We start from the raw sequence: 105,460 nt of genomic DNA, 5'->3' as shown, positions 1-105,460 counted from the left end.
AGCGCCCGTCGCTTCACCGGCCCAGCAGGGCACAACCCACGCCGGAAACGAACTCAAAACTGGATAGAAACTGGGGGCAACGTCAATCATACCAACAAGGGAGCGGCATCGCGCGGCGCCCGCATGCTGCGCACCGCCCTCGGCCCGGCCATCGCACGCTTCCTTGATGATCCAGCCATTGTCGAGGTGATGCTCAATCCCGACGGTCGCCTGTGGGTTGATCGTCTCAGGGAAGGGCTCGTTGCAAGCAATGAAATACTGATCGCGGCCGACGGCGAACGGATCGTCAGGCTGGTCGCGCACCATGTCGGTGCCGAGGTGCATTCGGGCTCGCCGCGTGTTTCGGCTGAACTGCCCGGGACCGGCGAACGGTTCGAGGGCCTGTTGCCGCCTGTTGTCACGGCGCCAACCTTCGCCATCCGCAAGCCGGCAGTCGCGGTGTTTACGCTTCAGGACTATGTCGCTGCCGGCATCATGACCGAAGGCCAGGCTGACTTCCTGCAGCTTGCCGTGGAGACACGGAAGAACGTGCTGGTGGCCGGCGGCACATCGACGGGCAAGACCACGCTGGTCAACGCGCTTTTGGCGGAGGTGGCTAAAACCGCCGAGCGCGTCGTGCTGATCGAGGATACGCGTGAGCTGCAGTGTGCTGCGCCCAATCTTGTAGCGCTGCGCACCAAGGACGGTGTCGCCTCGCTGTCCGATCTAGTGAAGTCATCATTGCGGCTTCGGCCCGACCGCATCCCGATCGGCGAGGTACGGGGCGCCGAAGCGCTCGATTTGCTGAAGGCCTGGGGCACCGGCCATCCCGGTGGCATCGGCACCATCCACGCCAATTCTGCCCTTGGCGCACTGCGGCGACTGGAGCAGCTGGTGCAGGAGGCCGTCGTTACGGTTCCGCGCGCACTTATTGGCGAAACCATAGATCTCATCGCAGTTCTCGCTGGCCGCGGCTCAGCGCGCCGGCTCGTCGAGATCGCCCTGGTCGACGGGCTCGATCCGACCACCGGCGACTACCGCACCCTGGAAGCAAATCTCGAGACCACACTGACCGTGAATCACTACCCGCCCTTTGGAGCTTCAGAATGACCCCGATCCGCTTCAATTCATTGGCTATCCGCAAACTTGCCGTCGAGCTTTCGTATGCGGCGACCGCCGCGATCATGACGATTGCGCCCGCCCATGCTGCCGGTTCCTCCATGCCCTGGGAGGAGCCCCTTCAGCAAATTCTCGAATCGATTGAGGGGCCAGTTGCCAAGATTGTGGCGGTAATCATCATCATCATCACCGGCTTGTCGCTCGCCTTCGGTGACACGTCAGGCGGATTTCGCCGGCTGATCCAGATCGTCTTCGGGCTGTCGATCGCTTTCGCGGCAAGTTCGTTCTTCCTGTCGTTTTTCTCCTTCGGCGGCGGAGCGCTGATCTGATGGAGGAGGAGGTTCGTGGTTTTTTCGCGCCGGTTCATCGCGCACTCACCGAACCGATCCTGCTCGGCGGCGCGCCGCGTGCAGTCGCGATTGCCAACGGCACGCTCGCCGGCGCGGTCGGATTGGGACTTCGTTTGTGGGTCGCCGGGCTTGTCATCTGGGGGGTCGGGCATCTCATGGCCGTCTGGGCGGCGAAGCGCGATGCGCAATTCGTCGATGTGGTTCGCCGGCACCTGCGCTACCCCGCGCATTTCGGATGTTGAGGTTTTCGCCATGATGAACCTCGCGGAATACCGAAAGAAGAGTGCCAGCCTCCCCGACCATCTGCCTTGGGCCGCCCTGGTGGCGCCGGGCGTGGTGCTTAACAAGGACGGCAGTTTTCAAAGAACGGCGCGTTTTCGCGGGCCGGATCTGGACTCCGCGACGCCGGCGGAGCTCGTCGGCACAACCGCGCGGCTCAACGGCGCGCTGCGCCGGCTCGGCTCCGGCTGGGCAATTTTTGTCGAAGCGCAGCGCAATCCCGCCAGCGGCTACCCGGAGAGCCGGTTCCCGGATTGCGCATCCGCACTTTTCGACATCGAGCGTCGCGAACAGTTCGAAGACTCCGGTGTGCTGTTTGAAAGCAGCTACTTCCTCACCTTCGTGTGGCTGCCTCCGGCCGAGGAAGCGTCGCGAATGGAGAGCTGGCTCTACGAAGGCCGGGAAAAGACCGGTGTCGATCCGTGGGAGCTCCTGAAAAGTTTTGTCGATCGCACCGACCGCGTGCTCAACCTCCTCGAGGGCTTCGTTCCCGAAGCTGACTGGCTCGACGATGAAGAGACGCTGAGTTACCTGCACTCAACCATTTCGACCAAGCGGCATCGCGTTCGTGTGCCAGAAACGCCGATGCATCTCGATAGCCTGCTTGTCAATCAGCCGTTGGCCGGCGGGTTAGAGCCGAGGCTTGCCGATGCGCATTTGCGCACACTCACCATCACCGGGTTCCCGACGATGACCTTCCCGGGGATTCTCGACGACCTTAATCGCCTTGCCTTCCCCTACCGCTGGTCGACGCGGGCGATCATGCTCGACAAGACCGACGCGACCAAGTTGGTGACGAAGATACGCCGTCAGTGGTTCGCGAAACGGAAATCCGTCGCCGCGATCCTCAAGGAGGTGATGACCAACGAGGCGTCCGTCCTCGTCGATACGGATGCCGCCAACAAGGCGGCCGACGCCGACGCGGCGCTCCAGGATCTGGGCTCAGATCAGATCGGCGAAGCCTATGTCACCGCCACCGTGACTGTCTGGGATGCCGACCCCTCGATTGCCGACGAAAAGCTGCGTCAGGTTGAAAAGATCGTTCAGGGCAGGGACTTCACCTGCATCGCCGAAGGCGTCAACGCTGTCGAAGCTTGGCTGGGCGGCATCCCTGGCCACGTCTATGCCAATATTCGCCAGCCCCCGCTTTCGACGCTCAACCTCGCGCACATGATTCCACTGTCCGCGGTCTGGGCAGGTCCGATCGAGGACGACCATTTTGGCGCTCCGCCGCTGTTCTTCGCCAGAACGGAAGGTGCCACGCCGTTCCGGTTCAGCCTGCATGTTGGAGACGTCGGCCACACCCTCGTGGTCGGCCCAACGGGCGCCGGCAAGTCGGTCCTGTTGGCGATGATCGCGCTTCAGTTCCGGCGTTACAAAAACAACCAGGTCTTTGCCTTCGATTTCGGTGGCTCAATCCGCGCGGCCATGCTCGCCATGAATGGTGATTGGCACAATCTCGGAAGCAATACCGCAAGCGGGCAGGGGTCTGACGATCCATTGCCCTTGCTCACTTTGACCGATCTGTCGAACGACGTTGACACCGTGTCGCTACAGCCGCTTGCCCGCATCCATCATACGCCAGAGCGGGCCTGGGCGGCCGACTGGCTTGTCGACATTCTGCTGCGCGAGGGCGTGACCATCACGCCGCAGGTCAAGGAACATCTGTGGTCGGCACTCACATCGCTGGCTTCTGCGCCAGTCCAGGAGAGGACGCTGACTGGCCTGTCCGTGCTGCTGCAGTCCTCGCCGCTGAAACAGGCGCTTGGTCCCTACTGTATCGGTGGTGCCTATGGCCGGCTGCTTGATGCCGAGCATGAGCGTCTCGGCGAGGCCTCCGTCCAGGCGTTCGAAACCGAGGGCCTGATCGGCACCGGTGCTGCTGCCGCGGCGCTTGCCTATCTGTTCCACCGCATCGAGCAGAGGATGGACGGCCGGCCAACACTGCTGCTCATCGACGAGGGCTGGCTGGCGCTCGACGATGGCGGTTTCGCCGACCAGCTGCGCGAATGGCTGAAGACGCTGAGAAAGAAGAACGCCAGCGTGGTCTTCGCCACGCAGTCGCTTTCCGACATCGACGGATCGCCAATCGCGCCGGCAATAGTCGAAAGCTGCCCGACGCGGCTGTTCTTGCCAAACGAACGCGCCATCGAGCCGCAGATCACCGAGATCTATCGACGCTTTGGGCTCAACGATCGCCAGATCGAGATCATCGCCCGAGCGATACCGAAGCGCGACTATTTCTGTCAAAGCCGCCGCGGCAATCGCCTGTTCGAACTGGGTCTCGGTCCGGTCGCGCTGGCGCTCTGCGCCACATCGTCCAAATCGGACCAGGCCGCGATCGATCGGATAATCGCCGAGGCCGGCCGAGACCATTTCCTCGAGGCCTGGCTAGCGGATCGCGGCCTCTCCTGGGCGGCCGACCTCATCCCAAGTCTCACCAACATGATCGAGCAGTCCACCGAGGAGATTTCGTCATGAATTCCATTCTTGCACGCAGCCGTATTGGTCGCATGGCGGCAGCCGGCGCCATCGCGGTCGCCACGGCTCTGTCATCGGTACCAGCATCGGCGCTGATCGTGTTCGATCCCAGGAACTACGCCGAGAACCTGCTTTCGGCATCGCGTGCCCTGGAGCAGATCCATAACCAGATCACCTCCCTGCAAAACGAAGCGCAGATGCTGATCAACCAGGCGAAGAATCTCACTTCCCTGCCGACCTCGCTGCTTGGCCAGATCGAGGGCAATTTTTCCCAGATGAAGAGCTTGCTCGGCGAGGCCGAGAAGCTGGCCTATAGCGTCCAGGATATCGAGAGCCAGTTTGCCTCCACTTACGCGAATTTCGGTTCGGATCTCTCCAGCAAGCAGCTCGTCGAGGGTGCGCATCAACGCTGGCAGACCTCGGTGTCTGCCTTTGAGCATTCACTGAAAACGGGCGCCGTCGCAGTCGACAACATCGCAGGGACACAGGAGCAGACGGGTGCTCTGGTCAGCGCCAGCCAGTCGGCTGTCGGCGTGCTGCAGGCGACGCAGGCCGGCAACCAGCTCCTCGCCGTCCAGGCCAAGCAAGTTGCCGATCTCACCGCGATGCTGGCGGCACAAGGAAGGGCCGAGGCCCTTGAGCAGGCGAGGAGGGCTGCCGCGCAGGAGCAGGCGCGGGAACAGTTCAGCCGTTTCATGACGGGCAGCAGCTACAGCGCCTCATCCGTAAAAATGTTCCACGACTGAGGCGAAGAGGCATGGATCTCAAGATCGCCGCCCGGATGACAGCCGTTCTCGCCCTTGGCGCCGCCATGACCGCCGCCTTCATCGCGCTGCGCGGCGACGGCTCGCAGGACGCGTCCTCCCCGCGTTCGGCACATCCGGGCGGCGAGCCGGCAAGCGTCGAACTTGCCCGATGCCGGGACATCGGCATGGCGGCGATTAGTGACGACGCCTGCAGGAAAGCCTGGGCTGAAGGCCGCCGACGCTTTCTGCGGCCATCTCGTCCCGTAGCGCCAAACGCGGCTCCGACGATCGAAAAGGACCCAGGTCGCCTGCCGCCGCTCCAACCGCCAACACCACCTCGCGCTCAAGACCGGCTCGATCCGGAAATGGTGGCGCCATGAACGACACCGGCGTGATCGATCGCTTCCTCGAGACTTTCACTCGCTACATCGATTCCGGGTTTGGCCTGCTCGGCGGCGAGGTGGCATTCCTGACCTCCACGCTGATCGTCATCGACATCACGTTCGCCGGCCTCTTCTGGGCCTGGGGTGCTGACGAGGACGTGCTGCATCGCCTGGTGAAGAAGACGCTCTATATCGGCTTCTTCGCCTTCATCATCGGCAACTTCAATCGTCTGGCCGGCATCGTCTTCGAGAGCTTTTCCGGGCTCGGCCTGAAGGCTGGAGGTTCGGCACTTTCAGGCTCGGCATTGCTGCAGCCGGGCCGCGTCGCGCAAGTCGGCATCGATGCCGGCAATCCGATCCTCGGGGCCGCCAGCCAGCTGATGGGCTACGTCTCGTTCTTCGAGAATTTCGTCCAGATCGTAGTACTGATGATCGCCTGGGCGATTGTACTGATCGCGTTCTTTCTTCTGGCCGTCCAGATCTTCGTCACGCTGGTCGAATTCAAGCTGACGACGCTGGCCGGGTTTGTGCTGATCCCCTTTGCGCTGTTCAACCGGACCGCCTTCCTTGCCGAAAAAGTGCTTGGCAACATCGTTGCCTCCGGCGTGAAGATACTGGTCCTTGCCGTCATCGTCGGCATCGGCTCGGGCCTTTTCGGCGAGTTCACCCAAGGCTTCGGCGCCGAACAGCCCACAATCACGGATGCGCTGTCGCTTGTGCTCGGCGCTCTGTCGCTGATGGGGCTGTCGATCTTCGGTCCTGGCATTGCGACGGGGCTGGTTTCTGGTGCCCCGCAACTGGGCGCAGGTGCCGCTGTTGGCACGAGCCTCGTCGCTGGCGGCCTTGGCGTGGCTGGCGCTATGGGTGCTCGCGCCGGATTGAGCGACGCAGCAGGCGCACTCAATGCAGGTGCGCGTATGTCGGCAGCAGCCGCACGCGGCGGCGCGCATCTGGCCGGCAGCACTTCGGGCGCCTGGGAGCTTGGCGTAGCGACATCTGGACCAGACGGTGCAGGCTCGGTCGCCGGCGGCATGGCAGGTGTCGCCAGGGCTGGCGCCAGAGCTGCCGTTCGACCGGTGAGGCAGGCCATGTCGCGCGCTGCGTCGGCGCTGTCCGACAGCTATGAGACCGGCCGCTTTGCGGCTTGGACTGCGACGAGTGGAGAGCACTCGTCGGGCACCGCTTCCTCCGGTGACTGGCCGACCACCGAGGCCAGTACCGACTCTCCGCCCGCATGGGCAAAACGCATGAAACGTAGCCAGGCCATGAGCCATGGCGCCAGCATCGCCGCCCATTCGGTCCACTCGAGTGATGATGGCGGCGGCTCGATGAATGTTTCCCTCGATCAGGACGACCGCCGATGACCCCCTTTAGACGCCCTTTCGTTCGTTACGCAAAAACGCCTCAGCCAGAGACGCCATATCAGCGTGCAGCCCAGATTTGGGACGAGCGCATTGGCTCGGCTCGCGTCCAGGCGAAGAATTGGCGGCTGATGGCTTTCGGCTCGCTCGTCCTGGCCGGCGGTTTTGCATCTGCATTGGTCTGGCAATCGACGCGCGGTTCGGTGGTTCCCTGGGTGGTTCAGGTCGACAAGTTTGGCGAGGCGCAGCTTGTCGCCCCGGCTGTTGCCGACTATCGGCCGACCGACCCCCAGATCGCCTGGCATCTGGCCCGCTTCATCGAACAGGTCAGAAGCATTCCGGCCGACCCCGTTATCGTCCGTCAAAATTGGCTGCGCGCCTACGATTACACCACGGATCGTGGCGCCACTTCTCTCAATGATTACGCTCGCTTGAACGACCCTTTTGCCAAAGTGGGCAAACTCCAGATCGCGATCGAGGTTTCCAGCGTCATCCGTGCTTCGCCCGATTCCTTCCGCGTCGCCTGGATCGAGCGCCGCTACGAGAACGGCAACCTGGCCGGCACCGAGCGCTGGACCGCAATCCTCACGATCGTGATCCAACAACCCCGCAACGCCGACCGGCTGAAAGCCAATCCGCTCGGCGTCTATGTCAATGCCATCAGCTGGTCGAAGGAGCTTTCATGATGCGTGCGGCACGTACAAGAAGATCGGCGAGACCGGACACGCGCAATGCGCCCAAGGCACGTATATTTGCCCTGGCACTCCTGTCGGCAACGGCGCTCGCCGGCTGTGCATCGAAGAAATACATTCCGCCGCAGATCGCCTATGACGATGCGGTGCCGGCCGTGCGCAAGGTCGACCTGCCTGGTCCGGTGAAGGTGGTGGAAGTGCCGAAACCGCTTCCGCTGCCGGGTCAGTTGAAACCGGTCGACGCCGCGAAGGTAGAGCCGGAGCCGACCGATCCGAAGCAGCGGATCAGCCAGGCGAACGAGGCAGCTAGAATGCAGCCGGTTCGCGACGGGTTCGTCAATGCCATCCAGCTCTATCCCTGGAGTGAGGGCGCGCTCTACCAGATCTATGCCGCGCCCGGCCAGGTCACCGACATCGCCTTGCAGCCCGGCGAGCAGCTTGTCGGCTCCGGGCCTGTGGCCGCCGGCGACACGGTGCGCTGGATCATTGGCGACACACAAAGCGGGGCAGGGGAGCGCCAACAGGTCCATATTCTTGTGAAGCCGACACGGCCGGATCTCCAGACCAATCTCGTCATCAACAGCGATCGCCGCACCTATCATCTCGAGCTGCGCTCGACCGAAAAGACCTACATGGCCTCGGTCTCCTGGCAGTATCCGCAGGACCAGCTGATTGCGCTGCGGCGGCAGAACGCGCAGGCTTCCGCCGCACAGCCGGTTGCGTCCGGCGTCGACATCCAGAAGTTGAATTTCCGCTACCGCATCGAAGGCGACGCAGCACCCTGGCGACCGCTTCGCGCCTTCGACGACGGTGCAAAAGTCTATATCGAGTTCCCGTCAGGCATAGGGCAGGGCGAAATGCCGCCGCTCTTCGTCATCGGCCCATCGGGGGGCTCCGAACTGGTCAACTACCGTGCTCGCCAGAATTACTATGTCGTGGATCGGCTGTTTGCCGCCGCTGAACTGAGGCTCGGCGACAAAACAAGTGAAAAGCGCGTCCGCATCGTACGCACGGACGGCAAACAAACCTCGCCCAGCACGAGGCTTTTGCGATGAGCGACCCTGCAAACGCACCCAACCAGGACATTCGAGCGGAACTGCGCCTGCGGCCAGAACCGGCGAGCGTCACGCGACTGTCGCGCAAGGTGCTGATAGGCCTTGGTGGAGTTGCCAGCGCTGCGATCCTCGGCACGTTGATTTGGGCGCTCGACACCAGACAGCGTGGGACCGAACAGCCGCCCGAGCTCTTCACCACCGAAAACCGCTCAACGGCCGACGGGCTACAGAAGCTGCCGAAGGACTATGCCGGTGTTCCGCAACTCGGCCCCGCTCTGCCTGGCGATTTGGGCCGGCCGATCTTGCGTGCTCAGGAACGCGACCAGCCGGATGGGGCATCCAATGTCAGTGGACCGCGCACCGATCCGGAGGAGCAGCGCCGACTTGCCGAGATTGAGGCCGCACGCGTGGCGAAGCTTTTCACCGATACGAGCACGAGAGCTGATCCGGTACGACAGGGTGCTGGCAGCAGAGTCACGGAACCGGACACCCAATCTGGTCTGACTCTGCCTCCCCGGACGCCACCGATCGATCCTGGTGCCGCGCAAAACATGCAGGATGGCAAGCTCGCCTTCGTCAATGCCGAGCCAGACCGTCGCACTGTCAGCCCCGATCGGCTCGCCGAGAAGGCCTCGCCCTATGTGGTGCAAGCCGGCACCGTCATTCCGGCTGCCCTTATCACCGGCATCCGCTCCGACCTGCCTGGCGATATCACCGCTCAGGTTACGGAAAATGTCTACGACAGCCCGACAGGATCCCATCTCCTGATCCCGCAGGGTGCGAGGCTGATCGGCCAGTACGACAGCCACGTCGCCTTCGGCCAGTCGCGCGTGCTGCTGGTCTGGAACCGGCTGATCATGCCTGACGGCACTTCAATCGTTCTGGAGCGCCAGCAGGGCGCAGATGCTGAAGGATTTTCCGGGCTTGAAGACGAGGTTGACCATCATTGGGGCCAGATGTTCCGTGCCGCCGCACTCTCGACATTGCTGGGCATTGGGACATCGCTTGGGTCCAGCGACGATGAAAGCGAAATCGCCAAGGCCATCCGCGAAAGCGCGCAGGGTTCGGCCTCCGATATTGGCCAGCAGCTCGTGCGCAATCAGCTCAACGTCCAGCCGACGCTCACCGTGCGGCCCGGTTTCCCGGTTCGCGTCATCGTCAATCACGACCTGGTGCTGGCGCCGTACGGCGCGAAGGATCCATCATGACCAAGCTGAGACTTTCCTCCATTCCCGATGACCGTCCGGTCAAGATCACGGTCGAACTGCCTGCCGCCGTTCATCGCGACCTTGTCGCTTATGCCGATGTGCTTGGCCGTGAAAGCGGCCAGACAATCGCAGATCCGACAAAGCTGATCGCGCCGATGCTGGCACGCTTCATGGCAACGGACAGGGCATTTGGCCGAATGCGTTCTGACACGAAGTCAGCATAATGAAAGCCAGCGATCGGTCTGATGGTAGTCTGCACAGAGAGCCACCCCGCACCTTCTCCAATCACACGCGATCATCGTCTGCTCCCCGTCCGCATGGAGCGGGTCTATCGCGGGGTTGTGTGCCGCGGCTAGTCTAGTGGACGCAGATGAGCGAGACGTCTATGCCGGTCGCCGTCTGCGGGGGGCACACCTTCGCGATCTGGCGCGAATCGTGATCGCAGCGACAAACACAAGGCCGACACTTTTAAGCGGACGTTGAAGAGAGCCCCCCTTGAGCGGGCGGTTTTGCCGGGCCCTGGTTCAAGCGGCGGCGGAGGCGTGCCGCCTGGCCGCCGAGCTGTCCCACCGTGCGCGAGCTCACCGGCCGCGCCTCGTTCCGACTGTTTGGGCTCTAGCGATGGCCGAAGCCTCCGCCCGCCTCAAGGCAAGCGATCAGCCGGCATTGGTGGACATTGAACTGGAGCACCTGCCGGCCGATGTGCGCTGGCGCGAATGGACGCTCTGCGTCGAAGCGGTCGTTTTCGCCGCCAGCGAACACGTGACACGAAAGGTGCTGGCACGCGTCGTCGGCAAAAGCTGCGATCTCGACCTGGTCACCGACGAGATCCGCGCCGAGCTCGCCAAGCGCCGCTACGAACTGGTCGCAGTCGCCGGCCGGCAGCACCGCGCCAAGAAGGTCTTTGGAGATATCACCCACGCTGCCTTTGGCGGCACTGCGAGAGAGGGGTCAAAAGAACTGTCGCAGGCGGAGGCTCTTGTGCTGATGTGCATTGCCTATTTCCAGCCGACCACCCGGGGTGAGTTGTCGAGCTTTTTTCGGCAAGGAGGTGTCGCGCGACCTGATCGGCGTGTGCGCGCGCAGGACCTTATCGCCTCGGGATCGCGCGACCCGCAGCCAGGCGCGCCACAGACCTAGGTGACGACGAAGACTTTCCTGTCGCAGTTCGGGCTCGACACGCTGCGCCAGCTGCCGGCTCTCGAGTACGCAGGGCTGCTGTCGAAGGAGAAGCTGCTGGCCGAGGATATACCGATCGGTCTTAGCCGGGGGAAGCGACGGCGAAGAGGGCGAGCCAACGACAGGCGTCGTTGAGGATGAGGCGCTCTGTACTGATCGAAAAACGGGTTGCTTACGACAGCTAGCAACTCAGGGCCACGATGACTGATCGTGCGGCAGCCGGTGATCGGGATCATGGACCGCGACCTTGTCGCCTTCGACCAGGTTGGCTGAAAAGATCACCAAGTTGGTGCCGCCGGCATGGCGCAGCGACGGAAACAGGATACCGCGAAGCCCGGTTGTAATGACCAGGTCCCCAAGCTTCCAGGATGAAGGTATCTTTCTGTCAATGCGAGCGATCTGGCGCCAGCCACAATCCCATTCCTTCCAGTCACTATCCCAGGCATTTGGATCGAACCCCTGCGAAAGATCGGCGACCTCGGAAAGCGTGATTTTGTAGGCGGCAAGAGTGGCCGGCGGGGTGATGCTGGCGCCCTGCTTGTATTCCTCCAACGCTGTCTGAGGGGCGAGGGATAAGTAAAGCGCTTCGACGCCTGGCCGGTTGAAACGACCGCCGTCGATCGCTGCGCCTGCACCGCTGGTGGGCAGGAAGGCCCATTTGGGTGTCAGATAGCGATGGAAGATCTCGTCCGGCCCGACGCGGGTGACCTTCACCCGCGCGCCCCGTTCTCGAGATCTCGGATAAAGGCCACAACCGCCTCGACCTGGCCGTCCGCGACGAGTTCGGCAGCCGTGCGATGGCCATAGTCGGCAATCGGTTCATTGCGGTACCAAAAGATCGCCTTCTTGATGTCGCCGGTGAGTTCCGTTGCGGCCGAAATCACCTTCACCATCTCGCGCATCCGACCCTGCAGTCGCTCCGATGACGGGTTACGGAGCGTGTTGCGGTGGACGCCGGTTAATTGCGCCAGGTTGGCCACCTTGACGCCCAGCGCCTGCGACAGGCGCTTCGGCGAGATATAAGGCGTTCGCGGCTCCTGCAGACTGTCGACAAAACCTGAGACCACTTTCGATCGTGCGAGCTGTGCCTGGGTCATAACAAATCTCCGACCTCTCTCATACGCACAATATATGCACATTTCTAGGCATAGCAAGTGAACAGAGCTTGGCGCTGTTCCAGCGCACTGCTCGTCCTTCCCCATCCTCGTAGCGGATGCTAGCTAGCGGCAGCAATGCGCCCATCTCGGTCATTAAAGCAGCATTGCACTGCCCTAATGCCGAGCCCGCGCCGGAGGTCGCAGGTGCGCGTGGAGCGGTCGACCCGAACTATGCGCGAGACAGGCTTGATTGTATCTAACCTGAAACAGACCAAGGCCGGCCCAACCTAGACCTAAAACCAAAAGGCACCAAACCTCCAACAGCTACGCTCCCACGGGTTCAAGCGCCTGCACACATTGACCACGCCACTTTCGCAATGGCCGCTTGGATGACGACCGCATCAAATTCATGGGGCAAGGGCTCCCGCCAATGGGTTCGGCCGCGACCAGGCCTCCAAGATCCCTCGATCAGCATCACCAAACCCTGCGAGAGGCGGAAGAGGCAAGCCGGTTCATGAACCGGCCGGAAGTCGCCAAGACCCAAAGCCGCTGATCGATGCGAGCCGCAGTAACGAAGTGTAACCGGGTTCTCGCTACAAGAGCTCAATCCGCGCAAGGCCGCTGATCGAGGATCAACAGTCTACCCAATGGAAGTCGCCGCTATGGAAATCGCCACGAACGGCCATACAAACAGTCATCTGATGACGTCACGGCGGTTTGCGCCTCTCTTCTGGACGCAGTTCCTGTCCGCCTTCAACGACAATTTCCTCAAGAACACGCTGGTGTTCCTTATTCTGTTCACCCTGGCCGCGGACACGGCAGCATCACTGGTCACTCTGGCAGGTGCCGTCTTCATGGCTCCCTTCCTGCTCCTGTCTGCCCTTGGTGGCGAGATCGCCGACCGGTTCGACAAGGCGCTTATCGCCCGTCGGCTGAAATTCACCGAGATTGCCGCAGCTGCTGTCGCAGTCGTCGGGATCGCGCTGTCGTCTATTCCGGTGCTGATGGCGGCGTTGCTGATGTTCGGCATCATCTCGGCACTGTTCGGACCAATCAAGTACGGCATCCTGCCGGACCATCTCGAGCGCAAGGAATTGCCTCGCGCCAATGCCTGGATCGAATCGGCAACCTTCGCCGCCATCCTCGGCGGCACTATCGCCGGAGGCGTCGTTTCGGCCGATGGCATAGGTGTCTCGGTCTTCGGGCCGATGATGATGATCCTCGCCATCGGTTGCTGGTTTGTCAGCCGATACATTCCGTCAACCGGTTCTGCTGCACCCGAACTGGTTATAGACAGGAACATCTTTCGCTCGACGTGGCGACAGGTTAACGGCCTGCGTGCCGACAAGCGGATCTGGCGCGCCGGACTGATGACGTCGTGGTTCTGGCTGATCGGGGCCATCGTCCTTTCGATCCTGCCTACGTTGGTCAAGGATTCGCTCGGTGGCGGAGAAATCGCTGTCACCGCCTATCTAGCGGTGTTCGCCGTCTCAATCGCCATTGGCTCTGCCATAGCTGCATGGATGTCGCAGGGCCGCATCGTGCTCTTGCCAGCCCCGGTTGGCACGACGTTGATGGCACTATTCGGCTTGGACCTGGCCTGGACCATCTGGAGCATGCAGCCCTCGCCCAGGGCCGAAACGCTCGCAACATTCTTCGCGGGACCAAACACGGTCCATGTTGCGATCGACCTTGCCGGCATGGCTATTGCCAGCGCCTTTCTTGTCGTGCCGACCTTCGCCGCCGTGCAAGCCTGGGCGCCCGAAGCCAGCCGCGCTCGCGTGGTCGCCGCGGTGAGCATCGTGAATGCAGGCTTCATGACGGTGGGCGGCATATTCGTCGCCGCGATTCAAGCAGCGGGCGTCTCCACTGGAGGTATCCTTTTCGGTCTCGCCGCTCTCAACGTGGTCGCGGCCTGGCTGATGCTGAAATACCTGCCGACAAACGCCTTCCGCGATTTCGTTTCCATTCTGTTCCGAGCCTTCCATCGGCTGGAGGTGGAGGGGCTGGAGAACCTCAAGGCGGCCGGCCCGGCACCCATCCTGGCGCTCAACCATGTCAGTTTTCTCGACGGTCCGCTGGCTTTGACGCTGACCGATGAGGAGCCGGTGTTTGCCATAGACTACACTATCGCCCAGGCCTGGTGGATGAAGCCGTTCATGAAACTTGCGCGCGCCCTGCCGCTCAATCCGGCCAAGCCGATGTCGACCCGCACGCTTATCAAGGTCGTGCAAGGCGGCGATCCGCTGGTCATCTTCCCCGAGGGCCGGATCACCGTGACCGGCGGCCTGATGAAGGTCTATGACGGTGCCGCTATGGTGGCCGACAAGACCGGCTCGATGGTCGTGCCCGTGCGCATCGACGGGCTGGAGAAGAGCTATTTTTCGCGGCTGACCTCGCAGCATGTTCGCCGCCGGCTGTTCCCGAAGGTCAAGGTGACCATTCTGGAGCCCGTCAAACTTCGAGTAGCGCAGGATCTGAAGGGTCGGAACCGCCGTGCCGCGGCGGGCGCTGCCCTCTACCAGGTCATGTCGGATCTCGTCTTCCGCACCCAGGACATCGACAAGACCGTGCTGGAGAGGATCATCCAGACGGCGAACGAACGCGGCATGAAGCAGCTTGCCGTGCAGGACCCGGTCACCGGTTCGCTGAGCTACGGCAAGCTGCTGACAGCCGCCGCCATACTTGGCGAGAAATTCAAGAATCTGTTTGCCGGCCAGCAGACGCTCGGTATCATGCTACCCAACGCTAACGGCGCCTGCGCGACTCTGCTCGGCGTCATGTCGGCCGGCAAGGTTCCGGCGATGATGAACTTCACTGCCGGTGCAGCCAACATCGTCTCCGCTTGCAAAGCCGCCGAGGTGCGCACGGTGCTGACCTCGCGCGCCTTTGTCGAACAAGCGAAACTCGGCGCCGTGATCGAGGAACTCGGCCGATCGGTCGACATCGTTTGGCTCGATGATCTGCGGGCCACCATTGGTCTCAAGGACAAGCTGCTCGCCCTTTTGCGCAAAAGCGCACCCCGGGTCGCCCGCAAGTCCGAAGATCCAGCGGTGATCCTGTTCACCTCAGGTTCCGAAGGCACGCCGAAGGGCGTGGTGCTCACCCACCGCAACATCCTGGCCAATGCCGCGCAGGCGGCCTCGCGTATCGACTTCCATTCGGGCGACAAGGTCTTCAATGTGCTGCCGATCTTCCATTCCTTCGGCATGACGGCGGGCACAGTGCTGCCGCTGATCTCGGGCGTGCCGGTCTATTTCTACCCCTCGCCGTTGCACTACCGGATCGTGCCGGAGTTGGTTTACGCCTCGAACGCAACGATCATCTTCGGCACCGATACGTTTCTTGCCGGCTATGCCCGCACCGCACACCCTTACGACTTCCGCTCAGTGCGCTATTGCTTTGCCGGAGCGGAACCGGTCAAGCCTTCGACCCGCGCCACCTACATGGAAAAGTTTGGCCTGCGCATCCTCGAAGGCTATGGCGTGACCGAAACCGCGCCCGTGATCTCCATCAACACGCCGATGTACAACCGATCCGGCAGTGTCGGCAAAATCATGCCGGGTATGGAGTATCGCCTGGACCCGGTGCCTGGCGTCGAGGATGGCGGACGGCTGTTCGTGCGGGGGCCCAACGTCATGGCAGGCTATCTGCGCACCGAGAAGCCGGGCGTGCTCGAGCCGCTCGAAGACGGCTGGCATGACACCGGCGACGGCGTCGCCGTCGACGACGTCGGCTTCATCACTATTCGCGGCCGCGCCAAGCGCTTTGCCAAGATCGGTGGCGAGATGATCTCGCTGGCCGCCGTCGAGGCGCTGGCGGGTGAATTGTGGAAAGGCTCGCTCTCGGCGGTCGCCGCCCTGCCAGATGCGCGCAAGGGCGAAAAGCTGGTCCTCATTACCGAGGCGGCCAACGCTACGCGTGCCGAATTCCTGGCCTTCGCCAAGGCGAACGGCGCCATGGACCTGATGGTGCCGGCCGAGGTGCGCGTCGTTGCGAAAGTGCCTGTCCTGGGCTCAGGCAAGCTCGATTTCTCCGCTGTGACAAAAATGGTTAGCGGCGAAGACATGAAAACCCAGGCGGCTTGACAATAGCCGACCGAGGAAGTCGGCCCGTTTGCCCAATCACATGCAACGAAGGTCGTCTTGGCTCGAAGATAGGCCTTGGCCGAGGTCGGTTCTGAATTGAAGCCGGCTTATATCTATTACGAAGGGAACGGCAGTTTTGCGCCTGATTGGAGACCTTCATCTCCCATCCTTCGAATGGCAGCAAAGCGCCGCACAGCGGTCAGACGAGCCTGCACGCAAGGGCCGGCTATCTTGTCCAGTCATCTTGAAAGCTGACAGTCCGGTTCCGGCCCCATAGGTCGTTGAACGGTTCTGCAATTCGCGATCGACTGCGGTTCCTGGAAGCTTTTCGAAGTGCATCGCCCCACCAGCCGAACTGCGGGCTCAGGTGAAGAAGGTCGGGATGCACGAATATGATGTTGGGCAAGCTTGATCGACGCATTCGCGCATCGGAATTCAGATAGGGCGCCTTCGCCTGGTTGCCGGGGTGGCCACCGGCCCGCTTCGTCGCCCCGTACCGAGTTTCTTGTAGGAGGACTAACCTGTGCGGCGCGTGAAAGGCGTGGCGCAATGCGCCTTTCAAGGTTGGCGCTGGACCACCTCAACCTCGTCGGGGTCGCCTTCCAGCGTATCGCTGACCGGCTTTGGCTCACCGCCAATCGGCAGGCCGTCGAAGCCCGTACAACCATGCCTCGGAATGCTCGGCCCACTAGTCATCCGCCATCAAATCGACGGGCAGGCCTTACGATCGAACTTGCATAAGCCACCGATCAACGATTGGTCAGGAAAATCGCTTCCTCATCGTCGCGCTGCCTGCCGCCAAGTGCTGCAGCCGCGCTCGCAATGAAGGCCCCGACGACCAGCGACAGCGCGCCAATCAGTGAGAAGGTGGCGCCTGCCTTTCTGGCGGTGTCGGCCGCCTGCTGGGCCTTAACCTTGGCGTCCTGCGCTTTGGCGATTACTGCATCGACACGAGCGGTGGCATCGGCTTCGGACAGACCTGTGCGGGCGGCCACCAGCCGCGACAGATAGGTCTTGTCGTCGGCCGATATTTCGCCTGCTGCGGCACTCGCGATCAGAATGCGCGATGCCTGCGCCGTTGCCGCAGCGTCGCTCTCCGGACTGGCGGCAGCGAGCCTTGCCGGATCGGCCGGGCGGAACAGCGTATCGACGAAATACGACGTGGCGTTGTCAGTCGAGGCGCCACCGGCGTTTGCAGCAGCCCCCGCAGACGCCCCCATTGCCGCACCGGATGCGACAGTCGAAGCAGCCTGGACTCCGGTGCCGATCGCGGCCGAAAGCGCTGTGCCGAGCACGCCGGCGACGAGCAGCGTCGCCAGCGCCCAGGCCAGGAAGCCGTGAGCGGTATCGCGGAAGAAGACTTCATCGGTGTGGATGCCGACCCATTTTGTACGCAGGCGCCCGGCAAGGTAGCCGCCGAGAGCGGAAGATAGCCATTGCACGATGATGAGCCAAACGGCGGTGGAAACGGCGAAAGTGGTGACTGACGCACCCGAACCTGACCATGGCGACACCATGCTCAGCCCAAGCCCGGAGCCGAGCAGCATCAGAATGAAGGTAAGCGTCGACGCAGCAAAGGCGCCGGCGACGATTGGTCCCCAGCTGACGGCGGGGGAAGAGGATTCCGTCGGTGCGGAAACGTCGACAGTCGTTAGGGTGGACGGCATGGAAGCCCCCTACCTTGCAAACAGCATAATCAGAATAATGATCGGAATCGGGACTCCGAGAAGCCAGAGCAAAATGCCACGTCCCATGGATGCCTCCTGCGGCGATTGTGATTAACTACAATGCCTTGAAAGACTTTCCGTTCCGGGTGTTCCTCGGTCATCTTTGTTGCGATGCAGCAGCCGCCATGATGCGCCAGGATGCACTTCGTGCCTTCCGGTTAGGTATTCTGGATCGCGGCTCAGATATCCAGGTTGGCAACCGACAGTGCGTTTTCCTGGATGAATTCGCTCCTTGGCTCGGCCTCGTCGCCCATCAGTCGCGAAAACAATGAGTCCGCATCGGTCGCGTCGTTGACCTTGATCTGTAAGAGCGAGCGGACATTCGAGTAGAGTATCGCTTCCCAGAGCTGCTCGGCGTCCATTTCACCAAGGCCCTTGTAGCGCTGCATGGGTCAGGCAGGGGGTGGCGACTCGGCTGCACATTCTGCGCCGGTGAAACAGCGCCGGAGGCAGACCATGGAATTCTCTTGGAATGGACGTGACTCGGTTTGCAGAATGACGGTTGTCCTCAAATGCGGCTAAAGTGACCGAACACAGATCGACGCCCCTTGCCCCGGCGGCTGGCAAGCGAGATAGGCAGTACTGGATCGCCCAACTATCTAGCGGCTAGCCCAACCTCCACCAGCCGGCGGAACGCCTCCGATCTACTGGGAAGATCGGGCTGCTTTCGACGCCATTCGTCAACGCGAGCAAGCAAGTCGCTCGAGAGTCGCAACTCGAAGCGCTCAGTTTTGGTGTCAACAGGGTCAGGCGTGTTTGACAATCGGTCTGTCCGTAATGTACGGTATGTACGTAAATCGTGGTTGCGCTTCGCAGCCGAACGACGTGCGTCAACACGTCGTTCGGCCTAACCACAACCAAAGCTGTCAGGAGCTCGGATCATGGGTGATTCCGACAATAACACGACTTTGTCTTTCGTCACGCGCAAGAGGGTCGTTGCGCGAACGGCAATTGCAATGGTGGGACCACAGCCAACGGAGCCCGCGCGCGAAGACTTGGAAAAGGACGAGCGCGCCGATCCTGCTTTAACGGCGTGGCGCAAGTGGCGGGATGCCCACAACTTGACCGAACGACTTTGCCGAGAGCAACAGCGGCTGGAGCGGACGCTTGCCGAGACTGTTGGCTTTCCGTGTGCGGTGATCCTGCAGTCGAACGGCGATAGGGTGACGCTACATTCACTTAAGGAACTTAGCGAAGTGGTAGGCGCCGAGCCTATCCACGCGGCGGCCCGCACGAAGGCTGAAGCCGACTTTGCGGCCCATCAGGCGCGCTGGGATGCCGCCGACAAGGAAATTGGGTATTCCGCCGCGATGCTTGCTGAACGCGAGGCGGCCGACCAAGCGGAGGAGTTGCTCAAGGTATTGTCCGAAACGCCTGCCACTACCGTTGCCGGTGTGGCAGCCAAGCTTGATGCAGTGCTCAAGGAAGGTCAGTCGTCTGAGGGCGATGCGGAGTTTCCCTGGCCCCAAATCCGCTCGGCGTTCGAGGATATTGGTCGGATCAGCCGGCAGACAGAGCAGAGTTGAAGGCCCGAACCGTTTCGAGAAGTTAGCAACTCCCCCATCATCCGGAAGTTTGGCGGGTTTCGCACGATCTATCGCGAAAAACTCTCCATCGGAGAGCGACAAACGCAAATTCGAAAGGCATCGGCCGAGCCAAAAGCCACCGAGACAATGCTCGATGCGTTGCCGGCGAAGCTCGAAACGGAATTTGCCTTGAGCGCATTGCTGCCAATTGTGCGGGACGAAGGATCCGTTTATCTCCTTGACCCCAAGTCGGGCCATCACCTTTCCCGGCAAGGGACGAACGGCTTTAGTTGCCTCGTCGATCGCACCGCTTGGGAAATCGCGGACTTTCGCAAAGCCGGATCGACTGCACCGATGCTGAAACGAGAGCGTTCGTTCGCCAGGCCCCAACGCACGCCGAAACCGGTCGACTGTTCGGGTCATGCCGGTCGGATGACCGTCAGCACGAATACCGATCGCGCAGGAATGAGATGAAGGTCGGCAGGGCAGGGTTGGCGTTGTCGGGGCGCCAGCGGGCCAAACTGGATATCTGGATTGGTTTGCCGCCGATCCGCAGCTTGCGACAGACCGCATCCTGAGGAACACTGTCGGCATCTCGATCGTGGATCAGTGCGACTCCAAGCCCGTTTCCGACAAGGCGCAAAAGGATGCCCGCACTGACGTGATGTTCGACGATTGGAGGAAGCTCCACGCCGCGTCCAACAGCGTCGGCGAGCTGAAATGCTTCGCCCCTGCGCACCAGCAACGTCTCCTGGTGCAACTCGTGCCACTCGATCAGGGAACGGCTGGCGAGGGAATGATTTGAGGCAAGAACGACAGCCAGAGTGTCTTTCCACAGCGTCAATTCGAACGCGCCGCCGGTAAACCGGGAGGAGGAGGTCACGACCACGTCGACCTGGGTGGCACCCAGAGCAGCCTCAGGCGAAGGGTAAGGACTCTCCGTCAAGCTGACGGTCACATTGGGATGAGATTGCCCGAACTCGATGATTGCATCCAAGGCTCGCCCGGCGAGGATGATCCCGTTGGAGCCGATGGAAAGTTTTTGTTGGTCATCTTTGGTGCCGGACCTGGCCAGAGTGAGCGTGTTGTCGAGCTCGAGCAGCACGGAGCGCAGACGCTCCAGGAAGCGTTCGCCGGCCGGGGTTGGGCCGACGCCGCGAGCATGGCGATGGAATATCCTCGTACCTACCGCGAATTCCAGGTCGCGGATGCGCCGGCTGAGCGCGGTGTGATCGATCCCTGTGCGTCGGGAGGCGCGAAGAAAGCTGCCCTCCTCCGCGACCACAAGTGCATAATTGAGGGTCGCAAGTTGGATGGAACTCCGCATCACTGCTCAAAGTCAAGTTGGCGACAAGACGCGTTTGAGCGCTTTTGGCCGCTGCGGGCTATCGCCAAATCTCAGTATTGACACAGGGTGAGCAGTCCAACCCTCCTTACAAGAACAATGATGAAGACACGGTCCATGGCGCACTGGTTTCGGAACGGTTGTCCGCATGGCCAACCGCGCTCTGGGAGTGTTGCTGTATCTAGTCCAGTATTTGACGTACCAATTGGACCGCTTATCCCGTTCGCTCAGGTGGCCACAATATATGGTGCGGCATCTGTCCCCTTCTCCCGGTCGATTAGCGTAGACTGGGCCAAGGTGGCACGATTCGGACGTTGCCAGCACCCCGCCAAGCGGGGATCGGTTAGGCCTTGACGCTCGCCAGCACCCGACATACTTGCTATAAGCAACTTGCGTAGAGATCGCGTGTGCAGCCCGATGACATCGAACTCATTCTGGACACTGACATTTCGGAGGACCCATGCCTCCTCTTTGATGTCGTCACGCCCGATGGCGTGCTTCAGCTCTTGGGGGACGTGGACATGGGCAGCAACCATCTGGTGGTCCGTGACCTCCATATTGGGGGCGATGCCCAGGTCCAGTGGGGTTGGTCCAAATTGCGCAAGCTCGGTCGAATGATCGCGGAGAAGCTTAATGTCGACTACATCGAAGTTCATGGAGCGGTTCGGACAACGGGTGCGAACCCGGGACGTCGTCCGGGTGTCGTCAGGCTCTCCCGTCCGGCTGAGCCTCAGCTTTCTACACGGCGCGAATACTCCTGAGGCTGCTCGGGCTCTCGTCAGAAGACAGCTGCCGCTGAGGACGGCCCACGCGGTCCTCACGGCGATGGTTGATCAAGGCAAGGCATTCGTGACGGTTCCTTGCGTCGACGACCTTCGGGCACTGAAGGATGAACTCTCGTCCGCAGGAGTGATCGCGAAGGTTCATGCGCCGCGGCCGATAAGCGTTCGCGAAGTCCGGGATCGCACGAAGCTGTCCCAGGAGGCGTTCTCCGTGAGGTATGGCCTCGATCTGGCAACGCTTCGAAACTGGGAGCAAGGTCGCTCGGAACCGGATGCGGCGGCGAATACGCTCCTATGGACCATTGCCCGGAACCCAAGGGCAGTCGAAGAATCCCTCGACATGGAGGACGAAGTGGCTGCCCCGTCGCCCTAGCCAGGGGCCGTCGGAACAGCCACTCCAGCGCGCGGCTACTCGGCCGCCAACGCGATAGCGGGCCGCCGGACGGGAGGCAACGCCAGTATCCGCTCCGGCCCGCTCTAGCGCCTTCCCGTCAGCCGTTCCTCGCCTGGCCGCCGCAGCGCCAGCACTGGCCCCTCCGCCTTCCGGCGCGTGCAATGGCGCCGCTCATCGAACTCTCGCACGCCGTCGAAATCCCATTGGAAGCCGCCATTCGCGTCAGAGCTGCAGCAGGCCTCACGCTGCGCCAGTCAACAATTGCGCGACTGGCGGTGGCCGCGGAAGGCGCAAGCGACGCCATTGCCTACGGCGACCAACCTATCCTCTTCGCCCACCGGGAGGGCCGTACGATCGAACACTTCGGTGGCGAGTTCCCGCCCCTTCTCTTGGTGGGTTTCAGGGACGGCAGTGCCCGGCCGATCGATACGCTAAGCATGCCGCGGGCACGCTATGATGGTGAGGAAATCGGGCTGTTCCGTGTTCTGCGGGGACTGGCGCTCCGCTCCATCCGGCAACAAGATCCCCGCCTGCTTGGACGTGTCGCAACCATCAGCGCCAGTATCAGCCAGAGGCACCTGCCGAAGGCATCCTTCAACACCGTTTTGGATATAGCACGGGCGCATGGCGCGTGCGGTGTGCAGGTGGCCCACAGTGGCACGTTGATCGGCATTCTTCTGGATGCCAACGCACCCAGGGCGGCCATGCGTGCTGCTGAGCTCGCTAGGGAGGTGAGCGGCGCAGGCCTCCAGGACGTCCACACGTTTGCCCTTAATGCCGAAACGGGGCTAATCCAGTGAGCGCGGCGCCAGACTATTTACGCGCCTACGAGACGCCGCGTTTTGCCCAACTCGCACCCAACCTCAACGCCGCCTGCTTTTCCCTCATGAAGCTGATCCCCGCCCGGTTCATGGTCGATCAGGCGGAAGCGTCAGGGCGCCTCAGGCGGGAAGGTCACATCATCGAAACGACGTCGGGCACATTCGGCCTCGCCATCGCTATGCTGGCCGCGGTTCGTGGCTATGCGCTGACACTTGTCACGGCCTCCAGCCTCATCGACCTGAAACTCAGGCGGCGTCTGGAACAACTTGGTGCCAAAGTCATGGCCATCGACGATCCTCAGGGAGACGGCAATCAGCGCGGTCGGCTCGAGTATCTTCACCAGACCCTGCAAGATAGTCCGGGCACGTATTGGCCTCGGCAATACGACAGTCCGGAAAACCGCCTTGCCTACGCGCGTCTCGCCGACCTCGTTGTGCGATCATTCGGCCGTATCGATTGCCTCGTCGGCTGCGTGGGCACTGGGGGATCGCTTTGTGGAACCGGAGGCTTTCTTCGTGAGCTCTTTCCTGATCTCAGGATGATTGCTGTCGATACCCACAGAAGCATGCTCTTTGGCCAGCCTGTCGGACGTCGCATGCTGCGCGGGCTCGGCAACAGCGTTTTGCCGGACAATGTTCGTCATGAGATGATCGACGACATTCATTGGGTGGGCGCATTGCCGGCTTACGCTATGGCGCACGGACTGTTTCGCGATCACGGGCTGTTCATGGGTCCGACCAGCGGCGCCGCAGCCTTGGTCGCCGCCTGGTTCGCCAGGCAAAATCCGGAAGCCTCCACCGTCGTGATAATGCCAGATGAAGGGCATCGTCATTCCGATACAGTCTACAACCCCGACTGGCTCGCCGGTTTGAAGGATTGGCCAATCCCCATTCCTCTTGAACCAACTGTTCTCACGCAAATTCGTCCGGCTGAAGAGACGGCATGGACGAGATTCCCTTGGAACCGCAGAACTTTAAACGCCGTCCTCGCGGCGGCGGACGGCCTGCCCCCTACGCTGTGACAGGTCCGAATTCAGGCTAGGCGACAAAGCCAACATCGGCCAGCAGTTACACAGGGTGCATGACCCGGTGAAGAAAATCCCTAGTGCGTTCGTGTTTCGGATGTCGAAGTAGCTCCTTGGCCGGGCCTTGCTCAACGATCCGGCCGCCGTCGAGAAAGAGGACGCTATCGGAGACCTCGCGGGCGAACTGAATTTCGTGCGTAACCACGAGCATGGTCATGTTCTCGTCTGCGAGCGCGCGCATGACCTGCAGGACCTCGCCGACTGTTTCCGGGTCGAGTGCTGAGGTGGGCTCGTCGAAAAGAATGGCCTGTGGGCGCATCGCCAGGGCGCGGGCGATGGCTACGCGCTGCTGTTGGCCGCCCGACAATGACGCGGGATAGGCATTCGTCTTGTCGGTCAGGCCGACGCGATTGAGCAATGCCATGGCGCGCTCGCGAGCCTGGTTCCTGTTTTCCTTCAGCACGTAGAGCGGCCCTTCCATGACGTTTTCCAGCGCTGTGCGATGCGGAAACAGGTTGAAGCGTTGGAAGACCATGGAAACACGGGTGCAGATGGCGTGAACCTGCGGCGAGGCGGCATCCACCACGGTGCCGTCGATGCTGATGCGACCGCGCTGATAGGTCTCAAGTCCGTTCACACATCGTAGAAGCGTCGATTTGCCGGAACCCGAGGGCCCGATCAAACATACGACCTGCCCCTTGGCGATCTCGGCGTTGATTCCCTTGAGGACTTCATGGGCGCCGAAGGACTTGTGCACGTCATCGAAGGTGATCATCCCGTCGCCCCAAGATAGCTCTCGACTCTGCGCATAAGCAGGTTCAGCGGAACCGTCAGGCACAGGTAAAGCAGTGCCACCAAGGTAAAAACTGTCATGTTGTCGAAAGTGGACGACGCAAGCATCTTACCCTGCATGGTCAACTCCTGAACCGAAATCACCGACACAAGCGAGGAGTCCTTCAGCAGCATGATCATGTTGTTGGCGTAAGGCGGCAGGATGATCTTGACCGCCTGCGGCAGCACGACGCGGCGCATCATCATCGGACGCTTCATCCCGATCGATTTTGCCGCTTCGACCTGACCCTTGTGGACCGCCTCGATGCCCGCGCGGAAGGTTTCCCCGAGATAGCAGGAGTGAGCCAGGCCCAGCCCGATCGTGCCGGCCTGGAGCGCGGTCAGGTTGATGCCGATCTCGGGCGCGACAAAGTAGATATAAAAGAGAACCACCAGCAGTGGTATGCCGCGCACGAAGTCGACAAGCAGCTGCGTCGGCACGGCGAGACAGCGTATCCCCGATGTCCTGAACAGCGCCCATACAAGGCCGAGCGCCGTCGCCAGACACAGCGCAAGAACGGTTATCATGACGGTCAGCCAAACGCCTTGAAGAAGAAGCGGTAGATATTCCCTTGCGTGCGCGATGAAATTGGTCATGGCCGGCTTCCTCTTGGCACGTTCCCGGCCGTCAGGGCCGGTCATTGCGATGCGATCCTATGGTCCTGCCAGCCGGTGCTTGTTTCGAGCTCGAGGGGATGGCTTCAGAGGCCATATTTGGAAAAAATTCGGCTTAATTCGCCGCTTTCCTTCAGCTTGGCGATGGAGGCATTCACCTTTTCGAGAAGCAGTGGATTTTCCTTGGCAACCGCCAACGCGACTTCGCCTTTTTTCATCGGCCGATAGCCGTCGACGAGGCGAACACCCAGGTCGGGGTTTTTTGAAAGCTGATAAGCGACGATCGGGGCGTCACCAAAGCCGGCCTTGATGCGGCCCAGGACTACATCACGCATCATGTCAGCGATTGAGTCGTAGAGCTTGACTTGACCGAAGACGCCAAGCGCTTCCAGAGCATCGGCGTAGGTCGAGCCGATCTGCGCCCCGACGGTCTCACCTCTCAGCTCTTCGATCGTGTAGTTCTTGCTGTCGCCGGCAGCAACAAACATCGCCTCGCCATAGGCGTAAATCGGCGTGCTGAAATTGATCACCTGCTTGCGCTTGTCGGTTATGAACATGCTGGCGGAAATCAGATTGATCTTGTCGGTCGTCAATGCCGGGATCAGGGCTGGAAAAGCGTTTACCTGGAAGTCGGCCGTCGTGCCAAGGTTTGCGGCAATCGCGCTTGCCAGATCGACCATCGCGCCAGTCGGCTTTCGGGTTGCGGTATCGACAAACGTGAACGGCACCCCGGTTGGCGTGACGCCGACCCTGAGGGTTTCCTCAGCCATCGCCTGAGTTGCGATTGCGACGCCGAGGGCTGCGAGCCAGCCGATGAGAGTTTTGCCAAGCATGAAAATTCCCCTTTCATTATTGAATCGAGGTTCCGCTCGCCAAGCGAGTTGAATTTGCCTCTCGTGGATAGCTTTTGGAAGTCGCAATACCGTCCGGTGGCGGACGGGATCATCAGTCGATCAGAAGTCGCATCCGTCCATGATCGCCTCTATCTCCTCTTCAGGACATCCTGGTCGCGCGTTGTTCATGAGAGGACGTGAAATAGTCACGGTCCCCGGCAAGGTGTTCCCAGGCTTCTGCAACTGACCGAAACGATTGTTGTGCGTGGGCCGGGCCGGTCGAACGATCCAAGTCCTTGAGGCCGCTCGCTGTCACAATGGCAACGACTCTGTCCGACTGCGCGATCGTGCCCTCCCGTCTCAGGGATTCAATAGCCGCAAATGGCGTCACCGAGGCAAGCTCGGCAAAAACCCCCTCGGTGCCCGCAAGCTGCCGCTGCATGGCTATCAGGCCGAAATTGCCGACCGGCATCGCCATGCCACCAGATTCGCGCAGCGCGTTGAGCGCCTGAAACGTGCTTCGTGTGGTGCCGATCGAGATGGCCAGCGTGTCGAAGCCCGCGGGAACCTCGGCAACCAGATCGGCATTGCCGGCAAGCGCTTTGGCCAAAGATCCGTGCACTTCCGCCGCCACGAGTCTCGGCAACCGATCGATCCTGCCTTGGCTAAGAAGGTCCTTGAATCCCGCCCAGAGCCCGGCTAGCGCGTCGCCATAGCAAACAGGCAAGGCGCACCAGTCCGGCACGGCTCCGTGCATCTGTTCGACGATCTCGTAAGCCAGGGTCTTGTAGCCCTCGATCCCGACAGGATGGCTGCCCACCACGGGGCTGTGAAACGGCGACGTCGCAAACCATCCGAGGCGCTCGGTACCAGCGGCAAGTAATGGCCAGCGATGGGATTTGTCGGCCAGGGATACGACGCTGGCGCCGTATTTGCGGATCTGCGCCAACATTGCGCCGGCGGTGCCTGAGAATGTCACAACGACGCATTTCAGGCCCGCCCGTGCAGCATAGGCGGCAAGTGAGGCCCCGGCGTTGCCCGACGAAGCAGTCGCCACGACGCGTGCACCACTCAAACGTGCCATGGACACCGCCACGGTCGAGAAGCGGTCCTTGTGGGACCACGTGGGGTTCGCGCCCTCGTCCTTGATAAGAAGCTTGGGCACTCCGAGCTGCTTTCCCAGCCTCTCGGCGCTCAGCAGCGGCGTCAGACCCTCGCCCAGCGAGATTGCATCGCTGAGCCCGCAAGGAAGCATGTCGGCATAGCGCCACAGCGAGGGGAGCGCGCCAGCCCCTGCGGAAGCGGCCGATGTCGCTCCGGACGGATCGTAGACGACCTTAAGATTGGCTGGCGCTTCACCACAGCATATCAGGCAGCCGCGTGAGTCGATTTTGGTATCGCTCGGGAACAAGGCGCCGCATCGAATACAGGAAAAACCTGCCGCGCGGCTCATGACGGCACCCGGGTGATTGCATTGTGCGTCTCTGTCAGCCGCTCCACTCCGCCCTGGCGAACAACCACCATGTCCTCCACCTGGAGTCCCCAGCGGCCGATTTCGTAGTAAGGGGTCTCCACGCACAGCACCATTCCTTCTTCCAGGACGTCGGTACTCCCCGCCGAAAGCGTCGGCGCATCGTAACCATCAAGGCCGATGCCGTGGCCGACGTGATCGCGCTCGTAGTGGGCAATTCCTTCGCGCTGAACCACACGCACGACCGCCTCGAAAAGCTGTGCTGCCGGCATGCCGGGCCGGATGATATCGCAGGCATGCTGAACGCCGCGCAGCAGCGCCTGCTGAAGCCGATGCGCCTGCGGCGGCGGCTCGCCCAGCGTGGCGATGCGGGCAATGTCGGCGCGGTAGTGCCGAAACCGGCCACCGACGTCGAAGCGGATGATTTCTCCAGCGCGCAACTTGCGGTCCGACGGCTGGACGTTCATGAGTGCGCTGCGCTCGCCAAAGCCGATGCATCCCAGTACGGGCAGGGCGCCTTCCTCAACCGTCCTGACGTGAAAAGCGCGCGCCAGATCTGCTTCGGTGGCGCCTTCCTGAGCGACTGCGAGTGCTGCTTGAATGGAGCGTTCGGCAATCTGGGCAACTTGGCCGAGCCGTTCGATCTCATCAGCCGTCTTTACGGCACGAACCTCGCGAAGCAACGCGGTGGCTGGTAGGAACGACGCATTGAGAAAATGGGCTCTGAGGGCTTCCAGGTATCCTGGCGCGAGCCCCGCCTCGTCTATGCCGATCCGCCCGCGGCCGAGCTGGGCTTCTTCCAGTGCCGCGATCAGAGCCGTAATGGCATCGCGATGCCTCGGCAGCTCGCGAAGCTGGAGGTGCCGTTCACTGGCGCGGTCCATGGCGGTCAAGGAACCCACATCGGCGTAAAAGTCGCCATAGCGCCGCACCTTGCTTACCCAGACGTCCTGATCGGCAACGAGGTCGAGAGTGCTGGTGCTGGCGATGATTTCAGGCGTGCCCTTGTCAGGAGCCGGCCACACCACATAGGCCTGCGGGCCACGACGGATCCATTGCGGCAGAGCCCAGAAGCCGCTCATATAGGTCACGTTTTCCGGCGTCGTCGCTATAAGGGCATCAAGCCCGGCTGCCGACATGCGTTGTTTCAGGCGGGCCTCGTTAAGCAGCATGGTGGGAATCCCGAGCCTGTTTTGCCTCCGGAAAGCCGAGGCCCGCTGAGATGCGCGCCGCAGCCCCAATTACTGCCTCTCCCACCTCGGCGATCTCCACATGCGGCCCAACAGACCGGGGGTAGGCCACGCTTATCGCCGCGGTGATCATGCCCGATGCATCGCGAAGCGGCGCGCCGACCGCGATCAGCCCGGTAAAGTTCTCGTCCAGGGAGGTTGTGTAACCGATAGACTCGCACGCTCTGATCTGAGCCACGAGCTTGTGCGGATCAGTGACGGTGCGTACGGCAACCCGCTCGAGCGGACCCCGTCCGATAATCTCGATGACCGCTTCGCCGCTCAGCTCCATCAGGAGTGCCTTGCCCAAGGCGGTGGAGTGCAAGGGGAACGTTTCGCCGGGTGACGAGCGAATGACGACCGGACTCTTGCTTTGCACGGTCAGGAGATAAATACCGCGATTGCCTCGCCTGATGCCCAGGAACGCGTTGAAGCAACCCTCGGCGGCCAGCGCCTGCAGTTCGATTTCAGCCAAGCCGACGAGGCGATCTCTGCCCAGGACCTTCCGCGCCAGCGCCAGGACGGAATGCCCGAGCCGGTAGCGCCGCGAGTCTGGCGACTGCTCGACATAGCCCTGCTCTGCCAGGGTGTTGAGAATTCGCTGCACGGCGGGAGCACTCTGCTCAAGCCGGCGGGCGAGCTCGCGCACCCCGACCGCTTCGTCCGCGTCCTTGAGCACGTTGAGAACCGCAAGGCCGCGTTTCAACGAAAGATTTCCTGTCACCGGCGTTCCTTATTTCGGAATGGCGTTCCGCAATATGATGAGAAAAGCAGCAATGGCGGCGCCTGTCAATGAAGAATGTTCACTATAGTGTGTCGTCCTAAAGTGTACGCAGCGACGACCATGCCCTCATGGACCTACGGGTGGTTGTCGGTTTGAACGTACAGAGGATCCGGCGCGCACAAGCCCTCTCTCAAGAGGAACTGTCGTTCCGTTCAGGGTTCACGCGCGCCTATCTGAGTGGTCTCGAAGCCGGCCGGCGCAATCCCACAATTCTGTCGCTTGCAAAGCTTGCCACCGCATTAAGCGTTGACATCGAGGATTTGACCAAACGGCCAGGCAAAGACGCCCCAGCCCTGACGCCGCGTACGCGACGCAGCAGAAAATCCTGACGCTCCCGCCGCCTGCTGGCCGGTGGATCACGGCGCGTTGCGACGGATGAGCTGCTCCACGTCAACTTGCAACGCCAACGCCAGTACCTCCAAGGTATCGACGGTCGGTGAGTTCTCCTCCCGCTCCAGCTTGCCGACATAGTTGCGATCAAGGCCGGCAAGGTCCGCGAGCTGCTCCTGGGACAAGCCGGTACCTTGGCGAAGCAACCTTAGATTGCGAGCAAAAACCGACCTCAGCCTCATGCGGCGAGGCAGTCAGAATGCGCCCTTTAGTGCCACCTACTATAGTAGTCAAACGTCATGCCGCAGGTTGCGGTCGGGTCCAACTTATTTATTCTTTCTTTGTCTCAGTACATTGAAGGGGCGTGAAATGTCGGCGGTTCATGGGAGCGTCTTACAGCACCAGCTAACGCAAATCTTTGAAGCAACCGCGCTGATTGATCGTGCAAGCAGCGTCGCCGAAATCATTCGGCAACTGCGCAAGAGCATCGAACGTCACGGCTATGCAGCCTGTCTCGTCACCGAATTGCCACGCCAGGACACCGGATCACTGGATGGACACATCCTTGTTAACGGTTGGCCGGGGGAATGGTACAGCCACTACATGGCTGCCGGACACTATCGCCATGACCCTTGCGTTGCTTTGTGCCGTAGTGCGATTGGGCCGTTCCTTTGGAGGGACGTCCATCAGGGCCTGACGAACGGCAATGCCAGGAAGGTGATGGATGAGGCAAAAGAGTTTGGGCTTTGGGACGGGATCTGCATTCCAATCCAAGCCTCATTCGGCGATCCGGCCTGTGTAACGGTTGCCGGACGCGAAATTGATTTGGCGCCGACGGTGCGCTGCACCGTTCATGCCCTTGCGCGCCATGCCTACTCGGCTGCCGAACGACTCGTTGGCAGCTCGCTCAGGCGGCCGAGACAAAAGCTTTCCCAACGGGAGCGTGAAATCCTGCAGTGGGTCGCTGGCGGGAAGACCGCATGGGAGGTTTCCCGAATACTTGGAATTTCGGAAAACACCGTGACGACCCACCTGCGCAACATCAAGCAGAAGCTCAGCACCGCCAATGTCGTGCACGCCATCGTCGAGGCTTATCGCAGGCGCGAAATCGAACTTTAATCCATCCTCAGATCTAGGTATTTCATGGGCAATCGTCACGTGGTCGGATGGGGTTCCATCTCGAGGAACCGCAATGATTCAGGTCCACGTCGTCGACGCGTCAAACAGCTTTGCCTATCGAGGCGATCTCGACAGTTACTTCCGTCTGCGACACGAAATCTATGTCGATGAACGTGGCTGGCACGAGCTGAGGCGCCCCGACAGTCGCGAGATCGACCCCTTTGATACACCAGAAGCGATTCATCTGCTCGGCATCCAGCCGGGAAGGGGTGTCGTTGCCGGATCCCGGCTGGTGCCCAGCCTAAGACCGCATCTGATGAGCGAAATCTTTCCGCAACTTGCCGAGGGTGGCGTGCCGCGCCGACCCGATATCTTTGAGTGGACCAGGTTTTTCGTGGCCCGGGATTTTCGCGACCCCGGCCGACCCTGTCAGGCCGCCGGCGTGATCTACTGCGGGATTCTGGAATTCTGCATTCAAAGAGGCATAAGCAATCTGACCATTGTCTGCGAGGACTACTGGTTCGACCGCTTGGCATCGATCGGCTGGTGTCCAAGGCAGCTTGGATCTTCATTCAAATGCGATGACATGACCATCATCGGCGTCATGGTCGACGTCGGCCCGTCTGCCTTGGCCGCGACGCGACAATTCTACCGCATAACCGACCCAGTGCTTTGGGCCGAAACGGCACTCAAGCGGCTGGCCTGACCGCGGGCCGTCCGTTTTTGGGCGTCACGCCTCGAACGAACATGCTGCCTCGCAGACAAGTTCGCGCACGCCAGCGATGGCGTATCCGCCCGTCAGCCAAAAAAACCAATCGCAAAACCGGCCGCTGCAGTCACCACCGGGCGAAATCGTGCTGTTCGAACCGGGGAACCTAAGCGATTGACTTGCCAACGTTTAGAAAAAATCATGTCTCGACCGGCAGCCGGTTCGACCGCTTGATCTGCGCAAGCGCGAAGCTGGACTCGATCGAGGAGACGCCATCGAGCCGCGTCAGCTTTTCCTTCAGGAAGCGCTCATAGGCGTGCAAATCGCGCACCACCACACGCAGCAGATAATCGCGCTGGCCAGTCATCAGATAGCAATCGACCACCTCCGGCCAGCGTGCGATCGCCGCATTGAACCGCTTCAGCTCGTTCTCGCGCTGGCGCTCCAGCTTGATCGAGGCGAACACCGAGATCGGCAGGTCGACCATGTCCTGGTCGATCAGGGCGGCATAGCCGGTGATGACCCCCATGTCCTCCATTAGCCGGACCCGGCGGGCGCAGGGCGAGGCCGAAAGACCGACCCGATCGGCAAGCTGCTGAGCCGTCATCCGGCCATCGACCTGCAGCGCGGCAATGATCTTTCGGTCGATATCGTCCAGTCGGCGTTTTGGCATGGATAGTTACTCCATTGGTCGATATTGCCGAAACCAGCTAACGCAAGTGCCAATCTCCTGCAAGTTTAGCGACAATCGGTTTTTGCTCAGCCCTATGATTGCGACGATCGCAACCGGGAGTCTTGCAGCATGGACAAACAAAAACTGGAGGCACTTTCGGCGCTGGAGAAGAAGGTGCTCTGGCTGTCGACTTGGATGATCCATAACGCCAATCACCTGCGCGAAAACACCGACGGCCTGAAGGTTGGCGGACACCAGGCGTCCTCGGCTTCGCTGGTGACGATCATGACCGCGCTGTATTTCTTGGTGCTGAGGCCGGACGACCGAATCGCGGTGAAGCCGCACGCCTCGCCGGTGTTCCACGCCATCCAGTATCTTCTGGGCAATCAGACGAGGGAGAAGCTCGAAGGATTTCGCGCCTTCGGTGGCGCGCAAAGCTATCCGTCGCGGACCAAGGATGTCGATGACGTCGATTTCTCCACCGGCTCGGTAGGTCTCGGCGTCGCGCAGACGCTGTTTGCCTCCCTTGTGCAGGATTATCTCAGCGCTCGCGACGAAAGCATGCCCGAGGGCCGCATGGTGGCGCTGCTCGGCGATGCCGAGATGGACGAAGGCAACATCTTCGAGGCGCTGCTCGAAGGCTGGAAACATGGCCTGCGCAACTGCTGGTGGATCGTTGACTACAATCGCCAGAGCCTCGATGCCGTTGTGCGCGAAGGCCTTTGGGAACGCTTCGAAAACTTCTTCAGGAATTTCGGCTGGGATGTGGTCATCCTGAAATACGGCAAGCTGCTCGAAGCCGCTTTTGCCCAGCCGGGCGGCGAGGCGTTGAAGGCCTGGATCGACGGCTGCCCGAACCAGCTCTATTCGGCGCTGACCTTTCAAGGCGGCGGCGCCTGGCGCAAGCGGCTGTTTGCCGATATCGGCGAAAAGCCGGGCCTGAAATCACTTCTCGACCGGCGATCCGATGCTGAAGTCGCCGCACTGATGACAAATCTCGCTGGCCACGACCTGCAGTGCCTGATCGAAGCTTTCGAGAGGGCGCGCGGCCACGACCGGCCGACCTGCTTCATCGCCTATACGATAAAAGGTTTCGGCCTGCCGCTCGCTGGCCACAAAGACAATCATGCCGGGCTGATGACCAAGGATCAGATGGCCGTCTTTCGCGCCTCGATGTCGATCGGTGAGGGGCGGGAGTGGGATGCCTTCGAAGGCTTGGATATTGGCAAGGTTGATCTTCGACGTTTCCTCGATGCGGTACCTTTTGCCGCGAAAGGCCGACGCCGCCGGCACGCCCAACGCATCCTGGTCCCCGATCGCCTCGGCCCGGAAGCCAAGGGCAGCGTCTCCACCCAGATCGGATTCGGCAGGATCCTGGACGAGATTGCACGGACGGGCGGGCCGCTTGCCGACGCTATCGTCACGACATCGCCCGACGTCACTGTTTCGACCAATCTCGGACCCTGGGTCAACCGGCGCGGCCTGTTCGCGCGAAGCTCGCTTGCCGACACTTTCCGCAGCGAACGCATAGCCTCGGCGCAGAAATGGGAATTCGGCCCATCCGGCCAGCACATCGAACTCGGCATTGCCGAGAACAATCTGTTCATCCTGCTGTCGGCGCTAGGGCTGTCGCATTCGGTTTTCGGCAAACGGCTGTTGCCGATCGGCACGCTCTACGATCCGTTCATCCAGCACGGTCTCGATGCGCTCAACTATGCCTGCTACCAGGATGCGCGCTTTCTCCTTGCAGCCACCCCGTCGGGCGTCACGCTGGCGCCGGAGGGTGGCGCGCATCAGTCGATCGCCACCCAGTTGATCGGCATGGCGCAGGACGGGCTTGCGGCTTACGAGCCGGCATTCGTCGATGAGTTGAGCGTCATAACGCGTTTTGCACTGGATTACCTGCAGCGCGACGGCGACGTCGTCCAGTCGGAGCGCACCTGGCTGCGCGACGAGACCGGCGGCTCGGTCTATCTGCGGCTCTCGACGCGCCCCATTGATCAGATCATTCGAACCATGACGCAGGACCTTGAGCAGGACATTGTCGACGGCGGCTATTGGCTGCGGCCCCCGGGTCCGAATGCGGAGGTGATCGTCGCCTATACAGGCGCCGTCGCGCCGGAAGCCATCGAGGCGGTCGGCATGATGGCGGAGGATCGTCGCGACGTCGGTCTTTTGGCAGTGACTTCGGCCGATCGGTTGAACGCAGGCTGGACGGCGGCAAGCCGCGCACGCGAACGCGGCCTTGTTCATGCCAGAAGCCATGTCGAACGGCTGTTCGAGGAGCTTCCAGCCCATTGTGCGATCGTCACGGTCGCCGACGGCCATCCGGCCGCGCTCGGCTGGCTGGGCTCGGTATACGGCCATCGCACGCGAAGTCTCGGCGTCGAGCACTTTGGCCAGTCCGGGACAATCGGTGATCTTTACCGGCACTTCGGAATCGACGCCAATTCCATAGCGACAGCCGCCGACCGGATTGCTGGTGGGCGCCCCATCCGCTATCTGCGCGCGCTGGATTGACGGAAGACATTCACGGCTGCTGCAGACCGGAAGGCGAATGTCCGCCGTGTGCATTCCGAGATGTGCCGCGCGGTACCCCAGGACCGTGCCGACTGGAATTTGCTGGCTGCCGGCAAGGAATCGGGCTGGCGGGCCAGCCCGATTGTAGGCATTTCGTCTGACACCTGTTACTTGGCCTGGTGAATACTGGAAACCACTAGTTTGCCGGCCTTGGCCGAATAGGTAACGACGACCTTTTCACCGACCTTGAGTGTCTCGGCCTCAATCCCTTCCGGCAAGATGAACGTCTTGCCGTCGGACAGAGTGATCGAATCGCCACTCTTATCGACACTCGCGATGGTGCCGGTGACCGCCTTGGCGAAGGCACCGCTCGAAGATGCGAGGGCCAGTACCATTGCGGTTGCGATGACTGATTTTTTCATTTGGTTTTCCCGGTTGGTTTCGTTGCGATGCCGAAAGGGCTGTTGGCGCCAGAGCGGCAACGGTGACGATCCGGAGCGGTAGGGCTTGCCGGATCATTTCCCTCAGCGAGAGAAGATGGGATCGAGCCTATGCGGCAGAGTTTTCGGTAAGATGGCCGGGACTTTACAAATGGGTAAGTCCGGCGCGGATTGTCATAGATCCCGCAGGTGCTCAGCGTCCTGTCCGGACGAGGGCCTGGCCGACCGGATCGCGGCGACGACCGAAGCGGCGACAAGGCCGAGCACGACCCCCAGATAAGCCCAGGGAACCGAGAGCCTCTCCGGCGGGGGGTCGAACACGCCGGTCAACAGCTTCACCAGCATCCACCCCGTCAGCAAGCCCGACAGAAGCCCGAATGCGAAACCACCGACGAGGATCAGGAGGCCTTCGCTCCACAGAAAGGTCGCCAATTGCCGAGGCTTGGCGCCGATGGCGCTCAGTATCGCGAAGGGCCGGCGGCGCTCGACGAAGCCCAGCGCCAGCATCAGCCCGCCGGCGGCCGCGGCCATGACGACGGAAAACGCCAGTTCGATCGTCGTCAGTCCGCCAAGATCGACCGCGGTCAGGCTCGAGCCGATGAGATGGGCAGCCTGGCCAATGTCGGCGACCTTCAGCGACGGATCGAAGGTGAGTGCCGAAGAAGCCTGCCGCGCCAGTGCTGCAGGATCGGCCTTGGCCCGCATCAGGACGTACTCGGATGTATCCGACCCGGTCATGCGGGCCACGTAGGCGGCGTTCGCAACGAGGAAGGAGTCCTTCGGTGCTGTCGGAAATTCGCGCGCGACGCCGATGAACTTGAAGGCGACGGGATGGTACTGGTGATCCCTTGCATCGATGAGCCGCAGATTGATCGTATCGCCTTGCTGAAGCTGGAAGTCCTGCACGGTCTCTTCCGAGACCAGGACACCGTCGGGCGTGGCGGCGAGCTGGTCGAGCATGCCGGCCGCGCCGGCGCCGCTGAAATAGGCGTCGGAAAGCTTCGTTGCCCGTTCGATACGCCATGGGTCGATGCCGTAGAGATCCTGCAGGTCGGCGCCGACATAGGCGAAACGATGCTGCATGGGTTCTGCCGCGGCCGCCTCGGGCAGCGCCGCCAGCGCCGCCAGATACGGTCCGGCCGGTCTGTCCGATGTGCCGAAGACGGTGACGTCGGACCCGTTGGTCAGTTCGGCATCGATGCGTGCCTGGGCATTGTAGGTGGTGTTGAAGATCGCGGTCGACGTGGCGAAGGAGATGGCCAGCGCTGTCATCGCGATGCCGATGGTCAGGCGCCCCGATTGCCGCGACAACGCGGCTGACACGACAGCCGCAAGAGGCCCGGCGACCGGCGCAATGATCGCTCGAAGACCCCTGCCGTTGCGCGCGATAATGGCGCCCGACAGCCGCACGGTCAGCAGCGCCATGCCCAGCCAGAACAGCGCCGGCGCGATGAACGCCTTGTAGTCCACGGAGATCGCGGCGACGCCTTCGGGCGCAAGAACGATCTGGTATCCGGTGCTCGCCGACTGCGACAAGAAAAGCCCTGCGGCCGCGAGCAAAATGATGTCGAGCCACAGGCGCCGCCAAAGCGGCGTCCACGCCCTGCTGACGGTACGCCGCGCGGCACTGACAGTCGCCCAGCGCGCGTCACGCCAGGCGGGAAACAGAAAGGCGATGAAACCGACAAGCAACCCGAACAAGGCTACAAGAAGCAATGTCGGACCGCTCATGCTCGCCGTCACGTGCAGGCCTGGAGCGATGCGGCCGAAGAGCAACGCCGCGGCGATGCCGAGCGCGGTTCCGCCGACTGCGGCGATTGCGGCCTCGGCAGCGGACAGGGACAGGATTGTTCTCGTCGTCGCGCCGCGGACGCGAAGCAGCGCCTGCTCCGTGCGCCGGCGCACCGCACCGGACGAAGTGACCGCAAAGGTGAGGGCAATGGCCAGCGCGATGCCGGGCAGGCCGAGAAACAGGAACAGGACGGACGCATAAAGCGCATCCTCCCGAACCGCCCCGAGACGGGAGCCGAGATTGTCGGCGACCAGAGCCTGACCGACGACCCGTTCCTCAAGATTCCTATGCGCGCCGGTGACAAAGGTATAGGCGCTGACCGGGTCCGGCGGCAGCGCCTCATGGGCGAGCCGCACGTGCCATTGCAGCCGGGCGGTGTCGGGCCGCATTTTCTGCTGCGGGTCGAAGAGTTGCTGCCAATCTTGCTGTGGCAGCACGAGCACGTTGTCGGGCGGCGCCTGCGGAGCAGCCTGGGGCGGCAGGCCGACCGCCTGGAACAGCGAATCCGCGTCGGGAAGATCGATCACGCCGGCGACCTTGACCTCTGCCGGCGGCAGGCCGATCCGCTTGATCGAGACTGTATCGCCCGGCCCGACATGAAGATTGGCCGCCGCCTGCTGGGCAATGAGCACGCCGTCGATGGCGCCGGAAAGCGGCCGGACTTCCGCCGGAAAGGTTTTCGAATAGCCATTGTCGAAAGCAATGACCTGGCCCGATCCGGTGGTCTGCGTCGTGCCGCCGGTCTGCGATTCGAACCCGGCAACATCCGCATAGCGGAGCTGATGAACGGCCTTGACCGGCGCGTCGGCCAGCGCCTTGCCGATCAGGTCAGGATCGGCACCGGAAATCACCTGAACCTGCCAGTCGATCGGCACGGCCGATATGGCGCGCTCCGTCATCGAGGTGCTGGCGTTGGCGAGAAAAAGCGCCATCGCCGCGAGAAGCGCCACGGTCAGCGCGACGCCTGCCATGGCACCGGCGACGCGCAGGAAACGGCGGGCGAGAACGCCGCGAACCCACAAGAGGAGCATCATGCCGCCTTGTTTCTCGGCCGACCTGCGATCAGCCGGCCGTGGTCCATCGTCCACCGTGTCGCCATCCGGGCGGCCACGGCTTCGTCATGCGTTGCCACAACCAAGGCTATGTCTGTCCCGTTCAGGCGATCCAGCACTGCGTCGAAGAAGAACTGCGCCGTGATGCTGTCGAGCTGCCCGGTCGGCTCGTCGGCAAGCACGAGTTTTGGCCCTATGGCTAAAGCGCGCGCCATGGCTATTCGTTGCGACTGCCCACCGGACAATTCCTCTGGCAGTTTGTCGCCAAGCTCGCCGAGGCCAAACGATTCCAGCAGTGCTGCCGCGGTTTCGTCCGCGGCGGCGCCTTTGCCGGCCAGGATCATGGGCAAGGCGACATTCTGAGCTGCGGTGAGCGCTGGGAACAGGCTGGGCGACTGGAACACAAATCCGATCAGACGCGGCCGCAGTTCCTCGAACGGACCAAGCCCCGGCCATTCGATGGTGCCGGCCGTCGGTCTGTCCAGCCCGCCAAGAATATGCAGCAGCGTTGTCTTGCCGCTGCCGGAAGGCCCGACCAGGGCAATGCGCGCGCCTGTCGCGATCTCGCAGTCGACGTCGAGCAGCACCGTGATCCGGCCGGCGTTTCCATCATGAAAGTCCCGGCCAAGGCCTTTGCCGACAACGAGCGTCTCACTCACTGTCGATCCTCCCGTCTTTCAACCTGATGATCCGGTCGGCTCTTTGCGCCAGCGCCTTGCTGTGGGTTGCGAGCAGCGTCGCCAGTCCGGCTTCGCGTCTCGCCTCGAACTGCCCGATCAGCCCGGATTCGGTGTCACGGTCGACCTCCGCGGTCGGCTCGTCGGCAACCAGGATCGGCGGGTCCGCGGCCAGCGCCACAGCAAGGCCCGCGCGCGCCGTCTCGCCGCCCGAGAGCTCGGTTGGAAATGCCTGCGCGCGATGCGAGAGGCCGACGCTTTCCAGCAAGGCGCCAATTCGCTTCTGGTCCAGCTTTCCCGCCAGAAGCATCTGCAAACGCAGGTTCTGTTCGACGCTCAGGTGGCCAAACAGGTTGCCGGACTGCAGCAGGATGCCGAAATTGGCGGCGCGAACGCGTGCACGCTCGGCCTCCGGTCGCCGGGTCAGGCGCAGGCCGGCCACCTCGACATGGCCACCATCCGGCTCGTCCAGCCCGGTCACGCAGAACAACAAGGTGGATTTGCCGCTGCCGGACGGTCCCGTCAGGGCGACGATCTCGCCAGCCGACACATGGATGCTGATGCCACGCAATGCGGCTGTCTCGTCGTCGCCGATGTGGAAGAACCGATAGAGTTCATGCGCGTCCAGCGCGTGCATTTCATTTCCACCGGAACGAGTTGGACATCAACTGCCACTGGTCGACATTGTCCGCGCCCTTTGGCGCGTAGAGTTCGAGCGTGATCAGCTTGCCGTCCTTGAAATAGAGGTACCGCTCGTTCTCCAGGCGGACCTGCTTGTTGGTCACCGCATTTGGTTCGGAGTTGGACGTATAGACAATGCGGATTGCCGGGCCCGCCGCCAGCTTGACCTGCTTGACCGCCGTCACCCGGACGGCTCGACCGGTGGATTGGAGCTTCGGAACATAATCCGCCTTGGCGCTTTCGACGGTCGGTGCGGCGTCCGCCTTTGCCGCGGAAACAACGACGCCGTCGAGCTTGTCGACGAAGCTTGCGCCGTCGGCATTGTCCGTGCGCGCCCACCCCTCCGGCACCTTCATGGTGAACCCTTGCGGTGAGGCATAGTCGATGAAGACTTGCGTATCGGGAATATCGCCGGGAGGGTTCTTTTCCGCGGGGACGACTTTCTCGGCCGCCAACGCCGGCAGATTTCCGAAATCTGGAACGAGCGCGCCGGCAGCGCCCAGACATGCCGCAACGGTAAGGATCGGCAGAATCCGGCTGATTTTTCGATGAGCGGACATCATTTGAGCGGCCTTTCGAGCTGAACGGCGAATTCACTCACTATCGCGCGTCAAGCTTACAGGCATGTCGCCTGGTTCATACGGATTGGTAAGCTTGGAGGGCGGTGCCTAGCCAGCCGACGATTTAGCAGCGGGGGAAACTGACCACCACCGCGAGGCCGGGATGGCGGTCTTCGAGGGTAATGGATGCGCCGTGCAGATCGGCAATGGCGCGCACCAGGCTAAGCCCAAGGCCGCTGCCGGGCGTCGTGCGGCTGTTGTCCAGCCGGTAGAGCCGTTGGAACACTTTTTCGCGCTCCTCGGTTGGAATCCCCGGGCCGTCATCGCCGACTTTTACAAGAATGCGGTCATCCCTAGGGATCACTGACAATTCGATCGCCGTGCCTGCCGGGCAATGCCGCAAGGCGTTCTCCACCAGATTGGCGAACATCTGCGTCAACAATTCCCGATCGCCGTGGATCTGGCATTGTGTGCCTTGAAGGATTTTTGCCGTCAGCGACTTTCCGTCATCCTCAGCAACGTCCGCATAGATTTCGGCAATGCTCTCGACTACGCCATTGACGTCCAGATCGATGAAGCGCGCCTTGCGCGCTCCAGCCTCGATCTGGGCGATGCGCAGCAAGGCATCGAACGTCTCATTGATCTGGAGCCCTTCCGCCCGCGCGTCCGCCAAATCATCGGAAACCTCCTCGCCCAGAGCGGTCTTGTCGGCGGCGGCTTCCAAAATCATCTGCAGGCGGTTCAGCGGCGTCTTCAAATCATGCGCGATGTTGGCGCTGACCTGCTTCATGCCTTCGACCAGGGCCGACAGCCGGTCGAGCGCGGCGTTGACCTGGGCGGAAACCCCGTCGATATCGTCGCCGTTGCCAACCAGGGGAATGCGGGCGTCAAGCCGCCCATGCGACACGTCGACCATGGTGGCAGCGATACCGTCGAGGCGGCGCTGGACACGGGATGCCAGCAAGGCGCCGCCGGCCACTGCCAGACCGGTGATGATGAGGGTTCCCCAGCCAAAGCTCATCAGCACGATGGTTTCCAACTCATCGGTCTCGGACAGGTTGAAGGCGACCGTCAGATTGTTTCCGCCAACCGAACCGGACCAGGCCCGGTAGACGGTGCCGGCCGGCACGCCGGGCATAGTGGCGTCAAACATCGAGAAGCCGTCGGGAAGGTCCCCCGCGGTAAAGTTGCCGGCAAGATGATTGCCGGCCGGACCGGTCAGCGAGAACAGCTGCTCTTTCTTGGCTGAGAGCGCGGCATGGCTGTCGACCGTCGCAACCAGATCCTCCAGATCGCTTTCGGCATAAGTCGCCGCCACCACCGAATAGGTCTCCTTGATGGAATCATCGAGCCGCTCGGCAAGGTCGGCGCTCATCAGCTGATAAACGATGGCGCCCGACAGGATAAAGGCAAGCACGAATAAGAAGGCGAAGGTCAGGGCAAGCCGAAAAGGCGTACTGCGTAGCAGATTAAACCGGCGCATGCAGGCTGTAGCCGGTGTTGCGGACAGTATGGATAAGCTGCGTTTCGAACGGCTTGTCGATCTTGGTTCTCAGCCTGCTGATATGGGTCTCGACGACGCTGGTCTTGGGATCGAAATGGAAATCCCAGACGCGCTCCAGCAACATGGTCCGGGTGATGACGCGGCCTTCGCCACGCATCAGCACTTCGAGCAGCCTGAATTCCCGCGGTTGCAGGTCGATCGCCTGACCCTGCCTAGTGACCCGGTGCAAGAGCAGATCCATTTCAAGATCGGCGACGCGCAAGGCGGTCTTCTGTTCGTGTGCCGCCGGCCGGCGGCCAAGGGCGTTGACGCGGGCGAGCAACTCGGAAAAGGCGAATGGCTTGACGAGGTAGTCGTCGCCGCCGGCCTCGAGGCCCTCGACCCGGTCGTCGACGCCACCGACCGAGGTCAAAAAGATCGCCGGCGTTCGAACCCCGGCGGCACGCACCGCCTTGATCATCGACAGGCCGTCCAGACCGGGGATCATCCGATCCGCGATGATCACGTCATAGGCGTCGCGTGTCGCGGCAAACAGCGCGTCATGGCCATTGGGCAGCAGATCGCAAACATGCCCGGCTTCGCTCAGTCCCTTGACTACGTATTCGGCAGTCCGTGGGTCATCCTCAACAAGGAGAAGTCGCATCTCTGTTCCGGTCTGTTGCCGAGGCTTTGTCCGCGGTGCATGCTAGCGCCGGCAGCTGCCCGCTCCTAGAATACCTATTCCTGGAATATAGGATCATCAGCCGAAAAACCCCAGCAGCGAGTTCCTGGCTTCGAAAGTCTGATCCATTTCATAGGTCCTCAGAACCGGAATGGCGATATGGCCGCACCGGATAGAAAGCCGCGCCGCGGATTTTCCTCGCCGGCCGTTGCTATCGCGGCCAAATAGAGCGCCGCCAGTCCGCCTGCTATCGGAGCCGGCCTGGCAATGGATGAGGACAGGTTTCGGGCCGACTTCATCAGTGCAATCAAGGCGAGCGACTGGTGCTGCGCCAGGTCCCTGCGAGCCGACTCGATATGCCTGATGCCGAGATCCTTCGCCGCCGGCACCGCTGCGTCAGATCATGACCGACCAGGCGCTTTACCGCGCAGATTGATGATCGTGGCGATGTGGTACTCGTCGTGGTAGGCCCTCATCTCGTCCACCGACGGCCGGGCCGATCGATGGCTTCACCGGCAACGATTGCGTGAAAATTGTCATTAAGGTGGGACGCCCCCAGGGCGCAATCCAACTGGGAAGGCAATCACGGAAATCGAAGCTGTCACCCAGGCTTTGATTGCGAACTTGTCATTGGCTGCCTTTCCGTCACGGCTTGATGCCTTCGAATTTGGTTCGAAGGTCATCTGGCCGCATCGCGTGCGGGGACAAGCATCTTGCGCAGCACGGCGTCTTTCAGAATAAAATGATGGAAGAGTGCCGCACCGGCATGAATGCAGATGAGGACCATGAACACCGGCTTTGCCCAGGCATGGATATCGCCTATCCAGCCCCAGACATGAAAGGCCAGAAGCCCGGAAACAGGAACAGCGACGAGAAGGCCGTAGAACAGCGCATGCGTTGCGCGTGAGGCGAAAGCGATCCATTTCGGCATTGTCGATTGCGGCTTGGGCGCACCGATGAAGAGGCGCACGGCCAGTCGCACGAACACCAGCAACAGAAGCGCCAGGCCGACCCAGTAATGGGCGGATCCCATGGTCTGCTCGTAGGACGACAGTTGCCGTCCGTCCGCTGCCGCATCGACGTATGTTGTCATGCTTTCCCCGAACAGGAGTTGGAACAGGACAAGCGCCGCTATCGTCCAATGCAGGCTAATCTGAAGGCTGCTGTAGCCGGATCTCTTGGAGTTCATTTTCTGTCCATGAGGTGAGCGCTGTAGCTGCCGATGCGACCCAGGCAGGAATCCGTTGACGTATTGCCGCGTTCTCGCCGCGTGCGACGGGCGTGCAGATGCTCGATTCCTAATCGGATTCGAGCAGGATCTTGTCAGCCTCGTGGGCGTGCTTCTTCAGGCTCATATAGAGAACAAGGGTGACGATGCAGCAAAGGAAGAGCATGCTGGTCAAGGTGGTGCCGAAACCTAGGCCGCCATATTCGAAGGGTTGCGAGAGCAGGTCGCCGAACGAGGCGCCAAGCGGTCGCGTCAGGATATACGCGAGCCAGAAGGCGAGGATGCCGCCCAGCTTCAGCACGTAATAGGCAAATGCGATGAGCGCGATGACGCCGGCAAACAACAGGCCCGTGGTGAGGTAGCCCATATCGAAGCTCTCGGCTACCAGGTCGCCCGCCGCAGTGCCTAGCGAGAAGGTGAAGAGGATCGCCAACCAATAGAAGACCTCGCGTTTCGTCGTGACAATCGTATGGATCGACAGTGTCCTTTCGCTGGCAAACCAGACAGCGAAGGTCGCGGCGAGCACGATGGTGAAGCAAATCGTGGTTGTTTCTAGGCGCACGCCGAAATTGTCGACGAGATTGTCGGTGACCAGCGTGCCGACCACGCTTATCAACACTACCGCCAGCCAGTAGGCCCAGGGCACGTAGCGTTTCTGCGCGAATTGCAGGACAAGCGCGACAACTAGGATGGCGGTCATGATCAGCGAGGTGACGGTCAGGCCAAGACCGAGATTGACGGCCAGATAGTCGGCCGCCGTCTCGCCCATGGTCACCGCCAACAGCTTGATCAGCCAGAAATCGACAGTGACATCCGGAACCCGGTTAACAGCAGGCGCGACACGTTGGGCGGCTGGCGAGAACATTGCTGTATCCTGTCGTTTGATGAGACGTAGGGTGGACTACTTGCCCAAGATTTTCATTGCCTGAGCGAAGAAGTCGTCGGCGCGCTTGTCGTCGTCGGCATTGCAGCGCTCGATGCCCTTGGTCTCCAGCTCGGAAACCTTGGTCTTGTCCGTATCGCCAAGTTTCGCTTCAGCCTCTGCGGCGCGCAGGGTCTTGAGCGTTCCTTCGCAAGGCGCTGGTCCTGCGGAGGCTGATGACATCGGACTGGCGATGGCAACTGCACCGAGCGCGAGGGCGAGAACCAGTTTGTTCATATAACATTTTCCTGTGTGGCGCCGGTCTTTCCGGCAATGTCGGTCAAGCTCCGGCAACTCGACCGGGAGCAGGGACCATAGGGAGGCGAGTTCGCCGGCATCTGTCCGGTGGCTTACAATTTTGTAAGAATAAGAGGAAACCCTGTTGATTGCCTCGCCATCAGCCGGCGGAAAGGGTAGTTGGTTACGCGCAACGACATTTCGGCCCATCCATAGACTTGCCAGAGCTGGGGGAAACCAATGACCTACGCCTCTCTCAAGCCGTCACCGAAGGCATTCGACCAGCACAAGCGTCTGATCGTTGTCCAGGTGGTGGCAGTCCTGGCCATAGCGCTGCTGTTGTTTGCCAAGCCGTTCCTGCGCGAAGGGTCGAGCGAGCACGAGTTCATCGAACTGCTCGGCTGCGTACTCATCCTCGTCTGCGTCGGTGGCCGTCTGTGGAGCATTCTCTATGTCGGCGGCAAAAAGAACGAAGAGTTGATTTCCGCGGGGCCGTTTTCCATGACGCAGAACCCGCTGTATTTCTTCTCGACGATCGGCGCGGTGGGCCTCGGGTTGATGTATGGATCCATCGTCGCAGCCTTGGCATTGGGCCTAGCCAGTTTCATCGTTTTCCGGGTGACGGCGCGCAAGGAGGCCGAATTCCTGCTCGGAAAGTTCGGCCCCGCCTACACGGCGTATGCAGAGCGGACGCCGCGCTTCTGGCCGAACCCGCTGCTGTTTGCCGACCAGCCCGAGCGGCAGTTTTCAACAGGTGCGCTGAGGCGGACATTTTATGACGGGCTTTATTTCCTCGCCATCTTCCCCGCGATCGAGACGATCGAGTATTTCAGGGCCGGCGGCTTTCTGCTCACGTTTTTCACGCTCTATTGATCAATGCATAAGTCTGCTGTCATTCGCCCACGCTAACCGCTATCAGCTGGACATAAGAGCACCGACTAAATTTTTGGCACATCGCGCAATGCAGAGCGGAATTTACGACATCGAATGGTCATTTACCGGGAAGGGCACTAAGCGGGACGGCGGTCCGCGGAAAACCCATCTCCCAACATTGGCCAAAGCATTTTTGCCGGACCATGATGTAAGCACTCTTTCGCGATGTGGCTATCGTGCGCTGAGACGGATTAAATGCGTATCTTACTTGCGGAAGACAATCGCGAATTGTCGACATGGCTGGCGCGCCTGCTGCGGCGCGACAATTACGTGATCGATTGCGTCTTTCGCGGCGATGATGCCGATGCCGCCCTAGCAAGCCAGGACTACGCCTTGGTGATCCTCGACCTGGCGTTGCCGCATCTCGACGGCATCGAGGTGCTGCGGCGGCTGCGAGGCCGCGGCACCACGACGCCGGTCATCATTCTCACCATTGTTGGCACATAAGGAGCTAGAGAATTCTTGTCACCAGATTGTCCAGCCGGGAGTTCTCGCGGTAAGCCAATCGCACCACAACGGCACCTAAGACGCCCGTGATGGCGCCCCCGATCACGTCGGTGACATAGTGGGTGCCGATATAAATTCTCGACCAGCAAATCAGGAATGCCATGATCATGAATGCCAGCGCCCGCCGAGGCAGAGCTTGCATCGCAAAGGCCGCAACGATTGCAACGCTCGCAGTCCCGTGATCGGAGGGGAATGACCAATCTGTGCTCGGCGCAATTAACAGATGCGTCACGCCGGCATCGTAGGGCCGTATCCGGTGCACGAACAGAAGAATGAACTGGTTGATCGCTAGACCGAGCAAGAACGCCAGACCGGCCGACAAGGCCGCGTGACGAACATGGTAGCGGTCGGCCTTCGCCCACCATTGCACAACCACAGCCAACACCATGAGCGGAACGCCGATTTGTGAGGCGCCAGTCATTGCTTTATCCAGAACCGGGTGAAGCCCAGCTGCAGCGTTGATCCAGTGAGTGAGACTTGCATCCATTCTTTGTTGCTTCCGTTATTGTCGATCGCGAGGTGAATTGTGAAAGCAGTCGACGAACGCCGGATTCATCAGATTTTTGAAGTCAGCGTCTGGCTCAAGGGTGCGCACGCCCTGATCGAATGCCTTGGCGGTGTCCTGCTTTATCTCGCTACCACAGACACCATTGCCTCGTGGGTCAATGCTTTCACCCAAGAGGAGTTGATCGAAGATCCGAACGATTTCATAGCTGGCTATCTGTCGCAGATGGCAAGCCATTTTTCGATCGCCAGCAAGGAGTTCTACGCCTTCTACCTGCTCAGCCACGGCCTGATAAAGCTGCTCTTGGTTATAGGCCTTTTGCGAGGCAAGCTGTGGGCGTATCCGGCCTCCCTCGTCGCGCTCGGCGCATTCATGGTCTACCAAGTCTACCGCTATTCCTACACCCATTCACCGGGCCTGCTCGTACTGACCGTCTTCGATGCGGTCGTCATGGTGCTGATCTGGCACGAATGGGGCATAATGCGGCGGCACAAGCCAGCATAGCGACGGATTATCAGCCTCGGCCCTGTTCAATGCGCCGGACCGCAGACCAGCACAGAATGGCCCAAGCGGAGCCGACACACCAACCTGCAAGAACGTCGGTGGGGTAGTGGACGCCGAGATAGACCCGGCTCAATCCGACCATAACCGTCAGAAACACCGCAAGCGAAACGAAATACGCTTTGACGCGGGGATCGGGGTTCGCCTTGTGGCCAGCAACGCTCCAAGGGTCAGGAAACTGACGGCGGAAAGCATGGCGTGCCCGCTCGGAAAGCTCGCTGTAAAGACCCTTGTCGTGTGTATGACATCGGGCCTCGGGCGATCGAAGGCGATCTTCAGTAGCGTGCTGATGGCCTCTCCGCCAGCCACGGCGGCCGCGACCAGCACGGCGTAACTCCGCTTTCCCGTAATCACTAGATAGCCCACTGCGGTGACCGACACGAGGAACGCAAAGCTGCCGAGAGACGTAACGTCGCGCCGTCCCATTTCCTCCAGCCAAGGCGGACCAATAGGGTTGGTTGGATCATCGGCGTTGCGAAACGCCATGAGCACGGCCCGATCGAAACCGCTCGTGTCTACCTCAATAACTTCTTCTGCCAGAAGGCCAAAGCCGAGGACAAGGCCACCGGCCACAAGCACAGGGGCGATCAACCACATGGCGAGTACGAGGCGGCCTGTTCCGTGGCCCTCGCCATCGACAAGGTTCTGCTGCTTTCCTGCCGCTCCAGCTACCCGCTGAAAGCAGACAGGGAATTGATCATTGATGCGGATCAAATGCTGACCGGGACGATTGCCTTCCAGCAGGGCAATTGGCATCCAGCATCCAGCTCACGTCCGATCGATGCTTAGGCGCGGCACGTCGTTCAAGAGCAGCTCGGATTAACTCGTTCTGTAACCGAGCCTAATCGCCAATGTTAGATGATGGCAGCCAACCCCACACGCAAATCATGGGCTTGCATGTTTTCCGTAACAACCAAGCGCAAATCGTGTTCCCTCCGCACGGTTGACATTCCTCCGTCAGCCGCCATGCTGCATTGCAACATGGCCATCGAAAAGTTCGGCATGACGGAAGCATCGCGCATCGAGTGCCTTGACGGGCTTCGGGCGCTCGCCGCGATCTGGGTGCTGATCGGGCACTGCCTGCTGTTGACCGGCTGGCAGATTCCCATCCTCGGCGAACCGGATCTCGGCGTCGATCTGTTCATCATGCTTGTCCGGCTTCCTAATGGTGTTCCATTACCAGCTGCGCCAGGACAAGGAGCCCTGGCAAAGGCCGGAAACCTGGCTGAAATTCTGGACCCGCCGCTATTTCAGGATAGCGCCGCTGTTCTACGTCATGCTGTTCGCTGCCCTGGCGCTTGGCCCTTATCTCTACCAATCCAGGATGGTCATCGACGAGTTCCTGCTGCGGTCGCCGCAGGCGCCCGAGCGTTATCTCGACAGCGGCCTGAAGAATATCGGCGCCCATCTGCTGTTCCTGTTCGGCCTGGTGCCGAATTTCGCCTATCGCACACCGCTGCCGGACTGGAGCCTGGGGCTGGAGATGCAGTTCTACGCACTATTCCCGGCGGTCATGCTGCTGGTGCGCAGGCTTGACTGGATATGGAGCGCCATCCTTGTCGCCGCGATCGGCAGCGCGATCGTGTTCTTGATGGGACAATTATCGGTGCATTTTCCGATGCCGTCGTTCCTGCCGCTGAAGATGCAGATTTTCCTGTGCGGGATGCTGCTGGCGGGCGTCGTCCATCAAAGGCACAAGCGGCCTTTCGTGCATCTGGCATTGGCCATGGCTCTGGCCGCGCTGCCCTTCGGCGGCGGCTACGGGCTTGGCAAGTTTTTGATGCGCGAAGCGCTCGTCGTGGGTTTCTTTGCCCTGGTTCTCTACCGGATGCTGCCGGGAATGATGGGCATCGTGGCCAGAAAGATCGCCATGACGCTCGCCAACAGGTTCTTTCATTTGATGGGTGAGCTTTCCTTCAGCATCTATCTGATCCATCTGCTGGTTCTCCAGCCGGTGGCGGCTCTGGTCATCACCCAGTTCGGCAACGAATTGTCGGCGCCGGGGCGCTTTGCGATTGTTGTTGCCGTCGTCTTGCCGGTGGTCTGCCTGCTGTCCTGGATCACCTACACGCTGATCGAAGTGCCCGGCCAGAAGATGGGCCGTTTCGTCGTGCAGCGCTTTGGGCGGAGCCCGGCGCTCGAGGCGGTCAAGCCCGGCCCATGACCAGCCGCCAGACGGGTTCGAGCTGCACCAGCCCCCTGTTATTGGGGCTGCGGGCGACGTCAATCATGCGGGCCTTGTGGGTCAAGGGATGGGCCATCTTGATGGCGAGCGCCGCCACCAGCACTTCGCTGAACCGCGCGTCCCAATCGTTGGGCTCGGCGAATTCGCCACCGATGCCGAACTGGCACTGGCGGCAAAATGAGACCGCACGTGTCGAGCCTCAAGCACATGGCGTTCATCGCGCTGAAGACCACCGGGCATGATCGGGCGAGGGGCGATCGTCGGACGCCGCGCCCTTTCGGGACGCCAGGTCGGCTACTGTGGCGAATCCCAAGTTCACCCGCTGCGCTGCGCCGGAGTGATGTGAATTTTGGCGTTCGCTACGACATTCATGTTGCCCTTTGGCCAATCGACGGCACCAAACAGTTACAGGAAAGGACGATGCTGCCTGCCTCGGCAAGGGAGGTAACTATGAATATGAAGTACAAAACAGTTCAGGAAGTGCTCCGAAAAGCGGGCATCGTCATGAGCAAGAAAGGGGAGGTTCATCGCGTAAACTTCTTCAGCGGTCTGGAAGACACCGCCTACTACACGCCAAGCCTTCGGGATGCCCTGGACAAGGGCTTGGCTATGGCGGGAGGTGCCGGAAAGATGAAACCAACCGCCTTTGCCAAGTCAGCCCAAACAGGGATCTCGACCAGCGCACGCATCGGCTGACCCTATCCAGGCAAGACATCGCCGCGTTGCGCGGCGGTGTTGTGAAACTGCAATAGCCCAAACATTGCCGTCTTCCTTGCTCGAATGGGAAAAAGACGGCTTACGAAGCGTCTGCCGCGCCATTTCCTGACGGGCGGTTGGCGTCGTGACGGCGCATGCACGAGACGTGCAACGTTCCGCCCAGGCCAAAAATCACAAGAAATCCGCAGCCGCCTTGAAGCGGCTTTTTGCCGTGGAGGCACCATGCCCCGTTTTCCCCGACCAACCACACAGCCGGAGGCCTGAGCCATGGCCATCACCCCGCTCGACATCGCCAACATGGCGCTCGCCGTGCTCGACGAGGCGCCGATCGACAGCCTCGACCAGAGAGAGATTTGCCGACAGGCAGGTGAGGGCGGTGCGAGCATTTCAGAACTGCACTGCCCTCACCCCCATGTTGGGGCGTTGTCCCGTAATAGTGACGTGGAGAAGCGTTAACGGTCAATAATCGCCGTTGTAGTACCGGTCGTCGCAGGGGGCGGTGTAGATGCGGCCGCTCGTGCGGTCCTGATAGCGGCAAAGCTGTTCGCTGCGGGGTTGCGGGGTGGTGGCGTTGCCGACGACGGCGCCCAGCAAGGCGCCGGCTCCGGCACCGATGACCGTGCTCTTGGTGTTGCCGCCGATCGCCTGGCCGGCAAGCGCGCCGGCGCCGGCGCCGAGCAGCGCACCGGTGCTGGTCCTCTGCTGTGCTTCGGTCTGCGCGCAGCCCGCCAGCGCGGCGGTTACGAGCATGGCGGCAATCGCTTTGGACATGGTCATCGTCTGGAACTCCCTTGAAGCCTATGAACTAATACGCAGGCCGATTTTGCCAAGTACGGTGGCATTTGCGGCGGAACATAGGCACCGTGCCTCACGAAATGAGACATGGTTGTTTTTGTCTGACAACTCCGGTTTGGAAAGAAACGTAACCGAACAAGACCACAGAGCCTCATCCCAAGTCGACTTTCGCAGCGTTACGCTGCCTCGATCTGCATCACCTTTTTTGCCGCAGCGGTCAGAAATCCCGATCGGCTGTAGCCGTGGCGCACCGCATATTGGTCGATCTGGTCGAGGACATCTTCGGGAATGGTGACATTGACACGCACGACCTTCGCCGCTTCGGCCTTCAAGGGAACTAGAATGGCGACTCCGCTCAGATTGTCCTTGTCCGACATCACGTCCTCGAGGGACGACGGTTCGGGAATGGCCTCGCCGTCCTCGACCAAGCCCTCGACATGAAAGGCCAGTGCTTCCTCGGCCATGGCGCGGGCGTCGTCCAGGCTGAAGCCGGCTGTGACCAGCCCCGGAAAATCAGGAAAGGAGACGCCGAAGTCGCTGTCCGGTTCCTTGTGGATCAGTCCGATGTAATTGCGCATTTCTCTACCTCAGCTTCACGCCGGATTGTTTTTCGATGCTCTTGAGAGTGCCGATCGGGATGTCGCGCTTGGGGTGCGGTACTGTTACTCGGCCCGGCTTGGCATTGTGCTTGAACTGGGCCTGACTTCCTTTTCGAGCCACTTCGTACCAGCCATCCGCCAACAGCCTGTGAATGACATCGGCGCTCTTCATGTTGTGTATAGATACACATAGCCGATCCAAATGTCCATGAGAATTGCCGCAGGTTACATGCCGCAGTCCTCAAGCTGAACCGTTCCTCAAATCCTCAAAAACGGAGAAACCAAAACCAAATGAGCCGAGGCCTTCCCCGGACGCTTTCGCGTGCCGCCGCAGAGAAGCCAGCCTCGCCCCACCCAAGGCAGGGCTGATAGCCGGAACGACCGGACAAGGCGGCGCCTACCGAACCGTCTTCTCCTTCAATGCCATGCCGGTGCCGTTAGTTGTTGGGGAACTGGGGCGACAGTGCTTGAGGCCGCCCAATGGCGTTCCGTCGGACCAGAATGCCATAGGGTTTCGTCCACCAGATAGCCGACGGGGGCCGCAGCCATGGCCTGAAGTCGTCGGGGGTGTGTGCTGCGATGCAGGCTCGCGTTGTGCTTCGAGCGTGCTGGGAATCATCGAGCCGGTGTTCCTGAAATGGGCATACAGACTGCCGGTCGATATGTGGTACCGGCTTTGCGGCATATTGAACCGTTTGTAGAGTTTCTCCACCGGGCCGTTGGCGCCAAAGCCCGTTTATACCGATGAAAGTGCCAGTGGCGCATTCTTGTCGAGCATGACCTTGGCGGTCATCAGACCGTCGCTTCGCTTTTATGAGTTCCGCAGCCTAGCTGAGGGTAGTTACGCGCTCCCGTCCGTCTCGCTTTCCTCATCGATCGTCCGAACCGGCAAATAGGCATTGGTTTCCAGCCATTCTCGCAAAATGATCTGAATAAGGTCTGGCCTGCCGATTTTCATCTCGGCTGCTACGGAATCGAGTGCATCTGCGGTCGCGGGCTCCAGCGGCACACCACCGACGTTTCGAAGCATCAAAGCAGCGCGACGCAGGAGGATCTGCAAATCCGCGCGGGAGATGTCGCCTATGCGCTGAGCTGCGTGTTCGAGATCTTCAGTAACAGACTGGCGTGTCATTGGTGTCACCCGGTGCATGGCATCCGGCCTTCGCTCTGCTGCCCAACTGGACCGTGATTGGCCAAGGGTGCAGTTATCGTGGGTCGAAGGCAGTAAACAATCATTTTCCGTCCTTTTTGCAGAGGACAACTGGCCTTCGGTACGTCGTCCTTCATTTGCTGTTGCCGGGCCGGATGCATTGGGCTCGTCCGATGGCCAGAGCTACAGGGTCGCTTCGACTGAGTGAGCCTATTGCAGCGGTGCCGACTATGGGCACCATCGACGGCTCGTCATCTTGTACTTTCCCGGTTTTTAACTCAGCGATTTCCTCGTCACGCTTGGCAATGCGGCTTTCCAGATTGGCGAGACGCTCGGTCAACAAATAGCGGCCGACCGCAAATCCGCCTCCTCCTAAAAGAACCGCAAAACTGGCAAAGGCGGCCGGGTTGGCCAGCATCAGCGCGGAGTTGGCTTCCAAAAAGCTGATAAGATCCTGCATGGTCAACTTGACCCCGTCATGCCGCAAACAAGCGAGCTGTCGTCACCGGCTGGCCCGGGTTGGCATATTTGTCGCGAATCCTCCGGGCTCGAATATCCTGAGTCACTCGCCGTCATCACCATACCCGTCGTGCGACATGGCGGCCGTTCCGATATCCATGGCTCATCCCAAGATTGGCGGCGTGTCGTCGTAACCCAGCGCTACCAATCCTGGGTGCCGGTGAGCGAGGGCCAGAATTTGAGTCTCAAGCTCGCAGTTATACGCCATGAGCGCCTTTACAGTCTCAAGGGGGCTTTCGTATCGGGCGATGAGCTTGACCGCTTCAGAATGGAGTTCAGCTTTGGCTTCAGCGTCGAGGCGAATAATGCCCATTGTCGTTCCTCCTAATGTTTGCCCGACGCGGAGCCGAGAGTTCATCAAGCCGTTCATGCAAGTGTCCATTCAGCACGATCATCTCCTTCAATGCCTTCACCGCATCGCCCTTGTGCAATGCAATGAACTTGTCGGCGATGGCCTGAAGGGCCGCCTCCTGGCGGCTGTCCAGCGTCACGATGTGGTCCATGGCGATGCCTCCAATCGTTTCTGTTCAATTGAACAAAACGGGAACAAAAATGTCAAGAGCGAATTGACTCGACGAGGAATATGTTCCTATTTTGACGGCGTGTTGGGCGGGTGCTTATAGCCAAGGAGATACGCATGGGCAGACGAAAAGGCCGGTATGACAGACTGTTTGCTCGGGACGCTGAGGAGATCATAAGGGAGGCACTAGGCCTCCGCGACGCGGTGCTTTCTGCGCAACGCAACCTGAAAGCAAGCGGCCCCTTGTTTTGGCAACTTTGTGGGCTGGTCGACAAATTGCACGAGGTGCTGGCCATTGTCGCGGAGAAGGAGCCTGACTACCGCATGCCGAACCTTGGTCTTCTACCACTCCCGGAGGAATATTCCACGCGGAAGTGACCACAGCGGGCCGATGGACAGCTTGGGGCGCGCCAAGCCAACATGCTGCTCATCGTCGAGTGTGGCTGGTCTTAAGCGCTATCTTGCGATCATTCGCGTTAAGTCGCGATGCCCCGGCGGCACCTCCAGCTCGCCATATTGGTGATCTGTTAGACGGTAGAGTGCGCAGGTTGCCGAGCCAGCGAAGCCTGACTCAAGGCAGCAGGACGCGAGCGTCTGGGCCAGCCCAGACGCTCGCGGCTGTTGCTGCTACTCGTAGCTGCTTACCGCAAGTCCAGCTGCAACAGGCCGCTATAGTCCTCTGTCGTCAGGAAGAAGCCCTCGTCAATCGCCTTGGCTTTGAAAGCTGGATCGTCGCCGAGGTCGCGGAATTCCGGCTTCAATGTACCTGACGCGTTGAAGTAGCGGTCTCGAAAGGCGGCCCGTTCAAGGCCGGCATAGTCTACACCCTTGCCTGTGACCGTGCAGGATTTCAGTTCGGTTTGGTCGGCGGCCTCCGCCGGAAATGACGCCCTCGCAAAGTCCATCGGCCCGATGTCGGGCGCGATGCTCCTGGGATTTGAGGTGATGCATCGGACGGTCTTATCCGCGCCGGCGACAGACAGGTCGAAATAGGGCGGATTCAATCCCTTCGCCGCCAGGTAGGCGAAGCTGCGGATGCGGTTAACCGCCTTCAACGCCTCCACGTCTGTTGTTTCGAGCATGTCATTGCCGATTTTCACCCCGCCGGCGGCGCCGAGCGTAGCCATCTGTTGCTGCAGCCAAGCCGGATCGCGCTGGATCCATGTCAGGAAATCGAGCGGCACGGCCTGCGGTTCCTTGAGTTGCTTGCTCATGGATTGCGCCGCTGCCGTTGCCGCAAACATGAGCACGGAACCGGCGAGGATCGACGTAAGCTTCGGGAGTCGCATGTCAAAGTCTCCTCCTTGGTCGCTGTCTCGGTCACCAATGGACGCGCGGCTTGATGCCGAGCATATCGCGCAACTGGTTCTCCGTTATGTCGTCGGGTCGGCGTGTGCCGCCGACACCGATGGTACGTGCTTCCTCGTTGCGGAAAGCATATGACTTGCCATCGAGACCTACGTAGGGCGCATCCTTGAACCCCGAATGCTGGCCGGCCATGCGGTGCGTGGCGTGGATTTGCTCGTGACCGAGCACGATGCCAGGATCCGCCGGATTGGACGCAGTCGTGCCCGAGGACTTGTCGAACTCGACAGACGTGCGTGTGCGCGACGCAGCCGGGTCATAGCCGATGATCACGTCGCCCTTTGTCGATTCCGGGTTCACCAACGGATCCTTGTTGCGGGCCGCGGTGACGCCCGGCTCGTTCTGGATCGTCGTGGTTTGTGGGTCGGCGATGACCCGGCGCATCAACTCGCGGCCGCTGTCGAAGGAGTTGGATCCGACAAAGAAGTTCTTCACGTCCAGCCAGGCGCCATGCAGCCAATTTTGCGATACCTCGCCACTCTTACTGTCGACCCGTGCGGTCGGATCAATTCGCTGGATGTCCTCTTCGACCTGCCGTCGGTAGGCCGCGTCGCCGGCAACGATCTCCTTCAGGCCGGTCGGGTCGAGGAAGGCCATCGGATTGTTGTTGGCGTAGGCGAAGAGATTGCAGGACGTCGAATTGCCGGTACACTTCTCCGGATCGCCGACGTAAAGCGGATCGGGCGAAATGAACCGCCCCAATGCCGGATCGTAGTAGCGGGCGCCATAGTAGTAGAGCCCGGTATCGTCATCGAGATATTTGCCGGTGAAACGATGGTGGGTCTTCTCACGCGGCAGCTCCGCGGCGACATCCGTCAGGTGTTGGGCCCAGGCAGGGGCCAGCGTCTCCGGCCCATGTTCGGTGCCGTACGCCCGGTAGAGCATCTGCTCGACGGGAACGCCGTCGGAGGAGATGACATAGTCGCTGCTCTCGAGATGATCCTTTAGATAGTAGAACCATTTGCCGGTGCCGTGTTCCAGACGAACGAGCTTGCTGGAGGCGATGTTGACATAGCTCTCCTCGCCTTTCGGACCGATCTCGAACGTGTCGACCGGGTAGAGGTAAAGCTGCTCCGGACCCGATCCGTCGGTCGGGATGACCTTCTTGTAGAGGCGACGCCCCGTCTGATCGTAGCCGTAGAGCACTTCATTGGTCGCAGTCTGAGCGCGGATCAAGCGTCCGTTGATGTCGAACACCGTTCCGGTCAAGGTCGGCGATTTCGCAAGTTGGGCGAATCCGTCGAAGGAGTAGGGCTTCGATGCGCTGCCGGCCGGGATGAGGCCGGTCACGGCGCCGGCGGACGGCGCTATCCGCGCGCCGGGCTCGAGCTCGTCGTTGCGGGCAAACGTTCCCGCCGCCGAATAGCCGAATTCGGCCTGCTGGCCGTAACGAGCGATCCGCACGAGTTCGTTCTTGAAATTGTAGTGGAACGTTCCCGACCGGTCGACATGTCCGTCGCTGCCCGCGCCTTGCGCCAACGCGTCGACGATCTGGGTGATCGAGCCGTTGGCGTTGAAGGTCATGCTCAAATCCTGCAGCGGTTTGCCGCCGGCTTGCGTAACGATGTGGGTGAGGAACAGGGTGGCTGGATCGTAGCTCATCCGGGTGAATGCGCCCAGACGATAATCGACCCGCTCGATCTGTGATTCGGGATTGTAGGTGATATTCTCGATGATCTTCTCCGGTCCTGAAAAATCGGGATGCGTGACTGTCACCGACCGCAGGTTCTTGTCGGGCCCCAGCGCGAATTTCGACGCCAAGCCGCGCGGACCTTCGGACGAATCTATGCGGCCATCCAGCGTGTGGTGGAAATGATCGGCGTATTTCGCGCCGTCGATCTCCACCTCATGGGTAACCATCCGGCCGTTCGCATTGTAGGCGTAGCGCTGGACGGCGTCGAATCCCCCGTTGGGATCGTGAATGATCACCTCGGTCGTCTTGTCGAGGGGCAGCGCTATCGGCGTTTCGAACCCGGCCGCGGAGGCGACTTGAACGGCGCGGTCATAGCGGTATTCGAGGTGAACCACGCCATCGTTCACCTCGGTTAGCTTGCGGTTGAGGAAGTCGTAGGTGAAGGTCTGGACCGACGTTTCGCCATTGCTGCCGACCCGCGCGATCACCGATTGGCGACCGCGCGCGTCGTAGAAGGCGTAGCGGTCGCCCATTCCCGGGATCGACTGGAATTCGATGTCGCCGACGGAGTTGTAGATCAGCCGCCGCGGCGTCGTCTCGCCCGGCAGCCAGATTTCGCTCAGGTAGCCGAAGGAATCGCGCACGAAGCGGGAGATATGCATCGTGCCGCCGCCATTGCTGGCGATGGATGCTGTCACGCCGTTCTCGTTCTTCAGCGAATATTCACTGCTTTGAACGGTGCCGTCGAACTGGTCGTTGTAGGTCGTGATCGTCAGCGTGCCCCACGGTTGGAAGGTCATGGCGGACACCTTGCCCGACGGATGGGTTTCGCGGACCATCCGGCCGGCTGGGTCATAGGTGTAGGCATTGCCGATTTCGTGATCGGGGCGCGGAACATCGCCAAGATCGAACACCTTCTGCAGGTTGAGATTGTCAACGCCGCCGAAGCTTTTCACCACAAAAGGCGTCCAGCGGAAGATCTGCTTTGCATTGCGGTTGTAGAGTGAGAAGTTATTGACCCGCACTCCACCCTCAGCGACGTTCTCCAGATCGGCGACCTTTTCGCTGCGCGCGTCATAGGCGGCGAGGTCCGCGATGAACTCGCTCTCGCCTTCCGGTGTCTCGGCAGCGCTCGCATAGCGGCGGCGCGCCGTAAGGATTAGCGACGGCAGCCCATGCTCGCCGATCTTGTAAGTGTAGAAGCGTTCGGCGCCGTCCGTGGCGGTTTCCCGGGTTTTGCGGCCGAGGGCGTCGTAGCTGTTCGTCACGACCATGCCCAAGGGCGTTGTCGTCGTCGCTATGGTGCCCTGGCGCGGCCCGTCATAGGTCATTTTCGTCATCTGATCGAGCTCGGCCGCACCGCCCGACGCCTTGGTGTAGCTGAGCGTCAAGGTACCGGTTGGGTCGTAGATCGCCGACTCGGTGATGCCGAGTTCGTCGGCGATCGAAATACTGTTACCGAAGACATCGTAACCCATAGTCTTCACCAGCTTTCGGCTGGCGTTGCGGAACTGTTCGAGCGCGGGCGGCAGGGCGCCAAGTCCCGACAGTACTTCCAGCGTTCGCGACCCCATCCGACCGCCGGAATTTGGCAGATAGGTGAAACTCTCGCGGCTGAGCAGCCGGGTTCCGGCCAGAATACGCTGCTCGGACGCCGCGTTGACGATGCCGAGCGCCGCCAGATCGGCGCGCGACTGTGTGTAGTCGGTCTGGGTTGTACGATTGAAGCCAGGAACCGTCAGGCGCTCCGGTCCCGGAATGTCGCGCACCCCGACCGTCTCCGACGTAGGCATGTTGAATTCGTCAAAACCGGCATAGGTCTGGGTCTTGACCGGATCCTTGCATTCGGGATCGGCCGCATCCTGCTGTTCGGCCTCGCCGGCGGAGTCGGTCAGCGTCTCCTTGACCTTCCTGAGATAGGACGAACCGTCGCCACGCGGAAATGCCTCCCACACCGACGATTCGCATTTCAGCATCATGCCGGTCGTCGGCAGCTTCTGGCTGCGTGTAGCGGTCGACAGCGAGTGCAGCGCTGCCGCTGACGGATCGAGCGTCTCGGTTGTCTCAGCGCTCGCGACGAGCGTCGCCTCCGGCTTTACTTCGTATGTCTTGCGGATCTTCAGTTTGCCGGCGAGGTTCAGGTCGGCCGCCCTTTCTGCGAAGGTGTAATACTGTTCGCGATCGAGGCTGGAACGCTGCGTGACGCGCTGGCCGGCCGCGTTCTCGTCGCCGTAAGCGACCTTCTCGACCTCCGAGAAGCCGATGAAGCGGCGATTGATCACGTCATAAAAGGGATTGTGGTAGAAATATTCGTCCGTCTGCACCTGGGCGCGAACCTGGCCTGGTATGCCCTGCGACGTGACGAGCTGCTTGGCGACGACAACGGGGAAATGCAGGTTGCGCGTCGGCTGGCCGTTGGCGCGGTCGCGCAGCATCTCGTCGATCGAGGTCGCGTAGCGAATGTCGTGCCGGCGGCCGGAATCGAAGTCGACGACCGTCAGCAGGTTCGCCTTGACGAGTTGCATAGTCGCGGTGCGGTTGAAGTCGATGACGACGACGGGCTTTACCTCGTCGGCGGACGGCTTCTGGAAAACGATGATCTCGGTCTGGCCGTCGCCGTCGATGTCGGCGACGCGCGAGGCGAAGGTTTGCGTCGACGTCCCGAGTTGAACGCGCAGATTGAGCGCGATGCTGAGCGGATCCTTCAGATAGGTCCCATCGCCGAAGCCGAGCCAGATGCGCATCTGGTCGGTGCGCTCGCCCATCGACGCGAAATCGATGATGCCGTCGCCATTGGCGTCGATGTACCACATCGTGGCGAGGCTATCGCCGGACTGCATGCCCCCGATCTTTGAGAAGGTGCCGTGACCGCAGAGCGGATCGTTGATCGCGGCATCGCCGAACAGCAGCGCATTCGGGTCAGTCGAGAAGATGTTGCCCTCGTTCTCGTAGAGGCAGAAGCCCTGGTCGGCTGGACGGATGACGACGAGATCGGGCAGCCGGTCGCCGTTGATGTCGACCATCCGCACATTGTTGCGGCCGAGTATCTGGCCGTCCTGACTGTTGAATGGGAACGCCTTGGTCAGCGCGCCGAAATTGACGCTGTAACCGCCATCGGCCTGGCGCCGTGTGAGATTGAGGAATATCCGCCATTCGGTGCGCCCATCAGCGTTGAGGCGCGTCGTGACGATATCGGACTGGCTGTCCATATTGACGTCGGCGAAGCGGCCGTTGCCGCCCGCGAATGTCGTCGGCGAGACGCCGGGCAGCGGGATCGACCGGCCGAGATAGGGGAAGGTCCCGTCGGCCCTGCCGTCATAGACGTGCATCAACCCATCTTCGATTTCGACGATATCGACGAAGCTGTCACCAAGGATGTCGGCAAAAGCGAAGCGGTTGTCAGTGAGCCGGGGCGCGATCTGGCGCATCAGTCCAGCCTCGGTCGGACGCGACAGGACGAGCTGGGTCGTGTCGCCGAAGGCGCTGTTCAGGTCGCCGCTGCCAAGATGCACGGTCGCGCCATCATCCTTGCTTTGCACGATGTCGACCAGCGCATCCATATTGAGGTCGGCCAACTCGAAATTCTGCGGAGGGATGTCGCCAGCGAACGCCATCTTCGGGGCTTCGAATACGACGGAGCGCGACGCCAGCTCGGCGCTCGTCCACGACGAATAGCCGAAGTGGATATCCGGGAACTTCAGCGTCGATTGCGCCAGCGCCTCGCCGCCGGTATCGCCATATCGGTAGAGCACGCGCAGCTGGTCGAGCACGTTGACCGACTGCGTGTCGATGAGCGGTGTCAGGTCGGCCTGGGCCTTCGCGAGGCAGTCCGGATGCGCCCGGACGACGAATTTGGAGGTGTCATTCGTGTCACGGCCGACATATCCCATGCACCATTGGGCGTAGACGGTGTCCTTGAACTTGGCCGTCATCTTGCCGTAGAGCCGGGCGTTCTCCTGTTTGCTGCCATTGGTGTGGCTGACGAGCGTGGATTGCGTTTCGATCAGGTCGAACTGATAGCTGCTCTGGCCGCCGGCGAAGCTGGCCTTTGTGAGATAGCTGCGTCCACCGAAACGCTGGTATTCATAGCGGACGGCTTCGCGGTTGGCGTTGAGCTGCAGAACCAGCGGCCATTTCGTGACGTAGGGCGCGGCTACGTCGAAATTGCCCTCCGCCACGGAGCGATCGCCGCTGAAGATCAGCCGCGTTCCGTCGGCGTTTGTCACCTCGAAGCCTGAGGAGATGGTATCGGTGTGCAGCCCACCCGTCAGGTCGAGCGAAACGACGTCGAACGTGCCAGTGTGGTAGAGGATCTTAACGAAATCCTCGGCGTATTCCGGCTTGTACTCCCAGACGCCGTTCTGGTTTCCGACGAAGACGAGCCGCGCGCCCATGTACGATAGGCGGGAGAAGAAGTCGCCGCCGGGTTTGGTGCCGGGCAAGGCCGTGCCGAGATCGTCATTGACGGCGATCGCCTGGGTGTTGAACTGCCAGCCGATGCCGAGGCCGTTGCCGCTGTCACCCGCGAACTGGCTGTAGGTGAGACTCATTTGCGGCCCGAACTGGCCGCGCGTCGGCAGGTTGGGTAGCGGCAAAGTGAAGTTCGCCGATCCGGTGTTGTTGTTCAGCGTGAAGCTGCCTTCCTCCTGCGTGACGGTGCCGCCGGCCGCAGGTAACTGGACGATCGACGTCGCCGATTTGTCTTCGGCGTGTGCCGGGGAACCGAGCACTGCGGCGCTGGCGGTCAGGGCTGCGAGGATGGCAAAGGTCTTTGCGAACATGGGGCTACCTCTTCGGATGCAGGCATTACTGATGAATGTGCGGGCTCACGATGATGAGTTGTAAGCAGTTCGGCCGTGGACAGATGACCGAGGGCTGGACGGCAATCGCGTCTTGCAGGTGAATGTTTCCATCGAAGATGCGCAACGGCTCGCGCTTGCAGGCTTCGCTGACTTGCTGGAGGAGCGGCTGCGGGAACGAGCAGATCGGATTGTTACCGAGATAGGATTTTCCGATCACCGGATGGACGTGAGAGAAGTTTTCAATCCGGTTGCCCCTCAGATCGACGACCGACAGCGCCGGAAGCGAGCCGAGCGGCAGCGCATCGAAGACCCGATTGTTGCGCAGATCGACATCCGTCAACGCCTGCATGTTCGATAGATTGCCGACATTGCTGATCTGGTTGTCATTCAGGTAGATGTATTTGAGGCCGCTCGAGCCGAAGCGCGGAATCGCCGACAGCCGATTGGTGGCGAGGTTCAGTTTCTGAAGCTCCGTAAGCGATGCGATCGGCGAGGCGTCGGTGATCAGGTTGTCGAACAGGTTGAGTTCGCCCAGCGCCCGGAAATAGACCACAGGATTGACGGCGATAATCGACTTCTTGTTCAGCGACAGGCTGGTCAGTGACTGCGCCCAGTTCTGCGCTGCGTTGCAATCGGTGCTGTCGACATGCTCGGCCTGCATGCGGCTGTCGAGTGCCGCCATGAAACCGCGCGCGTCGCCGAGCGCGATCGAATCGAAGCGGTAGACGGTGCAGTATTCAGCGAAACTGGCGTACTGTAGCGGTAGGTTGCGCATGCCGGCATCGTCGAGCAACGGCAGGTCCGCCAACGGCGTTACTGATTGCACGTGCGTGTTCGAGAAATAGAGCTTGGTCAGCTTGTTGAGTACCCCGATGCCGATCAGGTTCGACACTGGATTGCCGTCGACGTTCAGTTGTTCGAGGCGGCGCAGTTGCAATATTCCCTGGATGGAGGTGATCTGGTTGTTGCGAATCCAAAGCTTTGTCAGTCCCGGTATCGCCGACAGCAGCGAGACATCGGACAGCTGGTTGTCGGACAGGTCGATGGAGGTCAGATTGCCCATCACCGGGAACAGCGAGACGCTGGTCAACCCACGGTTCTTCGCGTCGGCGAACTGGCGTGAGCTGAGATCGTCATAGGCTTTGCCGCAGACAGTCTTGCCTGAGATGGACAGCAGCGCGTTTACTTCGGCGGCTTGCGCGGGCGTCAGAAAGTCGGTCTGGTTGCGCATCAGGCATGCCGACAGGAAATCGGTCGCCTGTACAGGATTGTCGGAAAGATCGAGATTGATCAAGCCCGACAGCGCCGCCAGCGGTCGGACATTGGCGATCGAATTCTTCGACAGGTTGAGTATGCCGAGATTGGTCAAGCCGGCGAGCGGCGCGACGTCGGTGATGTTATTGCTCGAGAGGTTGAGCGAGGTGAGTTGCGGCAATGTGGCGAGCGGACGCAGGTCGCTGACGATCTTGGACGACAGGTCGAGCGCCGTGGTCGCCAGCAGCTTGTTGCCGACCGCCGAACATGTTCCGCCGCCCTCCAATTCGACCATGGCGCGAATGGTCTGCCCAAGCGGGGTCGCGGCGTCGCGGTGCAGCACGCATAGGTCAACGAAGCTCTGCCCGCCGTCCGCTACGATTGGATTGCCGCTGAGATTGATGGCTAGCGTCGAGGGAAAGCTTCCGAGATTGGCGAAGGTCTCGATCTTGTTGTTGGCAAGGTTGAGGCTGGTCAGGCCGCCGAGCGCGCTGAGCGGTTCGAGCATGTCGCCTGCAAGGCCATTGTTGCCGATGGACAGTGTCGAGAGCGCCTGCAGGAATTGCAGCGGCTCAAGGTTGCCGATCTTGTTGTTGTCGAGTGTAAGGTTCGTGAGTAACGCCAGCGCTGACAGTGCGCGGATGTCGGTGATGTCGTTGTCGGAGAGGTCGGCTCGCGTCAGCGCGGTCAGTGGCGTCAGCGCGTTGATGTTGCTGATGTGATTGCCGGAAATGTCGAGGAAGGTCAGCGCCTTGAGCTTGGTTAGCGGCCCGAGGTCGGCGATCGAGTTCTCGGCAATCGACAGGCTGGCGAGGTTCGTCAGTACCGCAATCGGATCGAGCGACTGCACGCCCTTGCCGTTCAGATTTAGCGTCGTGATTGATTCCAGGAAGGTCTGTGCAGCGTCGCAGGCGGCGGGATTGCCAAGCGCCGATACCCCACCGGGCGTTGAATCGAGCACCGCCATTACGGTCGCCGTTTCTGCCGGCGTGCGGTCGCCCTTGACGCACCAGTTGGCGAAGGTCGTTGGCTTGTTGACCGGCGGCGCGCCGGAGAGGCATGCGATGGTGTGGATCTTGCCGGCGAAGAACGGCGTCGGGTCAGCGTTCAGAGCCTGGTCGAGGTTGAGCTTCAAGTCGGTGACCAGCAGCGAGCAGCCAGGAATGTAGAGCCGGTCAGAAAACGTCGTCGCGCCGAAGTCGGAGGGGAATTGCAGGTAATAGACGAGGCCGCTGCCATTATCGTGCGCGAACACCTTGATCGGATATGTCTCACCCGATGGGCACAGCAGCGGGTTGGCGGCGGGATCAGCCGCGACGATCGCGCTGTCGACGGCAGTTAGCACCTCCGAGGGAACCGTCGCGAAGCCAAGTCCACGGATCACTGCTTCTTCGTCCGCTTGGTCCTTGCAGCGGATACGGTAGCCGCGCCCGTCCGAGATAAGCAGCGGATAGTGCAACCGGTTTGCCTCCAGGGCCGGATCCTCGAACAACACAACCTTCGGTTCGTCCGCGCGGGCCGGGCCGGCGGCGGCGGTCACGAGCAGGACCGGGAGGAGAAGGAGCAGCGATCGGGCGATGCGGTTCATCTGGTTTCTCCTTTCGAGGCTCAGATGCGGATCAAGCGAGCCGCCAGCGACGCTATCTCGCGTCCGCCGGCTTGATGGTCCAATAGCGAGACGGATCGCGGTCGCAGGTGAACTGGAGGGCCGGGATGTTGTTCAAGTTGCTAACCCCGCCGGCAATCGTGAGGCACTTGCCCGTGTGGACGTTCTCTGCCTGAACTCCGTCGCGCGTCTCGACCAGATTCCAGCGGCGGGAAGGATCGTCGTCACAGTTGAACTGCAGGGCGGGAATGTTTTGTCAGTGCTGACCCCGCCGGCAATCGTGAGGCACTTGCCGGTCTCCACGTTCGCCACCCGGAAACCGTCCCCTGCTTCAACCAGCCTCCAGCGCTGCCATTGACTGCCGTCGCAGTCGAATTGCACCGTCGGCGCGTTATTGTCGGTTCTTCCTTCCGCGACCGACAGGCACTTTTCGGTCTGCCTGTTCACCAGTACGACCTCGGGGTCGGCCGCCCGTATGCTCCAGAACCGTGCCGGATCGCGGTCGCAGTTGAACTGAAGGGCGGGGATGTCGTCGTCGGTGCTCACCCCGCCGGCGATCGTCAGGCATTTTTTCGTCAGCACGTTTTCGGCCTGAAAGCCGTCGCCGGTCGCGGTCAGCTTCCAGCGTCTCGAAGCGTCCCGGTCGCAGTTGAATTGGAGGGCCGGAACATTGTTTTCGGTGCTGACCCCGCCGGCAATCGTCAGGCATTTTCCAGTCCGCACGTTCTGCAACTGAAAACCGTCGTCCGTCTCGACCAGCTTCCAGCGGCGCCACCGGTCGCTGTCGCAGTCGAACTGTACTGCCGGCGCGTTGTTGTCGAGGCGCCCCTCGGCAACAGCCAGGCATTTGCCGGTCTGCATGTTTGCCAGCACCACGTCAGCCTCCTTGATTGCCGTAATGCAGGCTTCGAAAATCTTGCCCGAGGCCGCGGTTGGGTGCTCGGGCCGACTGATGCAGACCGCATTGCCGTCCAGCGAAGGATTGAATGGCAGGATAGCGCTGACAGACTGCACAGTGGCCAGGCGGTTCGCTCGCAGGTTAAGGGCGGTAAGCTTCGTCAGGCCCATCAAGGCGCGCGCATCTGCGATCCGGTTCTTAGACAGGTCGAGCGCCGTGAGTTCTTGGAGAAACCGCAGCGGTGACACGTCCGTCACCTTGTTGTTGGCCAGAACCAGCCGCGTCAAAGCCCGCGCCGAGGCGAGCGGTCGCAGATCGGCGATCTGGTTGGAACTGAGGTCGGCGTCGGTCAGCTTCTTCATTGCTGCCGCTACGTTGATGTTGCCGATCCTGTTTCGCGACAGATCGAGGAAGGTGAGCTCGGTCAGCTTTTCGAGATCGCGCGTGTCGGCAATTTCATTGCCGGACAAGGTCAGGCTCGTCAGATGGGTGAGTGTCGCCAGCGGCTCAAGGTTGGTCAGCCGTCGCCCGGCAAGGTCGAGCGTCGTGCTAGACGCGAGAAAATCCTGCGCGCTTGCGCACGCCGCCGGATTGCCCAGCGCGGAGGCACCGCCGGGTGTCAGGGCAAGCAATTCCTCGACTGTCGTCTGCTGAGCCGGATCGAGGTCATCCTTGATACACCAGCTGGCAAAGGTCGTCGGCCTGCCGACAAGCGGCGCGCCGGCGACGCATGCGATGGTATGAACCTTTCCGGCGAAGAATGGGGTGGGATCGGCGGTTATCGCCTGACTGAGGTTGAGTCTGAGTTCCGCGACAAGGGCCGCGCAGCCGGGAATGTAGAGTTGATCGGAAAAGGATGTTGACCCGAAATCGGTCGGGAACTGAAGGTAGTAGACGAGCCCACTGCCGCCGTCGTGCGCAAAGACCTTGATCGGGTAGTTCTCGTCGGACGGGCACAACAGCGGATTGGCGGCGGGGTCGGCCGCGATGACCGCATTGTCGACGGCCGTCAGCACTTGCGACGGAACGGTGGCGAAGCCCAGTCCACGGATCACCGCCTCTTCGTCAGCCTGGTCGTTGCAGCGGATGCGGTAGCCGCGTCCCTCGGTGATGAGCAGGGGATAGTGCAAGCGGCTGGCGTTCAGCGTCGGGTCCTCAAACAGGACGACCTTCGGCTCCTCGGCGCGGGCCGGACCGGCATCGATCGCCAGGAGCAGCGTCAGCAGGAGTAGCAGCGAGCCAGCGATGCGGTTCATCTGGTTTCTCCTTTCCGCTCTATTCGACCAGGGTGAAGCGGCCTGGCCCGCAAGCCCGGCTCGTATTGTCGCGTGCGATGTCGTTGCCCGGCAGCAGGAAGCTGGCGCTTGAGCCGCTGTCTGCGAAACTGACCGCACAGCGGAAGCCGGATACCGTCGAGGTGGTGAAATTCGCCGACGAACCACGCTCGAGCTGGATCGCAGAGCCGACCGCAAGGCCAGTGGCCGCGGGTGCGAAGCCAACCGAGCGGCCCGCCACGATCGCCCCGCGCAGAACCAGCGGATTGGCCGCGGAGACGTCGGTAGACTCCACCCGCATCAGGCTGTCGGAGGTAAGCACCGCGCCGAAGCGCGCGCGGACAATGCTGGAGCGGGCGGGCGTCTGGGCCGAGATCAGCAGCCGTGCCCTTACGCCTTGGATCGCCAGCATGTCTGCTTCCACCCTGAGGCCGCGCGCATAAAGATCGGCCAGGCACAGAGACACGCCACGCGCCACCGGCGACAACCCATCCGCCACGGTACCGATGGTCACATTGTCGAGCGCGACAGTGCCGTTCTGGGCGATCACGGCGACGACCTCGTCGGTCGTTTGATCGGCTGCCCGTGCCAGATCGATCCGCTCGAGCTCGAGCCGCGGCAATCCATCCGCGACGATGATGACGCCCGTCGCGGACAGGATGCATGACGAGGTTCCGCCCGGCACGCGGTTGGCGGTGCCGACGAGCCGCGTGCGGGTGATGCCGGGGGCCGGCGCCATGTGCACCGTCTTGAACGGCAGTCCTTTCAGGATCAGACTCTGCGGCACCTGGACCGCTGCGGGCAGTTCGAGCCTGAGATTGATCCGCCCGGCGCAATCGCCCTCGGCGGAGAATTGCGTCAGCGTCAGCGTGCCACCATCATTAATGCGGCGAATGCACGTATCGCTGGCCGAGCCGCGACAGTCGAAGCCGGTAGCCGGCGCCGGAGCGGATGTCAGCGCTCGATCGGTCTCGCCCATCCAATCGCCAATGCCGGGGGCAGACAGGCCGAGCGCCGAGGTGAGAAGCGGGCAGCCCGTGAAGGACAGGCTTCGCCCGTCCGCGAAGGTCCAGTCCAGCCGCGCATTGCCGAGGGAGTCAAGCGAGCTGATGGACGGGCCGGCTGGCAGCGGCGACAGGCCGAGGTCGATGCCCGGTTGCGCGAAGGCCGCGTGCTCGCGCTGATAGCCCTCGCAATTCGACAGACACAGGTCGACGAAGGGCGCCGAACGAAGCGCGGCGACCGCGTCGGCACCGAGTAGGGTTACGCCCTCGGCCTCGGCGATTCCGAAGAATGCCCGTAATTTCTTCTCTACCGCTTCCGCCGCAGCCGCATCGACGATGATGTCGCGCGTCGCCCTGCCGTCGAGGCGCACAATGGGCAGATAGGACGGCTGCACCCCTTCGCCGGGCGGCGTGTAGCGCACGACATAGACCGTGTCGCCGATGCTGTCGGCGCTGAGGAAGGTTTCAAACCGGTGCAGGCTCCAGCGGGCCGCGCTCGGCAGTGCCAGGTCCAACGGGCCGCCGAGATCGCCGCGCCCGCAATCGAGTACGAACGGTGTCCCCACGCTTGGCGGCGCGACGAAGCCCTGGAGCACCCCCGGCAGTTGCAGTCGCTCGCGGATGGCGAGCGCCGCCTTGATCTCCGCGCAGGCGGTAGGCACGGCGAAATAGCCGCTGCCCGAGGGGGAGGGGAGATAATAATTGCCCGATGCCGCGACATCGGCCCAGATCGCGGTTGTCGCCGGCCAGTCAATATCGAATGCGGTGCCAAGGCATGGCAGCCGTGGCTGCGCCCCGAAGCCGCTTTCGGCTTGAAGCTTGGCGAGCGTCGTCTGCGACACGGTGGCGGTGTCGGGCAGGTGCAGCAGCCGCTTCGCCTGGCCTGGGCTGGCGCAGCCGGCGAGTTCCACCGCCTTGCCGTCGAAAAGCGCGACATAGACGTCCTTGTTCTGGTCGGTCACGAAAGCGGCAAGCTGCGGCTCGGCGCTGGCCACCGAAGCGCCCGCGAGAAACAGGGCGAGCAAGGCGGCCGCCTGTTTCATCGCAATTCGCTCAAGCAGCTTGCTGCGCGGGCTGGATCCATGTTGACCTCGGTCATCAACGGATCGAGGCCAGCCGACTGGCACAACACCTTGACCGAGATCGAGTGCGGCCCCTGGAAGTCGACCGTAAGGTTTCCGCTGGTGATCTGCCCGTTTTGGCCGACGCACAGCGGATTGTTGGCCAGCGCGGGCCGGCGGCAGGTGCGGATGACGTCGGCCATCGCGCGGCGATTGGTCAGTTCGCAGAAGTAGATCCGGCAGAGCGCGGCGACAGTGGCGCGGTTCTCGGCGTCAGCATTGATGATGCGCTTGATGTCTGCGACCAGCGCGCCCGCCTTGGCTTCGAAGGCGAGGCCTTCGACGCGGGTCTTCTCGCCGGTGATCTCACCCGAACGTTCCGTGATCTTCGGCATCAGGTTGATGTTTTCCGAGGTTATGAACAGCCCGCCTTTCCAGCGGTCGAACTCGTCAAGGATCGAGGTCGCCCTGAGGATCGCCTCGCGGTAGGCGCTGTAGATCGGCCCCATCTTGGTGTCGCGCGCCGCCTCGTAGACCTGGTTCAGCGCGGCATACTCCTTGTTCACTGCGTCGGCACCGGCCTTGATGTCGTCGATGCCGGCGCGCGAACTCTGCATCAGGCCCTCGGCGCGCTTAAGCTTTCGGGAAAACATCGCCGTGATCGGGCTCTCGACGCTGGCGAAGTAGCTCTCGATCACCTTGCCCGCCGACCCGTCGGCGAAGGCATCGATCTCGGTGTCGGACAGATTGGAGATCAGGCCGCACTGGGCGTCGAAATCGGCACTCAAGGGGCCGGCCTCGCAAGCGCTCATCTCGGCCAGCCTCTGGTCGAGCGTTCGGTTCGAACCGAGCCTTTCGGCATACTCGAACAACGCATGATTCCATTCAATCGCATTCAAGTCAGCCTGGCTGTGCCGCCGGTCGCGACAAAACAGCGTCTGTTCCATCCGGCTCTGGTTGCCCGAAGCGCGATAGGCGTCGAGGTGACGCGTCGCCTCGGCGCAGTTGGCCAAGCCCGAAATCAGACCGGCGAGCTGCTGGTGAACGGGCGGGAGTCCGCGTGTCTGCGCCTCTCGCATCAGGTTCGCCGCGCGTCGGCTGTCGTCGGGACTGCGGGCCGGGCGGTGGAAGACGCAGATGCCTTGCTCGAAGGTCTTCAGCGTGCCATCCGGAATGGCGGGCCCCTCGCAGTTGGGAGCGTCGAGAACGCGCGATTCGATCGTATAGCCGGCAAGATTGTCGACGAACAGGTCGCGCGCGACTGCTCCCGTCTCGCCAAGCGCCAGAGCAAGCGCTGCTGCGGCAACGACGGCTCTCACGGCGCGCTCGCGAAGATGAAATAGAGGGTGAACACAGCGCCATCGAACGGGCAGTCGCTCGGCTGGAGCGACAATCGGTACGAACCGATCAGCGGCGCGCCGAGATAGGGCAGGATCAGGCTCGTGTCGTTCGACGGTCCGGGCGCCCGCGGGAACTTGCGCGCCTGGTAGCGATCCTGAACCCAGTAGCGGATGATCCGGGTGATCTCGTCGCCGCTGTCGGCCTGGTTGAAAAAGGTCTGCAAAGCGACCCGCTCCGGCCCGACCGAAATGTCGGCGCGGACCTCGCTCGACCCCTTGGTCAGCGGCTTGAGGACGAAGCCGCTGCCGCGGTGTTGCAACGCGAAGCGGTTCCACTGCGTCCCTGTGCACTGGTAGTCGGTACCGACGAAGACGTCGATCAGGGTCAGGTTCTTGCGTTCACGGAATTTGTTGGGCGCCCACAGCGCGAAATAGCCGTTTGCCTTCATCAGCGCCTCGGTCGACGCGAAGGGCGAAACCTCGAACTCGACATTCTCGTCAAGCGCGAGCTTGCGGGCGAAGCCGGAATTGGCGGGCACAACGATCTGGGCGACATCGATATTGATCTGTCGCTCGTCGAAGAAGCGCTTTGCGACGATGTCGTCGATCATCGCCTGGAGCTGGGTTGCGTTACGCACATAGACCGCGGGCACAGTCGCCGCCTCGCCGGTGAAGGCCTGCACCACTTCAAAGCGACGGCGCATCAGGTGCATCAGCCGGTTGGCGGTCTCGAGCACGCGCCGCTTGGTCACCAGGTATTCGGGGATGCCCTTCATCAGGTCGGCGACGGTCTCCTGGGTAGCGATGAACAGATTCTTGCGCGTCGCCGGATCGTCAATCTGGGTGACGAGCTTCGTCATGTCCTCCTGTTGTTTTGTCACCTCGGCCTGAACGTTGCTCTGGAACTTCAGGATGCTGTCCTGCAGCGCGCGGCTTTTGAGACCGAGGTCCTTGGCCTGGTTCAGGCCTGCGACGAGTTCCTCGGTGTTGCCGCGCGACTGTGTGATGCGCTGTTCGACGAAGGCGAGCTCGGCTTCGCTCAGCGCCAGCATCTTGTCCTTCTGCCGGTCGCGCAGTTCGTTGATCAGGTTGGTCGAGGCATTCGATTCCTCGGCGAGGCCGGTTACGGTCGTCTGCGCAGCACGCACGCGCTCGATGCGGCCGTTGGTTGCCGCGACCAGTTCTGCCACGCGCGCATTGTCCTGGTTGAGCTGAGCTTCCGAGAGGGACAGCTTGTCGAGTTCGAGGTTGAGGATGGCGATCTCGTTGGTCAGCCGGTCGATCGTGCGTTGCTGGTCGGTGACCTGGAAACTGAGCATGTCGTTTTCGCGGGCCTGAAGATCGAGTCCGGCGAGGATGCGTTCGTGGTCGGACTTGAGCCGCGCCACTTGCTCGTCGATGCTGAGATCTTGGCTCTGGCAATCGACCGCCGCCATCGAGCCTTGCAGCGCCAATTCCTTGATGTCCTGTGCCCCTTGCGCCAGCCGGCCGGCCAATTGGAAATGGGTGTCGACCAGCGCCCTTGCCTTGAGCGCCTTGTCGAGATCGAGTTGCGCGATCGCCTGGCGGAGCTGGGTGAGGCGCTGCTTCAGCGCGTTGATTTCATTTATATTCGCCTGAGTGATCTGGCCGGTGCTGATGATCGTCGACAGGATGGATTGGGCCGCTTCCAAGGCCGCCCTGATCGGTTTGGCGACGTCCACCACAGTCGCGACACCACTGCCCAAGCCGCAGGCGCAGGTGATGATCTCGGGCACCGCAGCGCCGATCGAGTATGCACCTTGCACCGAAGTCAGGATGACCTGCGCGGCCTGTGTGGTGCCGTTGAACGCGACGAACCAAGCGATCACTTCCGACAACTGGCCGTCGACCTGGTCACGCGCCTCCTCAAGGTCCGCCTTTCTCCTCGCATAGAGGTCCCGCTCAGCTTCGTAGAGTTTCTTGGCGAAGTCCGTTTCCGTCTGGGAAAAAGACCCGCAATCGACGTTCGCAAGTTCCTGCGGCAGCGAGATGTTCGATGTGATCATCTGCTGGTCGGCGATCAGCGGCTCGACATCGGCGAAGTCGGCGCTGCCGATAACGCACTTCATCAGGAATGCTTTCGCTTGTGTCTGCGAGTTCAGGAGCTGGGCCCTGAGACCCGACTGACCATCCGGGCCGCACATCTGGGCAACGTATTGGTTGCGCGTGAAGGCTGGCGTCACGGTCTGGCATGCCTGTTCGCCCGCGAGCAACGGCGTGAACGGATGGTCGGCCGTATCTCCGATCAGGGCGAGCTGATTCTCGATGCCGCAAAGCTGCTCGCGGTCGACGGCCCGGCGGCGTTGATAGAGATCGGTCTGGCGCAGTTGCAGTTCGGTAATTGCGTCGTTGGCGCGGGCGATCGCGCCTTGGTTGTTGGCGATCTGGGTTTGAAGGATCTGCCGCTGGCGAACTGCCTGTTCGAGCTGGTTGGCGTTGCGCTCGGTCTGGCGGGCATATTCGGTGATCTGGCTCTCGAGCGAGGAAATCTGCAGATCGAGGTTCATCTGCGTCATTTCCCAGTTCAGCAGCCAGCGCAGTTCGTTGCGCCGCTCGACTTCGGCCTCCTTGGAGAGGACGATCAGGTCGAGTTCCTGCCTGTCATTGATCTGACGGCGCTGGTTTTCGAACTCGGCGATCTTCGTGCCGAGCTCGATCTCCAGCGACCTGATCTGCTGGCGATAGCCGAACGTGTCCTTCTCGGCGTCGACCGCGTTGATCTCCTGCTGGACAGTGGTGGCGAAAGTCTGCGCCTCGTGTTCCAGCTTGCCGATCTTGTGGGCGATCAGGTTGACTTCCTGACTACGGATCGTCCGCTCCTCGTCGAGCGCGCGCGTGGCTTCCCCTTCCTTGTTGGCGTACCACCGTTCAACCAGCGCCTCGACATTGCGCTCGACCTCGGTCAACCGCTGCTCGCTCTCGGTTAGGGCCTGCTGCAGGTCCTCGAACGGGATCGTCGTGAACTGCATCGGGTCGATATTGAGGAAGAGGAAGCCCTTGCGTACGCTGTCCATGCGCGCATCGAGGTCGCTCTGCTGCAGCAGCAGGTCGGCGCGAAGGTCGTCGTAGGTGGACTCGCCCGGAATATCCATTTGCGTCTCGACCAGCACCCACATGGCGGCTTCGTAGTTGGTGTAGGCCTTGGAGAGGTTGGGTTGGCTGTCGAGACCAGCGCCTCCGACGGCGCCCAGTGTATCGCTGACCAGGAAGTCGAGCGCCTTGACGCGAGCCTCCGAGACGGTCTGATACCACACGTCGCCGGTGTTCATCAGCAGTTGGATCTTCAGCGAAGACAGCGCCGTGAGCTGCCGCACGAAGGTGCGGTAGCTCGCATCTTCTCCCGCCGCCGTGCCCTGATCACCGCCTTGTTGTCGGGCGAGAATGCGAAGGCCCCGGTCGACGATCTCGATGCCTTGCCGGCCGAATTCCTGCGCGGCCTGCGGCGAAACCGGCGTATCGTTGCGGCTGACGCCGCTCGCCGACGACAGGAAGGGCATGTCGGCGGCGAGGAACAGGCGATAGCGTCCGAGTTGCAGGTGGCAGTCGAAATCGCACACGATCGCCAGCCGTCCGGTCGTCTCGTCGCCGCAGGTCGTCAGGAACTGTTCAAGTTCGGTTGCGACTTCACCCATATATTTTACGTCGGCTCGGAAATTGGCGATCTTGAGCAGCGTCGTCAGCTCGCCGGCATGGCCGGCGGCCGCGTCGATGTCGAGCGCCATGCAATCTTGCGCGCGCGCCATTCCCGCAGTGCCGAAGACGATGCCGGCAACCAGTCCGCAAAGCAGCAAGAACTGTCTCATGGCTGCCCCGTCGTCAGAAAGATCTCGGAAATCTGGCGCACATGCCGGGCAAGTTCGGCCATCTGGGCCTTGGAAAGCGACGGATTCTGGAACCGTGCCACCACTGCGCGGGCATGGTTGATACAGTCCTCGTAGGGGCTGCTGATTTTCGCGGTCAGCGCGCCAGTGTCGAGCGTGAGGTCGAGCGCTGAATACGCTCCGCCCAGTCCTGCGCAGGAAGAAAGCTCAGCTGTGATCGCCGGATCGTCGACAACATGCGTGAGATCGGACAGGGCCGTCATCACCCCTTCGATCTGCCCGACGATCTGCGCCATCCTTGCCTTCCCCTCTTCGAACTCCTTCAGCGAATCCGGCTGGTTGAGGCTGGAGAGATCGACGGCTTGCAGCGTCGCGATCGTCTCGGCTGCCTTCAGCTGATCCGCCTTGACTAGCACCATATTGGCCTGCGCGTTGCCGAGCACACGCTCAAGCTCCATCACCTCGGCCGACTTGATCGACACGTCCATCTCGTTGACCAGCGACTGGTATTCGGTCGAAGCGGTGTTCATCAGGTTGAGCGTATCGTCGACCTTCGTCCTGACCGCCTTGACGATCTGGCCGCGCACCCGCGTCTCGATCAGCGCGGTCGTCTCAGCGCGCCCGCGCACTGGCTTGGCCGAACAGACCAGCTTCGCCAAGGCGTCCGAGCCGAGTCGTGCCCGCACGGCCTCGACGATCGGGAATAGCGGACGCCAGGCGGCAGGCAGCGCATCCGCGCTTGCGCCCGACAAAGGCCCGACATCGATCTCGTTCATTCTCGTCAGATGCCGGCATTTCTCCGGCAAGTCGGCCCCCGAGAAGTAGAGTCGCCCGGTGATCAGATAAGCCTCGACGGCGGCTGCGTATTGTCGGCCGACGAGGGCGGCGAGCTCTTCGGCACTATCGGTCGAAACTGGGGCGAAGAAGCGGTAGCGGCTGAGATAAATCTCCGCCCATGCGAGGCGGCGCATCAGTACCGAAGCATCGTCGGCCGAAAGCGGGATGACCGGAAAACCGACGCCGCGGCTGCCGCCCGAAGGGGCCGATGCCTCGCCGATTACCTCGCCGGCGAAGGGCAGGCCGAAATCGGGCTGTGTGGCCTCGTGACTTGGTTCGACGGCGGCGGGACCAGGGGCGAGCAGGCTGAACCGGGTCGTCTCGGGCGTCGCGCCAGAGAGCGTCGCGTTCCAGAAACTGTCGAGCTTCTCCGACGTGTAAGCGCGCTCCAGGATCGATGCGGCGCCGGCTTCGCCGGCCAGGACGCAACTGACGATCAGGAACAGCTCAAGGGCTCGGATGCTTGTCATCGGCAGTACCACACCCTGTCGGCCGCGCCAGCCTGGGCGCAAATTCCGGTCGCGGCGCCATGCGCTTTCCAGTCAGCCTTTATTTTGGCGAGATCGTTGAATGCGCCCTGTGCCGCATTGTCGGCATGAACCTCGGCGTCCAGTCGCCAGAAGGGTTTTGCCGGATCGGTCGGCAGCAGCACCCCGATCATGTTGATGTGGAACGCAGAGATTTTGAGAAAGTCCTCTGCGCTTGCGACAGTGTTGCGATTGAGATTGGCGTATTGCTCAGGTGTGACGTCGCCGAGCGCGCGCTTGAACTCCCCCTCCGAGACTTCGACGGAGCGCAGCATCTGCGTTGTCTTGGCCGCCAGCCCGTCGAGGATCGAGGTGTTGGCGACCAGCGTAGCGCCCGCACCGCTCACCGGTCCGAATATCTCTGCAAAAATGGCGCGGATCGCCTTCAAGTGCGTATCGGCCGATTTGATCTCGACGCGGCGCAGAGCGATGCCTGTCTCGAGATCGGACGCTCGACTGACGAAGCTCCTCAGCGCCAGTTGCAGCGTGTCGAACGAGGAACGGGCTTCCGCCGGCGGCTGCAGGAACACCGAGCGCGCATAGCGCACGGCTTCGCTGCGGGCAATGTCCTCGACGGTAGCGCGTGTCAGCGCCGATTCGGGACAGCCGGTGACGCCGCCAAGGTCATTCAGCATCTGCGCGGCATGATAGATTTGATCCATCTGTCGCATGGTGCCGAAGGAGCCGCTGGTGGTGAACGCAGCCTCGACGCCGGACAGATAGTCGGTCAGGTATTCGCGCGCGAACTTCACCATCTCGCACTGCACGCCGGCGGCGCGTTCACGAATATGGCGTCCGTAGAACGACGCACCGACAAAGTATTTCTGGTCGGGCGTCGGTTCGAACCGCTCGACGAAGAGCGACTGGATAACGGTATCATATTCGCCGCACGCATAGGTGCGTTCAAGACATGCGGAGTCGGTCTGCAGGTCGCACTGCGATAGCGCGGAGCCGCACATTTGCTGGGCTGCCGCGAGGTCAACCCCTCCGCCGAGCACAAGAACCGCGGCCAAGATGATCGCTGTATTGAAGACGCATCTCTTCAACATAACGACCAAAGGAAAATGCACAAAAGCCTCCCCTTCCGCCGAAGCGGCGGCCCCATTGCTTTTTTACTGGCAATATCTAGCAGGCTACTTTTGGTATTTGCTCGTTACAGCGAAAATTGGCAGCCAAAGGCGTGGCCAATTCAACCTCACATTCGCTATAAAACGCCTCAATAAAGTAAGTTAAAACAGTTTCTCTGTCAACACACCTGGCTTTTTGCGTTCCATCCCGGAAAACCCGGCCTAAGTGTCGAGGCAGTTAACACATCGTAAAGAATTGTCTTTTCCGCTGGCTTGGCCTCGTCCAAGCGTCGCTCCGCCACCGTTCGAGTGCGGAAGGTCACGATCTGGCCTGAGAAACTGCGCTGAGGAAGAGCAGACGTCCAGCAATCGCCTGGCGGTCGCCAATTTGGCAACTTCATAACGACTCTATGATGCCTTCCACGATGCCGAAACATTAGCTCGCATAAGAGCGATATGGTGCTCAATAGGTGACGCCAGCAGCTAGTCAACGCCCGTGGCGGTCACCCCAAAGACGCACCATGCGCTTGCCTTCTTGGTCGCTTCAAGCGGACGCACCAGCGTCGTGGGTGCACTGAATGTGACGACCGCGAAGGACCCTGCCAGCCCTGGCCATTCAGTGCGCGTCCAGTACTCGGTTTCGCTACGCGCGAGCGGTGGCAGCTTGTATTGCGCGAACGCCTCGCGCTGCCTTGGCCAGTCCGCCGAATCGAGGCTCGTCAATTCCGCCATCGTCGGAAGTTGCCAGCCCATATCGCCGTACGGCCCGCCTTGTCCGAGCGTAGCGCAATAGCCCATCGCTTCGCTCAGCGTGGCGGGCTGATCAAGCCTGTCTATCCTGGCAACGAGGCAAGTGCGTTGGTCAACGAAGGCCCTGCCGCCATGTTCAGCGAGCAGCCAGAAATTTTGGTCATTCAGCGGCTGGCGGGCCTGCTTATGCACAATACCGCAAGGTGCGGCTTGGGACTGCGGCGCCGACATGGTTGCGAGAACGGCAAAGCCAATGCTGAAAGTCGCAAGGGTAGCAATCCGAAGCATGCCTTCCTCCTCCCTGCACACGCGTTCCGCGTGCCATCCGAACAAGCGTACTTGAACCGGCGAACAATTAAAAGTTCCTGCACTTCGAAGATGACAGGAACTTCCTTGAATCTACTGCCACCATGACGGACATCCCAGTTGGTGCTCGGCCGAAAATCTGCTGCAAGAGTTTTCCATACACGGGGAACTGGTTGCGTGGCGTATGCCAACAGCCTGGAAGCATATTGGCGAACAGCCGACCACAGCTAACTCACTAGACCACACCGGGGGCGCCAAAGCGCGAGCGCGACGGCGCGACAAGGCCCGTTCGCTTAAGTGCGGAGCGAGTGTTGATCTATACCTAAAACAGCGAACGTTGCGCCGGCGCCTGTTCAGGCGCTGCCGCGAACTTGATCTGTGTCGCCGGTTTTTCGACGATCACCAGCGCGTCATCGGGCGTCGTGCGCTGCAGGTGCCTTGCCTCCGACCACGGCGCGGTGAGCCAGGTCTCGGTTTCTTTCGGCGTGGTCAGGATCACCGGCATTGCCTTGTCGTGGATCGGCGCGATCAGCGCGTTGGGCCTGGTCGTCATGAAGCCATAGACCTGATGATCGGCGGGGCCGTCCTTGACCTTGCGAGTGCCATGCCAATGCGTCCACAGACCGGCAAAGAAGAACAGCGGGCGGTCCTCGCCGAGTGCAAACCAGTAGTTGCGCTGAATGCCGGTCTCGGGGTCCTTGTCACCGGGCGTCGGGCTGGGCTCGGCGAAGCTGGTGACGGGCACAACGCAGGGGTTCTCGATGCCGAGATATTGCTGCCAGTGGCCGTATTGCGGATTGCGGATATTGGTGGTGCCATAGTCGGCCTTGCCCTTCACCCGCTCCAGTGGCGTCGGCATGCCCCACAGCAGATTGGCCAATTCGCGTTCGCCGTCCGGCGTGTTGCGCACCACAGGGCCTGGCTGGTTGGGATAGATGTCTATGGAGGGTTCGAGATTGCCGAGGATATCGCGCAAGGCGCGGGTCCACTGGCGAATGGCCTCCTGGCTGGTCGTGATGTTGTAGAGATTGCACATGGCCTGGAATGTGCCCCAATCGCTGCTGTGTCGCAACGTCCACAGGGCAATAGCATGGCTTCCAAGTCCCCTGAAATGACTAGCAGAACTTTAGCAAGACTTGGCTCGGTGAAGCTCAGGCGTGCCCCTCCTAGCAGCGTTAGAATGCATTCGAGCGGTGTTGGGTGTCGCGACCTCCGACGAGGGCCGGCTCCGCCCGGCCTGATCTCTGCGCAAGAATATCGCGTATCTAAGGTGCGCCTTGGCACTTGAGCGCCGGCAGGAATTGTCGCGCATCTGCAATGGGCGATAATTCCATGCCGCACCTTGTCGGACAGCAGTTCACCGCCAGGTCAGAATCGGGAATACTTTCGCTTGCTCGGGATCAGGAATCCGCCCTTTAGCAGCTCCAGGGCGTCGAGTGCCTCTTCTCCCTGCAAATTTGTCAGAGCTACCCCGTCTATGAAGACAACCTCGTCGTCGTCTATATCATAGACTTCCCAAAACCCATTCGTGACTCTTCGCACGGCGTGACCCCGTTCCATCAGTAGATGCTAATTGAGTCGCGCAAAATGGAGGAAAAATTTTGAGAACTGGCGAAATTTGCAGTGGAAAAGCTGGACGCGGCGCGCAAGCTTGCCCTCCGAAGCCCACGCGCCATCTGCGCCTTGGCAGCTTCCCTCAGCGGGCTCGGGTCATTGCCGTGGGTCCTGATGAGCTGCCGAACCTGGTCTGGCGTCAGGCCATTCTGCTCGGCGAAATATTTCACCTCATGGATTTCGTGCGCCGATACGTGGGTGCGATCTCGGAAATCCGGCTTGCTGTAGCCGTCAGCCATCCTGGTCCCCCTTCAGCCTTGGATCAACGGCAACGCTGGCAACTACTTTCGTCGGGGAGCCGCGGAATCGCCTTCTGTGCCACGGCTAGACGCCCTAAAGATGCAGCCGGTGATCCATTGGTTCAAACCTGGCGTGAGAAGGCTGCGCGTCAAGTATCTTTCGTGGCCATCGCAGCCACATTCGCCCATAGCTCGGTTCAGGATTTCTGGCCGGACGAGTGATCCTGAGCTTACCCGCTTTCGATCTGAAGCGTGCACAAACAAGGGTCCGCGTGCCAGATCCAGCAATGGCCTGCGGCCCTGGTCAGCGCATGAGCGCTGTCCTGCGGCAATGGTGGCTTTTGGCAGCTCGTGGATGGGCGAGGCACATAGGGGCCCAAACACGGCCTCCACGCTCGACAAAACGCTGCGTGCTAGAGGAACGGTGCGGCCCGGCACCCACCCGGCGGGGCTGTCAGCAAGATGCCGGGCCTGACCGGCGGGGTTAGAGGGGCAGCGCCGGCTATCGAAATATTAGCTCACGCTAATTGAAGCGAAGCATGCGAATGAAGGACGCAAGGGCCAGTCGATGACGAACAGGCCTAGCCTGTCTTGTCGTGTAGGTGCGTTCTGCGCTGCTGTGGACGGTATTTCTCCACCAGGCGGACATTGTCCAGATCAACTGTCACCAGCGGTCCCAGATCGATCGTCACTTTCTCCTCATCAATCCGGGTAACTTTCTCCTTTAAGCTCGATTTGCTGGCCTCGCTTTAGCTTCGAGGTGCTGTCCTTGATGGAATGAGGGAATTTGTAGCCCGGGATAGAGACGCTTATGCGATCCTTCAAAACCCGACGCCGAACTGTAGCGGTTAGTGCCACCTCATCTCCTATGCTGATCCGCGCCATGGAATGAGGGTGGAGCGGCCTTGGTAGTAGTCAAGGTATTGCTAATATACGCGGGGCAAGCGATTCATGAACCGACAGGTATGGAACCGCCGGCTGCCACTGCCCGTTGCTGTCACATGACAAAGCACAAAAGCGGGATCAGCACGATGGACGGGCGCCAAGACAACACTTTTGAACTGTGCTGTCTCCTGGCCGTCCCACTGACACTGCTCCTTACGGTCCTATTGGCGGGATTCGTCCTGAGCTGACCACAACGCATCGGAACAGGTCGTATAAATATCGCCCACCGGATCGGCGTAAATCGTGGCGCGAGTGAGGTCTGTAGCTTAACTTTGCCCGTTTCTGAGTCATTTTGTCTGCAGCAATCGAGCCCCGGTGGGTAGCGTACGGTCTCTGCGCGCGCGCTTTCGCGGCTGCCTGGCCAATCCGTTGTGCCGTTCGAAAATTGCTAGCTTCTGCGGATAGGTGAGCCGCACCTTGGCTTTGCACCCGTCGCATATAAAGTGCGCGATCGTTCTTATCGCAGAGCCCTTCCTTACCATCGGATGCGAGCAATTCGGACATTCGAACGTGAGCGTAACGTCAGACAAATCCTGGGCCAAACCCATTTTTCATCTCCTGCGTTGCTGCGGCTAAACGCCAGCGAGTCTTGCTAGGCAACTCTGATGCCAATCCGATTGTGCCAAATCGGGAAATAGCCGCCTCACAACGCGGCGAGCTGGGCGCCCGCCAAGGACCGAAACTATCGGTCGGGACGTTAGGCTTGCCCAACAGGGTGCTCGGGCCAGCTCACATGACACTCGATTTGAGCTGAAGCTGCGCGTACGCTCGAGGAGGCGATTGCCGATATCGGCTCCAATATCGTCTCGCGCCCAGTCGTGGAGCGCCTGGAGCGACCCGACTTAAGGGCGAGCGCGCCAGTGTTCTGAGCAGTCTACTTAGCGACCACATTCGCAATCATTTCCCGTACCGCCTGGTTGCGAGCGATAGCGACGCGGGATGACCTGACCTCTCGTGGCGAGGTGGCGCTAAGTACGAGCAGTCGTTGGGACTTCGTCCAGGAGATTTGGACCTTTGCTCGCTGGCAACTGGCCGTCGGGAGTGAGCTTGTCCACTGCATCGGGGAGTTCTCGTGTGAGCCGGTCGAGAAGCTCGTCATGAGACAATCCGGTTTGCTCGGCCAGATCGTCCAACGTTTGCGGATCGATTGCTTTCTCAACCTGTTCGCGCTGAACGGGTCGGTTGGATCCCTTTCCTATCCAAGAATCCACCTGATCGCCCGCACCCACATTTCTGAGACGGTCCAGGATGTCGCCGAAGCCGCCGGGGGAGCCCGCGCTAGCGTTGGGGTCTGTCGATTTCCTGCCAGCGATCAACTCGCCGATTTTGTCCCTGTTCTTGTAGGCAAGCAGGCCAAGCAAGGCTATGGCGACCTTTCCTATGTCAAGGCTCATTTCGTATCTCCTTCCACAAGAAGGCAAAAGTCATGCGCGTTTGAAAGGTTCCACGGTTTGGGTCCGGAATTCCGGGCTAGCCGCGAACCAGTATATTAGCATCTCGGAACTTTCGGCCCTTTCGGGTGTTGGAACCTTGTACTCCGGCCAGACAGCAATTGTGTTCAGCTGTCGGGTCACACTGGCCCGTCGGCTTCGGTCGGCGGGCTTTTTGTTGTCTGGGGTGGAACACTCGCCTGTGACGATGGTTCGATCAGCAGTATCCACCTAGATCAGGCCACGCATAGGAGAACGCCGCTTGGCCACTTGGACCCAGAGAGATGAGAGACAGCAGCGCACGTCAGATGCTGCACGGTCATTAATCGATGTTGAACGCGCGGCCCGAGACGCAAAGACCGCTCGGCTCCGGGAGCAGCGGCTGAGCGCTGAAGACAAACCCTCCTTGGAAACACGCGATGGAACAGCTTCGCAGTGAAATGGCAGTCCTGGGGGACCTCGGCTTTTGGGTAGCGCTGGCGGTCGTGCTGGTGCCCTATGGGATCGGGGTTGCACTGCTTCTGTGGGTAGCCATTCCCCCGGCTCTGCAATAGGCTTCTCCGCCGTCGGGCTGGGCGCGCTGCAGCTGAAAAGGCCGGCCTCTTTCTGCGTTTATTGATCCCTCATTGCGTGGCAAAGGATCGAGACTAACTGGTCGAGCGGCCTTTCGTGAAGCGCGCCTTTCGGGCGTCTCACAAGGAAGTCGTCCACACTCATCCAGTCGACCGGATCTGAACTGACTTGGGGCCGAATTCGACATAGAGATGCAACTCTTCAGGCAAGAAGACGACCCGCCACGTTCCATTAGTATCGGCGGCAAGACTGCAGGTGAGACACGTCATGGCGAACTCCTTTTCGGACCGAGCTTGCCAGACCGCCTGGGGAATTCCATCGCAAGAAGGGGGTATTGACGCACCGAAAGGTGCGGCGATTTTGCCTTCGCCCTGGCTTGACTTGGCCATCTGATAATCTACGAAAATGGACCATCATTCGGGGAATCTGGGATGCGTTCTGGCATCGATGTTTCGGGCGTGCTGGCAGGCGATGAGGTCGACAGCTTCATCATCCTGCCACCGTTGGGACATCGGTCCGAACCGGTCTTGCGCGAAGTCGAGGCAATACGACTTCTTCGCGAATGGTGACACGGAGCCTTTCGAGGGCGATTATCAGGCCCTGCCGATCTGCGGCGTTGGTGGCGACGAGCCGGGCACCCTGCGCGTTCTCGATCACCCGGAGCAATCAGTGATGATGGGCATCGCCGCGGCGCTGAAGGGTTTCAGGCCGGGACGGACGCCGGCGCTGAACTAAAACCGCCAGTTGGTGGACGCGTTACAGCTCATGCGCCTAAAATTGAGATGATCGCGCGCACCAGAGCAACCCCGAACTCCCTAAGCTTGGTGCAAGTCGCTTGATCGGGTCCCGCCGTCCGGGCAAGAGCGGCGGGACTTTTTTGTTGTCCGGCGGAACACTCGCCGCGACCATGGTTCCACCTCCCCTTCGCTACACATTTCGGGAAGAATAGGAAGGAAGGGCCTTGCCCTGTTTCGCGCCGGCGTCCTATCTAACCGACTACTTTCAGTTGTGGGGGACGGGTATGAAACAATTGGCCATTGGCTTTTGATATCGAGCATATCTCTGGCAGGGTGCACTACAGTTTCAACTAGCGGTGCGGATCGATGGCTTACGAAGTCAAATTTTGACGCGATTAACACCGCAATGGGGAAGAAAGGCATGATGCCCGCAGCCATCGACTGCCGGTTCGATAGCACAGGTCCGGGCGAAGCGGCCTATGGATCAAAAGTCACGTGGAAACCTGTCCCCCCCAGAGACATTCGCTGGCAAATGCATGTCGGCACTCCCGATTACGTTGCGAGCAGTGAAGCTAAATCACGCGCAATCGGCCTTCATCGCGTGTTTTCGAAAAAGGTTCGTGACAAGGCAACGGGTCAAGTAGTTCAGTGTTCGATCACGACGAATTGATCCTCTCAGCGGTGCGGGCCATCCGATAACCCAAAACAGCCCCGGTCCCGGTGGTCCGGCCTCGTCGCGCTGATTGTTGTTGCAGGAATCGGTCTTTCAGCGGTGCTCGCCTTTCCGCATACCCCTTTGATTTGAAAACGCGGCACAAGCCAAAGTGAGCAACTTCGATCCAAGCTTTTTGCTAGCGTGCCTGATTTGCGGCGGAATATTCTTTGCGTTTGTGTTCATTCACAGCAGATGGCTGCGTGAGCATACAAAAGACTGGGTGCGGTGCGCCGCTGAAGTTTTGGATCGTATTGAAGGCGGTGACGGCCCCGATCGCTACCTGCTCAAATACGAGTTTGATGGCACCGTCTACCGTGTCGAAACCAGCCCCTGGTTAGTGCCTGTGTGCACGGCCAAGGCGGGATCGCAAATTACCGTTCTCATCAATCCATACAACCCGCACCAATGTGCAAGCAGGCCGCGCGGAATCACGTTCCGTTCACTCTAGCTAATATAAGCTTTGTACCTAGTATTCACTGGGTGCGTAAAATTGTAAGTACCGGCGGCGGCCGTCTCGAGTTCATCCCGCCGATGGAGCCCAAGCTGGTCCCAAAGCCACCCGAGGGCGAGCACTGGATTCACGAGATCAAGCTCGACGGCTACCGCACGCAGATCGTCATCAACAGCCCCGACGATATTCGTGCCTTCACCAAAAGCGGCGCGGACTGGACGAGCAAATACACCGGCCTTGTCGAAGCGGCACGCGAGCTCGACGTCAAGAACGCGATCTTCGAGGGCGAGGCGGTGGTCACCAACGCAGCCGGCCTGCCCGACTTCGACGCGCTGCAGAAGGCGGTCCACAGCGATCCCTACGCCATGATCCTCGGCGCCTGCGACATCATGCATCTCGACGGCTACGGATATCGGCTGCAAAGCCCGCCGCGAGATCCTGTTCGGCATCATCAAGCCGAACATCCGCATCCAGTTCAGTGAGTCGATACCCGGCGATCCGAAGGCGATCTTCTATCTCGTCGACCAGGCGGGGATCGAGGGGATCGTTTCCAAGCTCGCGGACAGCCCATATCGGAGCGGCCCGACATCGAACTGGTTGAAGACGAAGAGCTTCACGGTCCAGGAATATGAACTGATGGGTGTCGAGCGAGCCTGGCAAGGCTGCATTTGCCTTGCTGGCGCAACCGGGCACCCGAAAATATGTCGGGTCAGCCTTCATCAGCCTGGGTCGCGACATGAAGGAACGGCTGTGGAAGCGGGTCCAGGACCATGCCGGCCCGCCTCCGCAGGGCATCAAGAAGCGACCGGCGACGCAGTGGGTAAAGCCGGAGGAGGTCAAGCGGCGCCCCAAGCACCTCCGCGGCGAGCACAAATATATACGCAGCGCTTCGCTGTAAGGTTTCGGCGGTGAACCACATGGCTAATCCGCCACGACAAGGACTGCATCTATGGAGAGAACGCCTGTGCTGAAGGACGCGACCATAAGCACTGGGCGTCGGGACATGGATATAAGCTGCTCGATCTGCAACCAGCATGAGAGAGGCGCCGAACTGCGGGTCGCTGCTGATGCCTTGGTCCCGGATCGTTTTGTGCTGTTCATCCCTGAGGAGGGAGCCACCTATCAGGCGGTGGTCCGGTGGCGGAAGAACGATCGCCTTGGTGTGCAACTGTACGGCTCGGGAGTGCTAATTCGGCCTTGATCAGCGCGCCCGGTCAATTCGCCACGCGGTTAATCTCTCGACCGTTTCGATGATCGCCTTTGCAAGCGCCTCGCCCTCATGCACCGGCTCAGGCCCGTAAAGCAGCCACACGGCATCCTCGCTCGGCAACACGCCGGCCGGGCAGGTCAGCTCGATCGCCCTGCGCACGAGCTGCAGGCAGCTGCGCTCGCCATATTTGTAGTTTTCATCCATCCCCGGATTCTGGTGCGACTCCGGCGGCCGTCAAGCACCTAGTCAAGGGAACTGACCATTTGCAGGATCAGCGTCAGCAGGATAAATCCAAAGGCTGACCCAAACCTCCCGCCAAAAAAATGGTGCGTTCTTTTCGACGCATGGCCTCCCTCCCAGAAGTACCCCTTGAGGCCTTAAACCACGTTGTTTCGCTTTGGCGAATATGCGCCATCGACTTAGGTGCGGGCCTATGGATAAACATGGGGGACACCAAATTCGGTCTGGCCAAGGATGCGGGTCCAGTTCCCAAGGTGCCCCGAACGGGAGATAGGCTGTACCCTCCGGGAGCCAACTGGGATCCGGGGTTTGCGAACTTCTCGCTTGTTAGGGGACACCGCGAACGCCCCATGAAGTCAAAAGCGTTTCGGGACTGGCTGGTTGCTGAGATGGATCCAAACGACGCCCTTATGGCAAGACTGAAATGCGCCCAAGAAGAGCCACCAGTTCCGCCTGACGTTTCGTTTCGGTCTTGGCGAACAGCGAGGCAAGCTGGGAGCGGATCGTGGTGCGGCTGAGGCGCCAACTGCGGGCAATTTCCAAAGGTGCATCGCCCCGAGCCAAACGCAACGCGAGGTGCGTTTCCGCGCTCGTCAAGCCAAACATCTTTTGCAGTGTCTGAGGATTTGGCCCCGACCTGTTCTCGCGGTCCAGCAACGCCACAATGCTCGTTCCGTCAGGAGCGATAAACCCGTTCTCGTCCAATATCACCGGCCTGTCGCCGCCGCTGCGGATCACCACCCAAGATAACGAGCCCGGCAGGAAATGGGCCGGAACATTCGCGATCAGCCGCCTCAAGGCCACGGAAAGCCCGCTGGCCGTATCTGCCACTTCGCCCTGGCGCTCCAGCGTGGTTTGAGCGGCAGCGTTCCATTCGACCACCTTCCTCTCGCGGTTCAGCACGAGATAGCCGCAGCCGATGCGATCAAGCATGCCGGTTATGGATTCCAGGCTGCGTGCTCTTGGCTCCCCGACCCCTGCGCCCAGTCGATCTGATGGACGATCTGAATAGGAATAAGAGGGCCCCTTCGTACGCGCCTCACGGTCATACTTGGTCCTCATCACAATGTATCGGTTGCCAGCTGCAGCTTCAGTGTGTCTATCGATCAGAGTCATTTTCTACCCCTGCCCAAAGTTTCACCAGCCCGAAGCAAATGGATTTCTCAACCACGCTTCCACAATACGTGTTTCTATACGAACCAAATTGAAGATTGTCGTTAGCTTCGCATCCAGAAACTTATCTCGGAATGCATTTCTTAAGATTTATTCATGCCGCCAAGCTGCCGATAGTATTCCTGCTCCCCTGTTTCCGACACCACCCAGCCCTCCCACGAAAGGGCAAGATTAGGAACTTCGTACAGCTCTTTTATCTCAAAACTGACCATAAATATGGGAGATCCCCATGACCACCACCGCCACCACGCCCCGCTCAACGAGCGTTACGAGCACCACCGAGTCAGCCAAGCCCTATCGCGGACGGCGGATGTCAATTTCCCGAAAAGCTCAACCTCAGGGGGCAATCTGCCTACGGTCTGCAGGACTAGCATCAACAGAAAAAACCCAAAGAACGACCCAAGAACCCCCGCCACCATAGCGGTGCGACGCTTGCCTCGCATGCTTCCTCCCTAGAAAGCGCTTCTCCCTCAGGGGGTAGACATCGCTGCCAGCTAGAAAGCCAGCTAATTGTCGTGGGGGTGTTGCTTGCTCGACCACCAGATCAGGTAGATTGATCCGATCCTAAGCACCGGGACGCGCCTGTCGCGCTCACGGGTACGCAACTCGCTAGGTTTTCACCTTCGGAGGCGCGACAACGCAAAGTTCACCGGCCCGGCCAAGCGCCGACTATTTGACAAGCGCGCAAATGGCATATGCTGTCAGCGTCCAAGCTGTTGGGAGCGTAGTGGCTACATGCGCTTGTGCTACCCACCCCGGAGCTGGGGAAGTAACCGGCAAGCTCCTAGAAATTAGAGCATTTGAATTTGACGCGCTGGCACCGCCACCTATCACGACTTTTGGCTTGGGACACCAAGCCTGTGCGGATTTGTCTGGGCTTGTATCACTCGCACTTGCATAGTGGGCAATTTCCCAACCGCTGACGCCGTCCTTCCCCGCTGGACCCTCAGCCCCCATTGCACCTTTAGGTCCCTGCTTGCCGGGCAGACCTTGTGGACCGACAGGCCCTTGGGGCCCTGGGGGGCCCGCCGTTGCGCAACCTGCAAGCAACGCGACACATGTTAGAGTGGTAATAATTCTCATGACCACCTCCCCGGTTTCCCGGTGAGTTTGACGACAAAAACATTCGCCAAATCGAGCGAATGTATCACCACGCGATTGTCGTGGATAGGAACGCGGTCGGCGGCTAACGGAACGTCGTATATGCGCCGTGACGACGGGCAGCCAGCAATCGTGGCGTAGAGTGTTGACGCGCTTTCCTGCGCCGGTCGTTTCGGCGCTCTGATCATCCGCTCCTTAGAGAAATGCTTCGCCCTCAGCGCGATGCGCGAAACAAAACCAATGCGACGCCTGCTTAGGTTTGGCGAAACCCCATCCTGCATCCTTGCCGCAGTCGGGGTGTTCGCATCGGTGATGCTGAATGCCCGGGCGTGTGACTGGCTCGAAGGCACCTGGAAGGCGGATCAGTTCATCGCTCATGGGTAGTTCCTCGGCTCAGATCCGTCGAAAGATTCCACAGCCGGCCTTGACGATCAAGGAAAATGTTCCTTTTTTGTTCTCATGGCGCACGATCCGATCGACACGCTGGGCAAGGCGACCCGGCACAACATGCTTGTGAAGGCAGAGTGCAGTTTGGCGTCGATCCCCTAAAGCTGAAGTTCGATTGCAGCCGCTGCAAGCCGACGGTGAAGATCACGCTGCTCGACGAGGTGCATTCAGCGCTTGATCGGTCCGACCGCGCCCAACAGGCGGCGGGCTTTGGCGTTTCCTCGTGGCTAAACGCTTCGCTGCTAGGCCTCGACGACAATCCGGGGCTTCTTGGGAACTAAGGGTCCGCCTGCCAACTCCAGCAATGGCCGGCGGACCCTATCAGCGCATGAAGGGACTTTTTACGCGCCGAATCTCCTCCGGAGATGACGCTACCAACAAGCAATGGCTACGGTTGTTCCCGCCGCGTCCTGTGCACGGACCATTGCGCAGGCGGGTCAGACTTAAGTCTTACGGTCTAGTCGTTTAACCCCCGTCGAGGAACATTCGTTGGTTGGCCCGCGTTGAGGTGGGCTTGGCGGGATGAAGCTGCGTCCAAGCAAAATCTCAACAAGGAGACGGCTAATGAGAATGCATCTTTCCACCGCAGCTGCGGGATTTCTGTTGTTGGCCGGCATTGGTGCTGCTGCCGCCCAGGATGTGATCATCGAACCGCAGCAGGAAACCGTCATCAAGGAATACGTGAAGAAGCAGCCGCTCGCTTCGGTGAAAATTCCTGGAGTGGAGCTCAATATCGGCTCGCCTCTGCCGGATACAGTCGAGCTTCATGAAGTGCCGAACGTCAAATACCGTTATGTGGTGGTCGACAACCGGACCGTTCTGGTGGATCCGAGCACGCGCAAGATCATCAAGGTCTACGACTGAGCTGATCTTGGGAGCGCTGGCCCGGATAGCAATCGTCAATAGTCCGGGTCAGCCGCTCGAGAGTTTCGATTATCGCCTGCAAACGCCTCGCCTTCATGCACCCGTGGGTCGATAAAGCAAGTGAACGCATCCTCGCTCGGCAGAAACAGGTGAGTTCGATGGCCCCTCGCACGAGTTGGCCGCCGTGCTGCCACCGGATCGATTGTTGAAGAGATCAGGTGTTTTCGTCAATTTGTGCCAGACCGACGAGGGTACCCTCCGGATCTCGGAACTGGCCAATCGTCAGCGGGGTGCCGGGCGAGCGTTCCGGCCCAAGAACTCGTGACCCGCCCAACTGCTCTGCTTTGGCCAGGTATGTCTCGATATCGCTTACGCTGACGTAAATGATGGTGTGTGGATCAAAATTCCTCCCGCCTCCAACACCCCCTGCCACCGGTTGAGCCCCGGGCGGGGCGAGGAAGCCATAGTCGCCTGCGTCGGAAACAAGCGGCGACACCGCTCCGCCGACCTCGAATTCCCATCCGAAGAGTTGCGCGTAAAAGCGCCGCAGATTCGCTGGATTGCGCCCAATTATTTCAAAGTGGATGATCGGTCTGGCCATTGGTCCACCTCTTTAGCGCGCGTAAAACAGCTACCGCTCGACTGTTAGCGGCTGATGCAGCGGCTCGGCGTGGTGAGGCATCTGTCAGAAGTCGTGCGCGTCGAAATTCTGCCCGCACACCGGGCAATGGATGAAATGCTTGGGTTGTCAATCCTGACGCGTTTCATGTGGCCCCATGTGGCGCCCGTCTGGCAATCGTCAAGGCCGGCGTATGCGCATCGTCGGGCGAGCAATGACGATCTGCGTGACCTTGGCGTTTCCTTCTGCGTCACGTTGTCGGTCGCGATCCGCCGCCTGAGGCTGGTGCGAGGTTGCTTGGCGAAAATTGAGCGCCGCGCCGGCGATTGTTGCCCAGACTTTCGCGGCGTCGTTCCACTGAGGTTTGCATTCGACGCGTGCTATATGAGCTGTGGTCAAGCCATTGGCCCCGCGGGCATCCGGCGGGATTTTGTTCGTGACCCAGGAGACACTCGACATGAGTAACGTCGTTACGCTTCATGGTGACAAGCGCTGGAAGGTGGTTCTAGTCTACGCCCACCAGAACGGCCCCATTGCGATTGAGCATTTTCTAGAAGAGATTTCCGAGCTTCATAACGTCATTGAACACGGACCGGACTGGAATACCCTGATCACGTGCACGGTGACAATCAACCGCACGGACGGTGGTGAGGAACAGAACAGCCAGGAAAAGGAGGCGCATCGGTAAAATCGGGAACCGTCTTATCCAGGCTGCCGAGATCGAGCGCGCCAGCCATGTGCGTGTAGAGCCGGCCGCGCATGGTAGTCATCAGCTTGCGAGGCATATCATTGGAGTGTGCGATGCGAGCCCTTATCGACTTGAACTATGCCCAGGTTGAAGCCCTCGACAGTCTTGCCAAACGGGCGCGCCAATCCCGTGCGGCCCTGATCCGAGCAGCAATAGACGATTATCTCGACCGCCATCATCGCGAACAGGTCGAGGATGGCTTCGGCCTGTGGGGTAAGCGCAAGGTTGATGGGCTGGCTCATCAGGAGACAGTGCGCCGCGAATGGTAGGCGCGATTTTCGACACCAACATCCTCATCGACTATCTGAACGCCGTCCCCCAAGACTCGCGAGGAAATCGAGCGGTTCGAAAGCCGTGCAGTCAGGATTATCACCTGGATGGAAGTGAGTGGGCGCAAAAGCCGATCTGGCCGGCGGCCGCTATGCCTCAGACGGACATATTCGTGCCTAGCGGCGGCTCGCCGCTGTACCGGAGCGACTTCGAGGAATGTTACTTCAGCAGTTTGATCAGCACTGTGAAGGCCGCGTCGATGTCGGCGCGAACCGCCGCCCGGACCGCTTCCGCATTGCGGTCTCGCAGCGCTGCAAACATCTGCTGATGGTGCTGGTTGGCGGTCGAATAGTTTCCAGAATCGTGCAGCATGTTGAAATAGGGGCTGATCTGCAGCCACAGGTTCTCGATGATGCTGAGCATGTTTTCCGAGCCCGCGACCCGGTAGATGGAAAAGTGAAACGCGTAATTGGCCCTGAGATAGGATTTGACGTCGCCGGCGGCATTGGCCTGCTCGAGTGCCTCCAGATGCTGGCCCAGCAGCATCACGCCGCGATCGTCAATGCGTTCTGCGGCCCATGCGGCGGCGATCGCCTCGATCTCGAACCTGACGTTCCTGAGATCGATAAGCCGCGCACGGCTTAATGCCGGGATGCCGATCGAACGGCCGGAAACCACCATCAGGGCGTTGGCGGCGCTCAGACGCCGCAGTGCCTCGCGAACCGGCATCGGGCTGACGCCGAAAGCATCGGCGAGGCTCTGCACCGTTACCATCTCACCTGGAACGATGCTGCCGTCGAGGATCAACTCGGTAACGTGCCGGTAAACCCTGTCCTGCAGGGTTTCCCTGGACAGCGGCGTGATTTCGACGCCTGCCTTCCTGAATGCCGCCCCAGCCATTTCTGCCAACCTTCCCCCATTCGGGCGACGCTCTTGTCACCCCCGGCGCCTGTGCCCGGAATGCAAGGTTCGAATTGCCGCGTCAAGCGCCCGCGTGTCTGGCCTTTTTGCTTCTCGGCTATTTCATCATTGATCTTTGATCAAATCATGATACGGTCAGCCGCATCGAATGACAAGGCGTACGTTTGTATCCTTGGGAGGCATTCGGTCGTCTGAACTGGGAGGAGTTTCGTATGGGTATCGGATCGAAGGCCCGGCGGCTTGCGCTGCTTGCCGGCATGGCTGTTTGCGCTTTTGGGATGTCCGCCGCCGAAGCGGCCGGAAAGCACAAGATATTTCTCAGCATGAGCTTCATCGGCAATGATTGGCAGGCCGAGGCCGCCAACATGGTCAAGGCGATGGCGTCGCACAAGAGCATGGCCGACAAGGTGGACCTCCAGGTCCAGGTCGCGGGGCCGAACGCACAGCGCCAGATCCAGCAGATCAATGCCATGGTCCAGGCCGGCGCTGAAGCCATCGTGATTTTCCCGATCTCGCCGACCGCGCTCAACCAGGTGGTGAAGAACGCCTGCGATAAGGGCGTGAAGGTGTTTGCCTATGATGCCGAGATCACGGAGCCTTGCGCCTACAACGTCCATATCGACCAGGAAGAGGCTGGCCGCGTAACGGCGGAGTGGCTGGTCAAGAAGCTCAATGGCAAGGGCAACATCATCGCGGTGACCGGCGTTCCCGGCACCTCGGTCGATGATCTGCGCACCAAGGCCGCGAAGGAGGTGTTTGCCAAGCATCCCGACATCAAGATCGTCGGCGAGGCTGTCGGCATGTGGAGCCAGGCGGTGGCCCGTACCGAACTTTCCAAGATATTGGCGACGCGCAGTTGGGACGACATCAACGGGCTTTGGATGCAGGTCGGCTGCTTCACCGCCAATTCCATGCAGCTCGAGGCTGGCAAGAAGACCAGCGAACTCCTGCCTTGCGCCGGCGAGGGTTCCAATGGCGGGCGTATCCAGATGCTGCCGGAGGGCACGGAGGTCGAGGGCGCGACGTCTCCCTATGCGCCGCTCGGCGCCTCGCGCATTTCCTACGCCTCGCCGCCTTATTCCGGGGCACTCGCTCTCAAGCTTGCCGTCGAGGCGCTTGAAGGCAAGGACGTTGCCAAGAAAACGATCCTGCCGCTGCCTGTCGTCACCAACGAGACGATAAAGCTTTGCGACGAAGGCACCTGGGCGGAGATGAAGGCTGGTTGCAACGCGTTCAAACCATCGCTGGTCTCGAACCCAGGCTGGTTCGCCTCGATCTTCTCCGATCAGACACCCGAAATCGGTCTCGCGGCCGCCCTTGTAGGCCAGCCCGAGCAGTAGGCCCTCCGAAGTGGCGTGGGGTGCTTTCGAAGCACTCCACACACGCGCCTTCATGCAGGCCGGGACTGGGATCATGATGTCAGCGCATTCGACAGCTGTCGGCATAGAGGGCGTCCGCAAGGCGTTTGGCGCGACAGTCGCCCTCGATGACGTATCCTTCGAGATCGCTTCCGGCAGCGTGCATGCCTTGCTTGGCGAGAACGGTGCGGGCAAGTCTACGCTTGTCAAGCTGCTGTCGGGACTGGTTCGGCCCGACGACGGGCAAATCACCGTGTTTGGCGAACCGGCGCCACTCGGTTCGCCGCGCGCCGCGCACGCCAAAGGTGTGCAGACAGCCTTTCAGGAAATGACCCTGGTACGCGACCTCAGCGTTCTGGATAACATGTTGCTGCCATACGCGCCCGTCGGCCCGATCGGCCTGATCAGGCGGTTGAGCGCGCGCAAGGCAGTCCGCAAGCACATCTCCGATCTGGGGTTCACGGTCGATCTCGATGCCGAGGTAGCGACGCTCGATCTCGCCGTCCGCCAGAAGATCGAAATCGCGCGCGCGCTCTATCGCAAGCCGCGCATCCTTCTGCTCGACGAGCCGACTTCGACGCTGTCGGGTGGCGATGTCGAGTGGCTGGGCGCCATCATCGCGCAGTTGAAGGCGGCCGGCACCACGGTCGTGTTCATCACCCATCGCATGCGCGAGGTGCGGGCTTTCTGCGACACGCTGACCATTCTCAGGAACGGCCGCCACATCGTGACCGCGCCGGTTGCCGATGTTTCGGATGGTGAGGTGATCGAAAAGATCATCGGCCGCAGCATCGCCCAGACCTTCCCGCCGAAGCCAGAAACCGAGGCCGCCTTCGGTCCTGCGGTGCTCGGCGTGCGCGAGCTCAAAGCCGGGAGGAAGCTCGACGGCGTCGGTTTCGATCTGCGCAAGGGCGAGATCCTCGGCATTGCCGGGCTCCAAGGTATGGGTCAGCTCGACCTGTTCCTCGCCTGTTTCGGCATGTCCGAGATCGAGCGCGGCCACATCCTGGTCGACGGGCGCCAAGTGTGGCTCGGCTCGCCCGCCGATGCGCTCAAGCCCAACATGGCAATCGGGCTGGTGCCGGAGGACCGCAAGACCGAGGGCCTGTTCCTGAAGCTCTCTGGTCGGCAGAATGCATCGCTGCCGGTCGTCGCACGCTTCACCCGGTTTGGCCTGATCAGAACAGACGAAGAGGCAAAGGCCGTACAGTCCGCCTTCTCGACCGTGGAGGTCGACCGCAGTGCACTATGGACGAGGGCAGGGGCGTTCTCGGGCGGCAACCAGCAGAAGATAGCCATTGCCAAATGGCTCGTCGCCGAAAGCCGGATCCTGCTGCTCTTCGATCCGACCCGCGGCATCGATGTCGGCACCAAGCACGAGCTCTACGTGATGATGCGCGACTATGTGGCGGCCGGCGGCTCGATCCTCCTGCATTCAACCGAAATTCCCGAACTGGTCCATCAATGCGACCGGGTGCTCGTCCTCTATGACGGCCATCTGGTGGCGGAGCTTGTCGGCGGCGAGATCACCGAAGGAGCGATCATGCGGCCGGCGCTTGGCCATGGCGAGTTGGTCCGGGAGGCGGCGGAATGAGTGTGACGAGCTTGGCCGACGCGGCACCGACGGCGGTATTGTCGCGGCTCCTCGCGCGGCATCGCGGCGCAATCGTCGCGGCGATCGTCTTTGCCCTGCTCCTGCTGATCGTCGATCTGGTCAGTGCCGGGCGGCTCACTTATTTCGACATTTCCTTCCTGTCGAGCGGCGGCGCCACTTCGGCACTGGCGGCGATCGGCCAGACCCTGGTCATCCTGTCGGGCGGTTTCGACCTGTCCGCCGGCGCGGCGATCTCTCTGGTCAATGTCGTCCTGGCAAACGGCATGGATCCGATGGCGACCGGCACGAGTGTCGCGTGGTGGACTTTGGCCGGAATTGGGGTCGGCATGCTGGTCGGCGCCTTCAACGGCTTCTTCATTGCCGTCCTGCGCATGCAGCCTATCGTCGTCACGCTGTCGACCATGTTCATCCTGCAGGGAGTAACGCTGCTGGTCATGGACAAGCCGGGCGGCTTCGTCTCGCCCGATCTTGGCGCCTTCTATCTCGGCGATGCTATTGCCGGCTGGTTACCGATGCCGCTGGTGGTCATCGGTGTCGTCCTGCTCGGCTGGTTCTGGCTCAAAGGCACACGCTTCGGGACAGCTCTCTATGCGCTCGGCAGTGATCCGGATGCCGCCGCCGCGGTCGGTGTGCGCGTCGTTCTCGTACGCTTCCTGGTCTATGTCATCGCCGGCGGCTGCTATGGGCTTGCCGGCGTTTTCATCAGCGCCCAGACCGGCAGCGGTGATCCGCTGGTCGGCAACCCGTTGTTGCTGTCGATGTTCGCGGCGGTCGTGGTCGGCGGTACAAGGCTGGGCGGCGGCCAAGGTGGGCCGGTCGGCACCGTCTTCGGCGCCTACATCCTCATGATGGTCGTCAACATCCTGCTCGTGCTCAACGTCTCGGCCTACTATTCGACGATCGCCGAGGGCACGATCCTGATCCTTGCCGTGCTTGCCGGCTCGCTGTCGCATGGCTCCGTGCTTGCCCGCCAACTGCGTGGCCTGCGAGCTCGGCTGGCCGCGTGGCGCGCCGGAATGCTGCCCTCGCAGATCGATCGCACCGACCGGCGGCTGCGAATTGCGCGGGGCAGCGCCGGCGACCAGCAGGCGCCGCAGCCTGCCTTCCATGTCCGTAACGCCGAGACGCTGCGCTATGCGCTGCCGGCCTATGTCTGTCTTGCCATCGTCGTCATCGTCACCCAGATCTGGCTCGGACGGGCAATCATCAATTTCACCTATTGGAACTCGCTTTTCGTGCTGTCGAGCTTCCTTGCCATCCTGGCGCTTGGGCAGGGCAGCGTGATTCTTACCGGCGGGCTTGACCTCTCAGTGCCGTGGACGATCGGGCTGTCGGGAATCCTGCTTGCCGGTATGGTCAACGGGTCGGATGCTGCACTTTCCTATGCGCTACCTGCGGTGCTCGTTGTCGCTTGCCTGATAGGTGTCGCCAACGGCATCGGCATCGTCTTTCTCGGTATCTCCCCGATCGTCATGACGCTGGCCACCAACGGCATTCTGCAAGGTTTCGCTTTGCTCTACTCGCAAGGCACGCCGGCCGGCTTCTCCTCGCCGATGCTGCGCTGGTTCATGACCGGCAAAATATTCGCCATCACCCCGGTGGTGCTGTTCATGATCGCCTTCGTCGTCTTTGCCGTGCTGCTGCTTGGCCGCACCGCTTTCGGCCGCCGCGTCTATGGCATCGGCAACAGCCTGCGCGCAGCCCAGCTCTCCGGCATCGCGGTCGGTCGCACGCTCATCCTCGTCTATGTGCTGTCGGCGGTCTGCGCGGCGCTGGTCGGCATCATGCTGACCGGCTTTTCCGGCCAGGCCAGCCTCGGCATGGGCGACGATTATCTGCTGCCCTCCATCGCCGTCGTCGTGGTCGGCGGTGCGCTGATCACCGGCGGGCGTGGCCACTATCTCGGCATGCTGGGCGGGGTGCTGCTGCTGACCGCATTGCAAATGCTGCTCGCCGGCACGACGCTGCCTTACGCGACGCGGGCGATCCTGTTCGGGCTGGTGGTGCTCGGTGCCGTCATGGCGCTGCGCGAAAGACGGATTTGAGTGAAAGGGATGGAACAATGAGCTCAAGCGCACCGGCATCGGCAGACGAATTCCTGACCGGGCTCAAAGGCCAACGCGTGCTGGTCACGGCGGGCGCCGGCGGTATCGGCTTTGCCATTGCCGAGACACTGTCGCGGCTCGGCGCGCGCGTCGTGATCTGCGATATTTCCGACGAGGCGCTGGCCGCTGCTCCAGAGAGGATGACGCTCGCCGCCGCAATCAAAGCCGACGTTTCGCGCGACGAGGATGTCGACCGGCTGTTCGAGACGGTCAAGCAGAAGCTCGGCGGGCTCGACGCCCTGATCAACAATGCCGGCATTGCCGGCCCGACCGGCGGCGTCGATGAGATCGATCCGGCAGACTGGCGGCGTTGCATAGATATCTGCCTGACCGGCCAGTTCCTGTGCGCGCGGCGTGCCGTGCCGCTGATCAAGTCGGCAGGCGGCGGCTCGATCGTCTCGATGTCTTCGGCCGCCGGCCGACATGGCTACGCGTTCCGAACGCCGTACTCGGCTGCCAAATTCGGCGTTGTCGGCCTGACTCAGAGCCTTGCCAAGGAACTTGGACCGCATGGGATCAGGGTCAATGCCATCTTGCCCGGCATCATCGAAGGGCCGCGCATCGACAAGGTCATTGCCGACCGGGCAAAGCAATTAGGCATTTCAAACGAGGAGATGACGCAACGCTATCTGCAGAACATCTCGCTGCGCCGTATGACCAGCCCATACGATGTCGCGGCGATGGTGGCTTTCCTGCTTTCCGATGCGGGCGTCAACATTTCCGGCCAGTCGCTGGGCGTCGACGGCAACGTCGAGACACTCTGAGGAGGGCGAGCATGGCGAAGGTAGCAATTGTAGGAAGCGGTTTCATCGGGCGGGCGTGGGCGATCAGCTTCGCTCGTGCAGGCCATGATGTGCGCATGTGGGACCAGGCGCCTGCCGCGACCAGCGGTGCGCGCGACTATATCGCCGGCGTGCTCGGCGACCTCGCCGCTAACGATTTGCTGCGGGGACAGGCGGTGGATGCCGTGCTCGGCCGCATCACCATTGCAGCGGAGCTTGGCGAGGCCCTGGCCGATGCCGTCCACGTCCAGGAAAACACACCGGAAAACCTGGAGGTGAAGCGTGACGTGTTCTCCCGGATCGACGCCCTTGCCGGTCCGCAAGCGGTGATCGCCAGTTCCACCTCGGCGCTGTTGCCGTCGAAGTTCACCGATCACCTTCAGGGGCGCCATCGCTGCCTCGTCGTGCACCCGATCAATCCGCCCTATCTCATCCCCGCCGCGGAAGTCGTGCCGGCGCCATGGACCTCCGCCGAAACGTTGGAAAGGACCCGCGCTTTTCTTGTCGAGGCGGGCCACGCGCCGCTGGTGATGAAGCGCGAACTCGACGGCTTCATCATGAATCGCTTGCAGGGCGCGCTGTTGGAGGAGGCGTTCCGGCTCGTCGCCGACGGCTATGCCAGCGTCGAGGACGTCGATACGAGCCTGCGCGACGGGCTGGCGCTGCGCTGGTCGTTCATGGGTCCCTTCGAAACCATCGACCTCAACGCGCCCGGTGGTGTGCGCGACTATGTGGAGCGCTATCAGAGGATCTATTCCAACATCTTCCCGCAGATGCTGCGCCGCGTCGACTGGGCCGGCGAGGTCATGGAGACGATCGAGGCCGAGCGCCGCAAGCGCCTGCCGCAGGAAGAACTCGGCGAACGGCAGGTCTGGCGCGACCGCCGGCTGATGGCGCTGGCGGCGCACAAGAAGAAATCGGATCAGGAGTTTGGACGATGACGGAAACAAGCCGCAAGCACGGCGCTCAGCAAGCCAAGGGCAAGGTCATCATCACCTGTGCGGTGACGGGGGCGATCCATACGCCGACCATGTCGCCCTATCTGCCGATCACGCCGGACCAGATCGCCTCGGAGGCGATTGCGGCGGCCGAGGCTGGCGCGGCGATCCTGCATCTGCATGCCCGCGACCCCGAGACCGGCAAGCCCGACCAGACGCCGGAGGCATTCGCGCGTTTCCTGCCGCGCATCAAGCAAGGCACAAATGCCGCCATCAACATCACCACCGGCGGCAGCCCCTACATGAAGGTGGAGGAGCGTGTGCGCCCCGCCGCCCAGTTCAAGCCGGAAGTCGCCTCGCTCAACATGGGGTCGATCAATTTCGGGCTCTATCACCTCGTCGCCAAATACGAGGCCTTCAAGTTCGACTGGGAAAGGCCGCATCTGGAAGCGACGCGTGACCTGGTATTCCGCAACTCGTTCAAGGACATCGAGTACATACTCGAGACCTGCTACGACAACGGCACGCGCTTCGAGTTCGAGTGCTACGACATCGCCCATCTCTATAACCTCTCCCATTTCGCAGATCGCGGGCTGGTGAAACCGCCGTTCTTCGTGCAGTCCGTATTCGGCCTGCTCGGCGGCATCGGTTCGCACCCCGAAGATGTCGCCCATATGAAGCGCACCGCCGATCGCCTGTTCGGCGAGCATTACCGCTGGTCGGTGCTGGGTGCGGGCGCCAGCCAGTTGCGCATTGCCGCGCAATCGGCAGCGCTTGGCGGCAATATCCGCGTTGGGCTTGAAGACAGTCTTTGGGCCGGCAAGGGCAAGCTTGCCAAGTCAAATGCCGAGCAGGTGGTGCTTGCCCGCAAGATCATAGAAGGACTTGGCATGGAAGTGGCGACGCCCGACGACGCCCGCGAGATCCTGTCATTGAAGGGCGGCGACCAGGTCGCGTTCTAACCGGTTTCTGCAAGGTTCGAACAGAGGAGGACGGCATGAAGATCGAAGTCGTGGTGGACGTGAAGACCACGCTGGGCGAGGGACCGCTGTGGGACGTTGAACAGGAGCGCCTCTACTGGATCGACAGTTTCGACGGGCGTGTGTTTCGCGCGACCGCCGACGGCCGCGAGATCCGTTGCTGGGACGTGCCGATGAAGATCGGTTCGATGGCATTGCGCAAGGACGGCGGTGGCGCGGTGGTGTCGCTGCAGCGCGGTTTCCATCTGCTTGATTTCGCCACCGGCGAGGTGACGCTGATCCACGATCCAGAGCCGGACAGGCCGATGAACCGGCTCAATGATGGCAAGGTCGATCGGCGCGGCCGCTTCTTCGCCGGCTCAATGGACACCATGGAAGAGGGACCCTCCGGCGGGCTCTACCGGCTCGATCCCGATTTCTCCGTCACCAGGATCGATTCCGGCATCATCTGCTCCAACGGCCCGTGCTGGAGTCCCGACGACCGCACCTTCTATTTCTCCGACACCTGGACAGGGGAGATCTGGGCCTACGACTATGATATCGAAACCGGTGCCGCCACCAACCGGCGCACTTTCACGCGCGTCGATACCAGCCGGGGTGGGGCGGCCGACGGCTCGACCGTCGATGCGGAAGGATTCCTCTGGAACGCGCTGGTCTATGACGGCAGGCTGGTGCGTTACGCGCCCGACGGCAGCGTTGATCGCATTATCGACATGCCCGTCAAGAAGATCACCAGCGTCATGTTCGGCGGGCCGAAGCTCGATACCCTGTACGTCACGTCGATGGCCAAGCCGCCGCTGCCGCGTTTTCCGGGCGACGGAGTTTTACGGGGCAGCCTTTTTGCCATCGCCGGCCTCGGCGTAACGGGAGTTCCGGAGCCAAGATTTGCCGCATAATCCGTGTTTACTGGCGATCATCCTCCCCGCCTCTTGGTGCCACCCCAACCTCCTGCCGCAGGGCAACGGCGCTGGAAGCTCGTGCCGTGCGGTTCTGGCGTGGTCGTGTCAGGAGCCCAGAGCACCAATGGCGGCAGCACGGCAGGCGCTGCGCCAGCCATCACCAGTCCCGTGTTGAGGGCATTGGGTTTCCGCCATCAACCGCTTCGTCATCGAGCACAAGCTGCAGTCGTAGCCCTTCGTCTGGACCGACGATCCCGACAAACTTATCAAGCCGCCGCACGCGGGCACCAGGTGCTGGAGTCGATCCACAGCATTGGCTATAGCAGTGTGGCGGTCCGCGAATGTCCACTCTCTGGCAAGCGGCCAATAGGCAAGTTCGACCCCAAACAGACGTTGTCGTCAGTCTTTCGCTAGTCGAGAGCTGCCGAGGGACGTATTGTGCTAGTGCCGCGGGATGCTCTTCGGTCATTGGCTTCATAACGGTCTGGGCTTTCCTCAACCAGCCTTGCCGCCACAGACAGCCTTATTCCTGCTCGTCACAGCAAGGTCCGGCATCGCTTCCAGTTGCGGCTGCCTACAGCAAGTGGAGGTGTTCTGGAGGTGGTTTTGCACAATATCGGTGGCGCACTCGCAGAACGAACTCAGGCGAACGGACGAGGGACTTTGGAAGCTGCCCTGTTTGGCGGGCGACACAATTGCGGAAAGCCCGGAAAGCCCGTATATTCCGGAATAAAGGAGTCTCGCCGATGAGCACCACCGTCACCGCCGCCGCCGTCTCGAAAAATTTTGGCGCCTATCAGGACGCCGCGGTCCGCGACCCGGTCATCATCACAAAGAACGGTCGCCCGCGCACGGTGCTGCTGGCCTATGAGGATTTTGTCCGGCTGTCGAAGCGCGACCGGCGGGTCGATCTGACAGCGGAGCTCGGCTCGGACGAGATCGCCGCGGTCGAAGCCTCTGAAATGGAGCCGCATCTCGACCATCTCAACGACGAGCTCTCTGGGTCAAAACCATCGGGGCGAAACCCCTCGGAGCAAAAGGCCTGACTGCAAAAATGCTACCGGCTGAAATCAAGGTCGGCCACGTCTTCCGTTACTCCTACCTCTGGCATTGGCAACACCGCGAAGGCCGCGAGGAAGGCGACAAGGACCGGCCCTGCCTGGTGCTCGCGCTGGTCGCCATGCAGGAGGACGGCTCGCCGGTCGTCCGGGTCCTGCCGATCACCCATACGCCGCCGTCCGATCCCGATGATGCCATCGAGATTCCGGCTGCGGTCAAGCTGCGTTTGCGCCTTGACGGTGAACGGTCGTGGATCGTTTTGACGGAAAGTAACCGATTCGCCTGGCCGGGGCCTGACATCCGGCCGCTGGAGACGGAGAGCGGCTACTACGGGCCGCTGCCACCGGCGTTGTTTGCAGCAGTCAAGCGCCGGTTTGTCGCCATCGCGACAGGCCAGGCGCATACGAGCACGTCGCGTACCGCGTGACGATGGAAGTGGCATGTCCCTTAGCCTGCTTGAGCGCGGTGAACGTTCAGACGGGGCGATTCTGACGACGCGACTTTGCCAAGCTGGAAGACTTCCGTCGCCTCGCCGCGGCCGCGCAGCCGGTGTTTGCCCGCCGGGATCCTTTCGAACCTTTCGTCGAGCCGCGACGCAGTCTCGCCGGAAATGGCGATTGCGGCGATGGCGCCCGGTTCGAGCTGCTTGCCGAGGTCCTGCAGTCGCTGGCTGACGTTCACGGTGTCGCCGACGATCGTATAGTTCACGCGGTCGGATGCGCCAATGTTGCCGACAATGACAGAGCCCGTGTGGATGCCGATGCGGACATGAAGCGGAGGCCGGCCTTCGCTGGGCGCTTCCATATTGTCCTTCTCCAGCTCCTCGCGGATCGCCGCGGCGGCGCGGACGGCCGCGGCGGCATGGCCCTCCAGCCGATCCGGCGCGCCGAAGAACGCCAGCATGCCGTCGCCCAGGAACTTGTCGACAGTACCGCCATGTGCATCGACCGCGCCGCACAAGATCGCGAAGTGGTGGTTCAGCAGCCTGGCCGCGGCGGCGGCTTCCATCTGCTCCGACAGCGTGGTGAAGCCGGCGATGTCAGTGAACATCACAGTGACAACCGCTTCGCGCGGTTCGGCGATGCCGATCTCTCCGGTGCGCACCAGCTTGGCCACCAGCGAGCGCGGAATATAGGTCGAAAATGCACGCAAACCGATCAGCATGGCATTGAACGCCGAAGCCTGATTGTCCAACTCCAGCACTCTGCTGCGCGGCAGGGGGGCGACACCGTCGAGATCGAAATCGGCGACGCGCGTGGCCTGGCCGGCAATCGCCTGGATCGGGCGCGCCAGGCGCCTGCCGAGAAGAATCGCGACGATGACCGCCACCGCCATCGCGACAAGTCCAAGCATAGCCGATCCTATGACACGCTCGATCTCGTCGCTGATCTGGCTGGTCTCGAAATACGCGCCGAGCGTCCAGGGCTCGTCGCCATAGCCTGCGATCTTGCGGGTGATGGCGATGTAGGTGGTGTCGCCGCTCCACTCTGACGCATTGTCCACGCTTGGGTCGATCTCGGCGATTTCTATGTCGCGGGCGTGTCGCGTATCGAACTCCCGCTCTACCTTGCGCGCGCTATATGCGGCCAATACCGGATCGCCATACGTGGCCAGCGGCGTCAGCGGGAGGACGCCATTCTTCAGAGCGTCGGGATCGGCCAGCCTTTGGTCGGCGACCACGCGATCTTCGCCATCAAGAATGAAGGCATGCGTGCCAAATCGCGATGACAATTTCCGCGTGATGCCGGACAGTTTCTGCAATTCGACCGCCGCGATAACCCAGGCCTGTGTCACGCCATCACGTACCAGCGGCACGGAGACATGTGCGTACAGGCCGAACTCGTTGGCCACGAACGCCCCCCACTGCCGGCCGCCGACCTGTCGGCGTTGCTCGAGGGCGGCGCGGACTTGGGGCGACTTCTCGGGCTCGGCCGGAAAATGCTCGATCGCGCCCGTTGCAACGTTGTTTTCAACGGAGCGCGCGGCTCCGCGGCAGACCAGATCGGGGGTGCAGATTAGGGTCGCCTCGATCCCTGAAGCGGCAGCCAGAGCACCGGCAACAGCTGCGGACATCGCCTTGTCGTCGATCTGGAACTCGCCCTGGGCATACAACTGCGCGATGCCGTCCACCGCGTTCTCGGCGTCTCCCATCTCTGCGCGCAGCGAGTCCTCCATCGCGTCGATGAGGAGTGTCGACTGGGCGCCGAGCAAGTCGAACGTGTTGCGAAAATTGGCACCGACCGACAATGCGAGCACGCCGCCGACCGACAGGAATACGAGACTGCCGAAACTCAACGCCATGATGACTGCAATGGGGATGCGCCGCCGCTTCTTTTCGGGGCGGGCCAGACGCACTGGTTGTGCGGACGTGCTCATGTAGCCAATGTCGCAATGCGCCACCGAATTGCAAGCCTGGTGACGGCTTTAAAGAGAGGCGCGTCCCCAATGCACGAGCCTCCTTACTTCGGCGCCTAACGTATCAACCGAATGTCCACTGGGGAAAATGTTCTCAATTTCTGCTCATGTAACGCGACCGCGAGTTCCAGAGTCGCCGGCTATGTCAGCTTCCAGGCGGTGGCAATGCTGACCGCCACAGCCGAAGCGTGGGCGCGAAGCCGATATCCCGTGTTTCGGAAGTAGGGCGGCAACGGTCAGAACTTCCAGTTCAGGCTATGCGGCCCTGATTTCATAATGTTGACCTACGGGATCGAGGAAATTTACTCTTGACGTAAATCGTCAAAGCGAGGTATTCCTGACGCTATGATTCTAAGCTACCGCGACAAACGGACCGAAGGCTTTGGCAATGGCACGTTCGTCCGGGAGTTTCAGGGATTCGACAGGCAGGCTTGGACGCGCCTTGAAATTCTGGACGCCGCGACCGGCGTCGGGGACTTGCGGGCTTTGCCCAGCCATCGTCTTGAGGCCCTGAGGGGCGACCGGAGCGGCCAATTCAGCATCCGCATCAACATGCAATGGCGGATTTGCTTCGAATGGCCCAAGGACGCTACCGGCCCGTCAAACGTGGAAATAGTCGATTACCATTAGGAGATGACTCATGTCCCGATCTGCCATCCATCCCGGCGAAATTCTCGCCGACGAGCTTCAGGAGCTTGGCGTTTCGCCGACCGAGCTTTCGCGCCTTATCAACGTCCCGCCCAATCGGGTGACGCAGATAATCCATGGTCGGCGCCGCGTCACCGGCGACACCGCCCTTCGGCTTGGTCACTGGTTTGGCAGCAGCGCCCAGTTCTGGCTCAATCTCCAGAGTGCCTATGACATCCGCGTCGCGGAAGAGAAGGCCGGCAGGGAAATCGCCAAGCTGCCGGTGCGGCGTGAAACCGCCGGCCTTAGCACGCCGCAGAACGTGTAGGGCCGCCCGTGACTCTCATCAAATCCAAGAAACGTGTTGCCGATCACGGGGAGGTTTTCACGCCCCCGTGGCCACTCGAAAAATGGTCGATCTCGTCAAAGGCGAGACCGAGCGCATCGACTCCCGCTTCCTGGAGCCCGCGTGCGGAAGCGGAAATTTTCTTGTCCCCATCCTACAAGCTGGCCGCCGTGGGGATGAAATTCGGGAAGTCCGGTTTTGAGAAGCGTCACTACGCGTGCTCACGTTGATGTGTGCCTACGGGATCGAGTTGTCCAGGGTCGGCCCATGCTCACCAGTTGGCCGACCATTCGGCGTTTGAACGCAGCGATGAAAGGATCGTGACGCCAATATTTTCCGCCCCCCAGCCTTTTGAGAAACAGGCAAAACTGGCCGATAAACCGGCAACTCCTCAAGTCGCGAAGGCCCCATCAAAAAAGGTCGTCGAAACGCACGATCTGAAAGGAGACCGTGCTGAACCCTGCCATTGTCGCGATTTGAGGAGCGGTCAGCCAATTGCCGCTTTCCAATACTTCTCTTCTCGCCTCGGCCGCCATCCGCGCTTCTATGTGCATGTGTTGCGGAGGCAGTACCTGAGGGACCAGGGCCTCGATTATCGTGCTTATGGCTTCGCGCTGGCGACTATCAGGATCGTACAGACCAGAGGCGCAATACTGACGAGCGTGTCCGCGAGGCCGCGCACAGCAGGTTCACTTCCATGTTCGTCCGCTACCGCTATGACCAGCTCCGCAGTTAGGCGATCAAGTCGGTCACCAAACCCTTTCGGCCTTCCAGCGAGGACGCCAAATCCCGACAGTTCAATAGTCTCATGGATAGGGGCCATGATATCGCGCTCGTGGGGTGAGTGTGACCTTGCCCCTCTGATCTAATCCGGTTTGAAGTTCGTTCTGGCCCATCGAGAGGACCAGGACATGAAACGCAGCCGCTTCTCTGAAGAGCAGATCATCGGAATTTTGAAGGAACACGAGGCCGGGGTA

General features: G+C 61.2%; 100 protein-coding genes and 2 pseudogenes. 48 read left to right on the top strand and 54 right to left on the bottom strand.

Annotated elements, in window-relative coordinates:
* Window positions 1–123 precede the first annotated feature (123 nt).
* The 13 genes from trbB to NKH21_RS23355 all read left to right on the top strand — a co-directional run bounded on the left by trbB (window position 124) and on the right by NKH21_RS23355 (window position 10,967).
* A complete protein-coding gene (trbB, locus tag NKH21_RS23415) occupies window positions 124–1,089 on the top strand; it encodes a P-type conjugative transfer ATPase TrbB (RefSeq protein WP_352867794.1) in 966 nt (321 codons plus the stop codon).
* Between the two features lie 74 nt (window positions 1,090–1,163).
* Window positions 1,164–1,427: a TrbC/VirB2 family type IV secretion system protein gene (locus NKH21_RS23410; RefSeq protein WP_352492921.1), complete on the top strand. Its 264-nt coding sequence runs from the start codon at window positions 1,164–1,166 to the stop codon at window positions 1,425–1,427.
* Window positions 1,427–1,690: a VirB3 family type IV secretion system protein gene (locus NKH21_RS23405; RefSeq protein ID WP_352668811.1), complete on the top strand. Its 264-nt coding sequence runs from the start codon at window positions 1,427–1,429 to the stop codon at window positions 1,688–1,690. The genes NKH21_RS23410 and NKH21_RS23405 overlap by 1 nt, the downstream gene beginning before the upstream one ends.
* Before the next feature lie 10 nt (window positions 1,691–1,700).
* Window positions 1,701–4,208, top strand: a complete 2,508-nt coding sequence (gene trbE / locus NKH21_RS23400) for a conjugal transfer protein TrbE (RefSeq protein WP_352668809.1) — start codon at window positions 1,701–1,703, stop codon at window positions 4,206–4,208.
* Window positions 4,205–4,954 carry a P-type conjugative transfer protein TrbJ gene (gene trbJ, locus NKH21_RS23395; protein ID WP_352668806.1) on the top strand — a complete coding sequence of 250 codons (750 nt, stop codon included), beginning with the start codon at window positions 4,205–4,207 and terminating at the stop codon, window positions 4,952–4,954. The genes trbE and trbJ overlap by 4 nt, the downstream gene beginning before the upstream one ends.
* Before the next feature lie 11 nt (window positions 4,955–4,965).
* The gene (trbK-alt, locus tag NKH21_RS23390; protein ID WP_352867785.1) at window positions 4,966–5,334 is read left to right on the top strand and encodes a putative entry exclusion protein TrbK-alt; all 369 of its coding nucleotides are present in this window, start codon (window positions 4,966–4,968) and stop codon (window positions 5,332–5,334) included.
* The gene (gene trbL / locus NKH21_RS23385; protein WP_352867782.1) at window positions 5,331–6,701 is read left to right on the top strand and encodes a P-type conjugative transfer protein TrbL; all 1,371 of its coding nucleotides are present in this window, start codon (window positions 5,331–5,333) and stop codon (window positions 6,699–6,701) included. Before trbK-alt ends, trbL begins: the two co-directional genes overlap by 4 nt.
* Window positions 6,698–7,384, top strand: coding sequence for a conjugal transfer protein TrbF (gene trbF / locus NKH21_RS23380; protein WP_352668800.1), 687 nt, complete (start codon window positions 6,698–6,700; stop codon window positions 7,382–7,384). Before trbL ends, trbF begins: the two co-directional genes overlap by 4 nt.
* Window positions 7,381–8,445 (top strand): P-type conjugative transfer protein TrbG, encoded by a 1,065-nt coding sequence (gene trbG / locus NKH21_RS23375; RefSeq protein WP_352668797.1) that lies wholly within the window; start codon window positions 7,381–7,383, stop codon window positions 8,443–8,445. The genes trbF and trbG overlap by 4 nt, the downstream gene beginning before the upstream one ends.
* Window positions 8,442–9,653 (top strand): TraB/TrbI/VirB10 family type IV secretion system protein, encoded by a 1,212-nt coding sequence (locus tag NKH21_RS23370; RefSeq protein WP_352668795.1) that lies wholly within the window; start codon window positions 8,442–8,444, stop codon window positions 9,651–9,653. Before trbG ends, NKH21_RS23370 begins: the two co-directional genes overlap by 4 nt.
* Complete coding sequence (locus NKH21_RS23365) at window positions 9,650–9,877, top strand: DUF2274 domain-containing protein (protein ID WP_352668793.1); 228 nt, start codon at window positions 9,650–9,652, stop codon at window positions 9,875–9,877. Before NKH21_RS23370 ends, NKH21_RS23365 begins: the two co-directional genes overlap by 4 nt.
* A gap of 397 nt (window positions 9,878–10,274) precedes the next feature.
* Window positions 10,275–10,793: an SMC-Scp complex subunit ScpB gene (locus NKH21_RS23360; protein ID WP_352668791.1), complete on the top strand. Its 519-nt coding sequence runs from the start codon at window positions 10,275–10,277 to the stop codon at window positions 10,791–10,793.
* Window positions 10,794–10,967, top strand: a complete 174-nt coding sequence (locus NKH21_RS23355; RefSeq protein ID WP_352867777.1) for a hypothetical protein — start codon at window positions 10,794–10,796, stop codon at window positions 10,965–10,967.
* A 54-nt stretch (window positions 10,968–11,021) separates the two neighbouring features.
* Here NKH21_RS23355 and NKH21_RS23350 read toward each other — a convergent pair whose 3' ends face one another.
* Both NKH21_RS23350 and NKH21_RS23345 read right to left on the bottom strand, forming a co-directional pair.
* Entirely contained in the window at window positions 11,022–11,546 is a 525-nt protein-coding gene (locus NKH21_RS23350; RefSeq protein ID WP_352668789.1) for an RES family NAD+ phosphorylase, read from the bottom strand.
* Window positions 11,543–11,929 (bottom strand): hypothetical protein, encoded by a 387-nt coding sequence (locus NKH21_RS23345; protein ID WP_352867774.1) that lies wholly within the window; start codon window positions 11,927–11,929, stop codon window positions 11,543–11,545. The genes NKH21_RS23350 and NKH21_RS23345 overlap by 4 nt, the downstream gene beginning before the upstream one ends.
* A gap of 662 nt (window positions 11,930–12,591) precedes the next feature.
* Here NKH21_RS23345 and NKH21_RS23340 point away from each other — a divergent pair.
* Window positions 12,592–16,017, top strand: a complete 3,426-nt coding sequence (locus NKH21_RS23340) for an acyl-[ACP]--phospholipid O-acyltransferase (protein ID WP_352867772.1) — start codon at window positions 12,592–12,594, stop codon at window positions 16,015–16,017.
* A 749-nt stretch (window positions 16,018–16,766) separates the two neighbouring features.
* Here NKH21_RS23340 and NKH21_RS23335 read toward each other — a convergent pair.
* Window positions 16,767–17,684 (bottom strand): hypothetical protein, encoded by a 918-nt coding sequence (locus NKH21_RS23335; RefSeq protein WP_352668785.1) that lies wholly within the window; start codon window positions 17,682–17,684, stop codon window positions 16,767–16,769.
* Window positions 17,685–17,923: 239 nt separating this feature from the next.
* A pseudogene (locus NKH21_RS23330) lies at window positions 17,924–18,133 on the bottom strand (hypothetical protein); the annotation flags it as partial.
* Between the two features lie 492 nt (window positions 18,134–18,625).
* Here NKH21_RS23330 and NKH21_RS23320 point away from each other — a divergent pair.
* Window positions 18,626–19,270 carry a hypothetical protein gene (locus NKH21_RS23320; protein ID WP_352668783.1) on the top strand — a complete coding sequence of 215 codons (645 nt, stop codon included), beginning with the start codon at window positions 18,626–18,628 and terminating at the stop codon, window positions 19,268–19,270.
* A 439-nt stretch (window positions 19,271–19,709) separates the two neighbouring features.
* Here the strand turns inward: NKH21_RS23320 and NKH21_RS23315 are convergent, their stop codons facing one another.
* Window positions 19,710–20,597 (bottom strand): LysR family transcriptional regulator, encoded by an 888-nt coding sequence (locus NKH21_RS23315; protein ID WP_352668780.1) that lies wholly within the window; start codon window positions 20,595–20,597, stop codon window positions 19,710–19,712.
* Between the two features lie 245 nt (window positions 20,598–20,842).
* Window positions 20,843–21,271, bottom strand: a complete 429-nt coding sequence (locus NKH21_RS23310; RefSeq protein WP_352668778.1) for a hypothetical protein — start codon at window positions 21,269–21,271, stop codon at window positions 20,843–20,845.
* Here NKH21_RS23310 and NKH21_RS23305 point away from each other — a divergent pair.
* The 3 genes from NKH21_RS23305 (at window position 21,249) to NKH21_RS23295 (ending at window position 23,634) form a co-directional block, all read left to right on the top strand.
* Window positions 21,249–21,770, top strand: a complete 522-nt coding sequence (locus NKH21_RS23305; RefSeq protein ID WP_352668776.1) for a helix-turn-helix domain-containing protein — start codon at window positions 21,249–21,251, stop codon at window positions 21,768–21,770. The two genes, NKH21_RS23310 and NKH21_RS23305, sit on opposite strands and share 23 nt — an antisense overlap.
* A gap of 182 nt (window positions 21,771–21,952) precedes the next feature.
* Complete coding sequence (locus tag NKH21_RS23300) at window positions 21,953–22,591, top strand: hypothetical protein (RefSeq protein ID WP_352867767.1); 639 nt, start codon at window positions 21,953–21,955, stop codon at window positions 22,589–22,591.
* Entirely contained in the window at window positions 22,588–23,634 is a 1,047-nt protein-coding gene (locus NKH21_RS23295; protein ID WP_352668773.1) for a pyridoxal-phosphate dependent enzyme, read from the top strand. Before NKH21_RS23300 ends, NKH21_RS23295 begins: the two co-directional genes overlap by 4 nt.
* Before the next feature lie 46 nt (window positions 23,635–23,680).
* On the opposite strand, the gene NKH21_RS23290 is transcribed toward NKH21_RS23295, so the two are convergent.
* The 6 genes from NKH21_RS23290 to NKH21_RS23265 form a co-directional block, all read right to left on the bottom strand.
* Window positions 23,681–24,412: an amino acid ABC transporter ATP-binding protein gene (locus NKH21_RS23290; protein ID WP_352668772.1), complete on the bottom strand. Its 732-nt coding sequence runs from the start codon at window positions 24,410–24,412 to the stop codon at window positions 23,681–23,683.
* Entirely contained in the window at window positions 24,409–25,065 is a 657-nt protein-coding gene (locus NKH21_RS23285) for an amino acid ABC transporter permease (RefSeq protein ID WP_352668770.1), read from the bottom strand. Before NKH21_RS23285 ends, NKH21_RS23290 begins: the two co-directional genes overlap by 4 nt.
* Window positions 25,066–25,169: 104 nt before the next feature.
* Entirely contained in the window at window positions 25,170–25,916 is a 747-nt protein-coding gene (locus NKH21_RS23280) for a substrate-binding periplasmic protein (RefSeq protein WP_352566552.1), read from the bottom strand.
* A 160-nt stretch (window positions 25,917–26,076) separates the two neighbouring features.
* Window positions 26,077–27,369, bottom strand: coding sequence for a threonine synthase (locus NKH21_RS23275; RefSeq protein WP_352668766.1), 1,293 nt, complete (start codon window positions 27,367–27,369; stop codon window positions 26,077–26,079).
* Window positions 27,366–28,559, bottom strand: a complete 1,194-nt coding sequence (locus NKH21_RS23270; RefSeq protein ID WP_352867762.1) for a M24 family metallopeptidase — start codon at window positions 28,557–28,559, stop codon at window positions 27,366–27,368. The genes NKH21_RS23275 and NKH21_RS23270 overlap by 4 nt, the downstream gene beginning before the upstream one ends.
* Window positions 28,549–29,322, bottom strand: a complete 774-nt coding sequence (locus NKH21_RS23265; RefSeq protein WP_352566558.1) for an IclR family transcriptional regulator — start codon at window positions 29,320–29,322, stop codon at window positions 28,549–28,551. Before NKH21_RS23265 ends, NKH21_RS23270 begins: the two co-directional genes overlap by 11 nt.
* 146 nt (window positions 29,323–29,468) lie before the next feature.
* On the opposite strand from NKH21_RS23265, the gene NKH21_RS23260 reads away from it, so the two are divergent.
* Window positions 29,469–29,729 (top strand): helix-turn-helix domain-containing protein, encoded by a 261-nt coding sequence (locus NKH21_RS23260; RefSeq protein WP_352492898.1) that lies wholly within the window; start codon window positions 29,469–29,471, stop codon window positions 29,727–29,729.
* Window positions 29,730–29,756: 27 nt separating this feature from the next.
* Here the strand turns inward: NKH21_RS23260 and NKH21_RS23255 are convergent, their stop codons facing one another.
* The gene (locus NKH21_RS23255) at window positions 29,757–29,972 is read right to left on the bottom strand and encodes a helix-turn-helix domain-containing protein (protein WP_292654544.1); all 216 of its coding nucleotides are present in this window, start codon (window positions 29,970–29,972) and stop codon (window positions 29,757–29,759) included.
* Window positions 29,973–30,099: 127 nt separating this feature from the next.
* Here NKH21_RS23255 and NKH21_RS23250 point away from each other — a divergent pair, with 127 nt between their 5' ends.
* Both NKH21_RS23250 and NKH21_RS23245 read left to right on the top strand, forming a co-directional pair.
* Window positions 30,100–30,849 (top strand): autoinducer binding domain-containing protein, encoded by a 750-nt coding sequence (locus tag NKH21_RS23250; RefSeq protein WP_352668765.1) that lies wholly within the window; start codon window positions 30,100–30,102, stop codon window positions 30,847–30,849.
* Window positions 30,797–31,555, top strand: coding sequence for an acyl-homoserine-lactone synthase (locus NKH21_RS23245; protein WP_352492896.1), 759 nt, complete (start codon window positions 30,797–30,799; stop codon window positions 31,553–31,555). Before NKH21_RS23250 ends, NKH21_RS23245 begins: the two co-directional genes overlap by 53 nt.
* A 202-nt stretch (window positions 31,556–31,757) precedes the next feature.
* Here NKH21_RS23245 and NKH21_RS23240 read toward each other — a convergent pair whose 3' ends face one another.
* On the bottom strand, window positions 31,758–32,231 hold the full coding sequence (locus NKH21_RS23240) for an Lrp/AsnC family transcriptional regulator (RefSeq protein WP_352492895.1): 474 nt from the start codon (window positions 32,229–32,231) through the stop codon (window positions 31,758–31,760).
* A 129-nt stretch (window positions 32,232–32,360) separates the two neighbouring features.
* On the opposite strand from NKH21_RS23240, the gene NKH21_RS23235 reads away from it, so the two are divergent.
* Window positions 32,361–34,751, top strand: coding sequence for a thiamine pyrophosphate-binding protein (locus NKH21_RS23235; RefSeq protein WP_352867756.1), 2,391 nt, complete (start codon window positions 32,361–32,363; stop codon window positions 34,749–34,751).
* Window positions 34,752–34,918: 167 nt separating this feature from the next.
* On the opposite strand, the gene NKH21_RS23230 is transcribed toward NKH21_RS23235, so the two are convergent.
* The 10 genes from NKH21_RS23230 to NKH21_RS23185 form a co-directional block, all read right to left on the bottom strand.
* Complete coding sequence (locus NKH21_RS23230; RefSeq protein ID WP_352566564.1) at window positions 34,919–35,173, bottom strand: DUF1344 domain-containing protein; 255 nt, start codon at window positions 35,171–35,173, stop codon at window positions 34,919–34,921.
* 192 nt (window positions 35,174–35,365) lie between these two features.
* Window positions 35,366–38,017, bottom strand: a complete 2,652-nt coding sequence (locus tag NKH21_RS23225) for an FtsX-like permease family protein (protein WP_352668759.1) — start codon at window positions 38,015–38,017, stop codon at window positions 35,366–35,368.
* The gene (locus NKH21_RS23220; RefSeq protein ID WP_352566568.1) at window positions 38,014–38,694 is read right to left on the bottom strand and encodes an ABC transporter ATP-binding protein; all 681 of its coding nucleotides are present in this window, start codon (window positions 38,692–38,694) and stop codon (window positions 38,014–38,016) included. The genes NKH21_RS23225 and NKH21_RS23220 overlap by 4 nt, the downstream gene beginning before the upstream one ends.
* The gene (locus NKH21_RS23215; RefSeq protein WP_352566570.1) at window positions 38,687–39,349 is read right to left on the bottom strand and encodes an ABC transporter ATP-binding protein; all 663 of its coding nucleotides are present in this window, start codon (window positions 39,347–39,349) and stop codon (window positions 38,687–38,689) included. The genes NKH21_RS23220 and NKH21_RS23215 overlap by 8 nt, the downstream gene beginning before the upstream one ends.
* Window position 39,350: 1 nt before the next feature.
* Complete coding sequence (locus NKH21_RS23210; protein WP_352566571.1) at window positions 39,351–39,956, bottom strand: hypothetical protein; 606 nt, start codon at window positions 39,954–39,956, stop codon at window positions 39,351–39,353.
* A gap of 121 nt (window positions 39,957–40,077) precedes the next feature.
* Entirely contained in the window at window positions 40,078–41,436 is a 1,359-nt protein-coding gene (locus NKH21_RS23205) for a sensor histidine kinase (RefSeq protein WP_352566573.1), read from the bottom strand.
* Complete coding sequence (locus NKH21_RS23200; protein WP_352492887.1) at window positions 41,423–42,100, bottom strand: winged helix-turn-helix domain-containing protein; 678 nt, start codon at window positions 42,098–42,100, stop codon at window positions 41,423–41,425. Before NKH21_RS23200 ends, NKH21_RS23205 begins: the two co-directional genes overlap by 14 nt.
* A gap of 697 nt (window positions 42,101–42,797) precedes the next feature.
* Complete coding sequence (locus NKH21_RS23195; RefSeq protein ID WP_352492886.1) at window positions 42,798–43,307, bottom strand: cytochrome b; 510 nt, start codon at window positions 43,305–43,307, stop codon at window positions 42,798–42,800.
* 109 nt (window positions 43,308–43,416) lie between these two features.
* Window positions 43,417–44,211 carry a COG4705 family protein gene (locus NKH21_RS23190; protein ID WP_352492885.1) on the bottom strand — a complete coding sequence of 265 codons (795 nt, stop codon included), beginning with the start codon at window positions 44,209–44,211 and terminating at the stop codon, window positions 43,417–43,419.
* A gap of 36 nt (window positions 44,212–44,247) precedes the next feature.
* A complete protein-coding gene (locus NKH21_RS23185; RefSeq protein WP_352492884.1) occupies window positions 44,248–44,715 on the bottom strand; it encodes a hypothetical protein in 468 nt (155 codons plus the stop codon).
* A gap of 30 nt (window positions 44,716–44,745) precedes the next feature.
* Here NKH21_RS23185 and NKH21_RS23180 point away from each other — a divergent pair, with 30 nt between their 5' ends.
* Both NKH21_RS23180 and NKH21_RS23175 read left to right on the top strand, forming a co-directional pair.
* Window positions 44,746–45,378, top strand: coding sequence for a methyltransferase family protein (locus NKH21_RS23180; RefSeq protein WP_352668750.1), 633 nt, complete (start codon window positions 44,746–44,748; stop codon window positions 45,376–45,378).
* A 255-nt stretch (window positions 45,379–45,633) separates the two neighbouring features.
* Complete coding sequence (locus NKH21_RS23175; RefSeq protein WP_352566576.1) at window positions 45,634–45,885, top strand: response regulator; 252 nt, start codon at window positions 45,634–45,636, stop codon at window positions 45,883–45,885.
* Window positions 45,886–45,889: 4 nt separating this feature from the next.
* Here NKH21_RS23175 and NKH21_RS23170 read toward each other — a convergent pair whose 3' ends face one another.
* Window positions 45,890–46,432 carry a phosphatase PAP2 family protein gene (locus NKH21_RS23170; RefSeq protein WP_352566578.1) on the bottom strand — a complete coding sequence of 181 codons (543 nt, stop codon included), beginning with the start codon at window positions 46,430–46,432 and terminating at the stop codon, window positions 45,890–45,892.
* Between the two features lie 39 nt (window positions 46,433–46,471).
* On the opposite strand from NKH21_RS23170, the gene NKH21_RS23165 reads away from it, so the two are divergent.
* A complete protein-coding gene (locus NKH21_RS23165) occupies window positions 46,472–46,954 on the top strand; it encodes a DUF2127 domain-containing protein (RefSeq protein WP_352566580.1) in 483 nt (160 codons plus the stop codon).
* Window positions 46,955–46,964: 10 nt separating this feature from the next.
* Here the strand turns inward: NKH21_RS23165 and NKH21_RS23160 are convergent, their stop codons facing one another.
* Window positions 46,965–47,096: a phosphatase PAP2 family protein gene (locus NKH21_RS23160; protein ID WP_352566582.1), complete on the bottom strand. Its 132-nt coding sequence runs from the start codon at window positions 47,094–47,096 to the stop codon at window positions 46,965–46,967.
* A gap of 5 nt (window positions 47,097–47,101) precedes the next feature.
* Window positions 47,102–47,767, bottom strand: a complete 666-nt coding sequence (locus tag NKH21_RS23155) for a phosphatase PAP2 family protein (protein WP_352566584.1) — start codon at window positions 47,765–47,767, stop codon at window positions 47,102–47,104.
* A 409-nt stretch (window positions 47,768–48,176) separates the two neighbouring features.
* On the opposite strand from NKH21_RS23155, the gene NKH21_RS23150 reads away from it, so the two are divergent.
* From NKH21_RS23150 to NKH21_RS23140, 3 genes are all read left to right on the top strand, one after another.
* Window positions 48,177–49,175: an acyltransferase family protein gene (locus NKH21_RS23150; RefSeq protein ID WP_352867746.1), complete on the top strand. Its 999-nt coding sequence runs from the start codon at window positions 48,177–48,179 to the stop codon at window positions 49,173–49,175.
* Window positions 49,176–49,385: 210 nt separating this feature from the next.
* A complete protein-coding gene (locus NKH21_RS23145; RefSeq protein WP_352492871.1) occupies window positions 49,386–49,892 on the top strand; it encodes a hypothetical protein in 507 nt (168 codons plus the stop codon).
* 288 nt (window positions 49,893–50,180) lie between these two features.
* Window positions 50,181–50,369: a hypothetical protein gene (locus tag NKH21_RS23140; protein ID WP_352566586.1), complete on the top strand. Its 189-nt coding sequence runs from the start codon at window positions 50,181–50,183 to the stop codon at window positions 50,367–50,369.
* A 3-nt stretch (window positions 50,370–50,372) separates the two neighbouring features.
* Here NKH21_RS23140 and NKH21_RS23135 read toward each other — a convergent pair whose 3' ends face one another.
* From NKH21_RS23135 to NKH21_RS23105, 7 genes are all read right to left on the bottom strand, one after another.
* Entirely contained in the window at window positions 50,373–50,690 is a 318-nt protein-coding gene (locus tag NKH21_RS23135; protein ID WP_352566588.1) for a YMGG-like glycine zipper-containing protein, read from the bottom strand.
* 194 nt (window positions 50,691–50,884) lie between these two features.
* Window positions 50,885–51,286, bottom strand: coding sequence for a type II toxin-antitoxin system HicB family antitoxin (locus NKH21_RS23130; RefSeq protein ID WP_352493300.1), 402 nt, complete (start codon window positions 51,284–51,286; stop codon window positions 50,885–50,887).
* Between the two features lie 4 nt (window positions 51,287–51,290).
* On the bottom strand, window positions 51,291–51,479 hold the full coding sequence (locus NKH21_RS23125; RefSeq protein WP_352566590.1) for a type II toxin-antitoxin system HicA family toxin: 189 nt from the start codon (window positions 51,477–51,479) through the stop codon (window positions 51,291–51,293).
* Between the two features lie 669 nt (window positions 51,480–52,148).
* The gene (locus tag NKH21_RS23120; RefSeq protein ID WP_352566592.1) at window positions 52,149–52,439 is read right to left on the bottom strand and encodes a hypothetical protein; all 291 of its coding nucleotides are present in this window, start codon (window positions 52,437–52,439) and stop codon (window positions 52,149–52,151) included.
* A gap of 151 nt (window positions 52,440–52,590) precedes the next feature.
* Complete coding sequence (locus NKH21_RS23115; protein WP_352566594.1) at window positions 52,591–52,917, bottom strand: hypothetical protein; 327 nt, start codon at window positions 52,915–52,917, stop codon at window positions 52,591–52,593.
* Between the two features lie 162 nt (window positions 52,918–53,079).
* Window positions 53,080–53,289, bottom strand: a complete 210-nt coding sequence (locus NKH21_RS23110; RefSeq protein WP_352566596.1) for a hypothetical protein — start codon at window positions 53,287–53,289, stop codon at window positions 53,080–53,082.
* On the bottom strand, window positions 53,264–53,479 hold the full coding sequence (locus NKH21_RS23105; RefSeq protein ID WP_352493294.1) for a hypothetical protein: 216 nt from the start codon (window positions 53,477–53,479) through the stop codon (window positions 53,264–53,266). The genes NKH21_RS23110 and NKH21_RS23105 overlap by 26 nt, the downstream gene beginning before the upstream one ends.
* Window positions 53,480–53,613: 134 nt before the next feature.
* On the opposite strand from NKH21_RS23105, the gene NKH21_RS23100 reads away from it, so the two are divergent.
* Complete coding sequence (locus tag NKH21_RS23100; RefSeq protein WP_352493293.1) at window positions 53,614–53,874, top strand: hypothetical protein; 261 nt, start codon at window positions 53,614–53,616, stop codon at window positions 53,872–53,874.
* A 263-nt stretch (window positions 53,875–54,137) separates the two neighbouring features.
* On the opposite strand, the gene NKH21_RS23095 is transcribed toward NKH21_RS23100, so the two are convergent.
* The 14 genes and pseudogenes from NKH21_RS23095 to NKH21_RS23030 all read right to left on the bottom strand — a co-directional run bounded on the left by NKH21_RS23095 (window position 54,138) and on the right by NKH21_RS23030 (window position 81,254).
* Window positions 54,138–54,680 carry a hypothetical protein gene (locus NKH21_RS23095; RefSeq protein ID WP_352867739.1) on the bottom strand — a complete coding sequence of 181 codons (543 nt, stop codon included), beginning with the start codon at window positions 54,678–54,680 and terminating at the stop codon, window positions 54,138–54,140.
* 136 nt (window positions 54,681–54,816) lie between these two features.
* Window positions 54,817–61,275 carry an RHS repeat-associated core domain-containing protein gene (locus tag NKH21_RS23090; RefSeq protein WP_352867737.1) on the bottom strand — a complete coding sequence of 2,153 codons (6,459 nt, stop codon included), beginning with the start codon at window positions 61,273–61,275 and terminating at the stop codon, window positions 54,817–54,819.
* A gap of 25 nt (window positions 61,276–61,300) precedes the next feature.
* The gene (locus tag NKH21_RS23085) at window positions 61,301–64,138 is read right to left on the bottom strand and encodes a leucine-rich repeat domain-containing protein (protein ID WP_352668129.1); all 2,838 of its coding nucleotides are present in this window, start codon (window positions 64,136–64,138) and stop codon (window positions 61,301–61,303) included.
* A gap of 52 nt (window positions 64,139–64,190) precedes the next feature.
* The gene (locus tag NKH21_RS23080; protein WP_352867789.1) at window positions 64,191–64,355 is read right to left on the bottom strand and encodes an RICIN domain-containing protein; all 165 of its coding nucleotides are present in this window, start codon (window positions 64,353–64,355) and stop codon (window positions 64,191–64,193) included.
* Between the two features lie 65 nt (window positions 64,356–64,420).
* Window positions 64,421–66,310 (bottom strand): annotated as a pseudogene (locus tag NKH21_RS23075) (RICIN domain-containing protein); the annotation flags it as partial.
* 19 nt (window positions 66,311–66,329) lie between these two features.
* Window positions 66,330–68,375 (bottom strand): hypothetical protein, encoded by a 2,046-nt coding sequence (locus tag NKH21_RS23070; protein ID WP_352668131.1) that lies wholly within the window; start codon window positions 68,373–68,375, stop codon window positions 66,330–66,332.
* Window positions 68,372–69,712, bottom strand: coding sequence for a hypothetical protein (locus NKH21_RS23065; RefSeq protein WP_352867732.1), 1,341 nt, complete (start codon window positions 69,710–69,712; stop codon window positions 68,372–68,374). The genes NKH21_RS23070 and NKH21_RS23065 overlap by 4 nt, the downstream gene beginning before the upstream one ends.
* Window positions 69,709–73,557 (bottom strand): coiled-coil domain-containing protein, encoded by a 3,849-nt coding sequence (locus tag NKH21_RS23060; RefSeq protein WP_352566606.1) that lies wholly within the window; start codon window positions 73,555–73,557, stop codon window positions 69,709–69,711. The genes NKH21_RS23065 and NKH21_RS23060 overlap by 4 nt, the downstream gene beginning before the upstream one ends.
* Entirely contained in the window at window positions 73,554–74,882 is a 1,329-nt protein-coding gene (locus NKH21_RS23055) for a hypothetical protein (protein WP_352566608.1), read from the bottom strand. Before NKH21_RS23055 ends, NKH21_RS23060 begins: the two co-directional genes overlap by 4 nt.
* A complete protein-coding gene (locus tag NKH21_RS23050) occupies window positions 74,879–75,952 on the bottom strand; it encodes a hypothetical protein (RefSeq protein ID WP_352668138.1) in 1,074 nt (357 codons plus the stop codon). The genes NKH21_RS23055 and NKH21_RS23050 overlap by 4 nt, the downstream gene beginning before the upstream one ends.
* A 537-nt stretch (window positions 75,953–76,489) precedes the next feature.
* Window positions 76,490–77,044 (bottom strand): Lcl C-terminal domain-containing protein, encoded by a 555-nt coding sequence (locus NKH21_RS23045; RefSeq protein ID WP_352867728.1) that lies wholly within the window; start codon window positions 77,042–77,044, stop codon window positions 76,490–76,492.
* Between the two features lie 340 nt (window positions 77,045–77,384).
* On the bottom strand, window positions 77,385–78,098 hold the full coding sequence (locus NKH21_RS23040; RefSeq protein ID WP_352668143.1) for an SOS response-associated peptidase: 714 nt from the start codon (window positions 78,096–78,098) through the stop codon (window positions 77,385–77,387).
* Window positions 78,099–78,621: 523 nt separating this feature from the next.
* Window positions 78,622–78,915, bottom strand: coding sequence for a DUF3606 domain-containing protein (locus NKH21_RS23035; RefSeq protein WP_352566616.1), 294 nt, complete (start codon window positions 78,913–78,915; stop codon window positions 78,622–78,624).
* A 1,913-nt stretch (window positions 78,916–80,828) separates the two neighbouring features.
* Complete coding sequence (locus NKH21_RS23030; protein ID WP_352492784.1) at window positions 80,829–81,254, bottom strand: YidB family protein; 426 nt, start codon at window positions 81,252–81,254, stop codon at window positions 80,829–80,831.
* A gap of 1,014 nt (window positions 81,255–82,268) precedes the next feature.
* Between NKH21_RS23030 and NKH21_RS23025 the strand changes: the two genes are divergently transcribed.
* The 4 genes from NKH21_RS23025 (at window position 82,269) to NKH21_RS23010 (ending at window position 84,664) form a co-directional block, all read left to right on the top strand.
* Window positions 82,269–82,598 (top strand): hypothetical protein, encoded by a 330-nt coding sequence (locus tag NKH21_RS23025; protein ID WP_352867724.1) that lies wholly within the window; start codon window positions 82,269–82,271, stop codon window positions 82,596–82,598.
* A gap of 826 nt (window positions 82,599–83,424) precedes the next feature.
* On the top strand, window positions 83,425–83,763 hold the full coding sequence (locus NKH21_RS23020) for a hypothetical protein (RefSeq protein ID WP_352492786.1): 339 nt from the start codon (window positions 83,425–83,427) through the stop codon (window positions 83,761–83,763).
* A 32-nt stretch (window positions 83,764–83,795) separates the two neighbouring features.
* Window positions 83,796–84,248 carry an ATP-dependent DNA ligase gene (locus NKH21_RS23015; protein WP_352492787.1) on the top strand — a complete coding sequence of 151 codons (453 nt, stop codon included), beginning with the start codon at window positions 83,796–83,798 and terminating at the stop codon, window positions 84,246–84,248.
* Window positions 84,249–84,406: 158 nt separating this feature from the next.
* Window positions 84,407–84,664: a hypothetical protein gene (locus NKH21_RS23010; protein ID WP_352492788.1), complete on the top strand. Its 258-nt coding sequence runs from the start codon at window positions 84,407–84,409 to the stop codon at window positions 84,662–84,664.
* Between the two features lie 303 nt (window positions 84,665–84,967).
* On the opposite strand, the gene NKH21_RS23005 is transcribed toward NKH21_RS23010, so the two are convergent.
* From NKH21_RS23005 to NKH21_RS22995, 3 genes are all read right to left on the bottom strand, one after another.
* On the bottom strand, window positions 84,968–85,180 hold the full coding sequence (locus NKH21_RS23005; RefSeq protein ID WP_352492789.1) for a hypothetical protein: 213 nt from the start codon (window positions 85,178–85,180) through the stop codon (window positions 84,968–84,970).
* A 444-nt stretch (window positions 85,181–85,624) separates the two neighbouring features.
* Window positions 85,625–86,149 carry a helix-turn-helix transcriptional regulator gene (locus NKH21_RS23000; protein ID WP_352492790.1) on the bottom strand — a complete coding sequence of 175 codons (525 nt, stop codon included), beginning with the start codon at window positions 86,147–86,149 and terminating at the stop codon, window positions 85,625–85,627.
* A gap of 1,536 nt (window positions 86,150–87,685) precedes the next feature.
* Complete coding sequence (locus NKH21_RS22995; RefSeq protein ID WP_352492791.1) at window positions 87,686–87,868, bottom strand: hypothetical protein; 183 nt, start codon at window positions 87,866–87,868, stop codon at window positions 87,686–87,688.
* Window positions 87,869–88,014: 146 nt separating this feature from the next.
* Here NKH21_RS22995 and NKH21_RS22990 point away from each other — a divergent pair, with 146 nt between their 5' ends.
* Window positions 88,015–88,218, top strand: a complete 204-nt coding sequence (locus NKH21_RS22990; protein ID WP_352492792.1) for a hypothetical protein — start codon at window positions 88,015–88,017, stop codon at window positions 88,216–88,218.
* Between the two features lie 283 nt (window positions 88,219–88,501).
* Window positions 88,502–88,801: a DUF1236 domain-containing protein gene (locus NKH21_RS22985; protein WP_352509916.1), complete on the top strand. Its 300-nt coding sequence runs from the start codon at window positions 88,502–88,504 to the stop codon at window positions 88,799–88,801.
* Between the two features lie 214 nt (window positions 88,802–89,015).
* On the opposite strand, the gene NKH21_RS22980 is transcribed toward NKH21_RS22985, so the two are convergent.
* Entirely contained in the window at window positions 89,016–89,402 is a 387-nt protein-coding gene (locus tag NKH21_RS22980) for a VOC family protein (protein ID WP_352492794.1), read from the bottom strand.
* A 475-nt stretch (window positions 89,403–89,877) separates the two neighbouring features.
* On the opposite strand from NKH21_RS22980, the gene NKH21_RS22975 reads away from it, so the two are divergent.
* Window positions 89,878–90,108 (top strand): hypothetical protein, encoded by a 231-nt coding sequence (locus NKH21_RS22975; protein ID WP_352492795.1) that lies wholly within the window; start codon window positions 89,878–89,880, stop codon window positions 90,106–90,108.
* 113 nt (window positions 90,109–90,221) lie between these two features.
* On the top strand, window positions 90,222–90,437 hold the full coding sequence (locus NKH21_RS22970) for a ribbon-helix-helix domain-containing protein (protein WP_352492796.1): 216 nt from the start codon (window positions 90,222–90,224) through the stop codon (window positions 90,435–90,437).
* A gap of 220 nt (window positions 90,438–90,657) precedes the next feature.
* On the opposite strand, the gene NKH21_RS22965 is transcribed toward NKH21_RS22970, so the two are convergent.
* Window positions 90,658–91,338: a GntR family transcriptional regulator gene (locus NKH21_RS22965; RefSeq protein ID WP_352492797.1), complete on the bottom strand. Its 681-nt coding sequence runs from the start codon at window positions 91,336–91,338 to the stop codon at window positions 90,658–90,660.
* A 233-nt stretch (window positions 91,339–91,571) separates the two neighbouring features.
* On the opposite strand from NKH21_RS22965, the gene NKH21_RS22960 reads away from it, so the two are divergent.
* The 9 genes from NKH21_RS22960 to NKH21_RS22920 all read left to right on the top strand — a co-directional run bounded on the left by NKH21_RS22960 (window position 91,572) and on the right by NKH21_RS22920 (window position 101,522).
* Window positions 91,572–92,699 carry a sugar ABC transporter substrate-binding protein gene (locus tag NKH21_RS22960; RefSeq protein WP_352668150.1) on the top strand — a complete coding sequence of 376 codons (1,128 nt, stop codon included), beginning with the start codon at window positions 91,572–91,574 and terminating at the stop codon, window positions 92,697–92,699.
* A gap of 73 nt (window positions 92,700–92,772) precedes the next feature.
* Window positions 92,773–94,311, top strand: coding sequence for a sugar ABC transporter ATP-binding protein (locus NKH21_RS22955; protein WP_502903446.1), 1,539 nt, complete (start codon window positions 92,773–92,775; stop codon window positions 94,309–94,311).
* Window positions 94,308–96,377 carry an ABC transporter permease gene (locus NKH21_RS22950; protein WP_352668153.1) on the top strand — a complete coding sequence of 690 codons (2,070 nt, stop codon included), beginning with the start codon at window positions 94,308–94,310 and terminating at the stop codon, window positions 96,375–96,377. Before NKH21_RS22955 ends, NKH21_RS22950 begins: the two co-directional genes overlap by 4 nt.
* A gap of 17 nt (window positions 96,378–96,394) precedes the next feature.
* Window positions 96,395–97,201, top strand: coding sequence for an SDR family oxidoreductase (locus tag NKH21_RS22945; RefSeq protein ID WP_352867718.1), 807 nt, complete (start codon window positions 96,395–96,397; stop codon window positions 97,199–97,201).
* An 11-nt stretch (window positions 97,202–97,212) separates the two neighbouring features.
* Entirely contained in the window at window positions 97,213–98,160 is a 948-nt protein-coding gene (locus NKH21_RS22940; protein WP_352867716.1) for a 3-hydroxyacyl-CoA dehydrogenase, read from the top strand.
* Window positions 98,157–99,119 carry a 3,5-dioxohexanoate:acetyl-CoA acetone transferase gene (kce, locus tag NKH21_RS22935; RefSeq protein WP_352567229.1) on the top strand — a complete coding sequence of 321 codons (963 nt, stop codon included), beginning with the start codon at window positions 98,157–98,159 and terminating at the stop codon, window positions 99,117–99,119. Before NKH21_RS22940 ends, kce begins: the two co-directional genes overlap by 4 nt.
* A gap of 35 nt (window positions 99,120–99,154) precedes the next feature.
* Window positions 99,155–100,033 (top strand): SMP-30/gluconolactonase/LRE family protein, encoded by an 879-nt coding sequence (locus tag NKH21_RS22930; protein ID WP_352492803.1) that lies wholly within the window; start codon window positions 99,155–99,157, stop codon window positions 100,031–100,033.
* Window positions 100,034–100,782: 749 nt separating this feature from the next.
* Window positions 100,783–101,082: a type II toxin-antitoxin system Phd/YefM family antitoxin gene (locus tag NKH21_RS22925; RefSeq protein WP_352492804.1), complete on the top strand. Its 300-nt coding sequence runs from the start codon at window positions 100,783–100,785 to the stop codon at window positions 101,080–101,082.
* An 8-nt stretch (window positions 101,083–101,090) separates the two neighbouring features.
* Window positions 101,091–101,522: a plasmid maintenance toxin (PemK-like) gene (locus tag NKH21_RS22920; RefSeq protein WP_352492805.1), complete on the top strand. Its 432-nt coding sequence runs from the start codon at window positions 101,091–101,093 to the stop codon at window positions 101,520–101,522.
* A 20-nt stretch (window positions 101,523–101,542) separates the two neighbouring features.
* Here the strand turns inward: NKH21_RS22920 and NKH21_RS22915 are convergent, their stop codons facing one another.
* On the bottom strand, window positions 101,543–103,306 hold the full coding sequence (locus tag NKH21_RS22915) for an adenylate/guanylate cyclase domain-containing protein (protein ID WP_352492806.1): 1,764 nt from the start codon (window positions 103,304–103,306) through the stop codon (window positions 101,543–101,545).
* A 549-nt stretch (window positions 103,307–103,855) separates the two neighbouring features.
* On the opposite strand from NKH21_RS22915, the gene NKH21_RS22910 reads away from it, so the two are divergent.
* Together NKH21_RS22910 and NKH21_RS22905 are read left to right on the top strand one after the other, a co-directional pair.
* A complete protein-coding gene (locus NKH21_RS22910; RefSeq protein ID WP_352567233.1) occupies window positions 103,856–104,140 on the top strand; it encodes a type II toxin-antitoxin system RelE/ParE family toxin in 285 nt (94 codons plus the stop codon).
* Window positions 104,141–104,150: 10 nt separating this feature from the next.
* Window positions 104,151–104,465 carry a HigA family addiction module antitoxin gene (locus NKH21_RS22905; protein WP_352567235.1) on the top strand — a complete coding sequence of 105 codons (315 nt, stop codon included), beginning with the start codon at window positions 104,151–104,153 and terminating at the stop codon, window positions 104,463–104,465.
* Window positions 104,466–105,460 lie beyond the last annotated feature (995 nt).

It is taken from the genome of Mesorhizobium sp. M1329 (genome assembly GCF_040318035.1).
In the GTDB taxonomy this organism is placed as follows: domain Bacteria; phylum Pseudomonadota; class Alphaproteobacteria; order Rhizobiales; family Rhizobiaceae; genus Mesorhizobium.
Note: the sequence above shows the minus strand (reverse complement) of the source record. Positions and strands in the feature narration are given on the sequence as shown.

Excerpts from the sequence above, each read along its gene's own strand:
- trbB (WP_352867794.1), top strand. The coding sequence starts at position 124 with ATGCTGCGCACCGCCCTCGGCCCGGCCATCGCACGCTTCCTTGATGAT.
- NKH21_RS23410 (WP_352492921.1), top strand. The coding sequence starts at position 1,164 with ATGACGATTGCGCCCGCCCATGCTGCCGGTTCCTCCATGCCCTGGGAG.
- NKH21_RS23405 (WP_352668811.1), top strand. The coding sequence starts at position 1,427 with ATGGAGGAGGAGGTTCGTGGTTTTTTCGCGCCGGTTCATCGCGCACTC.
- trbE (WP_352668809.1), top strand. The coding sequence starts at position 1,701 with ATGATGAACCTCGCGGAATACCGAAAGAAGAGTGCCAGCCTCCCCGAC.
- trbJ (WP_352668806.1), top strand. The coding sequence starts at position 4,205 with ATGAATTCCATTCTTGCACGCAGCCGTATTGGTCGCATGGCGGCAGCC.
- trbK-alt (WP_352867785.1), top strand. The coding sequence starts at position 4,966 with ATGGATCTCAAGATCGCCGCCCGGATGACAGCCGTTCTCGCCCTTGGC.
- trbL (WP_352867782.1), top strand. The coding sequence starts at position 5,331 with ATGAACGACACCGGCGTGATCGATCGCTTCCTCGAGACTTTCACTCGC.
- trbF (WP_352668800.1), top strand. The coding sequence starts at position 6,698 with ATGACCCCCTTTAGACGCCCTTTCGTTCGTTACGCAAAAACGCCTCAG.
- trbG (WP_352668797.1), top strand. The coding sequence starts at position 7,381 with ATGATGCGTGCGGCACGTACAAGAAGATCGGCGAGACCGGACACGCGC.
- NKH21_RS23370 (WP_352668795.1), top strand. The coding sequence starts at position 8,442 with ATGAGCGACCCTGCAAACGCACCCAACCAGGACATTCGAGCGGAACTG.
- NKH21_RS23365 (WP_352668793.1), top strand. The coding sequence starts at position 9,650 with ATGACCAAGCTGAGACTTTCCTCCATTCCCGATGACCGTCCGGTCAAG.
- NKH21_RS23360 (WP_352668791.1), top strand. The coding sequence starts at position 10,275 with ATGGCCGAAGCCTCCGCCCGCCTCAAGGCAAGCGATCAGCCGGCATTG.
- NKH21_RS23345 (WP_352867774.1), bottom strand. The coding sequence starts at position 11,929 with ATGACCCAGGCACAGCTCGCACGATCGAAAGTGGTCTCAGGTTTTGTC.
- NKH21_RS23340 (WP_352867772.1), top strand. The coding sequence starts at position 12,592 with ATGGAAATCGCCACGAACGGCCATACAAACAGTCATCTGATGACGTCA.
- NKH21_RS23335 (WP_352668785.1), bottom strand. The coding sequence starts at position 17,684 with ATGCCGTCCACCCTAACGACTGTCGACGTTTCCGCACCGACGGAATCC.
- NKH21_RS23320 (WP_352668783.1), top strand. The coding sequence starts at position 18,626 with ATGGGTGATTCCGACAATAACACGACTTTGTCTTTCGTCACGCGCAAG.
- NKH21_RS23315 (WP_352668780.1), bottom strand. The coding sequence starts at position 20,597 with ATGCGGAGTTCCATCCAACTTGCGACCCTCAATTATGCACTTGTGGTC.
- NKH21_RS23305 (WP_352668776.1), top strand. The coding sequence starts at position 21,249 with ATGTCGACTACATCGAAGTTCATGGAGCGGTTCGGACAACGGGTGCGA.
- NKH21_RS23310 (WP_352668778.1), bottom strand. The coding sequence starts at position 21,271 with ATGAACTTCGATGTAGTCGACATTAAGCTTCTCCGCGATCATTCGACC.
- NKH21_RS23300 (WP_352867767.1), top strand. The coding sequence starts at position 21,953 with ATGGCGCCGCTCATCGAACTCTCGCACGCCGTCGAAATCCCATTGGAA.
- NKH21_RS23290 (WP_352668772.1), bottom strand. The coding sequence starts at position 24,412 with ATGATCACCTTCGATGACGTGCACAAGTCCTTCGGCGCCCATGAAGTC.
- NKH21_RS23285 (WP_352668770.1), bottom strand. The coding sequence starts at position 25,065 with ATGACCAATTTCATCGCGCACGCAAGGGAATATCTACCGCTTCTTCTT.
- NKH21_RS23280 (WP_352566552.1), bottom strand. The coding sequence starts at position 25,916 with ATGCTTGGCAAAACTCTCATCGGCTGGCTCGCAGCCCTCGGCGTCGCA.
- NKH21_RS23275 (WP_352668766.1), bottom strand. The coding sequence starts at position 27,369 with ATGAGCCGCGCGGCAGGTTTTTCCTGTATTCGATGCGGCGCCTTGTTC.
- NKH21_RS23270 (WP_352867762.1), bottom strand. The coding sequence starts at position 28,559 with ATGCTGCTTAACGAGGCCCGCCTGAAACAACGCATGTCGGCAGCCGGG.
- NKH21_RS23260 (WP_352492898.1), top strand. The coding sequence starts at position 29,469 with ATGGACCTACGGGTGGTTGTCGGTTTGAACGTACAGAGGATCCGGCGC.
- NKH21_RS23255 (WP_292654544.1), bottom strand. The coding sequence starts at position 29,972 with ATGAGGCTGAGGTCGGTTTTTGCTCGCAATCTAAGGTTGCTTCGCCAA.
- NKH21_RS23250 (WP_352668765.1), top strand. The coding sequence starts at position 30,100 with ATGTCGGCGGTTCATGGGAGCGTCTTACAGCACCAGCTAACGCAAATC.
- NKH21_RS23245 (WP_352492896.1), top strand. The coding sequence starts at position 30,797 with ATGTCGTGCACGCCATCGTCGAGGCTTATCGCAGGCGCGAAATCGAAC.
- NKH21_RS23240 (WP_352492895.1), bottom strand. The coding sequence starts at position 32,231 with ATGCCAAAACGCCGACTGGACGATATCGACCGAAAGATCATTGCCGCG.
- NKH21_RS23235 (WP_352867756.1), top strand. The coding sequence starts at position 32,361 with ATGGACAAACAAAAACTGGAGGCACTTTCGGCGCTGGAGAAGAAGGTG.
- NKH21_RS23230 (WP_352566564.1), bottom strand. The coding sequence starts at position 35,173 with ATGAAAAAATCAGTCATCGCAACCGCAATGGTACTGGCCCTCGCATCT.
- NKH21_RS23225 (WP_352668759.1), bottom strand. The coding sequence starts at position 38,017 with ATGATGCTCCTCTTGTGGGTTCGCGGCGTTCTCGCCCGCCGTTTCCTG.
- NKH21_RS23215 (WP_352566570.1), bottom strand. The coding sequence starts at position 39,349 with ATGCACGCGCTGGACGCGCATGAACTCTATCGGTTCTTCCACATCGGC.
- NKH21_RS23210 (WP_352566571.1), bottom strand. The coding sequence starts at position 39,956 with ATGATGTCCGCTCATCGAAAAATCAGCCGGATTCTGCCGATCCTTACC.
- NKH21_RS23205 (WP_352566573.1), bottom strand. The coding sequence starts at position 41,436 with ATGCGCCGGTTTAATCTGCTACGCAGTACGCCTTTTCGGCTTGCCCTG.
- NKH21_RS23200 (WP_352492887.1), bottom strand. The coding sequence starts at position 42,100 with ATGCGACTTCTCCTTGTTGAGGATGACCCACGGACTGCCGAATACGTA.
- NKH21_RS23195 (WP_352492886.1), bottom strand. The coding sequence starts at position 43,307 with ATGAACTCCAAGAGATCCGGCTACAGCAGCCTTCAGATTAGCCTGCAT.
- NKH21_RS23190 (WP_352492885.1), bottom strand. The coding sequence starts at position 44,211 with ATGTTCTCGCCAGCCGCCCAACGTGTCGCGCCTGCTGTTAACCGGGTT.
- NKH21_RS23185 (WP_352492884.1), bottom strand. The coding sequence starts at position 44,715 with ATGGGCCGAAATGTCGTTGCGCGTAACCAACTACCCTTTCCGCCGGCT.
- NKH21_RS23180 (WP_352668750.1), top strand. The coding sequence starts at position 44,746 with ATGACCTACGCCTCTCTCAAGCCGTCACCGAAGGCATTCGACCAGCAC.
- NKH21_RS23175 (WP_352566576.1), top strand. The coding sequence starts at position 45,634 with ATGCGTATCTTACTTGCGGAAGACAATCGCGAATTGTCGACATGGCTG.
- NKH21_RS23170 (WP_352566578.1), bottom strand. The coding sequence starts at position 46,432 with ATGGATGCAAGTCTCACTCACTGGATCAACGCTGCAGCTGGGCTTCAC.
- NKH21_RS23160 (WP_352566582.1), bottom strand. The coding sequence starts at position 47,096 with ATGGTCGGATTGAGCCGGGTCTATCTCGGCGTCCACTACCCCACCGAC.
- NKH21_RS23155 (WP_352566584.1), bottom strand. The coding sequence starts at position 47,767 with ATGCCAATTGCCCTGCTGGAAGGCAATCGTCCCGGTCAGCATTTGATC.
- NKH21_RS23150 (WP_352867746.1), top strand. The coding sequence starts at position 48,177 with ATGGTGTTCCATTACCAGCTGCGCCAGGACAAGGAGCCCTGGCAAAGG.
- NKH21_RS23140 (WP_352566586.1), top strand. The coding sequence starts at position 50,181 with ATGGCCATCACCCCGCTCGACATCGCCAACATGGCGCTCGCCGTGCTC.
- NKH21_RS23135 (WP_352566588.1), bottom strand. The coding sequence starts at position 50,690 with ATGACCATGTCCAAAGCGATTGCCGCCATGCTCGTAACCGCCGCGCTG.
- NKH21_RS23130 (WP_352493300.1), bottom strand. The coding sequence starts at position 51,286 with ATGCGCAATTACATCGGACTGATCCACAAGGAACCGGACAGCGACTTC.
- NKH21_RS23125 (WP_352566590.1), bottom strand. The coding sequence starts at position 51,479 with ATGAAGAGCGCCGATGTCATTCACAGGCTGTTGGCGGATGGCTGGTAC.
- NKH21_RS23120 (WP_352566592.1), bottom strand. The coding sequence starts at position 52,439 with ATGACACGCCAGTCTGTTACTGAAGATCTCGAACACGCAGCTCAGCGC.
- NKH21_RS23115 (WP_352566594.1), bottom strand. The coding sequence starts at position 52,917 with ATGCAGGATCTTATCAGCTTTTTGGAAGCCAACTCCGCGCTGATGCTG.
- NKH21_RS23110 (WP_352566596.1), bottom strand. The coding sequence starts at position 53,289 with ATGGGCATTATTCGCCTCGACGCTGAAGCCAAAGCTGAACTCCATTCT.
- NKH21_RS23105 (WP_352493294.1), bottom strand. The coding sequence starts at position 53,479 with ATGGACCACATCGTGACGCTGGACAGCCGCCAGGAGGCGGCCCTTCAG.
- NKH21_RS23100 (WP_352493293.1), top strand. The coding sequence starts at position 53,614 with ATGGGCAGACGAAAAGGCCGGTATGACAGACTGTTTGCTCGGGACGCT.
- NKH21_RS23090 (WP_352867737.1), bottom strand. The coding sequence starts at position 61,275 with ATGTTCGCAAAGACCTTTGCCATCCTCGCAGCCCTGACCGCCAGCGCC.
- NKH21_RS23085 (WP_352668129.1), bottom strand. The coding sequence starts at position 64,138 with ATGAACCGCATCGCCCGATCGCTGCTCCTTCTCCTCCCGGTCCTGCTC.
- NKH21_RS23070 (WP_352668131.1), bottom strand. The coding sequence starts at position 68,375 with ATGAAACAGGCGGCCGCCTTGCTCGCCCTGTTTCTCGCGGGCGCTTCG.
- NKH21_RS23060 (WP_352566606.1), bottom strand. The coding sequence starts at position 73,557 with ATGAGACAGTTCTTGCTGCTTTGCGGACTGGTTGCCGGCATCGTCTTC.
- NKH21_RS23055 (WP_352566608.1), bottom strand. The coding sequence starts at position 74,882 with ATGACAAGCATCCGAGCCCTTGAGCTGTTCCTGATCGTCAGTTGCGTC.
- NKH21_RS23045 (WP_352867728.1), bottom strand. The coding sequence starts at position 77,044 with ATGCTTCGGATTGCTACCCTTGCGACTTTCAGCATTGGCTTTGCCGTT.
- NKH21_RS23040 (WP_352668143.1), bottom strand. The coding sequence starts at position 78,098 with ATGTGCAATCTCTACAACATCACGACCAGCCAGGAGGCCATTCGCCAG.
- NKH21_RS23035 (WP_352566616.1), bottom strand. The coding sequence starts at position 78,915 with ATGGCTGACGGCTACAGCAAGCCGGATTTCCGAGATCGCACCCACGTA.
- NKH21_RS23030 (WP_352492784.1), bottom strand. The coding sequence starts at position 81,254 with ATGAGCCTTGACATAGGAAAGGTCGCCATAGCCTTGCTTGGCCTGCTT.
- NKH21_RS23025 (WP_352867724.1), top strand. The coding sequence starts at position 82,269 with ATGGACCATCATTCGGGGAATCTGGGATGCGTTCTGGCATCGATGTTT.
- NKH21_RS23005 (WP_352492789.1), bottom strand. The coding sequence starts at position 85,180 with ATGGATGAAAACTACAAATATGGCGAGCGCAGCTGCCTGCAGCTCGTG.
- NKH21_RS23000 (WP_352492790.1), bottom strand. The coding sequence starts at position 86,149 with ATGCTTGATCGCATCGGCTGCGGCTATCTCGTGCTGAACCGCGAGAGG.
- NKH21_RS22995 (WP_352492791.1), bottom strand. The coding sequence starts at position 87,868 with ATGAGCGATGAACTGATCCGCCTTCCAGGTGCCTTCGAGCCAGTCACA.
- NKH21_RS22985 (WP_352509916.1), top strand. The coding sequence starts at position 88,502 with ATGAGAATGCATCTTTCCACCGCAGCTGCGGGATTTCTGTTGTTGGCC.
- NKH21_RS22980 (WP_352492794.1), bottom strand. The coding sequence starts at position 89,402 with ATGGCCAGACCGATCATCCACTTTGAAATAATTGGGCGCAATCCAGCG.
- NKH21_RS22975 (WP_352492795.1), top strand. The coding sequence starts at position 89,878 with ATGAGTAACGTCGTTACGCTTCATGGTGACAAGCGCTGGAAGGTGGTT.
- NKH21_RS22970 (WP_352492796.1), top strand. The coding sequence starts at position 90,222 with ATGCGAGCCCTTATCGACTTGAACTATGCCCAGGTTGAAGCCCTCGAC.
- NKH21_RS22965 (WP_352492797.1), bottom strand. The coding sequence starts at position 91,338 with ATGGCTGGGGCGGCATTCAGGAAGGCAGGCGTCGAAATCACGCCGCTG.
- NKH21_RS22960 (WP_352668150.1), top strand. The coding sequence starts at position 91,572 with ATGGGTATCGGATCGAAGGCCCGGCGGCTTGCGCTGCTTGCCGGCATG.
- NKH21_RS22955 (WP_502903446.1), top strand. The coding sequence starts at position 92,773 with ATGATGTCAGCGCATTCGACAGCTGTCGGCATAGAGGGCGTCCGCAAG.
- NKH21_RS22950 (WP_352668153.1), top strand. The coding sequence starts at position 94,308 with ATGAGTGTGACGAGCTTGGCCGACGCGGCACCGACGGCGGTATTGTCG.
- NKH21_RS22945 (WP_352867718.1), top strand. The coding sequence starts at position 96,395 with ATGAGCTCAAGCGCACCGGCATCGGCAGACGAATTCCTGACCGGGCTC.
- NKH21_RS22940 (WP_352867716.1), top strand. The coding sequence starts at position 97,213 with ATGGCGAAGGTAGCAATTGTAGGAAGCGGTTTCATCGGGCGGGCGTGG.
- kce (WP_352567229.1), top strand. The coding sequence starts at position 98,157 with ATGACGGAAACAAGCCGCAAGCACGGCGCTCAGCAAGCCAAGGGCAAG.
- NKH21_RS22930 (WP_352492803.1), top strand. The coding sequence starts at position 99,155 with ATGAAGATCGAAGTCGTGGTGGACGTGAAGACCACGCTGGGCGAGGGA.
- NKH21_RS22925 (WP_352492804.1), top strand. The coding sequence starts at position 100,783 with ATGAGCACCACCGTCACCGCCGCCGCCGTCTCGAAAAATTTTGGCGCC.
- NKH21_RS22920 (WP_352492805.1), top strand. The coding sequence starts at position 101,091 with ATGCTACCGGCTGAAATCAAGGTCGGCCACGTCTTCCGTTACTCCTAC.
- NKH21_RS22910 (WP_352567233.1), top strand. The coding sequence starts at position 103,856 with ATGATTCTAAGCTACCGCGACAAACGGACCGAAGGCTTTGGCAATGGC.
- NKH21_RS22905 (WP_352567235.1), top strand. The coding sequence starts at position 104,151 with ATGTCCCGATCTGCCATCCATCCCGGCGAAATTCTCGCCGACGAGCTT.